Annotated in this window: 101 protein-coding genes; 33 read left to right on the forward strand and 68 right to left on the reverse strand. The window is 47.6% G+C overall.

Features of this window, described 5'->3' with window-relative positions:
• The first annotated feature begins 186 nt into the window (after positions 1-186).
• Complete coding sequence (locus tag OXH00_10155; protein ID MCY3741370.1) at positions 187-474, forward strand: hypothetical protein; 288 nt, start codon at positions 187-189, stop codon at positions 472-474.
• A 156-nt stretch (positions 475-630) separates the two neighbouring features.
• Here OXH00_10155 and OXH00_10160 read toward each other — a convergent pair whose 3' ends face one another.
• The 11 genes from OXH00_10160 to OXH00_10210 form a co-directional block, all read right to left on the reverse strand.
• Entirely contained in the window at positions 631-1,326 is a 696-nt protein-coding gene (locus OXH00_10160) for a hypothetical protein (protein ID MCY3741371.1), read from the reverse strand.
• 442 nt (positions 1,327-1,768) lie between these two features.
• Positions 1,769-2,374, reverse strand: a complete 606-nt coding sequence (locus OXH00_10165) for a hypothetical protein (GenBank protein ID MCY3741372.1) — start codon at positions 2,372-2,374, stop codon at positions 1,769-1,771.
• Between the two features lie 49 nt (positions 2,375-2,423).
• Positions 2,424-4,364, reverse strand: coding sequence for a molecular chaperone DnaK (gene dnaK / locus OXH00_10170; GenBank protein MCY3741373.1), 1,941 nt, complete (start codon positions 4,362-4,364; stop codon positions 2,424-2,426).
• Positions 4,365-4,678: 314 nt separating this feature from the next.
• Positions 4,679-5,485, reverse strand: coding sequence for a LamG domain-containing protein (locus OXH00_10175; protein MCY3741374.1), 807 nt, complete (start codon positions 5,483-5,485; stop codon positions 4,679-4,681).
• An 86-nt stretch (positions 5,486-5,571) separates the two neighbouring features.
• Positions 5,572-6,294: a phytanoyl-CoA dioxygenase family protein gene (locus OXH00_10180; GenBank protein MCY3741375.1), complete on the reverse strand. Its 723-nt coding sequence runs from the start codon at positions 6,292-6,294 to the stop codon at positions 5,572-5,574.
• A gap of 70 nt (positions 6,295-6,364) precedes the next feature.
• Positions 6,365-7,852: an Nramp family divalent metal transporter gene (locus OXH00_10185; GenBank protein ID MCY3741376.1), complete on the reverse strand. Its 1,488-nt coding sequence runs from the start codon at positions 7,850-7,852 to the stop codon at positions 6,365-6,367.
• Between the two features lie 60 nt (positions 7,853-7,912).
• Positions 7,913-8,641 carry a ThuA domain-containing protein gene (locus OXH00_10190; protein MCY3741377.1) on the reverse strand — a complete coding sequence of 243 codons (729 nt, stop codon included), beginning with the start codon at positions 8,639-8,641 and terminating at the stop codon, positions 7,913-7,915.
• A gap of 238 nt (positions 8,642-8,879) precedes the next feature.
• A complete protein-coding gene (locus OXH00_10195) occupies positions 8,880-9,284 on the reverse strand; it encodes a helix-turn-helix domain-containing protein (GenBank protein MCY3741378.1) in 405 nt (134 codons plus the stop codon).
• The gene (locus OXH00_10200) at positions 9,281-9,619 is read right to left on the reverse strand and encodes a type II toxin-antitoxin system RelE/ParE family toxin (protein ID MCY3741379.1); all 339 of its coding nucleotides are present in this window, start codon (positions 9,617-9,619) and stop codon (positions 9,281-9,283) included. The genes OXH00_10195 and OXH00_10200 overlap by 4 nt, the downstream gene beginning before the upstream one ends.
• 30 nt (positions 9,620-9,649) lie before the next feature.
• The gene (locus tag OXH00_10205; protein ID MCY3741380.1) at positions 9,650-10,843 is read right to left on the reverse strand and encodes a trans-2-enoyl-CoA reductase family protein; all 1,194 of its coding nucleotides are present in this window, start codon (positions 10,841-10,843) and stop codon (positions 9,650-9,652) included.
• Positions 10,844-10,975: 132 nt separating this feature from the next.
• Positions 10,976-11,437 (reverse strand): RidA family protein, encoded by a 462-nt coding sequence (locus tag OXH00_10210; GenBank protein ID MCY3741381.1) that lies wholly within the window; start codon positions 11,435-11,437, stop codon positions 10,976-10,978.
• A gap of 265 nt (positions 11,438-11,702) precedes the next feature.
• Here OXH00_10210 and OXH00_10215 point away from each other — a divergent pair, with 265 nt between their 5' ends.
• Positions 11,703-12,725 carry a zinc-binding dehydrogenase gene (locus OXH00_10215; protein ID MCY3741382.1) on the forward strand — a complete coding sequence of 341 codons (1,023 nt, stop codon included), beginning with the start codon at positions 11,703-11,705 and terminating at the stop codon, positions 12,723-12,725.
• A 3-nt stretch (positions 12,726-12,728) separates the two neighbouring features.
• On the forward strand, positions 12,729-14,123 hold the full coding sequence (locus OXH00_10220) for a sulfatase (GenBank protein MCY3741383.1): 1,395 nt from the start codon (positions 12,729-12,731) through the stop codon (positions 14,121-14,123).
• Positions 14,124-14,188: 65 nt separating this feature from the next.
• Here OXH00_10220 and OXH00_10225 read toward each other — a convergent pair whose 3' ends face one another.
• Together OXH00_10225 and OXH00_10230 are read right to left on the reverse strand one after the other, a co-directional pair.
• Complete coding sequence (locus OXH00_10225; GenBank protein MCY3741384.1) at positions 14,189-14,608, reverse strand: PIN domain-containing protein; 420 nt, start codon at positions 14,606-14,608, stop codon at positions 14,189-14,191.
• Positions 14,596-14,802: a DUF2281 domain-containing protein gene (locus OXH00_10230; protein MCY3741385.1), complete on the reverse strand. Its 207-nt coding sequence runs from the start codon at positions 14,800-14,802 to the stop codon at positions 14,596-14,598. The genes OXH00_10225 and OXH00_10230 overlap by 13 nt, the downstream gene beginning before the upstream one ends.
• A gap of 401 nt (positions 14,803-15,203) precedes the next feature.
• On the opposite strand from OXH00_10230, the gene OXH00_10235 reads away from it, so the two are divergent.
• The 5 genes from OXH00_10235 (at position 15,204) to OXH00_10255 (ending at position 18,586) form a co-directional block, all read left to right on the forward strand.
• Positions 15,204-16,016: a phytanoyl-CoA dioxygenase family protein gene (locus OXH00_10235; GenBank protein ID MCY3741386.1), complete on the forward strand. Its 813-nt coding sequence runs from the start codon at positions 15,204-15,206 to the stop codon at positions 16,014-16,016.
• A gap of 21 nt (positions 16,017-16,037) precedes the next feature.
• Positions 16,038-16,805: a hypothetical protein gene (locus tag OXH00_10240; GenBank protein MCY3741387.1), complete on the forward strand. Its 768-nt coding sequence runs from the start codon at positions 16,038-16,040 to the stop codon at positions 16,803-16,805.
• Entirely contained in the window at positions 16,792-17,199 is a 408-nt protein-coding gene (locus OXH00_10245; GenBank protein ID MCY3741388.1) for a GNAT family N-acetyltransferase, read from the forward strand. Before OXH00_10240 ends, OXH00_10245 begins: the two co-directional genes overlap by 14 nt.
• Before the next feature lie 146 nt (positions 17,200-17,345).
• On the forward strand, positions 17,346-17,675 hold the full coding sequence (locus tag OXH00_10250; protein MCY3741389.1) for a helix-turn-helix transcriptional regulator: 330 nt from the start codon (positions 17,346-17,348) through the stop codon (positions 17,673-17,675).
• Positions 17,672-18,586, forward strand: a complete 915-nt coding sequence (locus OXH00_10255) for a phytanoyl-CoA dioxygenase family protein (GenBank protein MCY3741390.1) — start codon at positions 17,672-17,674, stop codon at positions 18,584-18,586. The genes OXH00_10250 and OXH00_10255 overlap by 4 nt, the downstream gene beginning before the upstream one ends.
• Before the next feature lie 9 nt (positions 18,587-18,595).
• On the opposite strand, the gene OXH00_10260 is transcribed toward OXH00_10255, so the two are convergent.
• Positions 18,596-20,245, reverse strand: a complete 1,650-nt coding sequence (locus tag OXH00_10260) for a CRTAC1 family protein (protein MCY3741391.1) — start codon at positions 20,243-20,245, stop codon at positions 18,596-18,598.
• Positions 20,246-20,428: 183 nt separating this feature from the next.
• Here OXH00_10260 and OXH00_10265 point away from each other — a divergent pair, with 183 nt between their 5' ends.
• Together OXH00_10265 and mtaB are read left to right on the forward strand one after the other, a co-directional pair.
• Positions 20,429-21,400, forward strand: a complete 972-nt coding sequence (locus OXH00_10265) for a Gfo/Idh/MocA family oxidoreductase (protein MCY3741392.1) — start codon at positions 20,429-20,431, stop codon at positions 21,398-21,400.
• Between the two features lie 261 nt (positions 21,401-21,661).
• The gene (mtaB, locus tag OXH00_10270) at positions 21,662-23,017 is read left to right on the forward strand and encodes a tRNA (N(6)-L-threonylcarbamoyladenosine(37)-C(2))-methylthiotransferase MtaB (protein ID MCY3741393.1); all 1,356 of its coding nucleotides are present in this window, start codon (positions 21,662-21,664) and stop codon (positions 23,015-23,017) included.
• Here the strand turns inward: mtaB and mutS are convergent.
• The 8 genes from mutS to OXH00_10310 all read right to left on the reverse strand — a co-directional run bounded on the left by mutS (position 23,014) and on the right by OXH00_10310 (position 33,252).
• Positions 23,014-25,707, reverse strand: a complete 2,694-nt coding sequence (mutS, locus tag OXH00_10275; GenBank protein MCY3741394.1) for a DNA mismatch repair protein MutS — start codon at positions 25,705-25,707, stop codon at positions 23,014-23,016. The two genes, mtaB and mutS, sit on opposite strands and share 4 nt — an antisense overlap.
• A 231-nt stretch (positions 25,708-25,938) precedes the next feature.
• Positions 25,939-26,559 (reverse strand): NIPSNAP family protein, encoded by a 621-nt coding sequence (locus tag OXH00_10280; GenBank protein ID MCY3741395.1) that lies wholly within the window; start codon positions 26,557-26,559, stop codon positions 25,939-25,941.
• A 25-nt stretch (positions 26,560-26,584) separates the two neighbouring features.
• Positions 26,585-27,091, reverse strand: coding sequence for a hypothetical protein (locus tag OXH00_10285; GenBank protein MCY3741396.1), 507 nt, complete (start codon positions 27,089-27,091; stop codon positions 26,585-26,587).
• Positions 27,088-28,338 carry a DUF3696 domain-containing protein gene (locus OXH00_10290; GenBank protein ID MCY3741397.1) on the reverse strand — a complete coding sequence of 417 codons (1,251 nt, stop codon included), beginning with the start codon at positions 28,336-28,338 and terminating at the stop codon, positions 27,088-27,090. Before OXH00_10290 ends, OXH00_10285 begins: the two co-directional genes overlap by 4 nt.
• Before the next feature lie 48 nt (positions 28,339-28,386).
• Positions 28,387-29,730, reverse strand: a complete 1,344-nt coding sequence (locus OXH00_10295; GenBank protein ID MCY3741398.1) for a dockerin type I domain-containing protein — start codon at positions 29,728-29,730, stop codon at positions 28,387-28,389.
• Between the two features lie 431 nt (positions 29,731-30,161).
• Positions 30,162-30,299: a hypothetical protein gene (locus OXH00_10300; GenBank protein ID MCY3741399.1), complete on the reverse strand. Its 138-nt coding sequence runs from the start codon at positions 30,297-30,299 to the stop codon at positions 30,162-30,164.
• Positions 30,300-30,337: 38 nt separating this feature from the next.
• The gene (icd, locus tag OXH00_10305) at positions 30,338-31,582 is read right to left on the reverse strand and encodes an isocitrate dehydrogenase (NADP(+)) (protein MCY3741400.1); all 1,245 of its coding nucleotides are present in this window, start codon (positions 31,580-31,582) and stop codon (positions 30,338-30,340) included.
• 113 nt (positions 31,583-31,695) lie between these two features.
• Positions 31,696-33,252, reverse strand: a complete 1,557-nt coding sequence (locus OXH00_10310) for a hypothetical protein (protein MCY3741401.1) — start codon at positions 33,250-33,252, stop codon at positions 31,696-31,698.
• A 550-nt stretch (positions 33,253-33,802) separates the two neighbouring features.
• Here OXH00_10310 and OXH00_10315 point away from each other — a divergent pair.
• The 3 genes from OXH00_10315 to ligA all read left to right on the forward strand — a co-directional run bounded on the left by OXH00_10315 (position 33,803) and on the right by ligA (position 37,778).
• Positions 33,803-34,105, forward strand: coding sequence for a BMC domain-containing protein (locus OXH00_10315; protein MCY3741402.1), 303 nt, complete (start codon positions 33,803-33,805; stop codon positions 34,103-34,105).
• A 163-nt stretch (positions 34,106-34,268) separates the two neighbouring features.
• Entirely contained in the window at positions 34,269-35,696 is a 1,428-nt protein-coding gene (locus OXH00_10320; protein ID MCY3741403.1) for an aldehyde dehydrogenase, read from the forward strand.
• 66 nt (positions 35,697-35,762) lie between these two features.
• A complete protein-coding gene (gene ligA, locus OXH00_10325) occupies positions 35,763-37,778 on the forward strand; it encodes an NAD-dependent DNA ligase LigA (GenBank protein MCY3741404.1) in 2,016 nt (671 codons plus the stop codon).
• Positions 37,779-37,849: 71 nt separating this feature from the next.
• Here the strand turns inward: ligA and OXH00_10330 are convergent, their stop codons facing one another.
• Positions 37,850-38,536: an endonuclease III domain-containing protein gene (locus OXH00_10330; GenBank protein ID MCY3741405.1), complete on the reverse strand. Its 687-nt coding sequence runs from the start codon at positions 38,534-38,536 to the stop codon at positions 37,850-37,852.
• A 35-nt stretch (positions 38,537-38,571) separates the two neighbouring features.
• On the opposite strand from OXH00_10330, the gene OXH00_10335 reads away from it, so the two are divergent.
• The 5 genes from OXH00_10335 to OXH00_10355 all read left to right on the forward strand — a co-directional run bounded on the left by OXH00_10335 (position 38,572) and on the right by OXH00_10355 (position 43,445).
• On the forward strand, positions 38,572-39,450 hold the full coding sequence (locus OXH00_10335) for a sugar phosphate isomerase/epimerase (protein MCY3741406.1): 879 nt from the start codon (positions 38,572-38,574) through the stop codon (positions 39,448-39,450).
• A 116-nt stretch (positions 39,451-39,566) separates the two neighbouring features.
• A complete protein-coding gene (locus tag OXH00_10340) occupies positions 39,567-40,661 on the forward strand; it encodes a DUF1611 domain-containing protein (protein MCY3741407.1) in 1,095 nt (364 codons plus the stop codon).
• On the forward strand, positions 40,639-42,084 hold the full coding sequence (locus OXH00_10345; GenBank protein MCY3741408.1) for an AAA family ATPase: 1,446 nt from the start codon (positions 40,639-40,641) through the stop codon (positions 42,082-42,084). The genes OXH00_10340 and OXH00_10345 overlap by 23 nt, the downstream gene beginning before the upstream one ends.
• A 13-nt stretch (positions 42,085-42,097) precedes the next feature.
• Positions 42,098-42,613 (forward strand): hypothetical protein, encoded by a 516-nt coding sequence (locus OXH00_10350; protein MCY3741409.1) that lies wholly within the window; start codon positions 42,098-42,100, stop codon positions 42,611-42,613.
• Positions 42,614-42,644: 31 nt separating this feature from the next.
• On the forward strand, positions 42,645-43,445 hold the full coding sequence (locus tag OXH00_10355; protein ID MCY3741410.1) for a phytanoyl-CoA dioxygenase family protein: 801 nt from the start codon (positions 42,645-42,647) through the stop codon (positions 43,443-43,445).
• 53 nt (positions 43,446-43,498) lie between these two features.
• Here the strand turns inward: OXH00_10355 and OXH00_10360 are convergent, their stop codons facing one another.
• Positions 43,499-44,596 (reverse strand): BMP family protein, encoded by a 1,098-nt coding sequence (locus tag OXH00_10360; GenBank protein MCY3741411.1) that lies wholly within the window; start codon positions 44,594-44,596, stop codon positions 43,499-43,501.
• Between the two features lie 532 nt (positions 44,597-45,128).
• On the opposite strand from OXH00_10360, the gene OXH00_10365 reads away from it, so the two are divergent.
• The 5 genes from OXH00_10365 (at position 45,129) to OXH00_10385 (ending at position 51,510) form a co-directional block, all read left to right on the forward strand.
• Entirely contained in the window at positions 45,129-48,260 is a 3,132-nt protein-coding gene (locus OXH00_10365; protein ID MCY3741412.1) for a UvrD-helicase domain-containing protein, read from the forward strand.
• Positions 48,261-48,296: 36 nt separating this feature from the next.
• Positions 48,297-49,265 carry an amidohydrolase family protein gene (locus OXH00_10370; GenBank protein ID MCY3741413.1) on the forward strand — a complete coding sequence of 323 codons (969 nt, stop codon included), beginning with the start codon at positions 48,297-48,299 and terminating at the stop codon, positions 49,263-49,265.
• A gap of 69 nt (positions 49,266-49,334) precedes the next feature.
• On the forward strand, positions 49,335-50,138 hold the full coding sequence (locus OXH00_10375; protein MCY3741414.1) for a phytanoyl-CoA dioxygenase family protein: 804 nt from the start codon (positions 49,335-49,337) through the stop codon (positions 50,136-50,138).
• Positions 50,139-50,163: 25 nt separating this feature from the next.
• A complete protein-coding gene (locus OXH00_10380) occupies positions 50,164-51,042 on the forward strand; it encodes a phytanoyl-CoA dioxygenase family protein (protein ID MCY3741415.1) in 879 nt (292 codons plus the stop codon).
• Positions 51,043-51,093: 51 nt separating this feature from the next.
• Positions 51,094-51,510: a DUF420 domain-containing protein gene (locus OXH00_10385; GenBank protein MCY3741416.1), complete on the forward strand. Its 417-nt coding sequence runs from the start codon at positions 51,094-51,096 to the stop codon at positions 51,508-51,510.
• An 82-nt stretch (positions 51,511-51,592) separates the two neighbouring features.
• Here OXH00_10385 and OXH00_10390 read toward each other — a convergent pair whose 3' ends face one another.
• The 9 genes from OXH00_10390 to OXH00_10430 all read right to left on the reverse strand — a co-directional run bounded on the left by OXH00_10390 (position 51,593) and on the right by OXH00_10430 (position 61,714).
• On the reverse strand, positions 51,593-52,495 hold the full coding sequence (locus tag OXH00_10390; protein MCY3741417.1) for a phytanoyl-CoA dioxygenase family protein: 903 nt from the start codon (positions 52,493-52,495) through the stop codon (positions 51,593-51,595).
• A 53-nt stretch (positions 52,496-52,548) separates the two neighbouring features.
• A complete protein-coding gene (locus tag OXH00_10395) occupies positions 52,549-52,899 on the reverse strand; it encodes a hypothetical protein (protein ID MCY3741418.1) in 351 nt (116 codons plus the stop codon).
• A 2-nt stretch (positions 52,900-52,901) separates the two neighbouring features.
• Entirely contained in the window at positions 52,902-54,011 is a 1,110-nt protein-coding gene (locus OXH00_10400; protein ID MCY3741419.1) for an XdhC family protein, read from the reverse strand.
• Between the two features lie 240 nt (positions 54,012-54,251).
• Entirely contained in the window at positions 54,252-55,163 is a 912-nt protein-coding gene (locus tag OXH00_10405) for a hypothetical protein (protein MCY3741420.1), read from the reverse strand.
• A gap of 128 nt (positions 55,164-55,291) precedes the next feature.
• Positions 55,292-58,096 carry a hypothetical protein gene (locus OXH00_10410; GenBank protein ID MCY3741421.1) on the reverse strand — a complete coding sequence of 935 codons (2,805 nt, stop codon included), beginning with the start codon at positions 58,094-58,096 and terminating at the stop codon, positions 55,292-55,294.
• Positions 58,097-58,427: 331 nt separating this feature from the next.
• Positions 58,428-58,988 carry an MT-A70 family methyltransferase gene (locus tag OXH00_10415; protein MCY3741422.1) on the reverse strand — a complete coding sequence of 187 codons (561 nt, stop codon included), beginning with the start codon at positions 58,986-58,988 and terminating at the stop codon, positions 58,428-58,430.
• Between the two features lie 6 nt (positions 58,989-58,994).
• Entirely contained in the window at positions 58,995-59,543 is a 549-nt protein-coding gene (locus OXH00_10420) for an NADH-quinone oxidoreductase subunit I (protein ID MCY3741423.1), read from the reverse strand.
• 464 nt (positions 59,544-60,007) lie between these two features.
• A complete protein-coding gene (guaB, locus tag OXH00_10425; protein ID MCY3741424.1) occupies positions 60,008-61,507 on the reverse strand; it encodes an IMP dehydrogenase in 1,500 nt (499 codons plus the stop codon).
• Positions 61,508-61,525: 18 nt separating this feature from the next.
• Positions 61,526-61,714, reverse strand: a complete 189-nt coding sequence (locus OXH00_10430) for a hypothetical protein (protein MCY3741425.1) — start codon at positions 61,712-61,714, stop codon at positions 61,526-61,528.
• 287 nt (positions 61,715-62,001) lie between these two features.
• Here OXH00_10430 and OXH00_10435 point away from each other — a divergent pair, with 287 nt between their 5' ends.
• Positions 62,002-63,045 (forward strand): Gfo/Idh/MocA family oxidoreductase, encoded by a 1,044-nt coding sequence (locus OXH00_10435; protein ID MCY3741426.1) that lies wholly within the window; start codon positions 62,002-62,004, stop codon positions 63,043-63,045.
• 1 nt (position 63,046) lies between these two features.
• Here the strand turns inward: OXH00_10435 and OXH00_10440 are convergent, their stop codons facing one another.
• The 26 genes from OXH00_10440 to OXH00_10565 form a co-directional block, all read right to left on the reverse strand.
• On the reverse strand, positions 63,047-63,631 hold the full coding sequence (locus OXH00_10440) for a hypothetical protein (GenBank protein ID MCY3741427.1): 585 nt from the start codon (positions 63,629-63,631) through the stop codon (positions 63,047-63,049).
• Positions 63,613-64,224, reverse strand: a complete 612-nt coding sequence (locus OXH00_10445; GenBank protein MCY3741428.1) for an L-threonylcarbamoyladenylate synthase — start codon at positions 64,222-64,224, stop codon at positions 63,613-63,615. Before OXH00_10445 ends, OXH00_10440 begins: the two co-directional genes overlap by 19 nt.
• Positions 64,225-64,238: 14 nt before the next feature.
• Positions 64,239-65,294 carry a tRNA (adenosine(37)-N6)-threonylcarbamoyltransferase complex transferase subunit TsaD gene (tsaD, locus tag OXH00_10450; GenBank protein MCY3741429.1) on the reverse strand — a complete coding sequence of 352 codons (1,056 nt, stop codon included), beginning with the start codon at positions 65,292-65,294 and terminating at the stop codon, positions 64,239-64,241.
• A 19-nt stretch (positions 65,295-65,313) separates the two neighbouring features.
• On the reverse strand, positions 65,314-65,550 hold the full coding sequence (locus tag OXH00_10455) for a DUF2283 domain-containing protein (protein ID MCY3741430.1): 237 nt from the start codon (positions 65,548-65,550) through the stop codon (positions 65,314-65,316).
• A gap of 37 nt (positions 65,551-65,587) precedes the next feature.
• Positions 65,588-66,799 (reverse strand): DNA-processing protein DprA, encoded by a 1,212-nt coding sequence (gene dprA, locus OXH00_10460; GenBank protein MCY3741431.1) that lies wholly within the window; start codon positions 66,797-66,799, stop codon positions 65,588-65,590.
• A gap of 118 nt (positions 66,800-66,917) precedes the next feature.
• Positions 66,918-67,505, reverse strand: a complete 588-nt coding sequence (locus tag OXH00_10465; protein ID MCY3741432.1) for a hypothetical protein — start codon at positions 67,503-67,505, stop codon at positions 66,918-66,920.
• Between the two features lie 230 nt (positions 67,506-67,735).
• Positions 67,736-68,371, reverse strand: coding sequence for a hypothetical protein (locus tag OXH00_10470; protein MCY3741433.1), 636 nt, complete (start codon positions 68,369-68,371; stop codon positions 67,736-67,738).
• 445 nt (positions 68,372-68,816) lie between these two features.
• On the reverse strand, positions 68,817-70,244 hold the full coding sequence (gene cysS / locus OXH00_10475) for a cysteine--tRNA ligase (protein MCY3741434.1): 1,428 nt from the start codon (positions 70,242-70,244) through the stop codon (positions 68,817-68,819).
• A gap of 50 nt (positions 70,245-70,294) precedes the next feature.
• A complete protein-coding gene (gene ispF, locus OXH00_10480) occupies positions 70,295-70,768 on the reverse strand; it encodes a 2-C-methyl-D-erythritol 2,4-cyclodiphosphate synthase (GenBank protein ID MCY3741435.1) in 474 nt (157 codons plus the stop codon).
• Between the two features lie 238 nt (positions 70,769-71,006).
• Positions 71,007-71,708, reverse strand: coding sequence for a 2-C-methyl-D-erythritol 4-phosphate cytidylyltransferase (ispD, locus tag OXH00_10485; protein MCY3741436.1), 702 nt, complete (start codon positions 71,706-71,708; stop codon positions 71,007-71,009).
• Positions 71,668-72,696: a TRAM domain-containing protein gene (locus OXH00_10490; GenBank protein MCY3741437.1), complete on the reverse strand. Its 1,029-nt coding sequence runs from the start codon at positions 72,694-72,696 to the stop codon at positions 71,668-71,670. The genes ispD and OXH00_10490 overlap by 41 nt, the downstream gene beginning before the upstream one ends.
• A 1,452-nt stretch (positions 72,697-74,148) precedes the next feature.
• The gene (gene radA / locus OXH00_10495; protein MCY3741438.1) at positions 74,149-75,510 is read right to left on the reverse strand and encodes a DNA repair protein RadA; all 1,362 of its coding nucleotides are present in this window, start codon (positions 75,508-75,510) and stop codon (positions 74,149-74,151) included.
• A 66-nt stretch (positions 75,511-75,576) separates the two neighbouring features.
• A complete protein-coding gene (locus tag OXH00_10500; protein ID MCY3741439.1) occupies positions 75,577-77,148 on the reverse strand; it encodes an MlaD family protein in 1,572 nt (523 codons plus the stop codon).
• Between the two features lies 1 nt (position 77,149).
• Positions 77,150-77,929: an ABC transporter ATP-binding protein gene (locus OXH00_10505; GenBank protein MCY3741440.1), complete on the reverse strand. Its 780-nt coding sequence runs from the start codon at positions 77,927-77,929 to the stop codon at positions 77,150-77,152.
• Between the two features lie 92 nt (positions 77,930-78,021).
• A complete protein-coding gene (locus tag OXH00_10510) occupies positions 78,022-78,774 on the reverse strand; it encodes an ABC transporter permease (protein ID MCY3741441.1) in 753 nt (250 codons plus the stop codon).
• A 95-nt stretch (positions 78,775-78,869) separates the two neighbouring features.
• A complete protein-coding gene (dnaB, locus tag OXH00_10515) occupies positions 78,870-80,201 on the reverse strand; it encodes a replicative DNA helicase (protein MCY3741442.1) in 1,332 nt (443 codons plus the stop codon).
• Between the two features lie 2 nt (positions 80,202-80,203).
• Complete coding sequence (gene rplI, locus OXH00_10520; protein MCY3741443.1) at positions 80,204-80,650, reverse strand: 50S ribosomal protein L9; 447 nt, start codon at positions 80,648-80,650, stop codon at positions 80,204-80,206.
• Between the two features lie 197 nt (positions 80,651-80,847).
• A complete protein-coding gene (gene rpsR / locus OXH00_10525; protein ID MCY3741444.1) occupies positions 80,848-81,048 on the reverse strand; it encodes a 30S ribosomal protein S18 in 201 nt (66 codons plus the stop codon).
• A gap of 146 nt (positions 81,049-81,194) precedes the next feature.
• Positions 81,195-81,665, reverse strand: a complete 471-nt coding sequence (ssb, locus tag OXH00_10530; protein ID MCY3741445.1) for a single-stranded DNA-binding protein — start codon at positions 81,663-81,665, stop codon at positions 81,195-81,197.
• An 89-nt stretch (positions 81,666-81,754) separates the two neighbouring features.
• Positions 81,755-82,201, reverse strand: a complete 447-nt coding sequence (rpsF, locus tag OXH00_10535; protein MCY3741446.1) for a 30S ribosomal protein S6 — start codon at positions 82,199-82,201, stop codon at positions 81,755-81,757.
• 819 nt (positions 82,202-83,020) lie between these two features.
• The gene (locus OXH00_10540; GenBank protein ID MCY3741447.1) at positions 83,021-83,881 is read right to left on the reverse strand and encodes a methyltransferase domain-containing protein; all 861 of its coding nucleotides are present in this window, start codon (positions 83,879-83,881) and stop codon (positions 83,021-83,023) included.
• Between the two features lie 13 nt (positions 83,882-83,894).
• Positions 83,895-84,731 (reverse strand): class I SAM-dependent methyltransferase, encoded by an 837-nt coding sequence (locus tag OXH00_10545; GenBank protein MCY3741448.1) that lies wholly within the window; start codon positions 84,729-84,731, stop codon positions 83,895-83,897.
• A gap of 67 nt (positions 84,732-84,798) precedes the next feature.
• A complete protein-coding gene (locus OXH00_10550; GenBank protein ID MCY3741449.1) occupies positions 84,799-85,983 on the reverse strand; it encodes an ABC transporter substrate-binding protein in 1,185 nt (394 codons plus the stop codon).
• Positions 85,984-86,052: 69 nt separating this feature from the next.
• A complete protein-coding gene (locus OXH00_10555; GenBank protein ID MCY3741450.1) occupies positions 86,053-88,665 on the reverse strand; it encodes a TonB-dependent receptor in 2,613 nt (870 codons plus the stop codon).
• A gap of 174 nt (positions 88,666-88,839) precedes the next feature.
• On the reverse strand, positions 88,840-91,533 hold the full coding sequence (locus OXH00_10560; protein MCY3741451.1) for a TonB-dependent receptor: 2,694 nt from the start codon (positions 91,531-91,533) through the stop codon (positions 88,840-88,842).
• 255 nt (positions 91,534-91,788) lie between these two features.
• Positions 91,789-91,935, reverse strand: coding sequence for a hypothetical protein (locus OXH00_10565; protein ID MCY3741452.1), 147 nt, complete (start codon positions 91,933-91,935; stop codon positions 91,789-91,791).
• A gap of 559 nt (positions 91,936-92,494) precedes the next feature.
• Here OXH00_10565 and OXH00_10570 point away from each other — a divergent pair.
• Positions 92,495-93,769: a hypothetical protein gene (locus OXH00_10570; GenBank protein MCY3741453.1), complete on the forward strand. Its 1,275-nt coding sequence runs from the start codon at positions 92,495-92,497 to the stop codon at positions 93,767-93,769.
• Positions 93,770-93,943: 174 nt separating this feature from the next.
• On the opposite strand, the gene OXH00_10575 is transcribed toward OXH00_10570, so the two are convergent.
• Positions 93,944-94,723: a nitroreductase family protein gene (locus tag OXH00_10575; GenBank protein ID MCY3741454.1), complete on the reverse strand. Its 780-nt coding sequence runs from the start codon at positions 94,721-94,723 to the stop codon at positions 93,944-93,946.
• Positions 94,720-95,763, reverse strand: a complete 1,044-nt coding sequence (locus OXH00_10580) for a PfkB family carbohydrate kinase (protein MCY3741455.1) — start codon at positions 95,761-95,763, stop codon at positions 94,720-94,722. Before OXH00_10580 ends, OXH00_10575 begins: the two co-directional genes overlap by 4 nt.
• 374 nt (positions 95,764-96,137) lie before the next feature.
• Between OXH00_10580 and OXH00_10585 the strand changes: the two genes are divergently transcribed.
• On the forward strand, positions 96,138-97,190 hold the full coding sequence (locus OXH00_10585; protein ID MCY3741456.1) for a 3-isopropylmalate dehydrogenase: 1,053 nt from the start codon (positions 96,138-96,140) through the stop codon (positions 97,188-97,190).
• Between the two features lie 82 nt (positions 97,191-97,272).
• On the opposite strand, the gene OXH00_10590 is transcribed toward OXH00_10585, so the two are convergent.
• Both OXH00_10590 and OXH00_10595 read right to left on the reverse strand, forming a co-directional pair.
• Positions 97,273-98,031 (reverse strand): class I SAM-dependent methyltransferase, encoded by a 759-nt coding sequence (locus tag OXH00_10590; GenBank protein MCY3741457.1) that lies wholly within the window; start codon positions 98,029-98,031, stop codon positions 97,273-97,275.
• A 34-nt stretch (positions 98,032-98,065) separates the two neighbouring features.
• The gene (locus tag OXH00_10595) at positions 98,066-98,455 is read right to left on the reverse strand and encodes a hypothetical protein (protein ID MCY3741458.1); all 390 of its coding nucleotides are present in this window, start codon (positions 98,453-98,455) and stop codon (positions 98,066-98,068) included.
• Positions 98,456-98,585: 130 nt separating this feature from the next.
• Here OXH00_10595 and ychF point away from each other — a divergent pair, with 130 nt between their 5' ends.
• The gene (gene ychF, locus OXH00_10600; protein MCY3741459.1) at positions 98,586-99,674 is read left to right on the forward strand and encodes a redox-regulated ATPase YchF; all 1,089 of its coding nucleotides are present in this window, start codon (positions 98,586-98,588) and stop codon (positions 99,672-99,674) included.
• Positions 99,675-99,716: 42 nt separating this feature from the next.
• Here ychF and OXH00_10605 read toward each other — a convergent pair whose 3' ends face one another.
• From OXH00_10605 to OXH00_10620, 4 genes are all read right to left on the reverse strand, one after another.
• The gene (locus OXH00_10605; GenBank protein ID MCY3741460.1) at positions 99,717-100,373 is read right to left on the reverse strand and encodes a lysophospholipid acyltransferase family protein; all 657 of its coding nucleotides are present in this window, start codon (positions 100,371-100,373) and stop codon (positions 99,717-99,719) included.
• A gap of 4 nt (positions 100,374-100,377) precedes the next feature.
• Positions 100,378-101,061 (reverse strand): (d)CMP kinase, encoded by a 684-nt coding sequence (cmk, locus tag OXH00_10610; GenBank protein ID MCY3741461.1) that lies wholly within the window; start codon positions 101,059-101,061, stop codon positions 100,378-100,380.
• Positions 101,058-101,966, reverse strand: a complete 909-nt coding sequence (locus tag OXH00_10615; protein ID MCY3741462.1) for a prephenate dehydrogenase/arogenate dehydrogenase family protein — start codon at positions 101,964-101,966, stop codon at positions 101,058-101,060. The genes cmk and OXH00_10615 overlap by 4 nt, the downstream gene beginning before the upstream one ends.
• Before the next feature lie 149 nt (positions 101,967-102,115).
• Positions 102,116-104,026 (reverse strand): hypothetical protein, encoded by a 1,911-nt coding sequence (locus OXH00_10620; protein ID MCY3741463.1) that lies wholly within the window; start codon positions 104,024-104,026, stop codon positions 102,116-102,118.
• A 175-nt stretch (positions 104,027-104,201) separates the two neighbouring features.
• On the opposite strand from OXH00_10620, the gene OXH00_10625 reads away from it, so the two are divergent.
• The 3 genes from OXH00_10625 (at position 104,202) to OXH00_10635 (ending at position 108,172) form a co-directional block, all read left to right on the forward strand.
• Complete coding sequence (locus tag OXH00_10625) at positions 104,202-106,427, forward strand: tetratricopeptide repeat protein (protein ID MCY3741464.1); 2,226 nt, start codon at positions 104,202-104,204, stop codon at positions 106,425-106,427.
• 358 nt (positions 106,428-106,785) lie between these two features.
• Positions 106,786-107,085: a hypothetical protein gene (locus OXH00_10630; protein MCY3741465.1), complete on the forward strand. Its 300-nt coding sequence runs from the start codon at positions 106,786-106,788 to the stop codon at positions 107,083-107,085.
• On the forward strand, positions 107,063-108,172 hold the full coding sequence (locus tag OXH00_10635) for a DUF4159 domain-containing protein (GenBank protein MCY3741466.1): 1,110 nt from the start codon (positions 107,063-107,065) through the stop codon (positions 108,170-108,172). The genes OXH00_10630 and OXH00_10635 overlap by 23 nt, the downstream gene beginning before the upstream one ends.
• A 112-nt stretch (positions 108,173-108,284) precedes the next feature.
• Here OXH00_10635 and OXH00_10640 read toward each other — a convergent pair whose 3' ends face one another.
• Positions 108,285-109,055, reverse strand: coding sequence for an FAD-binding oxidoreductase (locus OXH00_10640; protein ID MCY3741467.1), 771 nt, complete (start codon positions 109,053-109,055; stop codon positions 108,285-108,287).
• 405 nt (positions 109,056-109,460) lie between these two features.
• On the opposite strand from OXH00_10640, the gene OXH00_10645 reads away from it, so the two are divergent.
• The 3 genes from OXH00_10645 to OXH00_10655 all read left to right on the forward strand — a co-directional run bounded on the left by OXH00_10645 (position 109,461) and on the right by OXH00_10655 (position 115,313).
• Positions 109,461-111,446 (forward strand): WD40 repeat domain-containing protein, encoded by a 1,986-nt coding sequence (locus OXH00_10645; protein ID MCY3741468.1) that lies wholly within the window; start codon positions 109,461-109,463, stop codon positions 111,444-111,446.
• 74 nt (positions 111,447-111,520) lie between these two features.
• Positions 111,521-113,521, forward strand: coding sequence for a WD40 repeat domain-containing protein (locus tag OXH00_10650; GenBank protein ID MCY3741469.1), 2,001 nt, complete (start codon positions 111,521-111,523; stop codon positions 113,519-113,521).
• Between the two features lie 208 nt (positions 113,522-113,729).
• On the forward strand, positions 113,730-115,313 hold the full coding sequence (locus tag OXH00_10655) for a WD40 repeat domain-containing protein (GenBank protein MCY3741470.1): 1,584 nt from the start codon (positions 113,730-113,732) through the stop codon (positions 115,311-115,313).
• Positions 115,314-115,343: the final 30 nt, after the last annotated feature.

The following is a 115,343-nucleotide window of genomic DNA, read 5'->3' on the forward strand; positions in this document are numbered from 1 at the left end:
TTAACTGAAAACTGAAAGGTTTTTCATGCCTCGCAGTGAGAGAAAACCGAACTGAAAACTGACAACTATCTACGAAATAGCGTGCAATATCCGTGCCAATATTCTTCGCTTGAAACAGCCGAAATTCTTGCTGAATGTCTGCCAAATTGACACGGATATAAAAATGGTGTAAGTTGACAAGTCAATTTGACTTACTGCCCGCATCATATTTCTGTTTGCGGATACTATGCCGCCGGTGCATCGTTGGCACAGATGGCAGAAGCCATCATTCTGGATAAGAAACGACTACTGCCCTGCTCTGCACACCTTACCGGGCAATACGGTATTGATGATCTCTATATCGGGGTTCCGATTAAACTCGGTGGAGATGGTATAGATGAGATTCTCGAAATCGAACTGACTGAAGACGAACTCAGTTCCTTACAGCATTCTGCTGCAACGGATCGGGAAGGGATTGCGTTGTTGGGGTATTAAAACAGCGTACCCTGCATGTAAAGTGGGTTGTGTTAGCAGGACTTCTCACCTTGAACAGCTGGCTGAGTCTATCACATTGATGTGAAGGGCTTGATCAGTTGCATTTAAAGTTAGTACCCCCAAAAATCAAATGTTATCTAATCTTGAGTAATTTACCTAATAGAAATTTAAGCCAACACGAAAAGCAATATCTGATCTCTCAAAAGAAAACTGTAAACCACCGAGTGCTGTTACTGTCGGCGACAATTCAATCTCTATACCGATTTCTCCAGCTAGGTCTCCATGACGCACTGATTTTTTGAAAACTAAATTCTCTAATTCTTCAGCAAATTCTGCGTTAGTTTCTGAAGTTTCCCAAGACCTGATATAAGATAAAGTGAAAAACGGGTGCATCACTTGTCCAGACTCGGTTTCCAGGCGTTTTAAGACACCTGCCGCACCTGAAAGTCTAAGAATACGTGAACGCTCAAGGATCTGATTCGTAGACTCTTGAACAGATCGGAAGAATACAGCACCGAAATCTCCTCTCCAAAAATAGTCTAAGCCGGTGTCCCCTAACGGTTTGAGACGCACGATACTGACCACCCCATTAGGTGCTGGCGGAACAGCAGTTGCGTCAGTCAATCCGATCCCAACTTGAAAAGAAATCTTTAAGTCATCTTCAACCCCATAGTCAAGATTAGCACCAACCGTTGTAGTGTCTTTGGGTTCAGTAATACCTATATCCTGCTTACTGAGAGCAAGTCCAAGCGAGGTATCCGCTGTAGGCAACCGGTATAAACTTGTCTGAGAATACGCGATAATAGGATACAGCATAAATATCAACGCTACATACATCCATTTCTTTAACAATGCATAACTCCTTCTATCGAAATAATACCACTTCTAATTGACGACTTCTCATTAAAAGGGGCCGCCGTTTTTAGTTATGCCCGGTGGGGTTAGGAATGCAGATCGCATTTGGTCGAGTACGCCGCAAAACCGCACTATAGGTGTCAATTTAGGGATATTTCGCGATATTTAGCGTGACCCCATCATAGATGCCGTCCCTACGGGGCTTGGGTTTTCCTTGAGCCGAGTTTCTACAGAGACACCGTTCCTACGGAACTCAAGCGTTTTTGAAGTTTTCAAGGTTTCTATGTAAAACCCGGTTCGGTTAGGAAACCGCACCTACTGGGCCTGGGTAGACGGTGCGGTCAATGCGATATAAACTTTTAGAAACGGTATAAGAATCTTGCCCCTCAGAGTGGCAGGCACAGAAACGATAATTTCAGAGACACCATCAAATGCCAACTTACGCCTTTTGTGCGACCATACTGGCGAGGATGCCGAGGATCCTGTCGCACCGCTCAATGGTGTAGGTTGTCATATCGATGTGTAGGCACTTTCCTTGCAACTTGAGAAATAACCACTCAACACCTGTTGTGGAAGCCCCATAAACGCAAGGGATATCATTTCCTCTTTCTGCATTAAAGCGTTGGGCGGCGAACATCTCGGCGACACATTGCCCAAGACCAAGTTTCAAATCAAGATTTTTTGCCTCAACAAGGATAATGGCAGGTGCTTCCAGATAGAATTGGTTTGGTGACAGACTCACCAAAAAATCGCACACGCCGGCTAATCCCTGTTCAGAATCAATGTTGAAATCAATCCCAGAAAAGAGACTGATGCGGCGATCACAATGCTCGCGAAGTTCAACCAGAACATCAGCAACAATCAGTTCCGAACGCGCTTTTTCTGTACCGATAGCGGTAGCTAACGATGCCTTTCTCTCCAGTCCTGTGGTGAGATAGGCACTTGGTGGCACCACTTCTACGTCAGAAAAGAATCCCGCTGTGTCAATCTTTTCAAGTTCAAATGCTGGCAGCACCGATTCTAAGGTGAAGTCACTATAAGCCATTGAGAAACCTCCCATGTGGCACCAACAGAGTCGCAATTTAGAGGGGGACCTAACTTTTATCTTTCTCCTTGTCCTCGTCAACAACTTCGTATTCAGCGTCAACGACATCATCGCTATCTGCGGCATCCGGTGTTGCTTCATCAGCAGCGGATGGATCTCCCGGAGCAGCACCCGGATCCGCACCGGCTGTCTGCTGGTACATCTGCGCAGAGACTTCATGCCAGACCTGCGTTAATTCATCCGTTGAAGACTGGATCTCGGCGTGGTTGTCTGCCTCTAACGCCTGCTTGACACGCGCAACGGCAGCGTTCACTTTCTCCTTGGAAGCATCGTCTACCTTGTCGCCAAATTCACCCAAGTTCTTCTCAGTCTCGTAAACCATGGAATCCGCCCGGTTGCGCGTCTCAACTTCTTCGCGTTTCTGCTTATCTTCCTCGGCGTGTGCTTCGGCATCTTTCATCATCTGTTCGATCTCTGCCTCGCTGAGTCCAGAGGAAGCGGTAATGGTAATCTTCTGCTCTTTACCGGTCGCGGTATCTTTTGCAGACACATTGAGAATACCGTTCGCGTCAATATCAAACGTCACATCAATCTGCGGTACACCTCTCGGCGCGGGGGGGAGCTCACTTAAACGGAAACGCCCGATGGTTTTGTTGTAAACCGCCTGTTCACGTTCGCCTTGAAGGACATGCACATCAACCGAGGTCTGGTTGTTCTCAGGCGTTGTGAAGATATTCGATTTCTTTGTAGGAATCGTTGTGTTCCTATCAATCAACCGCGTGAACATTCCACCAAGTGTCTCAACTCCAAGTGAGAGTGGTGTGACATCCAACAACAGAATGTCTTTGACCTCTTCATCACCTGCGAGGACACCGCCCTGGATTGCTGCACCGATGGCGACGACTTCATCCGGATTGACCCCTTTGTGCGGTTCTCTGCCGAAGAGTTGCTCCACGGCTTCCTGCACTTTAGGCATCCGTGTCTGTCCACCGACAAGGATCACTTCGTCAATTTCAGAGGGCGGCATCTCAGCATCCGCGAGTGCCTGTCGGCACGGTTCAAGTGACCGTTGGACGAGATCATCTGTAATCTGTTCGAGTTTTGCGCGGGTAAGCGTCAAGTTAAGGTGCTTCGGACCACTGGCATCAACGGTGATAAACGGCAAATTTATGTCGGTCTGTAAAGTGCTGGAGAGTTCACATTTTGCGGTTTCCGCTGCTTCTTTCAAGCGTTGCAAAGCCATCTCGTCGTTGCGGAGATCAATCCCTTGGCTACTGAGGAATTCTTGCGCCATCCAGTCAATCACCACTTGGTCGAAGTCATCTCCACCGAGGTGTGTATCGCCGTTCGTGCTTTTTACCTCGAAAACACCATCACCGATTTCCAGAATAGAGATGTCAAATGTACCGCCGCCGAGGTCATAGACGGCAATCTTCTTGTCGCCTTCGGTTTGCAATCCATAGGCGAGCGATGCGGCGGTCGGTTCATTGATAATCCGCTCGACTTCTAACCCTGCGATCTTGCCTGCGTCTGCTGTCGCCTGACGTTGGGAATCGTTAAAGTAGGCAGGCACGGTGATAACCGCTTTTGTGACATCCTCTCCGAGGTACGCCTCGGCGGTCTCCTTCATTTTCCGCAAAACCATCGCGGAGATTTCCGGGGACGAGTAATCTTTACCATCAATATTCACGGCGACATCACCATCTTTATCGGCTTTTAATTCATAAGGCACACGCGAAGCATCGTCGCCGATCTCGTTAAATTTGCGTCCCATGAACCTTTTAATCGAAAAGATTGTATTTTGTGGGTTCGTGATGGCTTGTCTTTTAGCAACTTGTCCAACGGGACGCTCGCCTTCTTTGGTAAAGCCGACAACCGAGGGCGTCGTTCGATTACCCTCCGCGTTTTCGATCACTTTCGCATCGCCGCTCTCTAAAACAGCCACGCATGAATTTGTTGTGCCTAAATCAATTCCAATGACCTTGCTCATTTCTAATTTCTCCTCTGTATGAATAACTTCGAGATTATATTATTAATTATCAGTTATCAGTTGTCAGTTTGCCTCGCAGTGAGAGTTAAGAGTCATGCTGTGGCAGGTACAAGAAAAGCAACTGCCACAAGTAGTTAACTGAAAACTGAAAGGTTTTTCATGCCTCGCAGTGAGAGAAAACCGAACTGATAACTGACAACTATTTACAAAATAGTATGCAATATCCGTGCCAATATTCTTCGCTTGCAATAACCGAAATTTCTACTGAATGTCTGCCAAATTGGCACAAAAATAAAAAAGACCAAGTTCACAAGTCAATTTGACTGACTACGCACCCTATATCTCTGTTTGAGATGTCCCCATGTCGTCGGCAATTTTGCCTCGGGGTCAACCGCCAAAATCTCTTGGATACCGCCCTGAATTTCTTTAATCTCATCCTGTGAGAGTCCCCGGTTAAAGAGTGCGAAGTCATCAATAATACCGTTGTAGTAGCGATTGAGAGCCGGTGGTTCCTCAGTGCCGAGAAAAAGCGGGGCATCAATCGGCACCAGTTTATCGCCAGTCTTAGGATAATCTATCAGTACCTCACCATCAAGATAGATGGTCCACCACTTTCCACTCTGAAATGAGACAGCAACGTGCTGCCATTTGTCTTTGACGACATCACGAGGGCTTTGTGCTGGCACATTACGTCCACCGGTCAACTTCCATCCCATCCATATAAAACCGTCCGGATGGAGCAGCACCTCAAAAAATTCCTGTACATCTGGTCCCTTTGCAGCGATAAGTTGCCATGTACCGGGTCCCGCTTTCAAAGTGGGTTTAATCCAAGCAGCAATTGTAATTCCGTCGGTAAATTCAAATGCATCAGAGTGTTCAACCCGAACAACCCCATCCTTACCACCGAAATTAACCGCTTTCCCGATTTTACCATCGCTCCATGATGTATCTCCCTCTAATTTCCCATCCTGTTTGTTACCAGAAAGATCGGCGACAGTCTTACCCGCACCCTCCTCAAAAGCAAAATAGACGACTAAGCCTTCCAGTTCTGCGGCTGTGCTAACACTTTGAAAATTCCCTACCAGATACACAGCACACAAGCAAATTAATAATTGACGCATGAGTGTCCTCCAATCCTATAGGGGTCAGTTTGTAAAGAAATACGGGCGGATGTAAAAACACCCGCCCGCGAGACACCTGTATATACCTAAGCAAATGGAAACGTCCCTTGATACCCACGCGGTCGAGAGACGTGCCAAACGCCTTCATACATCGGGGTTACCTGATAATGGCAGACGACATTACTCCGCTCCATATCGTCCCGTTCTTTTGCACCTTGATGGGGAATGTGATTGATAAATACCACACAATCGCCTGCTTTTGGATATAGAATAACATGTTCTTGCGCTTCACACCATTCTTCAAATTTAGGGCGATCTAACGGATAGAGGTGCGGCGGTTCTGACAAATGTCCACCTTTGATAAACTTAAGATGCCCTTCACCGGGGGCGTTATCTTGAAAATAGTACGTCGTGTTAATCCCGACAGGTGCCATCGCAAATGGGTGTTCCTCGACATACCGTTGCTCCTGCCAGTAGCCGTAAAAATCCATGTGCCACTCTTGGAGATACGGCCCCGGATTGATATGCGCTCGCAGGCTTCGGAGCTGACACTGTTTGCCCATTAAGCCTTCAAGATAGGGACGGACGCTCGGATGCCCGACGAGCGGCGCGTATGTATCCGGTTCTCGATCGAGCAAGGAATCAAACCACATGTTTCCGACAGCGTTTAAGCCTTCCTCCCACCCCTTTTCTCGTGCGTAGTTAACGCGCTGACGGATATGTTCCGTCTCTTCCGGTGATAATGCACCCTCTATTAAAACGAAACCTTCTTGCTGGAGTTTCGCGAGTTTACCTTTCATGTCTGCCATGGTTTCCTCTCCTTTTGAAGATTCAGAGTTATTGACAATATTCTATATGCTTATATAAAAAGGGTCAACTTTAATTGCCAGCGAAAAGCTTAACGAACAACCCCCAACCGCTAATCCCCGCAAAGGTGACAAGCACTGCTGCAGAAATTAAAGCACCAATGAACATGAACGGACGCGTCCGATACCCAGCCGGGAGTTTGGCGTTCAGATATAGTGCCGCAAGCATCATCAATGCGATTGAAAAATTCGCCAAAATAAAACCAGCGATCTGCGTTAAGATGTCAAACGGGATATTCAACCAGATCAGCACCATCGTTGTAAGGAAAATATAGAGACAAACCCATTTGCGAAGCGTCCCGTAACCCCATTCGCGGTGAGGCCAGATCGCCTGAAAGAACTCTTGCATCACGCGGGCATAGATTTCAGGGAGTGCTTGTAGTGTTCCCCACAGCGCAACGATAATACAGATGTAATAGACCCACACGAGTGACGCGTGGATATTCTTCCAGACGCTTGCTTGATCGGTGAGCAGACTCCAGCCTTCAAAGGTGCTTTCCATTCCATATAGGACGGCAGCCCCTGAGATCATAAACGCGCCTGTCACAATGAACAGCACGATTGCCCCCATACCGATATCCCATCTTAGGGGAGCAAGGATTTTTCGGAGTTGGCTGATCTGCTCAGGGTGTTCAGGGAGATAGTCAATTTTATCACTATTTGCGGCACGCTGACGGATGGCTTCAATGTTATTATGGGATGTCATGCCCCAGCGATGCATACTCACCCAATTGGCATAGACGACGTATCCCATGACAGAACCGCCGACGTAACCGAACGCTGTCGCCATTGTCAACAACGGATTCTCGACGGCATCCTTCGGTGCCCATTCAGGAAACTCAGGTAGGTGCCCAAAACGGAGGCTCCCAACCAGTGCTTTGCCAAAGTCGGGACGCACCATCAATGTGCCGATAATTGTGCCGACAACGAGGATAGCACAGATAATGAGCTGCTGCTTTTCCAATCTTTCAAAGGAGATACGTAAGCCGAAAAGGAGCGCGAGGGTGATAAAACAAGACGTGATTAGATTTTCCCAAACGAGTTGCGAGATACCTGAAGATAGCGTGTCTTTAAATAGAAAATGGAGCAGCGCACCGCAAGGTTTGGCGATCGGCACCCATGCTAAAGGCGCGCCTACCATTTCAAAGATGACAATTGCAATCAGAAGCCATCCACGCGGTCCCGGCAGCTTGGCGAGTCGATTCCCGATATATTCACCACTAACAGCGGTATATCGCCCCAGCAGATAAGTGACAAAAACACCTTTCACGACGCAGCTGAGTAGTACAAGCCAGAGCAAATTATATTCAGCCCACGCGCCTGCCCGGACAACAACGATCGTTTCGCCAGCACCGATGCTTACTGAAGCCACGATTGCAGCAGGTCCAAACACAGCAGCAAGCCCAATAATTTTCTTAAGCGACCACGGTTCAGCAAATGGACCGGCGACGGGTGGGATGTCAACGTGTTCAGTATTTTTTGGGGTCTCTTCTGTCTGCATAGCAGGTTCCCTAAAAGCAATGAGCGGACTCAAAGAAGTCCGCCCGCTGCCACCGCTTTATTATTCCAACGGTTCTAACGGCTTAGCATTCCCAAAAACTGGGGTCGGTGCGTTGCCCGGTGCTGCCCATCGAGAGGCGTTTGCAATCACGTGTCGAACGTTCTCATCATAATAGATCGGGTACGTCTCGTGACCGGGACGGAAATAGAAGATTTTGCCTCTCCCGCGATAATAACAGCATCCACTTCGGAAGACTTCACCACCGGGGAACCAGCTCACAAAAACAAGCGTATCCGGCTCAGGAATATCAAACGGTTCGCCATACATCTCGGCGTGTTCAAGTTCAAAGTATTCGCCTAAACCCTCGACAATTGGGTGTCCGTGTTCAATGACCCAGAGGCGTTCCTTTTCACCGGCTTCACGCCATTTGAGGCTACAAGACGTGCCCATCAAACGGGTAAAGGGTTTAGAATAGTGGGCAGAGTGGAGCACGATAAGCCCCATACCCTCCAAGACGCGGGCGCGAACTTTGTCAGCAATAGCGTCCTCAACTGCGCCGTGTGCGGCGTGTCCCCACCAGATTAAGACATCTGTGCTTGAGAGTACAGCATCGGTTAAGCCGTGTTCGGGTTCATCTAAAGTTGCGCTTTGAACTTTAAAGCCACCGGAGTCGTCCAAACCATCAGCAATTGCGGCGTGGATACCTTTTGGGTAGATACCGCGAATAAAATCGTTCGTTTTTTCGTGCCTAAATTCATTCCAGACTGTAACCTGAATTGGTTGCGTCATAGATTTCTCCTCATAATAGTTATCAGTCTTCAGTTATCGGTTGTCGGTTAAGAAGTCTCTATGCAACAATTCGCCTTTGCTGGAATACACCAAGTTAGGGAAGATTTTACAAAGGAGACTCTTAACTGATACCTGAACACCTTTGTTTGTTAAAAATTCACAAAATCAGGTTTCAAAAACCGATTTCGGGTTTTTAGTTTATCAAATCATCGTATCGATCGGTAATGGGTATAAGCAGTTAACGCAAATCACCGCGCTCGGTAGTAACTTCAAGATGCGGATCTGCGCTTTCTCTTGGTGCAACCGAGTAATCCTTGTCTGTACTGGCATTCGTATCCTTTAGCGGTTGAATAGACAACCGACATCCAAGTCCCTGAAGAATCGTATTGAGCGTATCCAGGCGCGGTGCCTTTTCGCTTGAGAGCACGTCCGAGAGGACTTGTGGCGCGATGCCGATTTTCTTAGCGACCTCGGAAACCCCACCTCGTGCTTCAATGACATGCTGGAGTCCCAGCAGAAAAAATAGAATGTCGCCATCCTCTTGGTATTCCTCAAGTGCCACGTCGAGATAGCTGACCGCTTCTTCCGAGTCAGCCGCAAATTGTTCCATTAGGAACTCGTGCAGGGTTCTCAATTTTCTCATGATCGTGTCTCCTTGTATTCAAGCCAATAGTTTTTTGCGCGTTCAATATCCCGTGACTGTGTTGACTTATCTCCTCCGCAGAGCACAAGGACGCGTATATTATCGGGCTTACTGAAATAGATGCGATAGCCCGCGCCAAAATGAAACCGCAGTTCAAACACTCCGTTCCCAATAACATGACAGTCACCAAAATTACCAGCCTCAAGCCTCACAAGCCTCCTTTGAATTCTGGTTCGCGTCCGTGTGTCTCGGATTGCGTTAAACCACTCAGCAAAAGGTTCATGACCGTTTGGTGTGCAGTAAAATTGCAATTCTCTTGGTTGTACGCTACGCATTAAGGTTTTGACCTCCGCAGCCTGCTACTTTTAGAACACTAATTCCGTCTCCACCGCTTCATCGTAATCTACGCCTTCGACTTCAAACCCGAAAAGGTTTCGGAAACGTCGCCTATAACCTGCGTAATCGGAGAGTTCGTGGAAGTTGTCGGTGTCAATTTGTGCCCAACGCTCGGTCACTGCGTTGGTTATCTCAGGTTGTAACTCCCGGTCATCGAGTCGGATATAACGTTCACTATCGAGTTGGGGTTGTAACCCCGGTCCGAGATGTTCTGAGAAGAGGCGCCGCATCTGTCCAATGGGTGCCTCATTGACACCCTTCGCGTCCATGATGTCATAAAGAATGCTGATATAGAGCGGCACAACCGGAATCGCTGCAGACGCTTGCGTAACAACGGCTTTGTTCACCGAAATATAAGCACTACCGCCGAGTTGATCAGCAAGTCGTTGGTCAAGTGCGTCCACATGTGCTTTCAGGTCGTCCTTTGCTCTACCGATAGTGCCCTCTCGGTAGATGGGCCAGGTCAAGGAACTTCCAATATAAGTATAGGCGACGACGGTTATTTCTGGCGCGAGCAATTCCGCGTCCGCCAATGCGTCAACCCATATCTCTAAATCTTCACCACCCATCACAGCAATTGTATCGGTGATCTCTCGTTCATTCGCTGGCTCAATCGTTACAGGTGCGACGACTTCCCGACTTAGATCAATTGTCTTCCCTGTATATGGGGCGCCAATAGGTTTAAGAACGGATTCATGTGAGACACCGGTACCCGGGTGTATTCGGCGTGGTGCGGCGATGCTATAGACGAGGGTATCTATTTTGCCGAAGTCCGCTTTGAGTCGGTCAATAGTTTCCGTTTTCATCTCATTTGAAAACGCGTCTCCGTTGAGACTCTGTGCGAGAAATCCGTCCGCTGCCGCTTGTTGATGGAAGGCAGCGGTGTTATAGTAGCCTGCCGATGCAGTGCGTCTGTCGTCGGCTGGACGTTCGTAGAGGAGTCCGAGCGTTTTGGCACCGTAAGCATAAGTCAAGGCGATGCGAGAGGCAAGCCCGTACCCCGTTGATGCTCCGATAACAAGGGCATTCATATCTGTCTCTTTGTGCGGGATGCCGTGCTGGATCTCGCCTATCTGGTTGTTTACATTCGCCTGACAACCTGCTGGATGGGCATTGGTACAGATAAACCCACGTATCCGAGGTTTAACAATTTGAACTGCCATTTTTTTTACTTTCCTTGCGGCGTAATAAGCGTGGTTTCATGCTTAGAGTATTCTCCTCCCGAGTCGCCCTCCACTTCGTTTCGGGCTGCGCTTTCGTGACTCATAATACCGACTTTAAGTTTCCTCAAGAGATTAATCCTCAATTTCGATGACCATTTCAACTTCAACGGGGATCCCGCCGGGCAATTGCACCATGCCGACTGCGGAGCGCGCATGTTTGCCTTTATCGCCAAATACCTCAACGAAGAAATCTGATGCGCCGTTGACGACTGCCGGTTGGTCGATAAAATCGGGTGCTGAATTGACGAACCCAACCACTTTGACGACCCGTTTCACCCTGTCCAAATCACCGAGTGCGTGTTTGAGGGTACTTAATAAGGCGATCGCCACCTCCCGCGCCGATGCGTAGCCTTCTTCAATCGTCGCATCGGTACCGAGTTGACTCTTATAGATTGGACCTTCACCTGTTCCGGGTCCGTGTCCTGACGTAAATATGAGATTGCCGGTCTGCACCGTTGTAACGTAATTCGCTACGGGGACCGCTGGTTCTGGTAGTTCCACACCTAATTCTTCAAGCCTTTGTTCTACTTTCATTGATCCGTCCTTTTAGAAATAGATTATTAGATTCTAATATACCGCAAACACGATATCTTTGGTATAACTCGTAAGTCAAAACTTGCCGTGATCGTTTGCTTTCACCTCTATTATTAAACAGACTTTCGCTAATTTTGTCAAGCAAAGTTTTTGTGCATCCGCAGTATCAAAACGCTACAATTTGCTTTATAGCGCGACCTATGCTAAAATGCAGGAGGTTTAACCGAAATATCCGTATATCTTTAGGAAGACACAAGGAGCAACTATGAAGGTCGCAGCAATTTTAGGTGAACATCAAGCAGGGCTCGTCGAGGTGCCAGATCCAACACCGAAAGAGGATTGGGTCGTCGTAAAAATCCATGCGTCGCCGATGTGTAACGAATACCACGCTTTTGAGCACGGCAGCAAAACTGATCGGATGGGACACGAGGCAGCAGGTGAGGTTGTCGATGTTGCACAACCCGGAAAAGTAGAGGTAGGCGATAGAGTAGTCGTGATGCCGCAATATCCTTGTGGGAAATGCGCGCTTTGCACAGATGGTGACTATATCCACTGCGAAAACAACTACAATTTTGAGGAATTCGTCGGATCCCCTTACGGCAGTGCGACAATGGCACAGTATATCCTGAAACCGTCTTGGTTGCTCCCGAAGATTCCAGACAACGTCTCTTATGAACACGCCTCACTTGCGTGTTGTGCGTTAGGGCCGTCCTACCGCGCCTTCGACGAGATGGGGGTTAACGCGACACATACCGTGCTCATCACGGGTATTGGCCCCGTCGGTTTCGGTGCGATTACCAACGCCAGGTTCCGCGGTGCGAAGGTCATCGCAGCAGAATTAATTCCGTGGCGCGCCGAGCGGGCAAAACAGATGGGCGTTGAAGCGGTCATCAATCCAACCGATGAAGATGCTGTTGATCAGATTCGCGACCTTACAACAGACGGGCGCGGTGTCGATTTCGCGCTTGATTGTTCTGGCAACGTCCAAGCGCATCGGCTTTGCATTGACGCAACGCGTCGGCGCGGCACCATCGCTTTTGTTGGACAAAGTGGCAGAAACGATACTGTTATCCATGTGAGTCCGGATCTCATCGGCAAAGGATTACGTCTCGCTGGCGCGTGGCACTATAACCTGAACCAATTCCCCGGATTGATGAAGGTCATCGAAGGATCATCGCTCCTCGACTTGCTGATCAGCAACGTCTTCCCCATGAGTGAAATCCAAGCGGCATTTGAGACCTCCGCCTCTCACGAAAGTTCTAAGATTATCCTCAAACCTTGGGAATAAGCCATGCCAACAACACACAGACCGAACATACTTCTCATCGTGTCCGATGACCACGCGGCACCCGCGATTAGCTGCTATGGTAGTGAAATGAACCGCACCCCGAATATCGATCGAATCGGTGATGGCGGGATGCGGTTCAACAACTGTTTCTGTACAAACGCGATCTGCACACCTGCCCGTGGCTCCATCCTAACGGGGAAGTACAGCCATAAAACCGGCATCAAAACCCTCGCGGATACAATCGATCACACGCAGGAACGGACGGTCGCACAGATACTGCATGAAGACGGATATCAGACGGCGATTGTCGGAAAATGGCACCTCGGACACGGTGGTGTCAGCGATCCGCACGGCTTCGATTACTGGAATGTGTTCCCAGGGCAAGGCGCGCACATCAACCCTGAAATGATTGAGATGGGTGAACGCAAACAATTTAACGGATATTCCGCAGACATCGTGACAAACAGTTCGCTGAATTGGCTACAAAATAGGGAGATAGATCAGCCGTTCTTCCTGATGACGACCTATAAAGCGACACACGATCCGTTTTTTCCGAATCCAAAGCATCTACATCTCTATACGGACGAAATTCCTGAACCACCGACTTTCAACGACACCTATGAAAATCGGGCAGATGCTGCAGCTATGAACACGGCGAAGGTCAGCATCATGCAACGGAAAAACCATCTCCCAGAGCCAACGCCGGAAGGTCTGGAAGGCGATGATCTGAAGCGGTGGAACTATCAGTGCTACATGCAGAACTACCTACGTTGTGCGCACGCTATCGACGAAAACGTTGGACGATTGCTTGATTATCTGGATGCTGAAGATTTAGCGGAGGACACGCTCGTCATCTATTCGGCGGATCATGGGTTCTTTTTAGGTGATCACGGCTGGTACGATAAACGGTTCATGTATGAGGCATCGATGCGGATTCCGTTGCTTGTCCGATATCCACGTGAGATTCCAGCGGCAGGCGTCAGCGATCAGATTGCCCTGAATGTCGATTTTGCACCGACGCTACTCAACTACGCTGGCATAGCAATTTCAAACGATATACAGGGAAGTAGTCTCCGAACCTCGTTGGCGGGTGAAATGCCTACGGATTGGCGGACATCCATGTATTACCGATATTGGATGCACCTCGCGCATTTCAATATCCCCGCGCACTATGGCGTGCGGACAGAACGCTATAAACTCATCTACTATTACGGTGAGGCGTTAGGGTCAGGCGGTGCGATTGATCGTTCTACACCCCCGGAATGGGAATTGTTCGATTTGGAGAAAGACCCGCATGAGATGCACAATGTCTACGCAGATCCGGCGTATGCGGGGATTGTTGTAGAATTGAAGGCGGAATTGGAACGGCTACGAGATGAATTGGGGGATTATGAGTGAATTGGAATCATCCATCCGAAAGAAATTGAAAACTTTTGACCATGTTTTTCGGTACGGGCGTTTCTTCAGTTGGATGCTCCTTTTAGGACATCAACAGGCTCCTTTCGGCCCCTCTCTGTCAAATCGAAGTCCTTATCAAAGCTAACAATCTGTAGATCGTATTTCTCAGCAACCGCATATTGATAAACATCATCAAAATCGAGATTGAATTTTTGAGTGGGTAGGTTTAATGTCTTAAGATCCTCTGGAGTGAGTGAAAGTATACTAATGCCATCAACAATCATATCTTCCACAAAGCGAGTGAAAATTGTAAAATTCTTTACTCGAAACAAAGCGATGCCAATCGAATAAACAGAGAAATCTGTCATGAAGATTGTGTCTAAATCAATCAACTGGAAAAATGACTCGACTTCTGCTGCCCTCTCTTGACGCAACAATGCTTCAAGAAAGATATTGGTATCTACAAGATACACTAATCTCTCCATTCCAATGTTTTCTTTTGAAGTTCAAGTGCTGTATACTGGTCCCGATATTCTTCCAAAGCACCAATCCAATCTAACTTTGGTTTCTTTTTTTCTTGTGAAACTTTTTCGGTTAGAAGGGTATCAATGAAATGGATCACTTCCTTATGACATTCAGGAGGTAACAGTTTGAGTTTTTCAATAATGATCGATTCCATTTTTATCTATCTCCTTTACCTTTTTTGTATTACTCCCTCGTATGACAATTCTTAGGGGAGCATCAGTTTTTCGATGTTCACCGCAACTAACGTACTTTACTGTAAATATTATAAATTATCTTGATATTTAAAGCAAACCTTTCCTCAAGCGTAGGAACCGAATAAGCCGATCCATTTGACCCCATATTTCTGCAAAGTTTCCCGATTGTCCACAAGTGTTTGCTTGATAAATGCTTTGCTAAGAATTTTTGGGTTCGTCATTTTACAAAGTCTCCACTTTCACCTCAACCCACATGCTCTATTGCTTCATGTTAATATTATAAATTATCTTGATATTTAAAGCAAACCTTTATATCATGTTTAGCAAGGGAAAATCACCTTATCTCGCTTGAGGAAAGCACATGACCCCGAAACAGAAATATCTCTTTGACTTACGCGGCTACCTGCATTTAGAGAAGGTCTTAACACCGGAAGAACTTAGTAACGCACAAGCAGCCATTGAACGGCTTGTGCAGGCAGCCCCAGATGAATTGCCTCCTGGAATTAGTCGAGGTGGCGAAGGTTTTTCAAACGGGTTTTCAGCGGATAAATCGCTCGAAGCGTTGACGCTCCACCCCACCACATGGCCCATCATTAAAGAGTTGACTTTCAATAAGCCGCGTTTCAATCGTGGGTCGCTTGTTGTCAATACGCACGAACGCCCAGAGATGACACCACTGCATTCTGCCGGTGAAGGTTTCCGATGGACACGACGGTATGAAGTCAAAAACGATCAAATTTTCACGAACGACATCGTTGCCTTCTTCTATTTCACGGATGTCTATCCAGGGGACGGTGGCTTGATAGTTTTGCCTGGTTCTCATAAACGCAATTTTAAGCGTCCGGAAAACCTGTTTTTCTCTAAACCTGACAATCCAGATGCTCCACTCCACCCAGCTCTTGTCAATGTGGCACCGAAAGCGGGAGATGTTGTGATTATCACCGAGATGTTGACACACGGTGTGCTGGTCTGGAAACCGAAAGATCGGGATCGACGGTTTTTGATCTTGCGGTATAAGACGCAGTTTTTTCAAGACGAGCGCGGGATCCGAGAACTCTTTCCGCCAGAAGTGATGGAGAGACTCTCTCCAGAAACGAAAGCGTTGGCGGCTTACGGGTCAGAATGGGAAATCAAGGACCTCGTAAAACAGGACAATGTGAGGTTAACTATATAGACAGGATTTCAAAAATACACAATGCTCAAAGAGTTAACGAAAAATGAATGGTTGTCGCTTTTAAATATCCCTGAGGACAAGGTACCGACCATTTTAATCCTGCGAGGAACACGCAATCTAAAAGTCAATTACGCCAAGCACAGCACCTTTTTTAGGGACATTTATGAAGTCGGTTCACCGAATGGTATTTTTGAGGATGTGCTGATTGGTGATTATAAGAACATCAGCGTTGGTTACGCTTCCGTGTACGGTGACGCGATGGCTTCTGAAATCACACATCTATTCGGTGTGCTGGGAACATCCTTAGTCATACAAACAGGTTGCTGCGGTGCGTTGAACGATAGTATTCAAGCAGGTGATATCGTCTGCGTAACATCAGCATATTGTGGTGAAGGGGCAGCACAATACTATTTACCACAGACTCAGGAAATCAATGCCTCACTTGATCTTGTTGAACAGATTACGCCTTCACGTGTTGCCTCTGTTGAGATACATAAAGGTCCAATCTGGACGACATCGGCACTGCTTGCAGAGGGAAAAGCAGAAATTCAGCGTTGGTCTCATCAAGGTTATATTGCCGTGGACATGGAAACGGCTACTACTTTCGCAGTTGCTGAATACTTTGGGATGCAACGTCTATCATTACTGTTCGTTTTTGATAATCCGAGCAAGGGTGAGCATATTCTCTTGAGCGATGTTGAAAAGCAAAGCCGTAGGGAAAAGGGAGAACAAGCCGTTATTGATACGACCTTAGCTATCATAGAAAATTACGAAAATGGAAATCATTAAAGCAAAACTAAGTGATACCAAAAGACTTGCCGAACTGAACAGATGCCTCATTGAGGACGAACAGCACCCCAATCCGATGAACATAGCCGAACTCACCGAACGGATAAAAGCGTGGTTGGCAACCGACTATATCTGCTATACGGTCAAGGAGAACGGAGATATCGTCGCGTATTGTCTATACAGAGATGACGGCGGATACTATTATATGCGGCAATTGTACGTGGACAGAGCGCATCGGCGAAAAGGCATCGCTACGCAGCTGCTGGATTGGTTGTACGAAAACGTATGGACGGATAAGAAAGTCAGATTGGATGTACTCGTCCATAACGAAGATGCCGTTGCCTTTTACAAGCGTTACGGCTTCAGAATCGGTGTCTATAGAATGGAGAAATAATCCATAATTCACTGTACATTTGACACAGATTCTTTGTTAATGTTATTATATATCAAGGTAGTGTTATTTATTAACAGATAATAAAACTCAGGACTAAATCAATTTGCCTCACGAGATTCCCTGCCTAAAATATTGAGATTACCATCATGGCTGAATACATTAATGGGATCAACCCTGACATCCTCAAATGGGCGCGCGAACGTTCCGGTTATGCCGTGGAAGCGATTGCCGCGTTTTTGAAAAAAGATGCCTCAATCGTCAATGATTGGGAATCGGGAGAACGCGCGCCGACTTATATTCAACTCGAGAAATTAGCGGATAAATACAAGCGTCCCATCGCCCTCTTTTTTTTTCCAGAACCGCCCGACGAACCGAATATTGCCGAGCACCTCGAGCAAGGATTCAGTATGGATTCATATCAAGAGAAAATTGGAGTTTCTAACGTTAACTCAGGGAACCTAAGGAACCTACAATGAAATACGATGAAATAAACCGCACCTTTGACTGTGAACCGACGCTCACCGATACACAGGTGCTGCAATATTGTCGAGACGGCTACCTGCAACTCCAAGGCGTTGTTTCCGATGAAATTAACCAGCGTACATGTGATTATCTCAATGGCGACTTACCGATAAACCCGTGCTTTATTCCACCGGGTATAACACACGCCGATTTAGAACGCATGCGGGATACACATGAGCCGAGTTCCATCTTGCTCGAAGACTGGTACATCGAGCATGTGCTGCTGAATCGTGAACTTGCCGGTGCCTTGCGTTCGCTGCTTGGTAAGAATGTCGGGTTACCCGTGCTGGTCAGCAATCATCGTGTCGAGTGTCCGATGCCTGCACAAGGGTGGCATCATGATGCGGATCACGTCTTTGGACCCGAAATTAACTTTGTTGAGGTCTTCTACTTCCCGCAAGATACACCCTTGGAAATGGGTCCGACGGAACTCTTACCCGGTTCGCATATTCGCTCAACAGGTCGAGATATAGCCGAGAAAGGCGTTTCAAGCGAGGGACCCGCGGGTTCTTTTGTTATCCATTCGCAGAGCATCCTCCATCGCCGTGGGGAATCTTCTGCGGAAGGGTTGCGCCACATGTTGAAATACAGTTACTGGCGGACAGTACCACCGACACGGGATTGGAAGGAAGAACCTGATTTTGATTTTCAGATGGCGGAGTATGGCGGACACGGTGTTGCGAGATATGTGGCACACATGTTCTATTGGCTCTGCGGTAAAGGTGATGAATTTCGTCTGATAGGTGGGCAAGCGTGGCCCTGGTCAAGCGTGAACCAAATCGGACCTTCTTACGGCTTTGGGCATACAGAGGGATATCTCCCGAATTGGCGGAAAGACAACCCAGACGATTATGCCGTGCCGTAGGAACATATACTATTTTTCGGAAATAATAAGCACCTGATTCGTTTCAATAGCTTGTAAGGTTTGGATTTTGCCGCAGAGCCATCGCACTATCAGGGTATCAACCTGTGTAGCGTCGCCTAATCCGAAATGTAGGCGGAGATCGTTTTGACTGAGGTAACCCGAACCGCTTTTGACCTCACGTATCTGTGCCAAGTTTCCAGATACGACCGTTACCCGCGCACCAATTGCATCTCGGTTACAATGCGTGCCGACTAACTTGACACTTAACCACTGCGATGCTTTGTCACTATCGTTCCGCAAAATAGTCGGTGCGTCTTTAAGATTAGAGACAACAATATCCACATCGCCATCGTTATCTATGTCACCGAATGCGGTGCCACGACTCACCTTTTGCTCCGTTATTGCCATATCAACGGACTCCGCAAAATTGCGACCGCGGTCGCTCAGAAAAAGTTGATTGGGTTGCGCATATGTGCCAATCGGATCAATCTCCGCGACATTATTGTCCAAGTGCCCATTGGCAACGAACAGATCCAACCAACCGTCATTGTTAAAATCGGCGAAATCGACACCCCACGCCAAATAGCGGAGACTTCTCTCACCGATACCTTTAGCGAAACTCACCTCGTTGAAAAAGCTGCTCTGTGCGTTGTGATAGAGACTATTCGTCTGATCCTGAAAATTTGTGATTACGATATCGAGATAGCCGTCGTTGTCGAAATCGCCGAGATTCGCACCCATTCCGCTATAGGCGCGCCCCTCCTCGCTGAGCGCAACACCTGCGAAAAGTGCATCCTCCATCATCTTAATAGCAGTGTCGCTGTCGTTGCGATAGAGGAAATTCGGGGTGGTATCGTTTGCAACGAAAATATCGACATCGCCATCGTTATCTATATCACCGCAGACAACACCCAACCCTTTTCCATCAGCACCACTGATGCCCGCCTCTGCCGTCACATCTGTGAAAGTGCCGTCCCCGTTGTTCCGATAGAGGATATCCGCAGCACCTTCCAATGCTTCCGGCGTGCAATACGTCCGAATCCCTTGCCGAGTGCATTCCGGGTTTGTCTTCGGATCGAATTGAACATAGTTGACGACATAGAGATCCAGATACCCGTCTGCATCAAGGTCTACAAAAGCGCAACCGCTGCTAAACTGAGTTCCATCAACTCCGGCGGACTCGGTGACATCTGTAAAAGTGCCATCACCGTTATTGTGATAGAGGACATTTGCGCCGAAGTTCGTTACGTAGAGATCGGTAAAACCGTCATTGTTATAATCAGCAACACAACACCCCAACCCGTACCCTGTATCACCGACAGAGGCTTCAAGAGTTACATCGGTAAAGGTGTCCCCATCGTTGCGATAGAGGCGGTTGGTTGGCGACATAGGTGAGGTTGTACCGGGCAAGTTGCTGCCATTGACGAGGTAGAGATCCAAATCTCCATCATTGTCAAAATCGAAGAGGGCAGCCCCACTACCGATGGGTTCAATAAAGTATTTTTCGCCACTTTCGCCATTGGTATGACGAAATTCAATACCGAGTTCCGCTGTTACATCGGTGAAACGTATCCCATCTGCTTGTGAAAAGATGGGCTGTGGTCCGGCGTAAAGGATAAAGATTGCCAGAAATAGTCCGGTTAATTTTTTGTAACGCATAGTCTATGTATATGCTATAATGGTTATCAGTCATCAGTTATCAGTTGTCAGTTAAGAGTTTTGCTTGTAACAACTCATCTTTTCCTGGCGTATGCCAAATGGTAGCGATATGTTCTAAACACGAAAACCCTTTGACTGATAACCAATAACTGACAACTGACAACTATAAAAGGAGAAATTCTAATGTCTAATAATCTACGTTTTGGCGTTGTCGGTTTAGGTATGGGTATGAACCGCTCCAATGTAATTCACAGCACAGATGGCGCAGAACTCGTTGCTGTAGCAGATTTAGTTGAAGATCGGCGCAAGACAGCTGAAGAACGCTTCGGCTGCGAAAGCCATGACGATGCCCTTGAGATGTTCGACCGCGATGACATTGACGTGGCAATGATTATGACTCCGAGCGGTCTTCACGGCAAATTTGGAGAGGAAGCGGCACGCCGCGGTAAACACGTCATCACTACAAAACCGATGGATGTCAGCGTCGAGAATTGTAACTCCCTCATTAAAACATGCGAAGACAACGATGTCAAGCTGCTTGTTGACTTCGGTGAACGCTACGGTACACACAACCGCAGGATCCAACAAGTACTGGAAACGGGTGCGCTCGGTAGACCGTTGCTGTGCGAACTCCGCATGAAATGGAAACGTCCAGATAGCTACTACGTCGGTTGGCACGGCACATGGGAACTTGATGGCGGCGGCTCCATCATGAACCAAGGTGTGCATTACATTGATCTAATGCTCTGGTTTATGGGTCCCGTCAAACGGGTCATCGGTGCGCATTTTGATGTCTATGACCACGAAAATTGCGAAACAGAGGATATGACCTCAGCGATTCTCGAATTTGAAAATGGCGCACTCGGTCACGTCCTAACAACGACCACATATCCCGGCGGTAACGTCTCAATGATTCACATCCACGGCGAAAAAGGGATCGTCGGTCTCGGACCGGAGATGTGGCAGTTCGACGACGACGATGAACCGAATATTGACCTTCCGCCTTATCCGAATAGTGTAATTGAGGACGCACTCCGTGTTATTAATGATGGCGCGTCCCCAGCGGTTGATGGCTATGAGGGCAGACGCTCCGTCGCGCTCAACATGGCTATCTACGAATGCGCACGCACCGGTAAAGTGGTTGAATTGTCATAATACAGAGTTTTCAGTTATCAGTTGTCGGTTGTCAGTTAAGGGAGACTTTTGATAAGGATCTCCCCATTGATAGCCGACAACCGTTTAAAGTTGAGTACACCTGGTTACATTTACATCTCACTTGCAATTCGGGCGAAAAATCGGTATAATATTTACCGGATCGAAAAACCGTCCGCCCTCGCGAAGCCGCACCGAATGCAACAGAAAACCATTTTTTTGATAACGTCAAAAAAATGAGCAAGAAGGCCCATAGTTAAAAACATGAAAACCGCAAAACTGATTACGATGGGATGTAAGGCGAACCAATACGATACGCAATCCATGCGTGAGACACTCCAGCGCAACGGATATAGGCTTGTTGACGCGGAGATGTCGGGACAGCAGACAGACCTCTATCTCATCAATACATGCACCGTAACGAACGTCGCCGATCAGAAGGCACGGCAAGCGATTCGGAGGGCGATCCGCCAGTATCCGAACGCAAAAGTGCTGGTTACAGGCTGCTATGCCGAAAGCGATCGCGAGGCGATTGAAGAGATACCGGGTGTGACGTTTGTTTTCGGTAACCGAGAAAAAGCGGATTTTCAAAATTACCTGGACATATTAAACGCCGAAACGTCATCATCTACGGAAGAAGTACCCCACACATCAAACCCGCTTCTCTCCATAGAACCCGTACAGCACGATGCCATCCGCGAACATGCACGCTTCAGCAAAGGCGTTAGCGATGCTGGCAAACGCACACGCGCGCTCATCAAGGTGCAAGATGGCTGCAGTGCATTCTGCACCTACTGTATCATCCCTTACGTACGCGGTCGGATGACAAGCCGTCCGCTTGATGACATCGCTGAGGAAGCACAGCGCATCGCCGACAGTGGCATCAAAGAGGTCGTTATCACCGGCGTGCATTTGGGTGCCTACGGCATGGATACCGGTAGGGACAAGGACATCGCTGACATCTTAGAGCACATCCACGACATTGAAGGCATCGAACGGATCCGTTTCAGCTCAATTGAGCCGATGTACTTTCCGGATATCCTCGGTGAACGGATGGCGGCATTGCCGAAATGTATGCCCCACTTTCATCTCCCACTACAAGCCGGTTCGGATGCGGTACTACGACAGATGCGTCGGCGTTATACCACTACAGAGTTTGCGCATCTCGTTGGGAACTTACGACGGGGCTTTGGTGATGATGTTGGGATCACTACCGATATTATGGTCGGGTTTCCCGGTGAAACGGACGCACACTTTGAAGCATCCTGCCAATTCGTTGAAGATATCGGCTTCAGTCAATTGCATGTGTTCCGCTACTCTCCCCGAAAAGGCACACCCGCCGCGACCTACCCGGACCAAGTGTCGCCACATATCTCCGCTGCACGGAGCCAAACGATGATTGCACTCGGCGAACGTCTTAACACAGCGTTTCGACGACGGATGCTTGGGAAACAGAAAGAGGTGTTGATCGAAGCGAGCAGAGAAGGCGAAAATGACCACCTCGCTGGTTTTACTGACAATTACCTCCGCGTCCTCATTGATGCCCCAGAGAGCGCAATCAATCAGATCCAGCGTGTCACCCTCGGTTCGTTAGAAGGGGACTGCATCGCTGCCGCCTAACCCTCAGATTCCTCCGCTTTTGCTTTCAAATCATAGAGGATATTTACGGCGTCTAACGGTGTCACCTGCGTGAGTTCCAAACGTCGGATCTCTTCAACGAGCGGGTGCGTCTTTGGTGTAAAGAGTGCCATCTGCAGCGCATCACTCTGCATCGTTTTTCGGGAAACGCGACGGCGCGGTTTTGGCATGGTCGGATGCGCTTTCGGCTGTTGTCCGGTGGCACTGTCCGCCTCAACACTGAGATTGTGTTGTTCAAGCACCTCAAGTATCTGCTGCGCACGTGTGATCACGGCTTGGGGTAAGCCAGCGAGCCGAGCGACGTGGATGCCGTAACTCTGGTCTGCGCCACCGGGTACAACTTTACGGAGGAATGTCACCTTTTGTCCATCTTCATGGACAGCGACGTTATAGTTCTTCGCACGTTTATATTTACTGGCGAGTTCCACTAACTCGTGATAATGCGTAGCGAAGAGCGTTTTCGCGCCCATCCGTTTTTCATCCAAGAGATACTCCGAAACCGCCCACGCGATACTAAGTCCATCAAACGTGCTGGTGCCGCGTCCGACTTCATCAAAGATGACGAGACTGTTGCGGGTGGCATTGTTGAGGATATTTGCTGTTTCGTTCATCTCAACGAGGAAAGTACTCTGCCCCATCACAAGGTTATCCGACGCGCCAACACGTGTAAAGATCCGATCCACCAAGCCGATCTTCGCAGCGGAGGCAGGCACGAAACACCCCACCTGTGCCATTAAAACAATGAGTGCTGTTTGACGCAGATAAGTGCTCTTACCGCTCATATTCGGTCCCGTGATGATATGTAATTGCTCGTCATCGCAGTTGAGTAGCGTGTCGTTGGGGACAAAACCCTCCTGTGTAAATAGCTGCTCAACAACCGGATGCCGACCGTCGCGGATAACGATCTCATCTACAGATGTGACTGTCGGTTTCACGTAGTTGTATTTTGATGCGATATACGCGAAATTGGCGAGGACATCCGTCATTGCGAGTGCCGCTCCGATTTTCTGGATGGCTTCCGTATACTTCGACACCTCATCCCGAATTTGACAGAAAAGGTCGTATTCTAAAGTCTGGATCCGATCTTCAGCGTTGAGTACCTTCGCTTCTTGTTCCTTGAGTTCAGGCGTGATGAACCGTTCGGAGTTCCGAAGTGTCTGTTTACGGATATAGTGTTCAGGCACCATGTCGAGATTCGGTTTCGTCACGTCAATGTAATAACCGAAGACCTGATTGAATCCGATCTTTAAGGATTGGATACCACTGCGTTTGCGTTCCTCTGCCTCCATAGCGGCGATCCATTCCTTTCCTTGCCCCACAATCTGCCGAAGATCATCAAGTTCCTCATTATACCCATCGCATATCACACCGCCCTCGCGAATCGTTGCGGGTGGGTTCGGATGGATGCCGTTTTCAATCAACTCGACTAACCCAGGAAGCGGATCCAAGGTACCGTTGAGAGATACTAACATTCCGCTGCTACAGTCTTGCAGCTGCGCTTTGACATCGGGAATTAGGCACAATGAATCCTTGAGTGAATGTAGATCCCGACCATTCACAGAACCGAGGCTGATCCGTGAAATGAGCCGCTCAATATCGTACATTTGTCCGAGTGCCTCGCGGAGTTCTTCCTGCAAGTTAATTTGGGTTTTGAGTTCGTCAACCGCGCCGAGCCGTCCCTCAATCTCATTTTCATCAAGCAGGGGTTGCAAGAGACACTGGCGCATCCTTCTGCCACCCATCGCCGTCACTGTCTGATCCAAGACTTCAAGGAGTGTGCCTTTTGTGGAGCCGTCGCGAATAGAGGTCGTGAGTTCCAAGTTGCGCTGTGTATCGGCATCCAGCACCATAAAATCCGAGAGCGTGTAGGTATGAAGCGAGACGATGTGTTCAACTTCCTGTTTTTGTGTTTCGTTTAGATAATAGATGAGCGCGCCAGCAGCAGAGATAGCGGTGTGTAGGTGTTCGCATCCGAAGCCGTCGAGCGAAATCGTTTGGAAATGTTCGAGGAGTTCCGTGCGAGCGGTATCATAGTCAAACCGCCAATCAGGTAGATTATTGAGTGTCGCTTTTAGTTCGGTTTTGAGACGGTCAAACATCTCCGCATCTTCAAAGGATTCGGAAAAGAGAAACTCCTTTGGAGAAAATCGGTGTATCTCTGCCCACAGACGTGAGGGATCTGTAAGTTCGGTTACCAGAAATTCGCCTGTGGAGAGATCCGCAACAGCCACACCGTAGACTTCTTTGTTCGGATAGATCGAGATAAGGTAATTGTTCTGCTTATGCTCAAGGACTTTCGGGTCAGTCACGGTGCCGGGTGTAACGATCCGAACGATATCGCGTTTAACAAGTCGGTTTTCGTCTCGTGCGAGTTTTGCGTCTTCGGTCTGCTCCAAAATAGCGACCTTATGTCCGGCTTTGACGAGTTTGTAGAGATAGGAGTCGAGTGCGTGGTGTGGGATGCCTGCCATCGGTGGTGCCGGGGATTTTTGGTTCTTATGACTTCTCGCTGTCAAGGCGATCTCAAGGAGACGTGCGATCAGTTCCGCGTCTTCAAAAAAGGCTTCATAGAAATCACCGACTCGGCAAAGGAGAATGGCATCTTCATGTTGTTTTTTTAGTTGTTTGTAGAGTTCTATCAACGAAAGGTCTGACTGTTTTGAACGTGCCATATAGTTTCCCTTGCTGTAGTTTGTGGGGTTGTCTTTTGGACAAAAAGTTAATTTCTAATACCGTAGCACATTTAGAAGTTTATGTCAAATCTATTTTAGCGATCGGTAATCAGCAGTTAATGGTAGGCGGCTGGAAAACCTCGTCAACCGTGGGTGAGGGTATCGCGTGAAACGGCGAGGTTAGAAACCTCGCCAGCGATTGGGACAGGACTTATTGTTGTGGAAGTCTAACTACTGCATCGGTGAGAAAGGCGCGGGTAGTAGGAGTTTACTCTCCTGTGTGATGGGTCTGACAGAGCCTTTGGGGGGCCAGACCCCTTTCTCTCGTGTCTCTGCTCGGATCCGTTGACGTTCTTCAAAACTTCTATACGCCCATATATGGATAAAATTGTTGACGCCACCGTATTCTGAGTACCAACAACCGGCGAGAGGTGAGAACTTCACGCGTTCAGGGATAGCCGCGCCCCATGCTTCCAGCACTTGCAGCATGCCTTCTACTGGATAGGTGTACAGACGCATCTCGTACAGGGGGCCGATGTCCTTTTCACCTAACGGTTCCATAAAGGGGGCAGGTAGATAAATCTCAGAGACCATTGATACAATGAGTTCACTTGTATCGGGGGGCCATACCGGATTTGGTTCGGCTTCCGCAGCGCGTCGGATTTCTGTCCGCTGTTCGAGACTTTCGTAGGGCCAAATAGCGACCATCTGATTCAACGGTCCAACTTCGGTGTACCAGTGTCCACCGAGTTTCGAGAGTTCCTGACGACCGGGTAGTTTTTCACTGAAACGTTTCCAATATTCTTGAAGTTGTCCGAGTTTCAAGTTGTAGGTTCTTATCTCGTGGATCATGCTATCTCTCCTGTGTTTTGAGGTGTTACGAACTCAGAATCAGACGAATATCATCTTCACAGATGAAATCAACTGTGACACCATTTTGATGGAGTGCGTCGCGAAAGTTCCACCAATCACTATCGACTGCTTGCAGGATGGGAGGGTTCTCGGCGTGAGCGCGTGCAACAGCGATAAACTTTCTATCATCTGGATCAAAGTCCGTTAGTGTGGGATCTGTTGGAAACTCTTGAAAATCAGTTTCTGAATCATCAATAGGCGTAATGGAAACCAAATCGCATTGTTGCGGGTTTGCCCAATTTATCTCCGCCCATTTGAGGAAAGCGTCTCCAACACCAGGAAAACCTCCGGGGTTCAACTTATTCCGGTATTCTTCAATAATTCGCCGCTGGTCATCCAATACTAATTTTATATCACCTTCGGTAATCTTCATCAGTTCGTCAATACAGGTTTCCACGCAATCTTCAGAGGCTTGTTCTGCTTTTCCATTAGCAACTAAGGGAACATTCGTATCTACAATAACTTTCATCATTTGTCGGCTTTCCGACGTTTCATCTCCGCTTTAGTTTTTGCTGCTAAGTCGCCCATCTCATCGCCGAAGAAGTTTTGTGGCCAATTTGTGATGTTTCCATAATCATCAACGTTGAGCCTCTCAATTTCAGATACGCCTTCGTTCATTTCGCAAAAATAGAAGGCGGTATCGTCTGCAGAAATCTGTTCCTCAGCGATGCGTCGCATTAACCGTATCAGTAGATGCTCGCTGTGGCTCTCAAGGATAATCTGCAGTTTCCGATTTTTGACGACCTCAATGAGCAGATCCGCCAATTCCGACTGGACCTTCGGATGGAGGTGCGCCTCAGGTTGTTCAAGGATGAGAATGCTGCCCTCTGGCACGTAATAACAGAGTACCAATACCGGCAATACTTGGGAGACACCAAACCCGACATCGGTGAGTCGGACTTCAGGTCCTCCTTTGTACTTTCGGACAAGGAATTCGTAATTTTTTTCTGAACCAGAAATAGGATTGAGACGATAGGAATCGATTAAATCCAACCGCTGTAACCATTCTATTATCTGTTTATCAATACCTTGAAGTTTTACCCTCTTTGAAAGGATAGCAGAAGTCATTTCTTTCCCGCTCTGTCCGGTATCTTTCGGATGATTGCCTTGCCATGCATAACGCGAGTAAGGGGATTCACGAAGTGAACCGAGGTAGCAAATTCGGTGAAATAGATTCTCAAACGTATCTTTAAGAGGCTTGAAAGATTCCAGTGGTCCAAAGGGATTAGCGACACCATAGCATCGAAACAATTCTGCGCTTTCGGAATAAAATTCTGATTTGTATTTGTACCCCGACGATTCCCATTTAATCTCAAAATCCTTCCTACCCATTGTATAACAAAAGCGAGATAACTCCGCATCCCCATATTTGTTAGCAATAGACATTAAGAAAGAGAGTGAATCGTCCTCAATTGAATCCAATTTCTGTCTTTCAGGCAGCTTCCATGCCACAGCAATATCGAGGCTTAAATCTAAGTTGTGCTGGTGAATGAGGTCATCAAAACTGCCTAAGTTAACGAGGGAACTATCATCACCGAAATCAATCACGCCATCCCAATCCGGTGGACGTTCCACAGTCTGCTTCAGCATGAGCAGCGTTTGCAGGATGGTGGTTTTGCCGGAACTGTTCGCGCCAAAGAATCCAGTTAAGGGTGCTATCTGCAATTTACCGGTATCTTTCCATGATTTGAAATTTTGTACGCGGAGTTCGGTAATCATGATACATACCTGCCTCTTTAACAGGCAAAGATAGAAATAGCCTCAATTTTACTTTTTAGCTGCGGTTGTGAAGGTAATCTCGACAGCAAGTTTGTTACCGGCACCATCAGAGACAGTGCCTTTAATAACATAAGTCGTCTCATTGTCGATCTCTTTGCCGGCAACGAGTTCGAGTGTGCCTTTGTTACCTCCAACTATCTTTTTGCTGATCCAACCGACATCATCTCCGCCTTCGGTTTGCAGGGCGATGTAACCCGTGACCGCCTCACTGAAGATGATCTCGATCTTTCCTTCGGTGTTGATAACTTCTGGATCAATATTTCTGTCTCCATCTGCAATCGTTCCACTGATGACCGAGGGTGGCTCGGTATCCGGTGCTGAGACCGTATAGTTCAGAACATGGATTTCATCCGCCCAAGTGATCGTCAATGTGAGCGGACCAGGGGTGAAGTCCCCTGTGATTGTACGGACTTTACCGGATCCTGCGACGGTAAGTTGTCGTTTTCCCGGTAGCAACACCGAGGTCACTCCAGTTGTTTTACCTGCAGCTGTGACATCAGCAGGTGTGTCACTTACTGTGACACCAGAAGGTGCGTTGTTAAAGGTAAGGGTGATAATTGCATCAGGGGCAATTGTTGAACCATTTGGAGGATTTGCACTTACGAACCTTACGAACTTGGCTGGGTAGGATTCAGCTAGATTGAACTCGACCAGATTGACTCTTACCTCAGGTTTGTTCTCGTCCCCTCCAGCAGCATCAAGGTTTTGGGCAACCAGGACTAAGTCTAAAATATTGACCTTCCCATCTTTATTGACATCTGCGCGCGGATTTGCCGGAACATCTGCATTAAGGTTGCTGGCAACCAACGTCAGATCGAGGATGTTCACCTTGCCATCCTCATTGACATCCCAGTTTTCGGGCAACTCAGTTGCCACAATTTTCCCATTTTCGTTTATAACTGCCACTGACATTCCAGCACTATCGGAAAGGGTTATATCTATTAATTCAATGGTAGAATCTTTGGCAGCAATCACTTCAAACGTTAATGTAGCAAGTGTGCCTTCACTGGTAAAAGCAGGCCCAGCAGAGGATGTGGCCGCAACATAAACACTATTATCAGAAATTATGGGAGGAACAGCAAAAGCACCTGCCTGTAGGTAATCCGCATTCACGCTTTCAATATAGCGGAGCGCGGTTGGATCAAAACCCACAGTCAACTCATATCCTGAAACGCTTTTGCCCCCCAAGATTTGAATATTCAGGTGCATCTGCTCACCGACAGCAAGCGGTTCAATCTGTGTCGATGACACATAAACGAGAGCCTGTCCGTAACTTCCGACAGTAAAACCCAAAAACATGAAAATATTTGCAATGGAAAAAAGCAGTTTCATCTCAGGTAATTTTCCCAAAAGCCTGCGTCTTTACAGATGCCGTCCTTACGGGACTAAAGAGGGTAGTGAGGTTCCATCTCTACAAACATATCGTCCCTACGGGACTAAAGAAAAATGAGTTGAATTGTTGACCTCATTTTCTATACAAATACTGAAGAAATACCCAAACAAATAAACCCTACGGGACTGAAGAGGGCTTTGAAGTCTTCAAGGTTTTCGCGGAGTATCCGGTTCGGTTAGGGGATTTAGTCTGGGAATAGACTAAATCCATTCCTTGTATTACATTCCGAACCTACCGGCCTGGGGGCGCGACGGTTGTTTTTTTTTAAGTTTTTTCTAAAATTGACACTTATGGGTGCGATTAAAAATCACACCTACCCGGATTGGAGTTACGGCACACGGGGTGTGCCTACTACTTTGCAAAACAATACCTACCGCTCGCCTTGCTTGCGGATTTCGACTAACTCTTCCAAGATACGCCTATGAAGACGATGTAATTCGAGCCCTATTCCGATGCCGATGGCAACTAACGCACCCGCGCCAAGGATAATTTTTGTTTTTAAGGACATGTGCTGCTCCTCTTTTATGGGCAGTGAGGGTGTTTTCGTTAGAAGTTTTCGATAATTGATGCGCCGAATTCGGAGGTGCGGACTTTTGTCGCGCCTTCCATAAGACGCTCCAGATCATAGGTAACCCGCTTTTGGAGGATGGTTTTCTCAAGTCCGTTGATGATCAGGTCAGCGGCTTCTTGCCAACCGATATGCTCCAGCATCATCACTGCTGAAAGGATCAATGAACCCGGATTGACGACATCTTGGTCGGTGTACTTCGGTGCAGTGCCGTGGGTCGCTTCAAAGAGTGCGACTTCGTCGCTGAGGTTACCACCGGGTGCCATACCGATACCGCCGACCTGTGCTGCAGCGGCATCCGAGAGATAGTCGCCGTTCAAGTTCGGCGTGACAATTACATCATATTCGTCGGTCCGAGTTAAAATTTGCTGCAACATGCTATCGGCAATTCGGTCATTAACGATAATCTTACCTTCAGGACACTTACCGTCGTAATCGTCATAGAGTTCGTCTTCCGTGATCGTTTGGTCAGCGAACTCCTCTTTGGCGAGTTCATAGCCCCAAGCGCAGAACGCGCCTTCGGTAAACTTCATGATGTTGCCTTTGTGGACGAAAGTGACGCTGCGTCTGCCGTGGTCGATTGCGTATTGGATCGCCATGCGCGCCAAACGTTTTGTGCCGAAAATGCTGATCGGTTTTATGCCGACACCAGAATCCTCACGAATTTCCACACCCATTTCAGAGCGGAGCAGCTCAATCACTTTTTTCACTTCTGGTGTGCCTTGTTCCCACTCAATACCGGCGTAGACATCCTCGGTATTCTCACGAAAGATAACGACATCCATCTTTTCGGGATGCGTAACCGGTGCGGGGACACCTTGGAAATAACGGACAGGACGGACACATGCATAGAGTTCAAGTACTTGACGCAAGGTCACGTTTAAACTACGAAAACCACCGCCGACAGGGGTCGTCAGGGGTCCCTTCAAGGCGACTCGAAAGTATTCAATAGCGTCAAAAGTATCTTGTGGTAGCCATTCGTTGTATTTTGCCATGGCGTTTTCGCCAGCATAGACATCAAACCAGACGATCCGTTTTTCGCCATTGTAAGCCGCCTGGACAGCTGCATCAACGACGTTGCGCGCCACCTTCATGATGTCTCGTCCGATGCCATCGCCTTCAATAACAGGGATAATAGGTTTATTGGGTACGACGAGCTGCCTGTCAACGTACCCTATTCTTTCACCCTCTGTTGGCACTGTTAATTGCCCTAATTCAGTCACTGATTCTTCCTCTTTAATTGCGTTACAGTATCTTTCTTGCAAACTCGGTGCGGTTACAAACCGCATCTACTTTGCTTAGGGGTTTAGTAAGGTTGGAAATCCCATCAAGATGGCTATCCGTCAAAGGCGTTCGTACTTGCCATTCGGTTGTGTAATGCCACAACTTCGTTCGCGATTGTCATATCATCAGTTGGTGTTGGAATGACATCAGGGTGTGGCGGGATAACGGGTCGGATAATCTTCAACGGGAGTTGTTCACGGGCATCCATCATCCAACCGAAACCTCGGAAAATGTATGTCAATAGCGTTCTGTCGCTTTCATAGATGTCCAATCCTTCTTGGACTCCCCATCCACCGAAATCGGTATTCGGCGTTAAGCGGAGTGGCGGTTCATCTTCACGGCCCGGACGGACAAAACCTTCAACGAAGGCGAGTTGATAAATGCGTTGGATAATAGTTAATCGCTTTTTCTGTGAATCATTGAGTTGAATGTCGCCGTTATCAATTGCCTCAAGGAACGGATTGAAATAGATAGCGGGTCTGGGATCTTGTTGGATTTCATCAGCGCGCCCGGCGGCGGCGATTTCTGGATGCCCAAAGGTCGGCAGTGCGGATTGCATCCGTTCACGGATCGCGTCCTCGCGTGCCTCGGTATCCAGTGGTTCAATTTGATTGATAAACGCTGTCATATCGTGAATCGCCCCGAAATGCCGATCGCCATCGAGAGCCATCTGCGCTGCGACAAAAAAGTCGGAGACCGCCCCGGTATGCAAAGTGGCGAGATAGCGAGCGACGACGTTGGAGCCTGCAGAACCGTGGTGTATCTGTATGATGCCCATCCGTTCTAAAATATCTGCTTCAACCGTAGAGGCTTCACGTCCTAAGAGGAGACTATAGCAGGTTTGGAAAGCAGTCTTTTCACTCTTTTGATACTCGGTGATCAGATCCGTTGCGCGCATTGCCAGAACTTGAGGGTGTAGTGCTGGGTTCTCACGGAGTTGATGTCGCATATACGCCGAAACTGTTCCTACAGCGACATTCTCCATGTGCGTTTCAATCAATTCAAGCAGGAGTGAATCGGGGTCCCGCGTGCCGTTAATTCCTTTCTGATTTGGAATACCCAGTTTACGGAGCGTTGAGAAGTGTTGAATAGCAGCCTCGGGACCGGCTTCAGGGAAGGCTTTAGCAAATTCTGCAACCTGGTTAACGAGGCGTTGTTCACCGGTTAGACTTTCTCTGCGAGTTGTAATGAAGTCATAAAATTTCTTATCTATTAGGTTTGACAGTAGCGTCTCTTCATCAAGTTCACTGTCATCTGTTCCAGGTCGCCTGCCGAAAAGTCCTGCGAAGATAACGAAAGCGGGGCTGAGTTTGTCTGCGACGATTTCACTTTCGGAAACGATACCGCGGATGGCAAAACTACGGATATTCAAGGTTATCTGTGTGCCGCCACAATCAACCGCGGCTTTGTGTAGTGCCGGATTCGCGAAAACGGTTGTAGATTGGGGCATCGAACTGAAACCGTTAAGGACACCTGCGATTTTATCCTCTCCTAATTCAGTCGCCCTACTCAAAGAATCTGTTACGGGTGTATACGTCGAGGTTTCTGGCACCTCTGACAGGATTTTTCGGAGTGCGGCTTCCTGCTTTGCCTCCAAATTCTTGTTCAAAATGAGATCTCCTTCGTTGGCTATTTTTAGATAAACGTTCCGTCTTGCAAACTTCACCGAAATTTTGATGCGTCCTGATCCGCACAACCACCTTTCAGACGACGAGAGGGTGAGGTGCTCCAATTTCCGTTTAAAAAGGTTCTGATCAATTCATACCAAGGTTAATAATATTTTATCAGAATTCCGATTAAAAGTCAAGACAAAATTGGAAAGGCTATTAGTTTTGAGTAAGAATAGTTATCAGTTATCAGTTATCAGTTTGCCTCGCAGTGAGAGTTATCAGTTAGGAGGAAACGCTCTTTTTAGGAATTAAAAGAAAACTGAAATTAGTAGATACGTGATCTATAGCAGGTCAAATTACCGAACACTAATAATTGAACACTAAAATTTGACTTGCAGAAATGCGGATTTTGTAGTATCATTATTAACGAGCGTATTTGATTAAGGTGCCTATGTGCGTACCCACACTACATCAAAAATACAAATAGATACCAGTGGTGCACTGCAAGGCATCTTGCATTCTATTTTTACAGATAAGGAGTCTAACTACATGCGCAATGAAGCATTAGGAATGGTTGAAACACGCGGACTCATCGGTGCGGTTGAAGCTGCCGACACCATGGTGAAAGCCGCAAACGTCAAATTAGTCGGGAAAGAACAGGTCGGTGGCGGTTTTGTCACTGTCATGGTTCGCGGAGATGTCGGTGCGGTGCAGGCAGCGACAGATGCTGGGGCAGAAGCCGCGAAAGCGGTCGGCGAACTGGTATCGGTACACGTCATCCCTCGCCCGCATGCAGATGTGGAGACTATTCTCGGTGGCGGTTCGGAAGAACCGAAGAGTAGCAGCAAATAAATTGGCTTTGTAGGGCGGGGATGATTTTCTCGCCTTTGCCCTACTCCGCTTTAGCAGAGAACATGTTAGCATTGCCACGGGTTTCCGTATCTAAGGTGCCGCCCAGTGGTTTTACTATGTTCTCCTTAGGCGTGTTCTACGCGATGAGTGACTGGAGGGGTGAATGGCACAAATTGACGAAAAACAGATTGAAGAGATTGTTTCCCAAGTCTTGAGAACACTGCAACAAGACGGGACGACGACTGTACAACCCACGACACCCGTTGGCGGAAATTCGTCGCGGGCAGGCGTCTTCGCGACAGCAACAGAGGCTATCGCAGCAGCACAGACAGCACAGGCAGCATTCGTTAAACTTGGGTTTGCCAAAAGAAGCGAAATTATAGAAGCGATCAAAGAGGTTTCGCTTGCGAATGCGAAACGTCTCGCTGACTTAGCCGTACAAGATACCAATATGGGCAATGCGGCACATAAAGTGATGAAAAACGAGGGTGCTGTAACACTTTCACCCGGTGTGGACGATCTTATCTCGGAAGCGATATCGGGTGATTCAGGAACGCTTCTCATCGAATATGTCCCGTTTGGGGTCATTAATTCAATCACACCTACCACCAATCCGACATCAACGGTGATTAACCACGCGATTATAATGCTATCGGCAGGGAACGCTGTCGTCTTCAGTCCGCATCCAAATGCGCGGGACTGTACTGAAGAAACGATGCATGTCATTAACGAGGCGATCATTAAGGCAGGCGGTCCCGCCAATCTGCTCACCTCGGTTGAAAATGCGAGTCTACGGACAGCAAAAGAAATCATGGAGCATCCTGATATCGCCATGCTCGTCGCGACCGGTGGGGCATCCGTTGTGAGGACAGCATTATCGAGCGGTAAAAAGACAATCGCTGCGGGTCCCGGTAATCCCCCCGCGATTGTTGACGAAACAGCTGACCTTCAGGACGCAGCGAAGCACGTCATCGCAGGTACCAGTTTCGACAACAACCTGCTCTGTATCGGTGAGAAGGCACTCTTTGTCATCGAATCCGTTGCAAACGAGACGGTCCGAGAACTCACACAGAACGGTGGTCATTTGTTGAACGCGAGCCAACTTGGGGCATTAGAGGCGATTGTCACCGAAAAAGGTGAATCAAACAAGGAATACATTGGCAAAGATGCAACGACTATTTTAAAAGCGGCTGGCATTACAGCCCCCGCGCAGACAGTCGCGATCGTCGTAGAAGTTCCAGCAGATCACAACTTTGTTATCAACGAATACCTGATGCCGATTCTACCTGTCGTTCGGTGTCGTGATTTCGACGAAGCATTGGCAGGCGCACTCCGAGCGGAGGGTGGACGCGGACACACCGCAGTGCTCCATACCAACAATACCAAACGTATCACGCAATTCAACAAAGCGATGGACTGTAGCGTTGTAGTTATTAATGCCCCGTCTTATGCCTCTTGCGGATTGGAAGGCGAAGGCTTTTTAGCAATGACAATCGCGGGACCGACAGGCGAAGGGTATACGCGTCCACGCACTTTTACGCGTCAGCGGCGATTAACGATCGCAAACAATTTGTCAGCACATACCCAGTGACGGAAATAGGTTATTTGTGACCGGTCTGGGTCGTTTAAAATTTTTCCTAAACGGGACAAAGGCGTTATGCGAACAGAGATTGACGATCTGAGAGCGTTAATACGCCAGCATGAGCGTAAATATTACATCGAAAACCAGCCGGAAATATCAGATGCCAAATTCGATGCGCTCATGCTGGAACTTGAGGCACTCGAAGCGGCATCTGACGCGCCTATCCCTCCTGATTCTCCTACGCAGCGGGTTGGTGGCGGTGCTGTATTAGGCACCCGCATCCCACATCGTAACCCCATGTTGAGCCTGAACAATAACTACGACGCACAGGAACTACGCGAATTCGGGGAACGTGTCCAGCGATTGTTAGAAGATGCCCCTGTCGAATATGCTACAGAGTTAAAGATAGACGGTTTAGGTGTTTCGCTAATCTATGAGAATGGAGTACTCACGCGAGGACTTACGCGTGGTGATGGCGAATACGGCGAGGATATAACGGACAATTTACGAACGATTCGTTCTGTACCGCTGCGGCTTGTTGAAACAGAAACAATGTTCCCTCCGGTGTTAGAAGTCCGTGGCGAAGTCTTCATTCCGAAGGATCGGCTCAACGACATTAACATGCAGCGCGAGGCAGCAGGTGAGCCGCCTTTTGCAAATCCTCGGAACGCCGCTGCTGGGTCGCTACGCCTGCAAGATGCGTCTATCACTGCTTCTCGTCCGTTAGATATTTTCATCTATACCCTCAATTACGCGGAAGGCGTTGAATTCGCAACGCATACGGAATCGCTCGAACTGATGAAGCGTTGGGGATTGAAGTGCAATCCGCATACTGACTGCCATAAGTCAATAAATGACGTTCAGCACTACTATGAACAGTGGGTAGAAAAACGTCATGAACTCCGTTATGAGACCGACGGTATCGTCGTAAAAGTTGACCGTTTCTCCTACCAACATGAACTCGGAGCAACCTCTAAATACCCTCGCTGGGCAATCGCCTACAAGTTCAATGCGCAGCAAGCCATCACGACTATTGAAAGAATAGATGTACAGGTTGGACGCACGGGGGTTCTGACACCTGTTGCGATTTTGGAGCCTGTGACACTCGCGGGTGCGACAATTACGAACGCTACCCTGCACAACGCTCAAGAAATTGAAACCAAAGACATCCGTATCGGAGATCGGATTGTGCTTGAACGCGCTGGGGATGTCATCCCTAAAATCGTTGAGGTACTGGTAGCAGAACGTACCGGCAATGAGGCCGCTTTTGAATTCCCTGATCGGTGTCCAGTGTGTGATACGCCTGTCCAACGTACAGAAGCGGAGGTCGCGGTCCGGTGCGTCAACGTATTGTGCGTTGCACAACTGAAACGTCAAATTGCGCACTATGCTTCGCGCAATGCACTCCAAATCGAAGGTCTCGGTACCGCGACAATTGATCAATTAGTGGATAAAGAGTTAGTGCGTGATGTTGCCGACCTTTACGGTTTGGAAATAGAACCGCTAAGTGAATTAGAGCGGATGGGTGTTCCGTCTGCGCGCAACCTTGTCCATCAAATCGAACGGAGCAAGACGGCATCTGTAGAGAAAGTACTTTTCGGACTCGGCATCTTTCATGTCGGCGAGACTGTCGCCGAGCTGCTCATTGAACACTTCTTATCTTTAGATGCGCTCAGCACAGCGACACCCGAAGAGATTGAATCGGTAGACGGTATCGGCCCGCAGATAGCAGAAAGCGTTGTTAACTTTTTTTCGCAAAGCCAACCGCTACTTGACAAATTGCGGGCAGCCGGTTTACACTGTTTTACGGTAGAAGCAGAGGCTACCCGTATAGAAATCGCGGTGCCTGATAGTTTCTTTAGCGGAAAGACATTCGTTGTTACGGGGAGTCTTGAAGGTATGACGCGCACAGAGGCATCTAAGGAGATTAAGGCGCGAGGCGGTAAAGTTACGTCAAGTGTGACGAGTAAGACGGATTACCTTATCGCCGGGGAAGGTGCTGGTAGCAAATATACCAAAGCCGTAGAATTGGATATTCCGATTCTGACAGCAGCAGATTTCTCTGAAAAACTCCAGCAAGGCAACGTGTAACGAATATCCCACGCCTTGCGTCTAAGTATATCTACGAATTTCTGCTCCGTTGATGCCTAACCTCAGCACTCTTAAGTTCCTGATTCAGACGAATTGTAATAGGCACACGATTCGCGTAAGCGACACTCTTGACAGCTCGGCGTTTTCTTCTGACATACTCTCGCACCGTGCCCAACTATTAACGCATGATATTCGTTAAAAAGATCCACATCGTGGGGGAGGTTATCCATAAACATGGCGCGAAGTTTCGCGTAATTATATTTCCCTTCAATCCAGCCTAACCTCGAAAAAAGCCTGTAAGTATACGAATCAACGACAAAACTCGGTTTACCCGCGGCATAGAGGATAATCGTATCCGCTGTTTCGGGACCGACACCGTAGATAGAGAGAAGTTCTTCGCGTAATTCAGGAACATCCTGCTGAAACATTACGTGCAACGGACGCTCCGTGATGTAATCCACAAATGCGCGCACTTTCTGTGCCTTCATGCGAAAATAGCGCGACGGTCGGATCAATCGTTCCAATGCAGCTTGGCTAATAGAAGCGATCTCTTCGGATGTAAAGGCACCAGCGTTTCTGAGATTCTCCATCGCTTTTTCGACATTGCGCCACGATGTGGCTTGTGTTAGGATTGCCCCGAGTGCCACTTCAAAGGGTGTGTCTGCGGGCCACCACTTACGGTTCCCATGTTGGGCAAGGAGTTGGTTATAGAGCGTATAGAGTCTTTCGGTAAGATTATCTTCATACAGAATTTGCATAAGTAGAAAATCCTCAATATCATAAGGGGAAAATCATGGATTTAAGTTTTAGCACCAGCGCAGGCAACGGCGGTTGGAGCCTTGCCGAATGCACAGCGTGGGCAAAAGAAAACGGATTTGATGCAATCCGTCCGAACGCCACTGGCACTTTTGAACCGAGTGTCATTATACAATCCGGTGGCGAAGCAGTCAAGAAAATTTTAGAGGTCAACGGTATCTACCTCGCTGCCTTGACATCGCACTGTAACCTCCTTGACGATGTCGCGGAAAATCGGGAAAACGCCCGTGACACACTGATGCAGGCAATCGAAGCGACACACATCCTCGGTGCCCCAGTGGTAGTGACGTATGCGGGGAGTCCTGTAAGTTGGCACTTTTACGGACAATTCTCTTCGGAGCCGGGGAACCCGGGTGACCGGTCAGTTGAACTCGTCGGACGGTTCGAGGAGATGTGGACACCTGTCGTCCGATTCGCGGAAGAGAAAGGCGTGCAGCTTGCGTTAGATTGTGCCGTCCGGATGGGCAATATCGCTTGTAACCCTGAAATGTGGGAACGGATCCTTGATGCGATTCCATCAGATTCGCTGGGGCTGTCCTGCGACCCGTCACATTGGTTATGGATGGGCATTTTACCTGCTGAGGATGCGATCCGTATGTTTGACGGTAAGTGGTATTATGCCGACGTAAAAGATTGCGAAATTAGTCCGCGCATGAAGTTCCGACAAGGGATTATTGGGAACTGGTGGTGGCAATATCGGGTGCCCGGGCGCGGACAATTAAATTGGGGTACAATCACTGGTGCGCTGCAAGAATCTGGTTATGATTATGTGTTATGTGTCGAAAACGAGGATCGGGGTGCCCCCGGGTTAGACGGTTTCGCCCTCGGTGGTAGGTATCTTCGGCAATTCCTTTAGTAGTTTTCAGTTGGAGAACTGAATGGCTCTGTTTTAATTTTCTAACCCTTGAAATTGATTGGGATTTGTGTTAATCTACAAGCATATCTATTCTGCATGAAATGACAAACCGAAAAATGGAAAAGCAGTTACAACCGAAATCACATAAAATAGCGATTCTTGCCGAAGGCTCATTCGGTGTTCTTGAATCAAAAACCGCCACAGTCCTCGTGCGCTATCTCCCTGATAATGTTGTCGCAGTTATTGATAGTGCCAATGCGGGACGAGATGTCAGCGAAGTTATTGAGATTGGGGAAGGGATTCCGATTGTCCGCTATCTCGCTGAGGCGATGCGATTCAATCCGACGATGCTTGCTATCGGCATTGCACCACCCGGGGGCGAGTTGCCACATCCTTGGCGCGCGATCCTCCGTGAGGCGATCCAGAACGGCTTGCACGTCATGAGCGGACTCCACCAATTCCTGAGCGAAGACACAGAACTGTCCGAATTGGCAGCAGCAAACGATGTGGTTTTATGGGATGCCCGAAAACCGCCTGCCGATTTACCCGTCGCAACGTGCAAAGCCGATGAAGTTGATGCCACGGTTATTTTGACTGTCGGCTCAGATTGCCGTGTCGGGAAGATGCTATCTGGTATAGAGGTGACCCGTGCTGCGCGGGAACGTGGTGTGAATGCCGAATTTTGTCCGACGGGACAGAATGGGATTATGGTCTGGGGTTGGGGAATTGCGATCGATGCTGTCGTCTCCGATTTTACTGCTGGTGCCGCGGAGGAGATTGTGCTGGAAGGTGCAAAAAATCACGAGCTGCTTATCGTTGAAGGGCAAGGTTCGTTGGTCCATCCGGGGTACTCCGGTGTAACGTTAAGTCTACTCCACGGCAGTCTACCGGATGCGATGATCTTTTGTCACCAACCCTCACGGGATACAGTTGCGCGGTATACAGTGCCGTTGCCATCGTTAACTGAGATGATTGCGCACTATGAGACGTTGGCTGCACCGATAAAACCCGCTAAAGTGATTGGGTTGGCGTTGAATTGCTTTGATTTGTCCAAGGATGAGGCACGCGAAGCAATTCAACAGGCAGAGGCGGAAACGGGGCTGCCAGCAACAGATGTCGTGCGGTTCGGGGCGGATAAACTCGTTGATGCGATTCAGAAAGTGCATAGAGAAATGAGGAGAGATTTCAATGAGCGAACCCAAAAAGATTGAAACATTAGAAATGCCCAAGTATCCAAAGGTCAAAATCGCTGTTAAGAATTTCGGGCCGATTGCAGAAGCCACAATAGACCTCCAACCATTGACAGTATTTGTCGGACCAAGCAACACTGGAAAAACTTACTTTTCTACGTTAATCTATGCGTTAGACGGCGTTTTTACAGGACACTCAAAATTCCCAGGGCGGTTCAAACGCTTAGGTATTCATGGTTTCAAGGACTTGTTAAATCAAAATTGGGATGCGATTCGCTCAATTCTCAAAAAACTAAACACATCTGATCAATCGATTAAGTTTTCAGATTTGCCACCAGAAATTCGTGCCAGTTTAGAGTCAGACCTCAAGGATCCGGAAAGCACAGCAAACGAGCTCAACCGCTGCTTTGACTTAAATTCAATTACAGAATTGATTCGTTTAAAAAACGGTCAACGCAGTGAAATGAGCGTCTCTCTGGAGGTCAGGCGGGAAAATCAGCGTCTATGGAATTTCAATATAGAGGGCTGCGGGTCAAATTTTGCGGTACGTGGTTCAGTCAACGAGGATTTAATGATTTACGACAAAGACTCGTTGATCTCACATTCACATAAGGACCTTGACATTGATGATTTATTTTTCTGGGCCGCTATTGAATTAGACAGACATCGAGAAAAAAGATTCTATCTACCAGCCGCCCGAAGCGGAATTATGCAGAGTCACCGAGTGATAGCCAGTTCACTCGTCGAGCGTGCGACTCGCGGCGGTCTCACACCATTAGAGGTTCCGACGTTTTCAGGGATTGTCGCAGATTTTATGCAGCAACTTATACTCTACAAAGAATCCGAAGCACCCGACGAAGGCATAACACAGCTTGCAGGGACCATAGAATCTGGTGTGCTTGACGGTCAGATTCTCATGAAACCTACACCGAGCGGATATCCGGATTTTCTTTTTCGTTCGCGCGAAATGGGAGAAGATGTGCGTCTTACACGCGCAGCGTCTATGGTATCTGAACTCGCCCCGGTTGTACTTTTTCTCCGCAGTGGCATCCGCCCTGGTGATATGCTCATCATTGAAGAACCGGAGGCACACTTGCATCCGGGTGCCCAAACTGATATAGCATTAACCCTCGCTGGTTTAGTCCGTGCCGGTGTACGAGTTGTCGTGACAACTCATAGCGATTGGATACTCAAAGAAATTGCGAATCTAATACGGATAGGGGACCTCAAGAGAAAAGGCGTGCCGCAAGTGAAAAAGATGGAATCAATCCATTGGTTACTACCGGAGGAAGTAGGGACATGGTGGTTCCAAAAGGACGGGATCGTGAAACACATTCCTTTTGATCCCACTGAAGGCATAGAACCAAAAGACTATGAAGACGTAGCATATAAACTCTATGACCGGTCTGTTAACCTCCAAGACTTACTTGAGAAAGCCGGATAGGAGGTAGCAGCGAGTGGGACTAAAAGAGCTTCTCACAGAAATAGAGAAGCAAGTACACGAAGAATGCATTAGCAAATCTTGTAGTGGAGACGGATGTCGTGTATACCTAACCGGCACCCCATCTGACCGAGTTATCGTAAACCTTGAATGCGAATTTGAACAGCGGAAAATAAGCACAAAACGATGTGACTATGTTCTCTTCTGTGGCGATGCTTCTCGAGGTAATTTGGTTGTTGTGCTTATAGAACTCAAAAGTGGAACTTTTAAAACATCAACAGTAGCCGATCAGCTGCAAAGCGGAGCCAACTTCGTCTCAGAAATGTTTGGAAAGTTACCTAAGGAGGCGAATGCAGCACTAAACACACTCGAAATTACGTGTGTTCCTACTCTGTTCCATGGTAAACGTATTGACAGATTTGAACTCCGAGAACTTGAACGCTCTAAAATTCGCTTCCGTAGTCGAAACACAGCAATTAAGAGAAGTAAGGGTGGTCAAGCAAAAAATCTCGCCTCAGTTTTGAGCGGATAGACCTATTCTCAAATAAGGAGATGTAAATCCTATGACTGATGAAGAAAAATTTCGATTTGACTTGAGCGGATTTCTCGTGCGTCCTGCGATCCTTGAACGTGATGAAGTGAACGCAATCGTCGATCAGATCGAGAGGATACACCATAGTCCTGAATCTTTACCACCAGAACACCGCGCTGTGCCGGGAGGTCCAGCAAGTGTCCTGATTGACCATCCGAAGGTCCTTGATGTACTGCACGAAATCATCGGACCCGATGTTCGGTTAGAGAACTGTTCCTCTGTCTGGCGAGAAAAAGGGCAGGAACATGGTGGACTTCACGGTGGTGGACCGCAACAAGGGGATCCAATTTTCGGGTACCGTGTCAATAATGGACGGATTCACGCGGGGATGGTGCGTGTCGTCTTTGAACTCACAGATGTCTCCAAAAACGATGGCGCGACACACTTTATCGCGGGCAGTCACAAGTCTAACTTCCCGATGCACGCTGAACACATGTCGTTAGAGGCAGGGAAACGGAGTCCGTTTCTGATGTCATACGAATGTCCGGCTGGCAGTGCGATTTTCTTTACGGAAAACCTGTGTCATGCGGGTCCTGTCTGGCAACGGGAGGCACCGCGCGTGGCAGTGCTGAACGCTTACGCGCATCTCGCAACGCATTGGCATCGGCTGAAGACTCCGCCCGAAGTACTCGCCGCCTTACCGCGTGAAAAGCAGGCATACTTCCGTGAACCATGGGTTGCCGATTTCCGTACGAGTCCAGCAACAATAAACACGATTGAACGATTTATTGACAACGACGAACCACCTGTTAACACCGATACTAAACCGTGATTTTATGTGGCGAGGTTGACAACCTCGCCAGCAAACAAAGAGCAAAAATAGCATTACGGTACAACTGGTGATATTTCTGCGCCTTCATCATCCGATGTCGTCGCTTGAATTTCAGGCTCCGGTACCGTTGGAACAGTAATCTCACCAGCAACAATGCTCGCCTTCAATGCTTCAACCTTTGCTAAGATGTCATCAGAGATCAAATCCCTATTGCCATCAGTCAACAGATAGCCGACATTGTCTTCAGCAAGACCGAGAGACCGAACACCAGCCATCAGATTCCCAGCTGCGAATTCTTGGATAACCTTATACGCTGACTCGTCGATTCCGACGCGCAGCCCTGTTAGGATTATGTCCGGTGCGACATCAGTGATATCAATGTAGTTCCATATCACATACCTGTCATCCGCGAGTTTAGCGGCTGCAACGGCACCAAAACCCGATTGGTCCGCCATCGCGTAAATCACGTCCACACCACTATCGTATTGAGTAGACGCAATCTCCTGTCCTTTGACCGGATTGTAGAAACCCGCTTGATCATCAGCGACATAACCTCTAATTATTTCCGCGTTTGGATTGACCGCTTTGACACCAGCGAGGTAACCGGCTTCAAATTCGTGCAGTAACGGAACATCCGCACCACCGAGGTAACCGACTTTCCCGGTCTTCGATTTTAATCCGGCAATCGCGCCAGCGAGAAATGTCCCTTCGTTGACTCGATGGGTGAAAGAAACTACATTCGGTAGATCCACCGCGGCGTCAAAAACGACAAACATAACGTCTGGAAATTCCGGTGCCACGCGTGAAACTGGGTCAGCCATTTGATAACCGGAAGTGATAACGAGCCCTGAGTTTCCAGCAGCGGCTTGCAGCTGCATATCCCATGTCTCGAAATTGCTCTCCATTTCGGTTATCTCAACGCTAAGCTCCGCTTTGGCTTTCTGGATACCGTTATAGAGGACATCACAGTAAGAGGAATCACCAAGGCAGTCACCCGGATAGACAACACTTACCCGAATCGGGGCAGCCTCCGTCGCGTCTTGCGGTTCAGAGACAATCATATCCTGAACCCGATTACAGCCACAGGTATAGATTAATAAGAATCCGAAGACCAAAAAACTTGCATTTTTCAACACGTTCAAATAGTTCATTTTTCTCCTATACATTGTAAACGCACAACGTGCGTTGTCACATATTTAAAGTTAAGACTTACGCGATTCATCGTTTTTAGTAGGCGCGCTTTCTGGGTAAGTCCGGTTAAAGTATTAGACACACCTAATGCGATTATACTTAAAATATTAACGGCACACGTCGTGTGCCGTTACATAAGTCAGAGTCATTCAGTTTTAAGAAATTATAGAGTTTCTCGTCCTTTTTTCAGGATCCGGTTCGGTTAGGAAAACGAACCTACCGGGCCTGGGACCAAAATTGGACTACAGAACTGAGAACTGACCTGTAAATCGGGTGGACAAAGCCCGCCTACAAGAGTGTTTCGCGGGAATTGAATGGCCCTGAATTATGTTCAAAAAACCTTGATTTTTTGCATCGAATATGGTATAATAACCGTGAATGATTTAGCGTAATAGATTGTTGTTCCGCGCTATGTTTCCTGATGTAAATAGTATAGACACCAACTATAAAAATTACACAAATTTCTTCCGATAGCATGAACGGGGGAACCCCATGAACACTTGGCACGGCTTAAATGAGAAACAGATAGAAGCAGTAATACATAAAGACGGTCCCCTTCTCGTTATCGCAGGTCCCGGTACTGGAAAAACAAAAGTCATCACACACCGCATTGAGCATCTGATCCGCGAACACAATATCAGACCTGAGAAGATTCTGGCGATTACGTTTACGAATAAAGCAGCGGAAGAGATGCAGGAACGCATCAACACCGAGATCGGCGAACCGCACGGATCCAGCGTTAAGGCTTGCACCTTCCATGCATTTTGTGTCAAAGTGCTAAGGAAACACGCGCTGAAGATTGGATTGAGCGAGAATTTCACCATCTTTGACCAAGAACTCCAAGACGAGATTTTAACAGAAAGCGTCCGAGAACTGAGTCTCAACGCTGACGACTACCCGCCATGGCTGCTACGAAACATTATCAGCGATGCTAAATGCACACTCCAGGACCCAGTTGAAGCAGTAGACAACACAGAGATTTACGACCCAGAGACGCTCGAAAATATCCGAAATATACTGCAAACCTATCAGCACAAACTCACTGAATACGATGCCCTCGATTTTGATGACCTTCTGCTGAAAACCGTCGAACTCTTAGGCGTAAAAGAAGTAAAAGAAGCCTATCATAAGGAAATTTCCTATATCCTCGTTGACGAATTTCACGATGTGAATCGCGTGCAGTACTATCTACTCCAACTGCTCTGTGCCGCACCGGCGCGTAATCTCATGGTCGTCGCCGATGAAGACCAGTCTATCTATAGTTGGCGTGGGTCAAACCCAGAGTATATTGACAATTTTAGAACGGATTTCGATCCGCGAACCGTCGAACTGGATGATCATTACAGGTGTAGTGAGAAAATCTTACGCGCTGCAGAAGAAGTTATCTCCAGAAACCCGGAGCGACAGAAACAGCACACCCTCAGAACCCACAAAGATGCAGGACGCGACATTTTTCATTATACTTTTGACACACCGATAGCGGAAGCACTTGGCATCATTCATGTTATTGAGAATTTGGTAAAGCAGCGTGGCTATTCCTATCGCGATATTGCGGTTTTTTACCGGACACACAAACTCGCTGATGTTTTGGCGGAGCAGCTGCTGCGCAAAGACATCAAATTCCAACGGATTCTACCGACAAATTCCTTTAGTGAAGGAAACAGCAAGGCGATTCTGGCATATCTCCGTCTCATCCAGTGGCAACTTCCGCAGGATTTGGAACAGGCAATCAATTTCCCTGAGACCTGTATTGACGATTTGACATGGGTGCGTCTCAAGTGGCTCGCGCAGCGTGAACATATTGCGTTTATAGAGCTTTTGAGAAATATTGAGGCATACGCAGAAGATGTCGGTCCCTTGACCCGTCGAAACGTCCGCCAGTTCTGGACGCAACTTGAGAACCTGTCAACCGGCATCCAAGACGCGAAGATTGATAAAATCATTCAGACCCTCTTTGACGCTTTGGAACGCTCTCGCTCGCCTTACCGCGCCGAAGAGCTGGAAGTTATTGAGAAACAGCCTGAGCTGCCGAACCTTGTGACCGCGCAGGATGTCCTTTATAGTGCCCTTGACCTTGATGAACCCATCCAGATTACTGCCTGCCACGGCATCGACGAGTATTGCGCGGCGCATATCATTCATCAGACGCTTGAAACGTATCTCAACCAGCATGCACAACTCCAATTCTTACCACCTAACGTAAATAGACCGCCGCAGCTGGACAACGGTGTCCATCTCCTCATTGGTGATTTTGAAGAACTTGGAAGAAAAGCACGGGACACGCGGATTATTCTCATCGGAACCCCAGCAGAAATGGCAGATAGCGATGTAATTCACCTCGAAACCAAAGGTGTTCGGAGCATCGCGGCACTCAAACTTTGCCAACGCCTTATTAATCGCTTTGAAAATCCAAATATGGCAGATATGGTTGTCTATGATCTGGAGACAACGGGTATCAACCCGAAAACAGCAGAAATTGTTGAGATCGCCGCGCACCGTCTCAGCGTAATCGGAGATGAAGTGGAAAGGTACCACTGCTTGGTAAAACCCCCCGGCGGGCTTATCCCTCGTGCAGCCACACGCATTCACCAGATTGATGCAGAGACCGTCAAAAACGCACCCGGCATTGAGATGGTATTGCCCGAATTTTCTGGATTTATCCAAGATCGGATTTTGATTGGGCATAATGTCGCGGAATACGATAATCCAATTCTTGCGCGAGACCTCAGCAGGTACTTGAAAATAGGATTATCGGCACCGCATTACGATACCCTTACCACCGCGCGTCGGCTTTTCCCGCGACAACGGTGTAGCATCGGCGCGCTTGCTGAAAAATTTGGCATTGAACATGATCGTCTACACGGTGCCTTAGAGGATGTTAGGGTCAATAGAGAAATTTTCAAAGAGCTCATCAAAATCGATGCTTACAAACGGGAAGTGAAATCCCTCACCGAACTTCTTCCGCTTGTGGGGCTTGGCATCCTCGCTAAAACGGAGGCATCGGAACAAGCAGTAGTAGCTACAAGAGATACCTTAACTGAAACCGATGTACTCCTTAACGCTGCGAAGCGTTTTGTCCAGACACACAACGCTGTTCCGCCGGATCGTCTACCGCTTGAAGCAGCAGAAGCAGCAGAAGCAACAGCATACATAGAAGAACTACGAGATACCGCTGTCCCAGAATTCCGAGAAGATATTGAATGGCGGCAACGCCATATTCAGTTTATGAACGCTGTCGTCCATTTTGAATCCGTGAACGACGAGCATCAGCTCACCAACTTCTTGGACTATCAGAAGTTACTTACCAATATCGATGAGCTTGACGATAAGACCGAGCAATTGACCTTAATGACGTTACACGCAGCGAAAGGCACAGAATTTCCGGTCGTTATCATTCTCGGCATGGAGGAGGGAAGCTTCCCGATGTGGCGGCAGAACATCACAGAAGCAGAAATTGAGGAGGAGCGGCGTCTCTTCTATGTCGGTATGACCCGCGCGCAAAACCAACTCTATCTGTCGTCTACCACCTATCGCACAGGTGATCGGGATCGCGCTGCATCTATGTTCGTTCGTGAAGTGCCGTCTAACTACGTGATCAAATGGCCTCAGCCGAGACATGCGTAAATATTCCACAGTCCCAAAGCACTTTTGACTTGAAAAATGCGAATTGATTGCCAAAGCCACATATTTCCAAACGCCTATATTGAAATCCTCGCGCAGAACCCGCATCCGCCGCAAGTGATTCGCAGCGGCAGCGAGGCTGTCGTTACGTACGGTAATGTTCAAACATTTCGCTTACAAGACGAGGCATACGATCCGAAACGCAAACTCAAAGACATGGACGAAGCGGAAGTCGATATGGCACTGCTCAGTACCAATATACCGCCACCATGTATGCTCGCACCTGAATTAGGGAACAAGGGTGCGCAAGCGATTAACAATGCCATCGCTGAACTTGTGGACATGTACCCAAACCGATTCGCAGGATTGGCGTGCCTTCCGTGGCAAAATCCAGATGAGGCAATCACAGAAATGGATCGAGTGCAGCAACTCGGTTTTCGCGGGATAATGCTCTATTCGCATATCGGTGGGAAACCGGTTGACGCGCCAGAATTTGGACAAGTCTATACACACGCCGAAACACTACGGATGCCGATTATTATGCATCCGACCGTCCCGACATGGGGTGAAGCAATCAAAGACCACTGGATGATCGGTATGATGGGGTTACAGGTGGATAGCAGTTTCGCGCTGCTGCGGCTGATTCTGAGCGGGATTCTTGAACGGCATCCACGTCTTCAACTCGTGATGCCACACGTTGGTGGTATTTTACCCTATATGAGTGGGAGGATTGATCATCAGACCGAAGTATTGGGCAGAGCGAAAGATAACATAACGCAACCACCGAGCGCGTATCTACAAGGTATCTATTTGGATACCGTGTCACCATCAACACAAGCACTGCAGTACGCTTACGAGTTTTCCGGTGCTGATCGGTTGTTGTTCGGGACAGACCATCCGTGGGTGGATATGCCACGGTTTGTCCGTTTGATTGAGGAGATGCCCATGCCTGAAGCAGATAAGGCACGAATTTTTGGTGAGAATGCACAAAAATTATTTGATTTATAGTAAGATATTAGGAAACTGAAAAGAGAGATTCTCGGAAACCATGCTACTGAAAGGAAGAGGATTTACGACATGCCACACGACTTGACTGATGCCGAAAAGTTTTTCTTTGAAAATAACGGTTATCTCGTTTTGGAAAATTTTCTCGCGCCTTCACATATTGAAACACTCAGGAGTGCTCTCGCTGAAGTCATTGAGAAGCGGCGGGAAGGTGAAGAGAAAGGGTTACCCCAGACTGGGATGACACATATTCACGGCGAAAAAAGCACCCGCATTTTCTATATCCTCGGCGACCATCCAGCGTTCTTGGAACTCTTGGATTGGCAGCCGATTTTGACGTACGTCACAGGATTGCTCAATAAGATGCCACACCACCACGCCTCGGATGCCATCGTTGAAGACGGTTCGGAACTTATCGAACGCTCGATGGGTTGGCACATCGATGGACACGATGAAGGTTATCGTAACCTACGTCCAATTCCGTTTTTGCAACTGAAAATTGGGTATTACCTGACAGACATGACAGAAGGTGGACAGGGGAATCTGTGGCTCATACCGGGCAGCCACACAGCGATGTATGATCCGAACCATGAAGACCTCCGGTATCCTTACGAATATCCCGGTGCCCTTGAGGTCTGTGCCCCACCGGGAAGTGCGATCCTATTCCACAACGCTGTCTGGCATTCCGCGGGCATCTTCACGAAGCCGAAGGGTCGGCGTGAGATGCTCTATTACGCTTATGAACATCCGTGGATGATCGCTTCGCAAGAACATTGGGGGTATCCTAAAGATTTCTATAATAAAGAACTCTCACTTGAACAGCGGAAGTTTTTCCACGGGTTCGTCTTTGACCCACCAGAGCAACGATGGGGATAGTCCATAACGCAAGGAGGACGCGATTATGCGTTTAACCGAATCACATGTTTCGTTTTTCCACGATAACGGGTACCTACTGCTCGAAGATGCGCTTGATGAAAACGATCTGGGACCCGTAATCGCTGAATACGAGAGAATTATAGCAGAGCGCGCCGAGAAATTGCATGCAGAGGAGAAAGTTACCGACACACACGCCGATAAACCCTTCACTGAACGACTGCTTCATCTTTCAAACGAAGCACCGGAGGTTACGGCGAATTTGGATATTATGCAGGCACGCGGCGAAGCGACGTTCAATTTCCTCAAGAATCCCAAGATCCTTGACATTGCGGAGTCTCTGGTCGGTTCTGAGATTATCTGTAATCCGATTCAACATATCCGTGCAGTCTTGCCGAAAGAGAAATCACAGCGCGCACCGACTCCTTGGCATCAGGACGCAGGTGTGTGTTGGCCCGATACGGATCCCTACTTTATGCTCACCGTCTGGATTCCAATTGTAGATGCGACGTTGGAAAACGGATGTCTACAGGTGATGCCGGGGAGTCATAAGATGGGACTCTACAGACACGATTGGAACGAGGCAGGATTGACAGTTCTACCGGAATATCAACCCACTAACCTCACCCCAAAAGCGTTGCCGATTCGGGCGGGAGGCGTCATTCTGTTCCATAATTACACGCTCCACAGCGCGAAACCGAATGAATCGGAGAGTGTCCGGTGGAGTTTCGATCTACGGTATCACGATGTTTATCAACCGACGGGTCGTCCGTTCTATCCCGCGTTTCTGATGCGGAGTCGCCTACGTCCGGAAGCCGGTAACACGCAATATGAAACGTGGTGTCAACGATGGGAATTTGCGTTAGAGAATTCTAAGGGTGCGCAAGCCTATCGGTGGCCCCGGTAGAAAGTAGCAGGCACACTCCGTTGTGCCGAAGCAAGGATATAGGAGGAAAACGTGCTTGAGATTTCACATCTGCCGACGGTCAATGCAACACTAAACACAATCAGCGGTATCTTGCTGACAATTGGGTATGTGTTCATTCGGCAGCGGAAAATTACGGCACATAAAAACTGTATGCTCGCGGCATTCGGTGTGTCTGTGCTTTTTCTCGTCTCTTATGTTATTTACCACTATCACGCTGGATCAAAGCCGTTCACACAGCAGGGTTGGATCCGTCCAGTCTACTTTACCATCCTGATTTCACATATCCTTTTAGCGTTTATTATAGTACCGTTGGCGTTACGTACACTCTATTTGGCGTGGCGTGAGCGGTTTGATGCACACCGTCGTATCGCGAAAATTACCTTCCCGATTTGGCTGTATGTCTCGGTAACAGGCGTGATTATCTATCTGATGTTGTATCAGTTGTAGAACCGAAGAAACTGTTCCACTTCGGACAATAAAATCCCCTATCAAGGGGGATTTAGGGGTTAAAACACTGAGAAAAGCAAGTTTAATCCTGCGAATTAAACGGACGGAACCCGCGTAACATCAAGCCCCGATCACTATTAGATTTCTTCGCTTCCTCAGCGGCGGCTGCTCGCTTCTCCGCTTCTGCCCGATTTGTTGTTGTTGTCCCGCCGATAATTACAAAGTCATCTGTTCGACGGTAGCGGTTGATGAAAATCGGACGCGGTTTGTCGGACATATTCTGTTTGGAACCGTGTATGGTCTTGACATTAAAGAAGATTGAATCACCGGCTTTGCCTTCGACCGGGAGCGCGCTCTCCCAGGGCCATTCATCCTCTGCCAGACCGAGATGCGAGAACGTATCAATATGCTTGAGTTGTCCAAGTTGATGTGAACCCGGCACGACGTGTAACGCCCCATTTACCAAGTCCGTGTCCACAACGTAGCTTAGGATGCCGACGGGTCCCTGATAGCGGTGTTCAAAGTATGCAGAATCCTGATGTAGGTGTTTCGGGTGTCCGCCGACGGGTTCCTTATAGAGGCACTGACCGTTACCGAATATCTCAACATTCGGCCCCAAGATCGCCTCCACAATATTGACTGTATTTTCATCAAAAGCGGACTGGAAAAACGCCGCGCTCGTCTGATAACCTACCGACAACACCATGATCTGTTTGTCACGTTCATAGCCTTCTGGTGCTGGTAGGAATAGCGTGCCATTCGGTGTACGCCACCCTTCAACAATCCGTTCCGCCTTGTCGAGTAACGATATGGATTCCGCCGCGGCTGCCTCAATATCCTGATGAATCGCTTCAATATAGGGTGCCATCAGTCCGCGGACGACCAGGCATCCGTGTTCCTCAAAGATGTCCGCAGCTTTTTGGACATCCAATGCATCCATGGACATCTCAATATCTTCAATTTTCACCTTAGGTTCTTGATTCACGAAATATTCTCCTTGATTCGTAAGCATTCTGGCATCTGACGCAATGCTTATAACTACTCTTTTTCTCCCCACGAGGGTCGCCTGCCTGTCAGTTCTTCGAGATAACTTGCCGTTCGGTCGACCTCTGCTTTAAGTTTTCGACTTGAACTCCGTCTCGCGGTATCTTCGGCGGTGTATCTCACTCGGTAGACCCCTTTCTTAGTTTGTTGCAAGACGAACTCACCCGGGACATTCCGATTGACATATTGGAGCATGTCGTGGAGGAGCCAATAGAGATCGGTGGAGGAATACCGGAGTTTGTTGTGTGCTGACTGTTCGCTTACACCATCAAGCGTCTGTTTTACAGCGTCAATGACTTCGCTTAGCGTATAAGACTTATCTTCTGACACATGAATATCATTCATTTTTATGCCTCTGCTATTTTGACGGTGGGCATTCGGACTGGTTGGGTGTCGAAGGTGTGGATACTTTCAGCGGCATTTCGGATCTGGATTAGCTGCGATGCGATGCTGACAGCAATTTCTGGTACGGTTTTCGAGTTAATATCTAAGCCAATCGGTGCGTAGACCCGTTGGAGATTCTCTTTGGAAATTCCGGCTTCCATCAAATCATCGAATATCAGTTTAATTTTCCGACGGCTACCTATTAAACCGATGTAACGGGCATCCGACTCAACGACGCTGTGTAACGCAGATTCATCGTGCTGGTGCCCACGGGTGACAATTACGACGTAGGTCAGTGGGGTAATCGGATAATTTCGGAGTTCGGTCGCGATGTCGCCAATGATGATTTCGTCTGCCTCTGGCAAGCGTTCCTTAGAGGCAAAGTCGGCGCGATCATCAACAATAGCGATGTCGAAATCTAACCAGCTGCCGAGATGACAGAGTGCCTGACCGACATGACCTGCGCCAGCAATGAGCAGCGTCGGACGCGGTTGCAACGGCTCCAAGAAGACTGCAGTCGAGTCTTCCTCACGAAATACACTCGCTCTGTTGTTTTCGAGGATTCCAGCGGTCTCCTCTTCAACTGCCGCTTCCAACGTCGCATCGCCCAATGTACCGATGCGTTCACCCGTAGCAGCGAAGATCATCTTCATGCCGACATTGACATTCTGCTTGGCACTCGTCACAACTGTAGCATAAACGAGGGGTGTGTTTTCTGCATTCAGCGTTTGGAGCCGCTCAAACATCTCCGCTTCCGCTTCAGTCTTTGGCAGATCAATGAAGATTTTCATATTTCCGCCACAGATAAGTCCATCATCCCAACCGTAATCGCTGTCCAATTGAAATTCAAGGAGCCGTGGTATTCCGCCTTGCATCAACCCAATGGCTTGTCGTCGCGCCTCGGCTTCAACACACCCACCACCGAGTGTGCCGATATTCCGCAGATCGGGAAGGATGAGTAACTTTGACCCCGGTTTCTGTGGCGTTGAACCCTTCGTTTCTACGACAGTACAGTAGGCAGCGACTTGATCGGATTCAATGAGTTCTGGGATTTTTTGATATATTTCTCTCATCTTTTTTTACCAGTCGGCTATTGGAGGCCGCCAACCATCAGCAATTAGCCATCGGCCGGCAGCCATAAGAGGGCATTGGATTTCACTCCGTTCAACCCATAGGTGTCAATTTAACAATATCCCGGTTATCTTAGCACTCAATTTGTAGCACAATCCGTTAGATTGTGGTATTTGCTTAGCACAAAGCGTTAGGTCGGATCCGGCAAATTCCCGCAAACGAACAGTTTGCGGTACAAAATGTTACGGAGATTGATCTTCAGCACTCTGGGCAACTAATTTTTTAAACTGCTCGCGCTGATGTGTATCCAACTCAAGCGGGACAATAGAGGTTACACCGTCGCTTCCAATTTGCGCTGGAACGTTCAGATAAACCGATGTCTCGCCAGCGGATATATGGGTGCCGATACTCATGACCCGCTTTTTATCAAGCGCAATCGCTGAAACCACCTGTAAAATATGGCTTATCAAGGTCCATTCCGATTGCGTGGTATAAGGGCAACGCTGTGAGACGGCTTCAGAGAGACTGTCGATTTCAGCTTCAGACATCAGTTGTGCTATAGGAATGCCGTTCACACGACAGTATTGCGGCAGTGGATACGTCTCCCAATCACTTCCAATCGCCAAAGCGGTTACATCTGTTACAGAGACCTCAACGCGTTTCGCAATTTCAGTGGTTAAGTGTGCCGTCGCGGCACCGTTTCCGAGGCCGATAATTTTTCCGCCGCCGAGTGCCTCGTGCGTCCATGCAGCGATGTAATTCGTGGGTGCTATCGCCATCAAGATCTTGGCATCCGATGCATATTGTTGGATTCCCGGAACAAACCGCCTGACCTGCGCGATTCCTGTTGTCTTTGACGCTTGTGCGGATCGGAAACCGGATTGTCCGATCGGTGGCAGCAGAATAACCACATCCGCGCCAGCTAACCCTTCCAACGCATTGGAAAACGAAATTGCAGTATCACTCGCGCTTAATGCATTTGATTCCACAAGATCCCGAAGTCTTCCGGATGCATCTTCTTTCAAAGACACAAATCTATTTTTGTTGGATGTCGCATCCGACACAAAGACAACTTCGTGCGCCGTCTCCGATTGACACAAGCCCCAGGCAGCCGAAACGGCGAACTGACTGTTGCCCAATAAAGCTATTTTCATCTATCACCTTATGACGGACTTACGGAAAGTCGATCATTTACGTGCTATGTCCACGCTCGCGCCTTTTGTGGCAGGACGCGTCCTGACTCAACACGTTTGAAATACCGATATGCGTTGAAAACCTAAAACTACACCAAAAGGGTCTCAACGATCGCTTGAAATTGTTCCTCAATATATTGACGGTGGTTGTCCATTTCGGAATCTGATGCCAGTTTCGTGGATACTAATTCATCGTAACGTTCAACATATTCGAGCAAGGTGTCCACCTCTTTCTCATAACAGATTGCCGAGGCGAGTACTTTCTCCTTCAACAAAAGCGGGAGTTCTGTCTCGGTAATCTGGGTTAATTCCCATCGCCACACCTTTTCGGATATATAGGCGACAAATTGATCCAGCAGATCCCCCTGATAGTCGGTACTTTGAAGTGCTTTGACCTCCTGAATGAGTCCCAAGACATGGTTGAAGAGTTCATCTGGAAATTGTTGTCGTAACTCCATGAGTAGCCTGCCGGTTGTGGATATCGGCAGCTGATTTTGCAGGAGGAACATCCGCAAGTTCGGGTAATCTTCAACACTCTTGCTATCACCAAGCCATGTTTCTTGTATCGCTGGTAAATCGCTCACATCGAAACTGAGTACCTGTCGTCTCCGAATCTCCTCAAGATTAGAAGCACGCGGATCAAGCCCGGCTGTCGCTAAAGTGCCAATAACCTCTTCCTGCCGATAAGGTCTTAGGAACGTCATAAGCTCCTCGACCTTCTGCTGCTCTGCTGCAACAGCCTCAACATTTACTGCGCCACCATTTTGGGGGTTTCCACGCTTTCGCTTTTTCCCTTTTTGGGGTGCATTTGTGAGCCTGTTTGCCCGCTTCACCAAAGTGTCGTGATAACCGAGCAGTTCTTCGTATAGTATTGCGAGTAGCGTATCACCATGGATAGCAAGCATCGCTGCCGTAGTGATATCCGCCAATTCGTGCCCGGTTTTTGAGATAACAGCGCGATTCAGGTTCCGTTCTATCGACTTCCGGTCCTTTTCGGCTTGAATAATCAGTGTGCTTTCCAACATGAGGTTGATAAGCCTTTTGGTTTGGTCTGGTACACTGAGGTTAATATCACACGTCGGTTGGATTTCTGCCAGGAGCTGCTCTCGAAGTTTACCATCAAGTACTAACGTCCACAACGTCGCGTAATGCTGTTGTGCCTCCGCCTTCGGTGGAAGGTTAGCCAACCACTGCTTTATGGTTGGCAAATGTAATTTTACATGGTTAAGCAGTTGCTCAAAAGCGTCATCAGCAATTTCAAAACCGGGAAAATTAGCAGCCCTGCCACGCTGCTGCGCTTGTTGTGACCGGCGTTGCACCTGCCCGGTTTTCGCCGCCAATAGAAGATCAACTAACGGTTGAATAACGTCTTCAAAATCTTGCTTGTGCTGACTCACGAAGTTAGCAAGTTCCAGCAACTCCAACCAGACAGTCGTCAAACGTTCAATTTGAGTGGGATGCCAAGTTGATCGGAGCGTGAAGCCCGCCATTTTTTCACGCACAGTTGCGCGTGTCCACTTCGGTAGATATATCTCATCTAAGAGTTCGTTATTTTCAAAAGTTAGGAGTTCAACCTGTTTGACCAAACCTGTTTCAATGAAGTCTTGCTCAAAGACTAAATCATGAAACAATCCGGCAGCCCTATCCAGTACCTGATTCGCCAATTTGTAAGAGGATTGAATGAGGTGATTCAGGGTTAACTGTTGGTTATCCTGCAGCTGCCAAAATTCAATCATAGGATCAATATTTTGGGTGAGTGCCTCGGTTTTCGCTGCTGCGACTGCCGTCTCAAAATTCTCAGTAAGATATTCCGCGTAAAATTCGACGAAAGCGAGTATTGTACTCCGCAATTCTCGAATCACGAGGTCGTCCCACACCTTATTGTGAACGCGTTGCCCAGGTCCCAACACAAGTGCTCTCAAACGGGTCTCGACTCCCTGTTGGAATTGTGCCATAAGTTGATGGGCGTGCTGGTTGGCTTTCACCGTATAGGTCTCGATTTTCTTTGCGCTCTCAGCAATCTCGGTCTCAATGTCTTCGGTAGGTGCGTTGAAAGTGATAGCACCTAACTTGAGCGTCTCCGGTTCAAGTGGATCATAGACCGCTGCCGTGGCAAGCACCTGAATGGAATCAAGTACCTCAGTTGCATCTTCATCAGCGGCAACATCGGACAGCCGGTTACGCAGGGTTAGACTATACCCTAAATCAGCGAGGTCAGGGTACTGTTTAATATGCGTCCGAAGGACTACAAGGAGTAAGTCGTAGTCCTCTGTGAGCATCCGATCAAAAAGGAGATCCTCATTGAGATGAATGCGATGGATATGGGTTTGCTCTGGAATAATAACAGTTGCCGAGTGCATAGCCTCGGCATGCGTATCATCAGTTTGCGCGAGATCATCAGTTTGCGCGAGTATATACGCGCCGGTTTTGATAGTGGTAGGTATTGCCAAACGTGCTTTCAAAACATCCTGTGTAAGTTCAGAAAGCGTCAGGGATTTTCCCAAATTTTGGATGGTTATGTCCGAGACAACGCCATCGGCGAATTCTGTGATTTGGCGTGCATTCCGTTCCAATTCTTGTATACTTCTATGGACCCGGTCATAGTCGTCTTGTGTCTCAGCAGTGACTTTCGCTTCGTCAATCCAAGAGACCCATGCCCCTGGACGTGGTCGCATTTTCAGCGTTAGTTCGCCATCTTCTGAGTCAAAACCGGGTAGAATGTCGCCCTCTGAAGTCTCTTTCGGTGTCCAAACGATCAGATGTTTATCGGATTTGACACCAAGCCCCAAGCCAAAAGTATCTCCCCAACTCATTCGTCCCTCAATACTGGATTTGATTTTATCAACTAACGTAAAAAGCGTCTCTGAACGAAAATTAAGTGATAATCCTTGCATTGGGTCGATTTGATATGTGCCTTTCAAATAAATTCAGGCAATGAATTTGTAAATGACTGATATATGCGCAAAGATCACGTTTTAAGGCAAACCGTTGCGCCCAGTCAGTTAAATAAATTATAGATTGATAGTAAACACAACACGAACAGATATTTTCCGTAATAGTGCTATAATGAAAGTTTTGACTGTCGTAAAAGTAAGCCAACTTCAGTATAACTTTAGCCAGAAAGCACCCTTTGTGCTTACATCAACCGAAATGATAAGAAAAAAAATCAGTATTTTGCTCCCGCCTTATCGGCTAATCTGATGTTTCAGTGCTGCGTGATAAATGTCACGAAGACAACTGAACCTCAAGTCCCCATGCGTCCCAGCCTTGTGTCTGCTTGCGTGCAAACAGTTCAATCTTACACTGATGCGGAAACATTTCCTCAATCCGCTCACGCACGACATCCGGTTTTTCAGAGTGGCGTGACCGTTTGGTTTGAACGAGTTGCCTAACGTTTCGCGCCCCGCGTGGCTGTGGAATTTTACCGCGTTTGAAAACGAGGCACAACTCACACTGGCTCATCGTATAAAAACCGGGGTTTACGCGTTGTTTATCCCAAATAAAGGCGATTGTTGCCCACTGAAACCCCCAAGCCTTGCCAAGCCGAATGGCTTGATCCAAGTGCGGAGACGAACTCCACATAAAAAGCAGGCAATTCTCTTCACTAATAGCAGTAATATCCCACGTCTCCATTTCTGACACCGGTACAGTCGGATAATGCCGAATTGCGCCTCCGCTGTCTTTGCCACCGCTCCCCGTGTGTTGAAGTTGTCCTTTGTAATCCCAGGGCGGATCTGCGTAGATAATACTGTACTTTTTTTTCGGAAACGGAGCGTATGATGCCATTAATTCCTACTTCGCTTCAACACTGAGTCCCTCTTGAGGGATGTCGTTGTTAGCGACAAGCATGTCTCGGTCAAAAATGAAGTCACTGCGCGAGCTCCCAAGACTTTCGCCCTCTTCCTGGCGTTCACGGAAGTATTGAGGGAGCGTTAAGCCTGTCATCCGGATAGCATCTTCCGGACAAGCTTCAACACAATACCCACAAAAGATGCAGCGGAGCATATTGATTTCAAAGACATCGGGATACTTTTCGCGCGGGTAGCCTTCTTTGGTTGTCCAACCTTCCGGTGCGGGTGCGGCCTGAATGGTAATACAATCAGCCGGACAGGCAGTCGCGCATAAGAAACATGCTACGCACTTGATCTCATCTTTCTCTGTCGTCGTGAGTTTGTGAATGCCGCGATACCGATCGTTCCGTTCATCCACACTCCTCGGATCTTCAGGGTACTGGTATGTCAATTTTTTCTTTGGAATATGCTTCAGTGTGGTAAGCATTCCCTTAATCAACGCTGGAATATAGAGCCTATCCCAAAATGACATCTCTTCGTTAACTTTCATACAACACATCCTTTCTGTGTTCGTGCAAACCGCTGGCTGTCGAAAACACGGCGAAAAGCACGATAAGATAATAAGGTATTGCCCAAGTAATGATATTTGTAATCAGCGAAACCCTTTGAACCTGTCTGGGTTTTAGCGAATATTATGGTAAAATCTAAAAAATATATAATACCTATTTTGCTGTTGGATTTTACACCGTCGGAGACAATCCACGGGGTCCAATTTTATACCAGAATCTCGTCAAAAAGTTACCAAATGGTAACTTTTTTCGTTTTTCGGTAATTTTTTAATTTTCGTTAGGAATCCAGACCCTGTATAGGTTCAAAGACGTTTTTTCTTTAATTTTGTTTTTAAAAAATGTTACCAAGGTAAAGTGTAATCTTTCTGAAAAATGTCTACATATTTTTGGATTTCGGTATAAGACCCTGTTATATCATTAGCTGAGAAAAATCACTGAATAGTACCTACGCGTTGAGATTTGCAACTGTATAATTCGGTGCCTCCTCTGTAATATCAATGTCGTGCGGATGGCTTTCTCGGTAACCGCTGCTGGTCATTCGGACGAATTGACTATTCGTGCGTAATGTGTTAATATCTGGGGTTCCACAATACCCCATAGCAGATCGGATTCCACCGACTAATTGATAAACAAAATTGCTGAGTTTCCCTTTGTGCGGGACACGTCCCTCAATTCCACGAGGCACGATTTTAGAGAGATCTTCTGCGCTGTCTGCTGCGTGTTGAGTATTCCGCTTTCGTAATGCGCCAATTGAACCCATGCCGCGGTGAATTTTATAGGTGCGTCCTTGATAAATGACTGTATCTCCAGGGCTTTCATCGGTGCCAGCGAGTAGGCTGCCAATCATCACGGAGCTCGCGCCTGCGCCGACGGCTTTCGCGATGTCGCCAGAGTAGCGAATACCACCATCAGCGATAATTGGGACTTCTGCCTTATCGGCTTCCGCCGCACAATCGTGGATTGCGGTAATTTGAGGGATGCTAACGCCTGCTACGACGCGTGTTGTGCAAATGGAACCAGGGCCAACACCGACTTTCACTGCATCGGCACCAGCATCAATAAGGCTTCGCGTGGCTTCCGGTGTGACGACATTGCCTGCGACGAGTTCAACGTTTGGAAAGTGGGATTTAAGGTATTCTGTCGATCGGATCACGTTTTTGGAATGACCGTGTGCTGTATCTAATACAAGCACATCGACACCTGCTCCGACGAGTCGGTCAACATCTCCGAGAGGCGTTGACGGTAGAACAGCGGCACCAACCCGCAACCGACCGGCACTGTCCTTACACGCCTGTGGAAACATCTGAACCTTATCAATATCCTTAATAGTAATCAACCCACAGAGTCGAAAGCCTTCATCGACAATCGGCAGTTTTTCTTTTCGAGATTTGTGGAGTATCTCTTTCGCCTTATCAAGTGTAATTCCTGGTGATGCGGTAATCAGTTTATCCTTCGGTGTCATTCGTGCGGTTACAGGCAGTTCGAGATTATCCTCATATTTCAGGTCGCGGTTGGTAATCAAACCGACGAGATACCCGTCTTGGGTAACGATAGGTACGCCACCGATGTGGTAACGCGCTGTCACCTGAAGTGCGTCCCGAATCGTCTTATCCTGTGTCAGCGTAATCGGTGCAGTAATCATACCGCTCTCGGATCGTTTTACCCGGTCAACCTCAGAAACCTGCTCATCAATAGAGCAGTTATAATGAATTATTCCGATGCCTCCTTCGCGTGCAAGCGCAATCGCAAGAGCAGATTCGGTGACAGTATCCATAGGCGCGCTACAGATAGGAATGTTTAGCCGGAGGTTACGTGTCAGTTGTGTACTCGTATCCACTTGCTCCGGTAACACCTCCGATTCAGCCGGAATCAGCAAAACATCGTCGAAAGTTAACCCTTCTTTTGCAAATTTCGGGGGGAAGACATCGGAAATTTTAGTCTCCATCGGAATCGTCTCCTTCATCTATTTTAGCCATGCAAAACTGATGGCTGCGACAGCAACAACGAGGGCGATCCAAGACTTTATGTTCGCCCAGAATTCACCCCGTCTTTCAAGCTTCCCGCGCATCCATGCCATTCCTTGCTCAAGCGATGCGAGCCTGTTGTCGACAGACGACATTCCCTCATCCACAGAGGATATTCTCACATTCATAGACGATATCCTCTCACCCATAGACGATATCCTGCCGCTTATCTCAGAAAGTTGATTTAACAGGAGTACTTCAAACGCCTCTTGATTCATTTTCTGCCTCTGTTCCGCGCAGTGTGTTTTGCTGCCCCCACGGCGTATATGCTAAAAATCAATGATACATAACGCCGATTCTTTTTAATTATACAAGAAAACGAAAATTATATCAACTAATTTTTTCGCTCAAAAATCTGCATCTGTGATATGATAGTCATCAGTTATCAGTTATCAGTTGTCAAAGGAGATTTAGAATGGATAACCTAAACGTTGGAATCGTTGGACTTGGTTGGGTAGCCGGTGCCCATATCGAAGCCTTTAAAGCCGTTACAGGTTCGGATGTCACTGCTATCTGCTCACGGCGCGAACACGATGAATCTGTATTGGCGGAAACTTATGGAACACCCCTTAAAGCCTATACCGATTTTGATAAAATGCTTGCTGACCCGGACGTCCATATTATTGACATTTGTACACCACACCCTTTCCATGCGGAACAAGCCATCGCTGCTGCGGAAGCGGGAAAACATCTCATTATTGAGAAACCAATCTGCCTCACATACGAAGATGCGAAAACCGTTCGCGATGCCGTCAAAAGCAACGGTGTTAATGTCTGCGTCTGCTTTGAGTGCCGATATAGTGCGCATTTCACGATGATCCGCTCCGTAATTGACAACGGGCTGCTCGGCGAACTCCACTATGCCGAAGTTGATTATTACCACGGTATTGGCCCCTGGTATGGGCAATACGAATGGAACAAGAAAAAAGATTTTGGCGGTAGCACCCTACTCACCGCTGGGTGTCATGCGCTTGATGCGCTCCTCTTTTTCATGGATGGAAACGTTGAAGAGGTAACTGGTTATCACACACAATCCACAGGTGCTGATTTTCAACCTTATGAATATAAGACGACCAGTGTGAGTCTCCTTAAGTTTGAAGGCGGTGGAAAGATAGGGAAAGTTACCTCTTGTGTAGACTGCTTGCAGCCCTACTACTTCCATATCCATCTCGTCGGCAGTGAAGGCAGCCTACTTGACAACCGTATCTATTCCTCAAAACTTAAAGGGATGGATAAAAGCAAGTGGAGCACACTTGAGACTTCACTCATTGATTCCGGTGATGTTAGTGATCATCCGTATGAACCGCAGTTCCAAGCGTTCATAGACAGTATTGGACGCAATGAACCGATGCCGTTGACCGATTTTGATACTGCGTTTGAAACACACCGCGTTGTGTTCGCTGCGGATATGTCCGCAGCAGCGGATGGCAGAACCGTTAAACTTTCCGAACTCACTTAAATTACCATCGCATCGCTGCCTCGCGATAGAGCTGAATCTGCTCCATATTGCGAGGCACTGCTATTTGGATAGACTTACGCTTCCGATTCATATCTTTAATCACAATTGGGGCGCGCAGCATGTTCGTCATTGTGACAATACCGGAGTGGTAGAAAACCCACATTCGTTGTTCCGTATAAGGATTGAGGACGTACTCCGATGTGTGCTCGGAAGGATGTCCACCTGCACCAGCAAAGAGATCGTGCTTCGGGTATTCAAGTTCAACACTCATATCATGTCCCTCTAAAACCAATTTTTCAGGCGGTGGCTTGGGGGCGTATCCGCTTAACTTACAGGTCCGAATCCGGATAGGCGCGGCGGATTTGTTAATTAGATGCAAGGATACAACGATGGCGAGGCGATGGTTGTCATCGCGGTTGATAAACCACGTATCATCTCGGATAACCTCTACTGTTAACCCTGGAATCTGCCGCTTTTTGTGATAGACAATCGCCAACACGACAAAACTGATGACACCGAATATAACCCAATTTCCAGTAGGTGTGGCTAAAAATTGTAGCAGCTGCTTTAAAGCTTGTTGTAGCACGCGAGCTCCTTAGCGAGTGTCTTTTCTGAAATCACGCCGTGCCGTCGGATCAGCGGCGGTGAGACTGAGATGTCATAGACTGTGGACGGAATAGGGCCTGGTGTTTTGCCGCCATCGACAATCACATCAATTCGCGATGCGAGTTCGGCACCAATTTCTTTTGGAGAGGTGGCTGGCGGTTCCCCTGATAGATTCGCGCTTGTTATCGCCGCGGGGCCGCCAAAGGTTTTCAGGATTTTCAGAAGTAGTGGATTGTCCGGAATGCGTACGCCAACCGTGTTGCCACCAGCTGTCAATACAGGCAGCAGACCTTTCGCCTCAACAATAATCGTCAAACCACCGGGCCAAAACCGATCCGTGAGGTGAAAGAAATAGTCTGGTAAGTTTTGGGCAACGCGATAGACATCATCAACCGAACTCAGTACAAGTGGAATCGGTTTACCGTCTGGTCGTCCTTTTAACGTGTAGAGTCTTTGTACAGCATCTGCGTTAAATGGGTCCGCTCCTAAACCGTAAACTGTGTCGGTAGGGATGGCGATAATACCGCCTGATTTCAAGGTTTTTACAGCTTCAACACACACATCAGGTTCCAAAATCCGTCTCCTGTTTAGACATCCACAATAGAACCGTTTGCAGCAGCATTCAGAGAGAGTTCATCTCGGAGTCCCTGCTTATATTTTTCGTAAGCGATCCCGGCGATCATTGCACCGTTATCTGTACACAAGTTCATAGGCGGATAGTAGACTTCGGCACCGATTTCAGCGGCGGCGATTTTCAGCGAAGCGCGAAGTTGGCTATTTGCGGCAACGCCCCCCGTTAGCGTTATCGCTCTGGTACTCGTGGACTTCGCGGCACGGATTGACTTGTAAACCAAGACATCTACGACAGCAGCTTGAAAACTTGCTGCAATATCTTCAACGGTTACTGTATCAGGATTTGTATCCTTAGCAGGCTCTTGTTCATTTTCCACGAGTACGCCTGCACGCCGTGCTTTCTCTACAAAATAACGGACTGAGGTCTTGATACCGCTAAAACTGAACTGGTAATCCCCACTATTGCGCATCGGTCTGGGAAATTTTATCGCTGAAGGGTTCCCTTTCTGTGCAAGTTCATCAATGACCTTCCCTCCGGGAAAACCGAGTCCGAGGTACTTCGCAACCTTATCGTAGACCTCACCGGCGGCATCGTCTTGCGTGCTTCCCAATACTTTGTATCTCCATCCTTCGTGAACCTCTACGAGTAGCGTATGTCCACCAGAGACTGTGAGACAGATATGTGGAAAGGTTAGCGTATCATGCACCATATAGTTGGCGTAGATATGTCCCTCAATGTGATTAATACCGAGTAACGGCAGACCGTGACAATAAGCGAGGCTTTTCGCTGCTGCGACACCGACAAGCAGTGCCCCGATTAAGCCGGGGCGATTTGTCACGGCTATCGCTTCCAAATCTTTAAATGTGACATCCGCCTCTGCTAATGTCCTGCTGACAATGTAGTTAATGGCTTCAATATGTTTGCGGGATGCGAGTTCCGGGACGATGCCACCGTATTCTTGGTGTGCCTCAACCTGTGAAGCGACAACATTAGAAAGCACTTCTTTGCCATCCGCAACGACCGCGGCGGCGGTTTCATCACATGAGGTATCAATACCGAGTATTTTCATTTTTTTAAGATGAATATCATCATTCTTCGTTTAACTGTAAACGGGCGGAAATGGGTAAGTGAAATAACTCTTCACGCAACAAACGTGTGGAGAAAAATAAAACCTCCAGATTTTCGATGTCCCCCGTGTTTGGATTGAAGCGAGCGATGATTTCATCAGTAAGCTCCTCGCTCTCCTGCTCAGGATACGGTGCACAAGTGTTTACGTACAGAATATCAGCATCCCTGTCATACTGGAAGGTCAAGTTCGTTTCCATTCAATATCTCAATTTCTCTCTGCGATGCGGCAATTTATTAACCGCTCTTAGTGAATTGTTTGCCTGGCAATTGTTGAACGATGCCTTTGAGTTCTAACATCAACAGAACACTCGACACCTGACCAATCGGTAGTTGTGTCGTCCGAACAATCGTATCAATATGTGATGCGGGTGCCTCAATAGCGTCAAAGACTGTTCTCTCGTCGGGTGTTAAACCCGGTGGCGGTGCGCTCTGGATGGGTTGTTGCACTTTAGCGGGAGATTGTGCGGCTGCAGGTTTCGGATCGCTCTTTTTAGTGGATTGTTGTGAAGATTCCGCCTCTGCACCTGGCATCTGCGATGTTGGCACATCGGACTGGATCCGGTTTAATGCGTACGGCGGTATTTCATTGAGGAGGTCGTCCACAGTATTGATGAGTTTCGCGCCGTTGTTAATCAATTTGTGGGTGCCGGTTGAGAGTTCGGAAAAGATCTCTCCAGGTACAGCGAAGACTTCTCTGCCCTGTTCACCAGCGAGACGTGCGGTAATGAGAGCACCGCTTCGGTTTGACGCTTCGACGACAACAGTGCCGAGCGTTAGCCCACTGATGATACGGTTCCGGCGTGGAAAATTCCTCGGTTTCGGCTTGACCCCCATCGGGAATTCGGAAATTAGCGCGCCAGATTCCGTAATTTTCTCAGCGAGATCACCATTCGCTGCGGGATAGATGAAATTCAAGCCGCTTCCCATCACAGCGATTGTTCTACCGCCGGCTTCCAATGCGCCGCGATGCGCCGAGGTATCAATACCTCTCGCTAACCCACTAACGATCGTGAGTCCGCGCTGTGCAAGTTGATAACTCAGTCGATAACTCACCTTTCGTCCGTAATCTTTCGCATCGCGAGAACCGACGATCGAAAGGCTGAGTGAGTCTTCCGGTGTGAGTTCACCTCTGATATACAGCACGAGAGGCGGTGTATCAATTTCCTTCAAGCACTGCGGATATGCGGCATCATAAAGCGTCAGTACCTGACAATCGTATTCGCGTATTAATTCCAATTCGCGTTCTATTGGATACTGAATTGGTTTACGCTTCAGGAGGTCCAGCATCGCAGGCGAAAGTTGGTCTATCTTTTCGAGTTCGTCGGGTGTCGCCTGAAGTGTGCGCGCTGCGCTCCCAAAAGCATCGCGCAGGCGTTGAACGGTTTTTAGTCCAACCCCTTGAATCATGTTTAGATGAATTAGGCTGATTGTCTCGTTAGAAAGCATTTTTAGTAGTTGTCAGTTTTAGGAGTCGCCAGTTGTCAGTCCTCAGTTGTCAGTTACAAGAATCCCCTTAACTGAAAACTGATAACCATTCCTCCGATAACTGCCAGTGGTTCTGGCACTATTCCGCTGTTCCGGCTTCCATCGGGTCGAGCGGGAGTGCATAATAGAGTTCAATCTCTTGAATTTTCTTGTACTCCTGCATACTCGGTGCGCCGGTTTCGCCGCGTGTTGAGCGTTTCTGCCCGCCGACGCGCCGTGAGTCCCAACGCCGCGGCACTTTGAGGCGAAACTTAGTCGTTACAATTGGGTCCCTCAAGGTAAAGGTGTAAACAGGCCGCATGTTGTCTCGGACATGTTTTACTGTGATCCATTCCCCTTCATCATCCATATACTGTACGTAGAAGAATTCCAGCTGCCCAGGCTCGGCTTTCACAACGACTTGTTGAATCGTCTGTGGTTGTCGCCATTTGAGTACCGCTTCGGTGTAATCATCAGATTCCTGCTGGGATGCTTCATCCTTTTCATCTTCAAGAATAGGTCCCGTCTCTCCAACCGAGTACATATTATCGTCATGGTACTTCGTATCCTCACTCGTAGCGTCAAGTGCGATATTTTTGCTCCGGTTAAACGAAGGGTTTGAGGCGAGAATACAGCCTGATAACCCAACCACTACGGCGAGGGTCATCAAGAATAATATAAAACGCATATATTGTCTCCTTGTCCCGGATAACGACACGCTTGCCGCTCCGGATAGCATGAAGTTGAGGCGGCGTTGTAGAACCAACCGCCTTGGTATCAGAGCCATTCAGTTTTCGGTTTTTCGGTACTTTTGTCGAAGAAGTCGCGATTCGGAGATCGCTCCTATAGCATTGGAACTTTCAGATATGTCTTCTAAAGAAGAATTGAATGACTCTGGCATGGGTATCAATTTCTATGTTACTCTAATTGGAGTAAATCATCAAGTTCTTTTTCCCGCTTATCGGTAGCTGCCTCTGCTTCTACTTGATCAGCAGTTTTGTAGCCGTAGAGTTCAATTTCTCGGATTTTAGCAGCTGCCCGGCGATTGGCATTCCATCCGCGGAACCCGCCAGACCTTGCGCGTTGCTGTCGGTTTAGCAAGGCATCATCTTTGGTGCCCAAAACCCGTAGCCGGATTCGACTTGTCGGAAACGGGATCAACAGCGAAACTTGAAATGGACTCTGCTTGACGCTTTTCACATCCTTAATAAGCTGCCAATCCGCTTCAACCGCGATACTCCCTTTATCTGCGTAAATATCAAACGCTGACAAATTATCCGAGTGTATGACAATCCGACGGATGACCTTTTTTTCCGGCAATGTAACAATCACCTGCGATGCGGCATTCGCCCCCATGAACCCTTCCATACTTGCGGGGAACGTTGTTTCACCGATGGTGTTCAATTTTCCATCAATCATTTGTGGACTCGTAGACTGTACACCTTCCATGAGGGCGTAATTGTCGCTCCACTCCTGCTCGGAAAAAAGAGCACTGCATCCGGTCATGAGAATCAAACAAATTAACGAGAAGGCTACTGTGAATTGATAAAACATTTTCAACTCCTTTTTTAAGAAATGGCGTTATTCTTCTACCACTCGTGTCGCAGCTTTACGTGAGCCTACTGGGTCTATAGTGTCCAGAACGCGTATTCACAACCGGAATCCCCATCCGTTAGTGGGAAGGAACTTCTGGGAAGTACACACGCAACAGATGCACGATCGAGTCGCTAAGAAGTATTTTACACGATTTTAGACGAAACGTCAAAAGAATTTTTGACATTTCAAGGAAATAATGATAGTTCCAATCCGCCATAAAGTTCAGAGCTTTAGCGGTGAGTATTCTCAAACACAAGAAGTTTTTGATATCATGCGTTCGTTAATACTCTCAAATGTCAAGGGATTATTGGGAGGGCTATTTAGGGTAGGTTTTAGAATTAAACAGATTTTCATGTTCTTTTTGGGTCCGTCTCAAGGATTGAGCGTTATGTAACCGATGCGGTTAGGAGCGTGCCAAGAATTTCCAGGTTGCCCCTTGGGGCGTATCTTGGATTTCAACATTCAACTCTTTCAGTCGGTCACGAATTTTATCGGATGTCTCCCAATCTTTTCGATCGCGGGCATCCTGCCTTATTTCCAAGAGAAGGTTAATGATCTGATCGTGTTGCTGGACGTTGTCGCTATCGTCATTCTGAGGCTCCACATCATAGATGCCAAGAACTTGACAAGTTTCGGTCAACGCCTGATATGCTTGTGCAAGCGCGGGAGCTGCCGCTTCATCGAACGTGCTGAGTGATTTGTTAACCTCGCCGACAAGGGTAAAAATAGCACCAAGTGCTTGTGCAGTATTGAAGTCGGTATCCATTGCCTGCGTAAACTCGAACTTCATCTCCTGAACAGCGTGCTGTAGCGGCACCTCCGTCGTTTCGTTTGTTTCAACGTCCGCGTTGTAGTTTTTTAACGCGTCCAAACAATTGTTTAAACGTCTGAGTGCGCCTTCTGATTTTGTCAAACTTTCTGGATTGTAGTCAAGCGGATGGCGGTAGTGTGCGGAAATAAGAAAATGACGAATGACTTCGGTGGGATAATGGTCCAGCGCATCTCGAAGTAAGATAAAGTTCTGTTCCGATTTACCCATTCGCTTACCATCAATCTTTAGAAAAGCGACGTGCATCCAATAACGTGCGAAAGTGCATCCGGTGGCTAATTCGCTCTGTGCGATTTCATTTTCATGGTGAGGGAACTGCAAATCCTCTCCACCGGCGTGGATGTCAATCGTTTCACCGAGATGTTTCATTGCCATGGCAGAGCATTCGATATGCCATCCGGGTCTGCCTCTGCCCCATGGGCTCTCCCACGAGGGTTCACCCGGTTTTGCGGCTTTCCACATATCAAAATCTCGGGGATCCTCTTTGCGTTCATCAATTTCAACGCGCGCGCCAGCGAGCAAATCCTCCGGCTTCCGATTGGAAAGTTTTCCGTACTCAGCGAACTGATTCACCCGATAATAGACGCTCCCGTCAATGACATAAGCCGCGCCCTTCTCAATCAGGATTTGAATCAAATCTATCATCTCGGGGATGTGTTCAGTTGCTTTCGGATGGACATCCGCGGGTTGAATACCGAGGCGTTGTGAATCCTCAAAGAACGCTTCGCCATTCTGGTGTGCAAGCTGCTTCGCGCTGACCCCTAACTCCGCAGCGCGGTTGATAATTTTGTCATCAATATCTGTCAGGTTTTGAACCAGTTTGACGTTGTACCCCTTATACACGAGATAACGTCGAATAATATCTGTTATCAAAGCGGTGCGCGCGTTTCCCATGTGAATGTAGTCGTAAACAGTGGGACCGCAACTGTAGATCGACACCTGCTCAGGATTTAGTGGCACAAAATCCTCTAACTGTCGGCTCAACGAGTTATAGATTTTCATTCCCATTTTTTATGGTTTGGACTCCTCTTGACCTTGCTTAGAAAAAACCGCTACAACGAGGAAAGACAGGCAACAGCATGAGCGACAATTGCTTTTCCTTCTCCGATAATGCCCAATTCTTCCGCCGTTGTGGCTTTAATGTTTACCTGCGCCACGGCAATATCAAGTGTGTTGGCAAGCTGCTTTCGGATTTCTGAAATGTAAGGTGCCAATTTCGGGCGTTGTGCGATAATCGTGCTGTCTATATTTTCGATCTGGTAGCCACACGCCGTCACTTTCAAAGCGGTATCCCGTAGGAAAACGAGGCTATCCATTCCCTCATAAAGGGGATCCGTATCTGGAAAATGTGTGCCGATATCACCGAGCGCTGCTGCCCCCAGTATAGCATCTACAATTGCATGTGTCAAGACATCTGCGTCTGAATGTCCCAAGAGTCCCAAATGATATGGAATCTCAATACCACCTAAAACCAATTTTCGATTTTCGACCAACCGATGAACGTCGTAACCGATACCTACTCGCATTTTCCCTTCTACAGTTTTATTTTTCTTATCGTGAGTTTGATAAAAGTGGAATGTTGGGTTTCGCTACCGCTATTGACGCAGAGAGTGCCTTGAAAAACGGCACATCTGTCCAAATTATGAGTTTTTTTAGTATGTTTACCGCTCTACCGAGGGGAAACACCCAGCAAAAACACCTACAGATTTATTTTCAAGTTCACGTTTAATCAACTTCATGCCGAATAGAGCGAAATAGAAACACCTACCAGAGTGTTGGATCCGACACCAAGACTTCAGCAATTTGCAAATCGACAGGTGTGGTTATCTTCAAATTCGCGTAACTTCCTTTTACTAATTGCACAGGAAAACCGAGTTGTTCAACAAGTGCCGCATCATCGGTTACTGTGAGTTGCTGCTCGCGTGCTGTCTGATGTGCTTCTTGCAATAAAGTTTTCCGAAAGACCTGAGGTGTTTGCACTGCCCAGAGTCTTTCCCGATCTGGCGTTTCAGTAATAAAACAGTTCTCGTCGGCGACTTTGATCGTATCTTTGACTGGCACGGCAGCCACAGCAGCCCCGCATTCGTCCGCGGCGGTGAGACAAGCAAAAATGGTTTCGTCAGTCACAAACGGACGTACCCCGTCGTGAACAATAACAAAATCCACATCTGCCGAAAGCGCACGTACCCCGTTGTAGACAGACCTCTGTCGAGTCTCCCCTCCTGCGACGAGCTTCTGTACCTTTGTAAAGGGATATGGGTCCAACACGGTTTTACAACATTCGCTGAAATCACCTTCGTCAACGATGACGAAAATCGCATCCACAGCAGTATTTTGCTCAAATCGCTGGATAGTATGCGCCAAAATAGGCTTCTTTGCCAATTTTAGGTACGGTTTTTTAAGCGAGCGTGCCATCCGGTTCCCTTTACCAGCTGCGGGGATAAGAGTGCACACCTTGCTGTTCATCAGTGCCCATTTCATCTTCTTCGATCCGTGTGAAAATCATCTGCCCTGCGCTCGTCCGCAGCATCTGCGTAACCTCAACGTTAAGCGTTTTCCCGATGTAGGGCTTTCCTTCTTCAACGATGACCATAGTTCCATCATCAAGGTAACCGACCCCTTGATTCGGTTCTTTCCCTTCTTTAAGAAGGAGCACTTGAATCACTTCCCCAGCAATCACGACAGGACGCACAGCATTTGATAATTCATTGATATTAAGCACCCTCACACTTTGTAATTCCGCGACCTTGTTGAGATTTAGATCGTTAGTTACGATTGTGGCATCTCGTTTTTGCGCGAGATGTACCAACTTCGCATCCACTTCTGGTAGATGTGGCACCTCCTCCTCAGTGATCTCAACAACAATCGCTGGATTATTCTGAAGTGCTCGGAGAATATCAAACCCGCGTCGCCCTTTATTTCGGCGAAGGGGCTCTGTAGAATCTGCAATATGTTGCAATTCATTGAGAACAAACCGTGGGATAACAAGCGTTCCTTCAATGAATTTTGTCTGACAGATTTCAAGAATTCTACCATCAATAATAACACTTGTGTCTAAAATTTTTAAGCTATTTGTAACTTTCCCAGCTCGCGATTCGCCAGTTCGGTTAGACGTATCTGATCCGAAGACATGGGATAAATTCACCGATGTAGAGAGTCGGTAGCCACCTATAAGACCCGCGTACCCTATACCGAGGCCAATCACCAGCTTGAGATTATCATTAGATAGAGAAAAAAGGCTTAATACACCACAGGAAATTAATAGGCCAATAGAGAGTCCTATCGCGCTGGCAACAATACCACGCAGATTAGGTATATGTAGGCAAAATTCTGCGCCAACAAGGATCAGTGCTACAACAAACCCAATAATCGTAAATAGTGGATTGTCGTAGACGATGTAACAACCCGCTGCGCTTGCGAGTATAAAAAAGAGACGAATCCCCCAAACTTGCATTTTTTGTCCTTTACTTTCTTTATCCAAATACCCTATCACTCGCAGTCGCGGTTGCTACCCACGCTTACAAGATCCCCGGGTCCTACGCATCTGCTCTCGGATTTGCAGACGCCCCTTTTGCACACCAATTCAATAACATTTACGTTTAATCTCAATGAAAACTAACAAATCACAAATCGTATCAACGTGAGTTCGACCTAAGCATATATAGGCCCTGAGGGTGGGTAACTTGGAAATTGTTAAAACCGAACACATTGAGTTATTTTAAGCAAGTTTCATGCCAATACTCAGTAATACTTAATATTCGCGTCAAAATTATCACCGCAATCCCCAGGATACCTTTACTGCCAAGCGTCCAAAATCCATATGCATACTGGTTCATCAAGATAAATAGAAGTACCTGTTCTTCAAAAAAACTGCCGTTGATGCAGAATTGGTAGATTTTTGCAAATCTCCTCTATTGGGATTCGCAAAAATTGTAGAATATTGTGCAAAAATTGCACGTAAACTGAAAAAATTGATACCTTGCCAACTCAGATATGGGATTCCTTGTAACATTTACCATTAATATAACAGTCATTAGATAGAAAAATACGGAGTCTTCAACAGACACTGGTGATAATTCACCCAAGCGATAGAAAGCCCCATAAATGCTTGCCCCCACTTATAGTATAAGCCATCTCATACATAAATTGTAGGTCCGCGTCTTTGAATCGCTGCTGAAGAGAATAGTATCTATGAGATAGCCGCTGAAACATACAACTATCGAAACAGCATTGATGACGAGACAGGAAACCTGACTTACAATAAAGTAGGATTTAGGTTCTAATATGTCTATATATTCCCAATTTTTGCTATACGTTAGCAAAAAATGCCGATTCAATTGCTAAAACCGTATAAAGACAATATCATTTCCTTCTTAATTTATTCAATGATAGCATCTTTATAGGGTAATAATAGCATAATCGGAAAAATAAACCAAGATGAAAGTAACAATTTTTACAGGGAGCAACTTAGGTTGCAACAAAAAAGCAAAATGCGAACGCTATAGTGTATAAACAATTGCTATGCGTCGCGGGGTATTCTTATATTACGACGAATTGAGGTCTCCTCACACCAAATTGATATTATACCCTAAATTACCACCTTTAAGACACAAATTTAATAATATGTACTTATAGATTAATTATGTCTCATTATAGATTTAGTATACTCAGATTCAATTGCCAAGTCAAACTATAGTGGATGAAAAAAATAAAGAACTATTTTCGTTCCGGGTAGGCGGGATTTTGCAGCGTACTCGCCCCACCAACTCTCACTGTAAAGCAACATGCGCGCTCGGCGTTGATTCATGCGATCAACATTCCTAATTTCGTCGGTGTAGCGTGTCCAATTAATTCTGGAATCCACTACAAATCTATATCTGATTTCAATAGGAGGTAACTTGGGTTATTATAACAAAGCCGCTAAGCTATCATATACATCATTAACACCGACAAGTTCAATGTCGTCATCAATATTTAATCCTTTACGGTTGTATTCGGGAAAGACCGCTCGCTTGAAACCCAATTTTGCGGCTTCTCGGATCCGCCTGTCAACATGTGTGACAGGTCGAATTTCGCCTCCGAGTCCGACTTCTCCAATCATCACAGTTTGCCGATCTATAGGCATATCCCGATGACTTGAAGATATAGCCATCAGTACGCCGAGGTCTATACCGGGTTCATCAATACGTAATCCACCAGTAATGTTAACAAAGACATCGGAATCCCCAACGTCAATCCCCACGCGTTTATTGAGTACTGCGATGAGCAGTGCGATTCGATGTCGGTCAACACCAGTCGCTGTATTGCGAGGATTTCCGTAGTTGGTAGGTACCACGAGTGCCTGTACCTCCATGAGTAAGGGGCGTGTCCCTTCCATACTTGAGACGACGACAGATCCTGACACCTGTTCTTCCCTATCGCTCAAAAAAATCTCTGAAGGGTTCATCACATCCGCAAGTCCAGTGTTCCGCATTTCAAATATTCCGATTTCGTTTGTCGAACCGAATCGATTTTTGATCGCTCGGAGGACGCGATAGATATGATGCCCTTCGCCTTCAAAATAGAGTACGGTATCGACCATGTGTTCCAAGACGCGGGGTCCAGCAATTGCCCCCTCCTTTGTCACATGTCCGACAAGAAATATCGGAATATTGCGGTTCTTTGCGCAAATTAGGAGATGTCCAGTACACTCACGAATCTGCGTAACACTCCCCGGGGCAGATTGAATACTTGTCAAATAGACGGCTTGGATAGAATCGATGACGACGACCTTCGGTTTCCGGGCATCAATATGTTTTTCAATCTGTTCCAAGTCATTTTCACACAGTACATAGAGTGTATCAGACTTTACACCGAGTCGAGTTGCCCTGAGTTTTGTCTGACTCACAGACTCCTCGCCGGAAACATAAAGTACCTCCCCATAATTCCGGCTCAAGGCATCACTCGCCTGGAGCAATAGGGTAGATTTACCTATCCCAGGATCTCCACCAATAAGGACGACTGCCCCCGGAACAATGCCACCACCAAGTACCCTATCAAACTCTGACATTCCTGTCAAGTGGCGTTCTACCTCACTCGCCGTAACCTGTGAGATCGGTTCAGGTTCACGAGAGGCCCGTCCGATCCCGCGATGTCTTGATGGCGTAATGAGGGTTTCGACTTCTTCGGCGAAACTTTGCCAACTTTTACAACTCGGACAGCGTCCGAGCGTCTTTGGCGTTATATATCCACACTCTTGACAGACAAATCTACGTTTTTCTCGTGCCATCTTTAATACTACCCATCACTCCAATGCTGCGGAAGTTTGAAATAAGCCTTTCTCGCGCTGTTCATATTACCACTCGCTGTTGAAAAAGCGGAATCCGGTTGTCCAACGTCTTCCATCCGCATCGGTTAAATTCTCAGCACCAAGCAGGAGTTGCCCGTATCTGAAGAATCGCAGTGAGACTTCTGTGTTCAACTCGGGTTCACGACTTGTCAATCCGACCCCTTCGACACTTAAACCTAAACGTCGGGACCACAACCAGAAATCTACACCCACACCGACCCTGGAACGCATGAAGCCAGCCCGCGTGCGAAGGTAGTCTGTTAGATCGTGTGCATACTGAACTTCAAACCGAACTGTTTCGTCCCGAACACCGACACCAATCCTGTAATGTGCCTTTGATTGTGGTGAGAGAACAAACGCCAGTTCGTTGTAAAGCCGCTCTTCAAGACTCAGATATCGGAGTTCATAATCCCATCCAAACTGTAGCGGCGATTCAAAACGTCCGATCCGTTCATTGGTTCGTTGTGAGAGTTCTGTTACAGCGTTCATCGTCTCATTAAGATTTCGCAAAGTGCCTCGAACTTCTTGAAGCGGTTTCGGTGAATTAAGCAGCTGCGCAAAAGTGCCTTCACCCTTATTGAGTGTAGTCAGGAGATGGCTGAAATTCGTCTCTAATGTATTGATTGCGTCGGTTGTCTTTTGTAAATTCTCCAAGATTGGTGCTATATTGGCTTCCCCGGTTTTAATGGCATCGCTGCCTTGTGAAACAAGCGTGGAAACTTGGTTGGCTAACGTACTAAAGTCTGAGCGAAAATCCTGTGCGATTTGCCGAAATTCGGATGTAGTTGCGCGTACATCGGTAAAAATGGTGTTCAGTTTTGGTGAGTTTTGGTTCAGGAGTCTTAAGATTTCGCGCGTAATATCACTCACATGACTACTGACCATGAGAGAATCGCCTTCCAACTGCGTAATAAGATTGTTGACCTTTACAAGGGTTTCTTGAAAGCGTTTATCGTTTTCCAATGCAAGTTGTGTTAAAGTTTTGACTGTTTCTCCAGAGTCAACACTTAATTTCTCAATGGTTTTTCCGGTGAGGGCAACCACTTGTCGAATTTCTTTAATAGCGAGTTGGATCGCTTCCTGGTTGGCTTGCAGGACTTCATTAGCAGCGGTCGTGAGTTCAATCGCCTGTGTCATGCCTGCACTTGTCTGCTCAAGGAGTTCTAAGGCATTAACAGGATCTTTTCCAACAATCGGCAGATTCGCGGGTTTCAAGGGTGGATACCCAATGGGTCCATTGTCAAGTGCGATGTAAACCTCCCCGACGAAGCCATTCATCGAAATCCTTGCCCCGCAGTCTTCCCGCAACCATTTAAATCCATTTTTGACTTTCGCTCTGATATGGACATCATTGGTATCGGGACGGAGTTCAATAGCCGTCACTTTACCGATCGACACACCGGATAGGTAGACCCCTGCGCCGACATAAAGCCCGTTGACAGATCGGAATTGGAAAGTTAATTCATCGCCAGCGGCTGCCCAGGGCCAATTTTCGGCATTTATAAGAAGAACGGTCAATAAAATGATTGCGATTAGAACCATTACACCGACTTTTACAGACGCAGTCCAGAAATTCATGTTACCTCCCGAGATACTCTTTCAAAATAGGGTTCTCCATGTTGAGGATTTGGTCGGGTGCCCCAAATAAGACAAATTGTTGCACAATCGGATTATCAACGTTGATAATTTCGTCAGGATTCCCATAAGCGACCTGCTTGCCTTCATGAATCATAGCCATTCGCGTTGCAACGCTAAAGGCACTGTGCATATCGTGTGTGACGACAACAGAGGTGACTTGCAGGCGTTCGTGTAAATCGCAGATGAGTTGATTAATTTCCGTACAGGTAACTGGGTCAAGTCCGGTCGTCGGTTCATCGTACAAAATCACTTCCGGATCAAAAGCGAGTGCTCGGGCGAGTCCGACCCGTTTCCGCATGCCGCCGCTCAATTCCGCGGGGCGTAAATCTTGAACACCTTCTAAATCTACAAGTGCAAGTTTTTCATCAACTATTTTCCGCATCTCCTGTTTGCTGTAGTCTGTATGCTGATCAAGCATAAAGGCAACGTTTTCAGCGACAGTCATCGAATCAAACAAGGCAGCGGACTGGAATAACATCCCAATTTTTTGGCGGAGGATATTTATTTTTTTGGTTTTCAGTTTTGAGATTTCTGTGCCATCAAACCAAATTTCACCAGAATCCGGAGAAATTAGTCCGGTGATAATTTTCAGTAGGATGCTCTTACCAGACCCACTCCGTCCCATAATGACAAGGGTTTCGCCGCGTGGAATCTCAAGGTTCAATCCGTTTAGAACATTCTTCTCACCAAAATTTTTGGTAATATTTCTAACTGAAATCATACTTTCTGAGTGCAAGGCGTGATAGAAGGATCAGTTCATCCGGTAGGGTTGATCGTCTGGTAGCGCGTGAAGTCCGCCTTGAACGCCGCCAATTATATCAATCCCAAGATGTTAAAGAGGATGTGGTTTAAGACGAAGTCTAAAATAAGAATAGTGATCAGCGAAATAACAGCGGATCCGGTTGTAGCAATGCCGACCCCTTCAGCACCGCCAGCGGTGGAGATGCTAAATCCCTTGTAGCAGCCCACTGCCGCGATCGCCATACCGAAGGAGGTAGCCTTAATTAAACTAATGAGCACACTACCGACATAGAGGTTTTTTTGAGCCTCCAAAAGAAAAAAGTAGCCGTTGACATCAAAGAAGGTAACAACAGCAATAAACCCGCCAGCAATACCTGCGAAGGTTGAAAAGATAGTCAACGTGGGTAGCATAATAGAACATGCAAGAAAACGCGGGACGACCAAATATTTAACTGGATTTGTTCCCATCACTTCAAGCGCGTCGATCTGTTCGGTAACCTTCATCGTTGAAAGTTCAGCGGTAATTGAGGCTCCGATACGTCCAGCGAGCACGAAAGCAGTAATCATCGGTCCGAGTTCTTTGACGATCGAAACGCAGACGAATCTTGCGACGGATCCTTCCACGGCATAGGGTTTGAGTTGAATGTATCCCTGAACGCCTAAGACCATCCCCGTGAAAAACCCTGAAACCATAACAACAGCCAAAGAGTTAAAACCGATCAACAACAACTGCTTCACGAGTAGATCGAACTGTAAGGGAGGACGGAAAATTTGAAAAAGTGTTTGAAAAAAGAGCGTAAAGGCTTGCCCTATTTCGGAAAGCACATTGTGCGACCGAATTTTGATATTTCTTAATATTGGGTGGGCCCGAAACCGACCGGAGGCTTCGCGCGTAGCGGATTGCTGATTCATGTTTCTGTTTAACTTGGGTTTTCAAACCGCATCTGCTTTTTAGTAAAATAGAGAACGACAGTTCCGGTCGGTCCGTTACGCTGTTTTTTAATCATCAGGTTTGCTTCAACACGGTCACCAGCATCTTCATCTTCGTAATAATCTTCTCTGTATAAAAAAGCAACGAGATCGGCATCCTGTTCAATTGCGCCGGATTCGCGTAAATCTGAAAGTTGGGGTTGTTTATCCGGGCGGCGTTCCACTTCACGGCTCAACTGTGAGCAAGCAACGATAGGGACGTTGAGTTCCCATGCGAGGACCTTCAAAGCACGTGATATTTCGGAGATTTCCTGTTCACGCTGATTGTACCTGCCTGTCCCTCTGAGCAGTTGCAAATAGTCAACGATAATAAGTGCAAGGTCCCCGTGTTCACCTTTAAGTCGTCGTCCTTCGGCACGTAGACTTTGAACGGTAAGGCCTCGGTTGTCATTAATGAGAATAGGTGCTTCAGATAATCGGCTCGCAGCTTCTGTCAGGGGTCGCCAATAATCCTCGCTAAAATTACCGGTTCGGAGTCGTCCAAAATCAATACGCGATTCAGCAGATAGCATCCGCATGACGATATCCTGTGCGGGCATCTCCAAACTAAAAACGGCAACCGGACGTTCCTGGTCAATTGCGATATTCTGCGCCATATTCAGGACCAAAGTGGTTTTTCCCATGCTCGGGCGCGCAGCAATAATGATAAAGTTGCCAGGCTGCAACCCGGATGTCATGTGATCGAAATCCATAAACCCGGTGGGAACACCTAAGAACCGTTCTTGCTTGTGAAATAATTTTTCAATTGCATCAATACTGGTCGTGACGAGTGGATTAATAGGCTGAAATCCGCGCTGAGCATCAGTTTGTCCGAGTTCAAAGACTGATTCTTGAGATTGGTTGAGTACCTCAGCGAGTTCTATGCTCTCGTCTTGTGCCAGATCTCGAATTACGGACCCTGCTTGGATGAGTTGGCGTCGCGTCGCCTTTTCATGCAGAATATCGGCATAAAACTCTGTGCTCTCTGTTTCGACAATCGGTGCTTGGAGTTCATACAGATAGCCTGCACCGCCCGTCCGATTGATCTGATTCGTGCGTTTCAATTCATCAGCGACGAGAAGCGGATCAGCGTTGCTAACGCGCTCATATACGGCAAGGATAGCTCCGTAGATAAGTTGATGGTCAGTCGTAAAAAATGCATCAGAGGTGTGCCCAAGCAGTGCAATTACCCGTGGGATAACAGACTTCTCAGTCATCATAGCCCCAAGTACGGCTTGTTCAGCTTCCTTGTCAGAGAGGGCGTCAACTGCTTGTGCCTGCATAATTACGCCTCACGTTCAACAACAACGCGGAGTTCAACAACGACATCTGTATGCAATTTGACTGGTACCATGAAGACACCGAGTTCACGGATCGGTTCTGCGAGTTCGAGGAATCGGCGTTCTAATTCAAGCCCTTCAGTCCTTAAAGCCTCTGCGACATCCATAGAGGTAACAGACCCGAAGAGTCGATCATTTTCGCCAGCCCGTCTTTTGAGTGTGCACGTAACGCCAGTAATCTGTGCTGCGATTTCCCGTGCGACTTCTTTATCTTTCGCTTCTTGATGATCAATGACTCGTTTCTGGTGTTCAAGATAGCGACGGTTCCGCTCTGTTGCATGCACCGCCAACTGCATCGGCAGTAGGTAGTTCCGTGCGTACCCATCGGCGACTTTCAACACATCGCCCGGTGCACCGAGTCCTTCAACACTTTTCTTTAGAATCACTTCCATAATTAAAAACCTAAAGTCCCTTTTGTAGGTAGAGTCATTTAGTTTTAAGAAATTATCGGGTTTCATGTCTTCTTTTTTCGATCCGGTGCGGTTAGGAAACCACACCTACCGGATTTGATTACCCGAAAGCCAAATAAAATAGAAAACTAAACAGCCCTATTTGTAGGGGAACCAATTATCTGTATTTGTCCCTACTTCTATCGTGTAAATGGCAAGAGTGCCATATTACGTGCGCGCTTCACTGCACGGGTCACCATTCGCTGTTGCTTCGCTGACAACCCTGTGACCCGGCGACTTACAATTTTCCCACGTTCGTTAATAAATTTTCGCAGCGTATCCACATCTTTGTAGTCAAAAGATTCAATTTTGTGATAGCGCTGTCTGCGACGGAATGCCATATCAATTCTATTCCTTTTTTTAGTATAGCCGTCAGTGGTCAGCAATCAGCAGTCAGCAAAGATGGCGTCGTCAACGCGGTATTTGCTGATAGAGAACCGATGGTTAAATAGACTGATGACTGATCGCCGACGGCTGATAGCCATATTTAAAACGGGATGTCATCATCTGTTGAGGAAGGTGCGCTGCTCGCTTCAGGTGCCGGGGCATCCTGATAAGATTCGGCTTGTGTTGGTGCTGCTGCGGGTTGGGCATTCGCGTAACCACCGCCCATTTCATCTTCATCACGCCGCCCAACAAATTGGAACCGCATAAGTCTGACTTTGAGTCGATTCCGCTTGGTGCCATCTTCGGCTTCCCAAGAATCAAATTTAAGAGACCCTTCTATGAAAATTGGGCTACCTTTTTTGAAATATTCGCCTACAAGTTCAGCTTGCCTATCCCAGGCTTCCACATCCACAAAACAGACATTTTCTTTTTGCTCGCCCGACTGCCGATCCGTATAGCGCTCACTCATAGCCAACCCAAAATTCGCGACGGCTGTCCCGCTCGGCAGGAATTTCACTTCAGGGTCGCGAGTCAGGTTTCCCATTAAGATGACCTTGTTGTAACTTGCCATGGTTTCTCCTCTTTATACACTCTTGAGGCTTTCGGTGCTTTTTATTAGAAGCCCAAAGCCCGCTGTTTAAAATTCAAGCGATACTTATTTCAGGCAGACGCTGCTGTATTTTCAGCCGCTGCATCATTATCTGTTGCTTCTTCTGCTTCCGCATCATCAGGCGTTGATGCCTCTACTTCAGGTGTCGGTTGTTCCGCTTCGGGTGTTGGCGGCTCCGCCTCGGCGGCAATTTCGGCTTTCAACTTATCTATATCATCTTCGTATTGTACGATCATGTAGCGGAGAATCGCTTCAATAACGTGTAAAGCCTGGTTTAATTCCGCGACAAAACCGGGTGCGCTCTCAAAAATGTAGAGCACGTAATAGCCTTCACTCCGTTTCCGGATCGGATAGGCGAGTCGCTTTTTTCCCCAAGGATCAAGTTTCACGAGAGTCCCACCATTTTCGATGATGCCCTTTACTTGGTCAGTAAGTGCTTCTGCTTCGTTTTCATCATGGTCAGGCGTAATGATAAGCAGGAGTTCATAAGGTTTCAAATTTTCATGCCTCTCTTCGGACTGATGGCTCCTCTGCCGTTAGCATAAAAGCAGGGAGCAGAGATTAATTGCGTAAACCCCATCTGAATGCGCATGTACCGAAAGGACTATGCCTCTCAGATGGAATTTTATTCGTTAAAATTACTTTGTATAATTATACCACATATCGATTCATATATCAACCAAAAATCACATTTTTTATGGTTATTAGTTTTCAGTTTTCAGTTGTCAGGAGTCAACAATCGGCGGTCAGTAGTCAGCAATCAGCAATTAGCCACATACAGTGGGTTCAATAGGAATTTAATTGGGTGCTGGCGAGGTTCCCGCATAGGTATCAATTTAGGGTTTAGATTGCCCGCAGCACCGTAGGTTGGGTTGAACGGATGCCACCGAAACCCTAAAATCATAGAAAAACACAACTTTCTCCAGATACGCCATAGCCACCAGGGACCGAGTGAAACCCAACGCTTTTACTTTCAAACTCCTCGGACGATGAACGTGTAAAGTTGGGTTTCACTGCGTTGTTGAATAGATAGAACAGGATATTGACTTTCATGTGTGTTTGGCATATCAATACCCAAGTTCTCAATGGCGTTCAACCCAACCTACGCGCCTGAAGGAGTTTTGAAGTCTTTAAGGTTTCCGCGGAGTATCCGGTTCGGTTGGGGGATTTAGTCTGGGAATAGACTAAATCCATTCCTTGTATCACATTCCGAACCTACCGGACCTGGGTGCCCTGGCGGTTATTTTTTCTAAAATTGACACCTATGGGTGCTGGCGAGGTTTCCGCCACCAGCGAAAAAACTACGCAAGTTCTGATTAAGTTGGGAGTGTTGCGTATGCCGTCACATGCAGCGGTAAAAAGAATGGACGTTTTGAGGCGATAACCTCCTGCCGAATCCGTGCGGCTAACGTATTTACATCAACCTGTTCTGCAGTAGCAAGTCCATACTTTTCGAGGAGTGGCAGTAGGCTCTGAAAGATAGTCGCCATGTATCGGTAACCAGCCCACGTTTTTTCGGCACCGATCGGAGACTCAAGATGCATCGTCGGTGGTGGTAAACCTGTGTCTACAAAAGTCTGATAAAGTCCAATCCCCATGTTGAGATGCGCCCCTGAATGCGCAAACACATCCAAAATCCATGTGATGAGCTGATTCATAAGCGGCGTATCTGGATGTAAGAAGGTAGGATAGAGTGTGTATTCCGGTTCTTGAAATGCGGCGATCCCACCAGGTTTTAAGTGCGTCATGAAGGTAGCGAATGCCTCTGCTGGATCCGCCATATACATCAACACGAACCGCCCAACGATCGCATCAAATTTTTCTGGAAATGTGAGGGCGCGCGCGTCGTCTGCGATGAATTCGACGTTCTGCCTACCTGCATCAATTGCGCGTTGGCGTGCGGTGTCAAGAATATCTGCGTTGACATCCACACCAACGACCTTACCTGTCGGTCCGACAAGTTCGGCAAGCATGAGTGCGACATCACCGGCACCGCTCCCGATTTCAAGCACACGCATTCCGACTGTAATACCGGCTCGTCTGCAAAGCCGGTGCGTTGACTCGCCATAGATTCTTGATTGCTCAATGAGGCGGGTTGTTTCGTGGAAGGTGCGTCCTAACGTATAGGTAGCATCGCTATTTAACGCGTGCAAGTTCTTCGCGTGATCTTTCGCCATACATCGATCCCTTTCACATCGGTAGGGAGGCATACGCTGTGATGTGGGGCGGTAACAGGAGCGGTCGCTTTGAGGTCGTGACTTCCGCTTGAATCCGATCTGCGAGTGTGTCGATATCTATCTCTTCACTTGTCGCAATGCCATACGCCTCCATGAGCGGAATGAGGCTCCGAAAACTGTTGGCGAGATACTCAAACCCGGGCCAGCCTTCAGGACCGCCCATGGGCGCCTCAAAGTGTAAGGTAGGCTCAGGCAGACCTGCATCAACGAATACGCGGTAGAGTTCCATACCCATGTTGAGATGTGCGCCTGAACGTTCAAACACTGTGAGCCCCCATTCAACCAACTGATTTATCAAAGGTGTATCGGGATGTATAACCGTCCGGTAGAGTGCGAGTTCAGTATCTTGAAAGGCGATAATACCTCCAGGGCGCAGATGGGTGCTCAACTTTTTAAGTGCCTCTGCTGGGTCCGCCATATACAGCAGGACAAGTCTACCGACGATGGCATCAAAGTCGTTTGGAAGTTCAAGCGTTCGGGTATCCCCGGCGATGAATTCAACGTTTGAAAAACCGGCTGCATCGGCTCGCTCTTGTGCCGTTTTGAGAATATCTGGGTTGATATCCACACCGACGACGTTTCCTTCGGCCCCTACAAATTCAGCGAGGGTGAGTGCGACATCACCTGCCCCACTACCAACATCAAGTACTTTCATGCCTTTAGCGATCCCGCTTCTGAGGAAAAAACGGCGTGTTACATCGTCATAGAGTTGTGATTGCTCGATTAAGCGTTGTGTCTCTTCCTCACTACGCCCCATTGTATATTCTGCATCTCTGCTCTGATTGCTCATTATAATTTACCTCACTTTCGAGAAATTTGCGAGGCACAGTGCCCTCGCGTCACATAATTGCTAAGTATTATGGTTTAACAAATTGATGGAACTGTATCTTTCCATCTTTGACGGTATTAATGACTAAACCCTTGATTGCATGCCGATTTTCATCAAAATAGGATAATATTGTTGCACCACTGTAGTCCTGAGTCGCCTCAATTTGATCTCGAATAGCCGCGGGGGTTAGGTCAGTTGTTCTGCGCATCGCCTCAATTACGATGGTAGCAGCGTCATATCCGAGTGCAGCGGGGCCATCGGGTGCGATGCCGTATTTTTCGGTATAAGCGTCAACAAATTGACGTGCCTCTTCGGTCAATTGACCGTCGGGTGAAAAATGGTTCGCAAAGAAACTACCTTCAAGTGCGGTTCCACCGATTTCAACCAAGTCGGGTCGATCCCAACCATCTCCACCGAGAAAAGTAGCAGAAATATTTATAGCTTCAGACCTTGCCTGCTTAACCGCCAGTGGGAATTCGGAGCCCAAGCCTGGTAAAAAGATAATATCAACGGCAGGTTCAACAGCAGTAATTGCCATTAACTGTTCGGTGAAATCTGTGGTACTTGTCTCATAAAACGGGTGGACAGCAATCGTCCCGCCCTGTGCGGTAAAGTTCTGAATAAAAGCGGTTGATAGTCCCTCCGAGTACGGGTTCCCTGTTTCCGTGAGGACAGCGGCTGTCATCGCTTGCAATTCTTGTATGGCGAAATCTGCCATTATCCTTGCCTGATACGGATCAATGTAGGCACCCATAAATGAAAAGTTCCCGTTTTGAGGCACATCTGGGTTCGTTGGGTAAGTTGTCACCATAGGTATGCCGTATCGCTGGACAACCGCTCCGACCTCCACAGCCACCGTGCTGTAGTCAGGACCTACAATTGCTGATACGCCTGCAGCAATCAACGCTTCCGCGTGTTGAACACTGCGTAATGCATCTCGCTGATCGTCTCTAACGAGAAGTTCTATCGGCAGTCCGTTAATTCCGCCTGCCGCATTTGCGAGGGCAACTGCTAATTCCGCACCATTCCGAGTTGTTCCGGGATCAGGTGGACTATAAATAAAACCAATTTTGACTGTAGATCCGCTATCAGAGATCTCCATCCCATCCGGGGCAACGACTTCTTGAATGCGATTGCAACTTAAAAAAAATGAGGTAAGAACTCCGAAAATCGCTATACATCTGAGCGTTGCCCTATTCTGTTGAAATAACATAAAACCCCTTTTCATGTTCGGAAGCCGCTGGAAACCGCTTCCTCACGCGAACGAGTAATCACACGGTTCCTAAAAACGATAACCAACTTTGGTGTACCAGAACGCGCCGCCAAACCCATAAGGGCTATACTCACCGAAAGGTCTCCCAACGATTCTGGCAGGAAACTCTTTAATATCAAAAGGCACGTCAGGTCCCTCAGCCGAAGTAATATTATCCGGTTCAACGTTGAGGACATTATTCACACCTACTGTGATCCCCAAGTTTTCGATGAGTGCATAACTCACTTCAATATCCACTAAAAACGCGCCACTATAGGTTTGTGCCCCAACAGCACTCTCGTACCATGGACCGTAGTAATTAACCCGTCCCAATACTCCCAAACTATCACCAATACCCTGTGTCAGCGTTACATTACCGCGATGGTGCGGAACTCCTTCCTCTAATAGCCGAACCCGTGTGTCGTCAAGGATATCAGGATTGCGTTTGGTTACCGTGGTTGCCGTGTAGTTATAAGCAAAACTCAGTGCTCCGTCCAGTAGGGGTGCTGTAAGAATCACATCAAAACCTTGCGTGCTTGTTTCAAATTCATTGGTAAAGAATCGGAATTCCTGCAAATTTCCGGCACTGGTAATCCCTTCAGCCACGAGCTGCTGAATCTGTGCTTCAGTAATATCCGTGCCTCGCTGGAAGTCTTTCGACGGTGCTAACCGATCCTCGACCTTAATGTTGAAATAGTCAAAGGTAATACTCGCAATAGCATGGCTGACAACCGTTCCAACCGTGAAATTCTTTGACTTTTCCGGTTCAAGTGCCTTACCACCGACCAAACCTGCAGCAGCGTGTGTAGAAGGAATCGTCCCTTTATTGACTAAGGTATTGTTTTCACCGAATTCCGTTGTGACGTTAAAGGCATTCTGCTGCCCGGGTGTCGGTGCTCTGAAACCGGTGCTATAACCGCCACGTACCCTTAGGTCAACAATCGGATCAAGCGAAACCACTTCTTTGAGCGTATCGGTGATGCCGTAGTTCGTTGCTATTTTATAGTTGATTGTGCTTCCAAAATCATCAAAGTATTCACCACGGACAGCAGCACTAACCGTCCAAAAGTTCAAAAGGCTTAACTGGCTTTCCAAATAGCCTGCGAAGTTAGACCGGGTCCAGCTGCCCTCAGCAATATCACTGAAACCGGGGAATCCATTAGAGCCAGAACTAAATCCTTGACTTGCCAATGGACCAATTTCCCAAGACTCAATCTGTCCCTGTACAATCTCAAAGGTTTCTGTTCGATATTCCAGCCCCGAGGCGAGGAACAGCATGTCATGCAGCGGATAGGTCAGGTCGAGATTAATGTTAGTATCCGCTTGAATGTAATCACCCGGATCAAATTCAGTCGGTGTGTCCGGTCCAAGTGAGGCATTGACGGTATTCCTGATAAAGAAATCGGAGGCGTGTCGTCCATAGGAAGCACTCAAATCCCACCCTAAGTCTGCCGCGAAGGTTCCTTTCAGTCCAACAAGGAGCGAAGCATCTTGGGTATCAGCACCGAAGCGGGGCGTAAACCCACCGGGAAAAAGTTCTTGGAACGTGAAAAGATTTGGGTCAGAGACAACTTGTTGTAAGGCAACCGGATCAGGGACATTGTTGGTTATTTTGACTACAGGCACTTCACCTGTGCCCGATAACCGTCCAACCAGCAAGGTTTCCCCATCATCATTACTAAACACGGCGGGTCGGGTATTGGGATTTCGGAAGTAGAAACCGCCTTCAACTTCCTTCTGTGCATAGTTCGCATGACCATAGAACTTAATATTATCGGTCATACTTGCCCCGTAGTTTGCAAAAAGTTTGATGTCATTTCTAATAATAGGGTGTCCCCACGGTTGAGCTGGGTCAGCAACATCGGTATTTCCGACACTGATAAGTGCGGCGGCATCATCGCGTTGTACCGAACGGTCTGTCTCGTTCATGCCCCCGTATTCTAAACTGAGATTCGTCCAGAGCTCTTCGCGCCCCAAACCGATATTACCTGCCAGAGAATATGTGAAACCATCGCCAACTTGGAAAATACCGGGTTTGATTTCAAAAGAACCGCCTTCGTAACTGTCTTTGAGCTGCAGATTCAGGACCCCTGCAATTGCATCAGAACCGTATTGTGCGGATGCGCCATCACGTAGCACCTCCACTTGTTTCAGCGCGATGGATGGGATAGGCGAGAGATCAGCCCCCTGTGCCCCATCAGACAATCCGTTTCCGAGCCAAGCAATCACGGAGGCGCGGTGTCGCCGTTTACCATTAACGAGCAGTAAGGTGTGATCTGGTGCTAATCCGCGTAGGTTCGCTGGACGGACGACAGTGGCTGCATCGGCAATGGGTTGGGCATTAACGTTGTAAGATGGCACTAAGTTTCTCAACAGGTCTGGCAAATCCGTATTTCCTTGTTTCACGAAATCATCACTCGGTAAAACATCAATCGGGACAGCAGATTCAAGCACCGAACGCGGTTTCGCCCGCGTCCCGACCACAACTACACCCTCAAGCGTTATAACCTCTTGTTCAGGTGTTGCTTCGCTTGATTCCTCTTCAGTTTCTTGTGCTACTGTCGTAGATGCTAAACCTATAAAAATAATTAAAACAACATGCATCAGAAACAGCACCGTTTTAAAATCAAGTGCGACTTTCATAAATGAAACTCCTTCATTATTTAGGTAAAAGACACCCTTATCTAAAACAGGATTTACTTAATAACTCACTATAATATGAATGCATTATAATATAAACTTTATGAATGGAATAGGCGCGGTTTTTTAACCGCGCCTATCGTGAGAAGTCCATTTAAAACCTTCATAAGAGAGGTTTTAGAAACTGTATCCGACCTTGGCATACCAGAACGCCCCATCAAAACCGAACGGACTGAATTGCCCATATTTGTTGCCGACAGAACCAGCAGCATTCGGATTTTCATCGGGAAAGGTATTCAGGATATTTCTTCCACCGAGTGTGAGCGTCAATCCCGCCCCTACGGTGTAACTGGTTTCTAAGTCGAAAATAACCCTTCCAGTGTATTCGCCAGTCCCTGCCACCTTTGGATTCTGTAAGTAATCTTCAGAATCGAACCAACCGCTGAAATAACTGGCGCGTCCGAGCACTCCCCACGCATCCGTTATGGAGTAAACGCCAGTCAGGCTGGCACGGTGTGCGGGTAAATTCTCTTGCAGTTCCCTGATGCGTTCCTCGTTCAGCGTGTCCGGGTTGTGATCGGTAACTGTGGTGTTCGTGAAGTTATACACGGCAACGACCGTACCGTTCGGTATTGGTGCCGTAACGACAGCATCAACACCTTGAGTTGTGGTACTGAAGTCATTGGTAAAGAACTGGAATGTTTCCAGATTCGCCGCGCTGGTTACACCTTCAGCGATGAGCTGCGCCTTCTGCGAGTCGCTCAATGCAAAGTGTTGTGACACCGATAACCGCTCTTTCAGCCGAATATCAAAAAAGTCCATCGTGAAATTTACCCCCAGAATATCGACGGTAAATCCACCTGTGAAGTTATTTGATTTTTCCGGGTTAAGGAAATTATCTTCCTTGCCTGTCACAACACCAACAGCGGGGTTGGTGGAAGGAATTGTTCCTTTATTAACGAGATCACCCTGCTCAAAATCGTATTCAGTGGTAATGTTGAACGTATTTTGCTGTCCGGGTGTCGGTGCGCGGAACCCGGTACTATAGCTGCCCCGCAACCGCATCGTTTCCGTAACCTTGTAGTTTGCGGCGGCTTTGTAGTTCAGGGTGCTACCGAAAATCTCAAATTGTTCACCGCGCACAGCAAGTGCGATCAGGAGCGGATCAATCGGTCTGATTTCAGTTTCCAGATACATCGCGACGTTGGAACGGTACCACTTGCCTGCCGCAACTGGGCTGAACCCCGAAAATCCGTTGGAGGCAGCCGTGAAACCTTGCGCTGCGAGGGGCCCGATCTGATGAGACTCGCGTTCGCCCTCTATGATTTCAAATCCTTCGTCCCGATATTCCAAACCAGAAGCGAGGAACACCATGTCGCTGAGCGGATAGGTTACATCAAAGTTGAGGTTATAATCCGTCTGGATATAGTCGCCCGGATCAAAATAGGTCGGTGTATCTGGACCGAGCGAAGCATTAACCGTATTGAAGATAAAGAAATCAGCATGGTTCCGTCCAAAAGAGCCGCTCAGATCCCACGTTAAGTCCTTACCCAATGTATCTTTGAGCGCGGTGCCTTTAACGCCAACGACGACGGAACTATCCCACATGAATGCCCCAAATCTGGGGGTGAATCCGCCTGGGAACATCTCTTGGAAATTGAATAGATTCGGGTCATTCCTGACGGCTTGCAACCGTTCAGGATCAGGAACATTGTTGACTATCGGGATATCGTCAGCGTCGTGAGGCGAGAGTTCGGTAAACTCCTCACCGGCGGCCTCCGCTGCCGCCTTTCGGGTTTCCCAATCCGCCATCTCGGCTGACAAACCCCGCAGATCCCCGACGAGCAACGTATCATCCTTCCCGCTTGGGCTAAACACGCCGTTGCGAGTATTTGGGTTTCGGAAATAGAACCCACCTTCAACGCGCTTTCGTGCGTAGTTGGCATGCCCATAGAACTTGATGGTATCTGTGAGGGTGGCACCGTAGTTGGCAAACAATTTGACATCATTCTCTATAATCGGCTGCCCCCAAATTTGCGCCGGGTCTTTCACACGGAAATTGCCTGCTTTAATCAAGTTTATAGCATCAGTACGTTGCACAGACCGGATGGTCGGATCTGCACCACCGTATTCAAAACTGAGGCTAGTCCACGCGTCTGGATTCCCTAAACCGATGTTACCAGCGAGCGCAAATTGCCTACCGTCGCCGTATTGGTAGATACCGGGTTTAAATTCAAATGAACCGCCTTCATAGTTGTCTTTCAACCGAAAATTCATCACACCAGCAATGGCATCAGAACCGTATTGTGCCGATGCGCCATCACGGAGGACCTCTACCTGTTGCAGCGCAATTGCGGGAATAGGTGCCAGGTCAGGTCCCTGTGAGCCATCAGACAGACCATTTCCGAGCCAGTGAATCACTGCGGCACGGTGTCGCCGCTTGTTATTGACCAGCACCAGCGTATGGTCTGGAGCAAGCCCTCGTAAATTCGCCGGACGGACCACTGTTGACGCATCACTAATCGGCTGCGTATTGACGTTATAAGATGGCACCAAAGTTCTCAGCAAATCCGGCAGATCCGCGCCACCCTGCTTTTCAAAGGCCTCGTTTGACACAATATCGATCGGTACCGCTGAATCCAAGACGGAACGCGGTTGCGCACGCGTCCCAACCACAACAAGACTTTCAAGCCGGACAGGCGCATCCCCTTCGGATGCTTCTTCAGTTGCTTCTGCCTCGGTCGTCGTTTCTGCTTCTTCTTCTGTTTCGGCGTGTTGATCGGCTATAACCGTTGTAAACGTGCACAGCAAAATTCCTATAACCATGCTGAGTACGAAAACAATCGGCTTAATGTGATTTTTATCAGACATACAATTTTCCTTATGATTTTGGCATAAACGCCAGATTTTCACTACTGATTTCACAACTGGTGACAAATTAACACAACTGTACAACTGTTTATAAAAAATTAAAATAAGTGGAAGTTAGAAAACGTAGCAAATAATCTACGCCTGTTCCTTCGAAACGTGATATATCTACACAAAAATGGACATATCTTAATAGTGTTCCTGCTTCAACGTCCACTGCCTCCGTCTATAAGGGCTTACACGGACGCCATCAGGCGTTTAACCTCTCCACCAACCGATGGCGAAGGTTCTTAGATTTATCGCAGCATTGACATCACGGTCCGCTATGAAACTGCCCTGTTGCGCGAACCATGCGTGATGTTTATCTATCGCACGCAATGCTATTTTGTGTGATCGTAATACCATTGTAACGTTCCGTATCCGATGCTTTCGCGGCGGTTTAGAGTCAGTTGACAAAGCGACCGCATCCGCATGTGAGAGAGAGGCTCGCTATCTGGTCATATAAGTAAACTATGTTTCAATCAAATGAAATGTCATGAAAAACATAGATTTACTTAGAATTTGAGCATTATAGCAACTGCTCCTTTACAAAACGTTACTATAATTATACTGAATTTCAGACCATTATGCAAATTGGTAATACAAAAATTGTAATATATAGCACAAAAGTTGCTATATTTCAATGACTTCAGGTATCGGCATTTTGATCAGGATTGTTCATCAATTGCCCGAAAAATGGAATATCGGTGTGTCTCGGAAAGAGGCGGGGTAGGAATCCTATCAACAAAGACAGCAGCGACGGAAAATTTAATAGATATGATAAAATTTAGACTTGACAACGGAAATATGTTGGTATATACTTAAAATAGTGTGCTAAACTCGGTGTTATACACCGTTTGGCATAATGAAAAATCGTTGAAGTGCTCACCAAATAACCACGTTAGTTATAGTAAAATACATTATTATGGCAAAGAAAAAGGGGCGCCGCACCACAAATGTGGCACGGAAGCGCGAAAAACGGAATCGCGACCGGAAATCCAGACAAAAGCAACTCGCACTTGAGAAGCAACGTAGACTCCCCTATGAAAAATCGGAAGAGGAACATCTACACGCCTGCATCTCACAGAGTCGAGAACTGCTTGATGAACCGGAGTTTGAAGGCATACATTTCGACCCGATCCTGATGCATAAACGGGTAATGGAAGTACTCGAGCAGGATGAACTGGAAAATACAGACGCACCCACGGATATATCGGAGGCACTTCTTGAACCTGAAGGAGACCCCGTCTCCCATAGAAATGTAAATGTAGAGGAAGCGGTCATAAATGCGGGTCAATCAGTTCCAATACCGGAAGCAGAAGAGGCCTGCGACCATTTTCGCTTAGAGGTGCTCCCGCATTTGGTAACACCGGACTTCATGCAAAAATTAACACAGGCCCTTACAGCATGCGAAAAACGCCTCAAGCTGACTGGTAATCGCGAACTCGCCGAGGTCGCTTTCGTTACGCGCTCGCTTTTTGAAGCAGCACCACCGGAGATACTGGCATTTCATCCAATGATTCAAGCCATCGGTATAGAAACGTTACGGGCACTCGTGGAAGAAATAGACATAATTATTGAGGGTCGTGAAGATGTTAAAGAGATTCTTACAGATGTCCTGGCACAAGAAGATTCGGAAACATATCAATCTCAACCTCTTTCCGTCTTTTCAAATACCGGCTTAGATGATGAGATTGAATCCGATCCCACCGAATCCATTTCTCTCACGGCAGTGATAGATGGAGAAGAAGCCGTTATTAAAGACAGTTTACCTTCGTCTATAGAAACAGAAAGCGATCTGTCTGAAGAATTTCAATCTCTGGAACCAGAGCCGGCTGTCCTTCAAGAAACAATTCCATCAGAAGCAGTCCCACCTCGACCGATAGTGTCCCCTGATGTGCTGCCTGCCCGCGCGCTTTATAAAAATTTCAACGGTTTAGGGATAAAAGAGAATTTTGAGTCGTCAACAGATGACGCGTCTTCACAAGAAGGACTTGTGAACTACACTTTGGTGAAGGAAAACGCAGAACAACTTGAATTTGCTGACGTAGAGAACGAGCGTTACATCACAATCACCGAAGAGAGACTACAATTACATGCCCGTTCAGAAACAGAACTTACTATCGCAATGGCAGAGGTAGAAGCGTGCTGCACATCCGGAGTCATGTACCTCGCCAAAACCGTCGAAGAAAGGGGGTAAATTATGCCAAGAAGTAAAAGCGGACAGGTCCGGCGCCGGACACAAATCCGTCAACGCCAGCTACGGCGGCTGAAAAGACAGAAAGCGGCATTGAAAGAACTTTTACAGAATCGCGAAGCATAATAGACACGAGCGTGTTGCGGCGGGTCTCCATGCCCGCCGATGTCGCTATCACTACTCTGTCTCTCCGATTTTCTCGAAATGTACAAACTCCGAAGTTTGCAAGCGCACAGAGTCCACACCATTTTCCGCAACATATCCCATCCTGAGTAGTGTAATCACCTCATGAGAAGTAGGAATATTGAAAAGTTGGCGGATCTGCTCACGATCCGCAACGCGTTCAAGAGGTGCGCTGACAAACTGCACACCGATTTTTAGGGCAGTTGCGGCGAGGAGCATGTTTTGGATCAACATCCCCATGCTCAACCACATCCACCGAGTTCCGCCTTCACCGGGTGGATACCTTTTACAATTCATTGTTACCAACATGAGCAGCGGTGCCTCGCGTACCTGTGCGGCAATCTCTTTGGCAGGCATTTTCCCCGCGCCTAAATGCCCCAAAAGCGTGAAAGATTTCGCATTTTTTAGTAACCCTTGCAATAATTTTTCAGGCGCGTTCTGAAGCGGCTTCGGTAGCGTGACGTGTTCTTCAAGTAGAACACCATCACCATGTTCCTGCCATTCCGCTTCTGTCAGACGCATCCACCGACTGTTGTCATCCAGAAACTTAGCATCCTTGAATTGGTCAACAATAGCTTGTTCCGTCACACTGGCAAGCGCGGTTTTGCCCTCCGCTTCCTGAATGATCACAAGTTCCCAAGGTTGGACATTGAAGGGTGAAGGTGCCCATCGGGCAGCTTCAATGAGCTTCTCAAGGTCAGGGGCATCTATGGCGCGTTCCTGAAACGTCCCGCGATGGCTTCGGCGCTGTGTTATCGCATCAAAAAGATTCATAGATTCACAAGGCTCCGATGGCGTTCAAGGATTTCTGCGGGTGAAGCAGTACCAGTCGTACCGATTTTGGTGACCGTAATTGAAGCCACCAGATTCCCAAAAGAAGCAGCATCAACAGCAGCATCAACGCCAAGACTACAAAGTGTCGCCACAAGTCCTGCTGAAACACTGTCTCCCGCGCCAACAGGATCAGTCTCATCATCAATTGGCATCCCCGGGATGTGGGTGAATTCACCCTCACAATAGACAAGGATACCGTTTTCACCGAGGGTGATGTACACGGTATTTTGGGTTCTCTCTGCCAGGGCGACGGCACACTGCTTTGCCTCCTGAATGTCAACTTCCTGTCCACTCCATTCTGGCTGAACAGCACGTTTTGCCTCAAACCGGTTCGGTTTAATGATGACGTTTTTATATTTACCACTCCGCGTACGTGAGTCGGCAAAAAAGATAATTTCAGGAAATGCTAACGCTAATTCACACAATTCCGCTCTCACGCGGTTTGTGACAACGCCTAAGTTCTCAAATGGCATCTGATCCCCAACGATTATACCGTCAACAAGCGGAATACACGCTTGGAGCGCGTCAATAACCGACGCTTCAACTTCCGTCGCCATTGGGGATCGATTCTCAATATCAAAGCGCGGTCCCTCCGTTTCTACACCTTCATAGCCGCGGTGAATCGGTTTAAGATAGGTAGGTGTCACCCGATTTGGGACCTGTATCATAAAATCCGTCAGGCATCCACTCGCCTGCAGACAATTGCGGAGTGTCCCTCCAAATCCGTCTTCACCGATAACACCTAACGTATAGACCGTCCCTACACCTAACGCTTTCAGGTTATTTGTGACGGTCCCTGCTGCGCCAGGGCTATAGCGTTGTTCAACAACCGGATTCGTGTGCCACGGCGTTTCTAACGACAGTGTCGAGCGGGTTTTGTCAATGTACCAGTAGGCATCAAGATAAAAATCTCCGACGACCAAGATTCGCTGGTCGCGAAATTGATTGAGAATTGTTTTCAGGCGCGCTTCGCTAATCAAGGTGATGCTCCGATGTTAGAAATATATCGCAATGCCGATACCCATTATAGCATATCAACGTTTTTTACGGAAATACCAATTTCCCGTACCATCAGGACCATTCAATTTTAAGAAATTATTGGATTGGACGGCTTTTTTTGCAGGATCCGGTGCGAAATCTAGCGAAATCCAGCGAAATCCAGCGAAAATTTCTGGTTTTTTTAAAAATACATAATATATATTAAGTATTATCACCTGCGAAAAGGACAACACCAAAAACTGACAATTGAATGACCCTGCCCGTACCACCCTTTGCGAATTTGCAATATCAGCCCAGATGTGGTAAAATATAAGGAGTCCAAAATTCAAGAAATGATATATTTAGGAGATAATCAATGTACAAAATCGGTCTCATCCCTGGCGATGGAATCGGCCCCGAAGTGACGCGTGAAGCGATGAAAGTCTTCGGGGCAGCAGCTGAGCAATCAGGCATTCAATATGAAACAGTCGAATACGATATCGGTGGCGACCGGTATCTTGCGACCGGTGAGGTGTTACCGGATTCCGTATTAGAAGAACTCCGAGGACTTGATGCTATCTACCTCGGTGCGATTGGACACCCCGACGTTAAACCCGGTATTTTAGAGAAAGGCATCCTGCTCAAGGTCCGGTTTGAACTCGATCTCTACATTAACCTAAGACCTGTCAAACTCTATCCGGGTGTGCCGACCCCGGTGAAAGACAAGGGTCCCGAGGAAATCGATTTTATCATCGTTCGCGAAAATACCGAAGGCTTATACGCCGGCATCGGTGGTTTTTTGAAACGTGGTACCCGTGATGAAGTCGCTATTCAAGAGATGATCAACACCTATAAAGGTGTGGAACGTTGTGTCCGTTATGCTTACGAACTCACACAAAAGCGGAACAAGGAAAACACCTTGACTCTCTGCGATAAAGCAAACGTCCTGACCTACGCCCACGACCTCTGGCGGCGCGTTTTTGACGAGGTTGGTGAGGACTATCCTAACATCAAAAAAGAATACGCATTCGTCGATGCGACCACGATGTGGATGGTGAAAAATCCAGAATGGTTTGATGTCGTTGTGACGTGTAATATGTTCGGGGACATTATCACCGATCTCGGTGCGATGATTCAAGGTGGTATGGGCGTCGCGGCGTCTGGGAATTTGAACCCGGAGAGCGTGGCTATGTTTGAGCCGATTCATGGTTCCGCGCCACGTTATACTGGCAAAAATCAGATTAATCCGATAGCAGCGATCGGCGCAGCAGGCATGATGCTTGATCACCTCGGTCATGCAGACGCGGCAGACCAAGTGGAAACATCTATTAGCGATCTACTCGCAAGTGGAAAAATCAAAGATCTCGGAGCCGGACGTATGGGTTATACGACCGAAGAGGTCGGCGATCTCATCGCAGAAGGGCTGTAAAAATTTACAGACAGGCGCGCTTCTCAGAGCGCGCATCTTGAAAGTCCATACAGCTATAGGAAGCGTTTGGAGCGTTACCATCTCAGGCGAGACGTGCCGTAAAGTTAATTCGGTCTGAGTAGCGGTTCCACCGGTTAAAAGTGTACATATCGTAAGCACTCAAGGGTTTGTATCCAGCCGCCTTGAGTAAGTTATTAACAGTGGGTACTTCAAAGATCCGCTGCTGGTGTACCTCCTCATAGCGTCGAAACAATTCGCCTTCACGGATAAAAAAGGTCAGCAGGGTGCGGCACATCTTGGAATGGTGGAGGTAGTTATTTTTCCAGATGTAGGTATAGTCCTCATGGTTTGAGGCAAACGTTTTATTGTGAAAATGCTCAACGATATTCCGTTCTGTCGTCACATCGAAGATAAACAATCCACCGGGTTCGAGATGCTCAGCAACGCACTTGAAGACGTTACTTAACTCGGTTTCGTCGTAAGCATAGTTAATGCTATCGTATGTGCAGAGGACAGCGTCAAACTGCTGGTTCAACTGAAAATCCCGCATGTCCCCGTAATGCAGTTCAATGTCCAGTTCGTGCGCTGTCACCTTCTCCTTGGCAATATCCAACATACCGACAGCCCGGTCAACACCTGCCATCTGATAGCCTTTTAATGCGAGTTGTATCGTCAAGGCACAAGTGCCGCATGCTAAATCGAGGACGCGAAGGGGTTTAGAATCATATTTCTCAAAAAGTGACTCAATGTAATGTGTCCAGCGCGTATAATTGACGTTTGTCATCATCCGATCGTATGCGTAGGCAAATTTTTCATAAGGGGTAATCAAATGTGTCTGCATTGTCTAAGTGTCGCTTGCAAGTTGATAATGCAAGTCACTCGGTCCCTCCTTTAACCCCGACAGAGGCGTTCATCATTCGTAGGAGCGTGTTAATTTCATCAGCGTCCCAAACTTGATCATCGTTTGCTTGAATCGCATATCTACCAACGGCTCTAATCTTGCGGAGACTGATTTTTCCAGTGAGAAAACTGAATGGGAGTTGCATACCAGCGGTTTTGACCCGATCAAACGTCATTTCGATGTCATACCGTTCAACGCCTTCAGGTGCCTGTTGAATCAGTGCGTCCTTCACCATATCTACGCCAAAACCGAATAACTCTTTGATGATGAACCATTGCAAAACTGCAAGGCATACCGTGAAGATTAAGAGAACCGTCAAACCTTTGACGATGTACCGCCGCCACTTCCCGTTGAGGACGCTCATGTTCAACTCACCTCCGAGTCGGATTCCCTATTTACCCTTATACTACCAGTTTACACAGCCCTTGTCAATTAGATTTTGCCAATATCAGCGAGGTTAGCATCTCACCCTCGAAATAAATGGGTTAAAAAAAATGAAGATAGGTATCGTAGGCAGACCACAAGTCGGAAAAACGACAGTGTTTAACACTTTAGCAGAATCCAATGCAGAAGTTGGGGGTTACACCAGCCGCGGACAAATAAACCTCAGCACTGCGAATATCCCAGACGAGCGGCTGACGCGTTTGGCAGAAATCCTTGACCCCTCAAAAATAACACCCGCTACAATTGATTATGTAGATGTTGCAGGCGTAACCAAATCGGACGTAGAACAAGCGGAATTAGATTCAGGGATGCTTGCGGAACTCCGCACCGTCGATGCCCTTGCGCATGTCGTCAGGCTTTTTGAGGACGAATCGGTTCCACATGTTGATGGTAGCGTTGACGCGGAACGCGATATTGAAAGCGTCTCCGTTGAGTTCGCGTTCGCAGACTTGCAAATTGTTGAAGGTAGACTTGACCGGCTCCGCAAACAATATCAAAATCAGAAGCTGCCAGAGCAGCAAAACGAGATTCGGCTTTTAGAGGTGTGCCAGCAGACCTTAGAAAGCGGAAAACCGCTGCGTGCCCTTGAGTTATCTACCAATGAAGAGAAGTTGATACGCGGCTACGGGTTTTTGACGCAGAAACCGTTGTTGCTGGTCTGCAATATCGGTGAAACGCAACTGGAGCTGGCAGATGAAATTCTCAAATACTTCACTAAATACGAAACAGAACCGCAAACAGCAGTCATTGTACTCGCTGCACAATTAGAGATGGAACTCTCAGAACTTGATGAAACCGATACTGAGATTTTCATGGAAGAGATGGGGTTGCGCGAGTCCGCTTTAGAGCGATTTATTCAGACCTCGTATAGGCTATTAGGGATGCTGACGTTCTTCACAATCAACCCAACGGAGGCGCGCGCCTGGACGCTGCGCGAAGGGCAAACCGCCGTTGACGCAGCAGGACGTATTCATACCGACTTTGCGAATGCTTTCATCCGTTCAGAGACAATCAACTGGAAAGACTTAATAACTTGTGGGAGTTACATAGAAGCGCGCAGCAAAGGCTTACTGAGAGCCGAAGGCAAAACGTATCAAGTCCAAGAGGGGGATGTCCTACTCATTCTGGCGAACCCGTAAATTTCAATTTAACGTGAGTTTGATATTAGAGTTTAGGATAGTTCACCTGTCGATTAACATCTCATCTCGCAAATCTGCGATTGCGCCCATCATCTGGTTGCCCATCTGCTGATACTTTTCGCGCCGCGTTTCAAAATCTTTAGCGATAGGTTCAAGCGGTTGACCAAATATAACAGTGAGTTTCGATCGGCGGAGCCGTTTGCTGTTGCGCGGCAATATCCGTTCCGCGCCCCTATGAAACACCGGTATCGTCGGCACATCGGCTCGGTCCGCGATAAAACATGCGCCATCATGCGCCTTACCTAACGTACCATCAACGCTACGGGTCCCTTCTGGAAACATCAACACAGCGTTGCCGTCTTGCAAAAGTGAGATTGTCTTTCGCAATGCGCCTAAGTCTGCTGCGCCTCTATTGACAGGGTAGGCATTATAAATTGAAATGAGTTTCCCTAAACCCGGGAGGTCGAATGCGTTACTTCGTGCCATGAAATGAATCTCACGACTCGCGGCGGCACCGACAATTACCGGATCAAGGAAACTGACGTGATTTGCCACGAATAACACGCCACCTTCCCTCGGAATATGGTGAAGACCTCGTGCTTCAAGTCGCCCCACGGTTTTACAAAAAATGTTTGTGATCCGATGTCCCCATCGATAGATCGGACGGGAAGTCCAAAATTGATTATTGGTATACCACATAATTTTACTTTGAATCGATTTCGGCGTTACATACCGTCGCTATAATAAAATCAACGACTTCATCGATCGTTTTATCGGTTGTATCAAGGATAATCGCGTCGTCAGCGGCACGGAGCGGACTGTGTGCCCGTGTTTTATCCTTCTCATCGCGATCAGTAATCTCCGCTTCAACTGCTGCCAACGTTATATCTACGTTTTGTCTTTGGAGTTCGGCGAGTCTCCGCTTCGCGCGTTCTGTCACAGAGGCATCAAGATAGAACTTAAAATCGGCGTTTGGAAAAACAATCGTCGTTAAATCTCTGCCTTCAGCGATGATACTCCCCTCGCCACCGATACGTTGTTGATGCTTGACGATCTCATGGCGAATCTCTGGTATTTTTGCAACATCTGCGACGCGCCTATTAACTGCCGGTGTGCGGATCAGGAGAGATACATCTTCGGCATTGAGCAAAATCGTTTTACCGTTATCCTGAAATTCAATGTGGCACGCCTTTACCTGCTCAAACAGTTCAGGGCTATCGGCTGCAAGTTTACCTCGGATCGCCAACACGGTCACTGCCCTGTACATAGCACCGGAATCGAGATAAAGCAGCCCGAGTTTTTCTGCGACGTGACGCGCGACCGTGCTTTTCCCAGACCCGGCAGGTCCGTCTATCGCAATCGTTACCTGAGATCCAATCTTTTTCATGCGCCCCCTATTTTTTCGCTGCGCTTTTTGACGGTAACTTGTGCCTCCAGAAGTACACGTTCAACCTCAGCCAAGTCATCAGTCTGAAGCAATGTTTTGAATGCTGTTAAGTTTTCAACGATGTCGCCGATCAAGGATACAAGTACATCTCTATTCTCTGTGAAAATGTCGGTCCATAAGTCCGGCGAACCTGCGGCGATCCGGGTAGAATCCCGAAAACCGGTTGCCGTAAAATCCAACGCCTTACCCTCTTCGGTTTCCACATTCGCAACCGTATTGGCGAGAAGACTTGCAACAAGATGCGGGAGATGGCTTGCAGCACCGATGAGGAGATCATGGGTTTTCGGGGAAAGGAGATGCGGTACTGCCCCAACGAATTCCCATAGATTTTTGATCAACCCTAAGGCATCCGGGTCAGTGTTTGGAGTCGGTGTCAAAATACACGTTGCTTTTTGAAAAAGTGTTGCCCGTGCGGCACCGACCCCGGTCTCATGAGAACCTGCCATCGGGTGCCCACCAATAAAAGAGAGGGCATCCACCCTCTGTTCCTGTAGCTGCGCCTCGATTGCCTCAACGAGTGTTGATTTTGTGCTACCGACATCGGTCAGGACGATCCGATGCTGCTGTGTGTTAACAGATTCAATGATCCGCTGTACCAACCTCGGAACCAAGGCAACAGGTGTACACAGCACGACGAGATCCGTTTCTCGAAGCCCTTCCGCTAACTCCGTCGTTATTACATCAACGGCATCGTGTTCAAGAGCATCCCCAAGTCTACCGATGTTTCGTCCCAACCCGACGCGTTGTCCCTGAAATCCGTTCTTTTTCAACGCAAGCCCAAGCGAACCTCCGATTAACCCGACACCCCATATCGTAATTCGACGAAGTTGTTGTATCTGTTTCATAGCAAGTCTCAGAAGCCTTCAATCTTCAAATATATCGCGGTATACTCCATTGATAGAAGTCTTGTATATTTTACGGGAATTTGCCAATCTTTGTCAAGTGAAAACGTTCACTGCCACGGGTAGATATGACTTAAAACCGCGTCCATTCGTCACCAAATAAACCGATACATCGGCATCTGCAGGAAGATACCGAGGAGTCCCCAGACACTTCCGACAAGGAATTCGCCTAAAATCAGCCCTAAAAAGAAGGGAGCGACACGTCGGTAAGTCCGTACCCCCCCGAAACGGAGAATGGCTAACTTGATGAAATAACTGATAAAGACCGAGAACCAGAAAAAGTTGACTGCCCAGGTCCCAGAGATCGCATATCCAATCGGATATAGGGGCCACCAGAAAAAGCGGAGTCGAACCAACGTGAGGCAAAACGCAAACAGCAGTCCGAAAACCATAGCAATCAATGACGGAATGTTCACAGGCATTGGGTTCGTCAACCAGCTCTGCGTGCGGTTAAATACAGAGCCTGACCAGACTTCAATCGCCCCATGTTCATAACCGATATGAAGCGCGCCCCAAAAAGCGGCAAGTGGACTGATTACCATTGCGAGGAGTATTGCGACAGCCATCCGTCGCGAGGCACTGCGCGAGCGTTCCGCCAATTTCAAGCCCTCTAATTGATGTGGCATGGTATTGCCTCGGTAGGCACGATTGAAACAGAACACAAGCGAAAATAGCGATAGGTTCTGCCCGCCAAGTCGGCGCATCCCGAACATTTTGGGAAGTAAGACATCGGGTCCCATGGAGCGTAGATCGTGAATCGGTGGTCCCAATTCAGCGCGGACGCGGGTAATGACTGTCACAGTTATCAGGTGGATCGCAAGAACGAGGACTGCCACCCAGAGTGACATGCCCGCGACCCACCAGAAACCGGTTAGTAGCAGAAAACCGCTGATCAATCCTAACACCGCAGCGCGATAGGACATCGGTTCGTTTGATTGCACTTTTCTGTTCGCACGCCACGCCTGTCTGAGAACATCGCGCAGATGGTGCCGCGCACTCCACAACGCCATCAATAACACACCGACACAGACGCCAAACGATTGGTCAAAGATAAATGGAAATCCCGGAATCCGCTGCAAGCCAGCAATGCTGCCGAAAATCATCTCAAATTTCCAGAAGATATAGAAAAACCAGAATGTGAAGGAGAGGTCAAGCGGAATAAAGTACGCCATCCCGATAACAAAAGGGAAAAAGACTATTGGTGTCCAGCCAATGGCGTTCCACGGTTTCGTTGTGAACAGGGGACGGAGATCGTAGAATTCACCGCCGAGTCCAGGAAAATTGGGAAACAGAAAATGTAAGCCGTTAATCACGTCTATCCCACCTGCGAGGGCAATACCCATCCACAACGACTTTGATCGGAAAAAGCGCGCCGTCGTCATCTGGAACGGCAGCTCAATAATTGGGTAACTGAGCCGTTCAACTTCAATCCACTGCCTTCTCAGAATCACGTTGATACAAAATGTTGTGAAAAGCAGCACAATGATAAACCCACTCCACGCCAGCACCGGTTGCCACCATAACTGGAGGTGCGGACGCAGATAAAGGGTAGATTCACCCGTAAAATAGACGGTCAACTTACTTTTATCCGTCAAGGCGAGCCAGTCAGGGAGATAGCGGTGAAAGAGTGTACGCCACTCATTCTCTTCTGTTGCTAACCATCCAACGGTGGCAATATTTGTAATGATGACCTCAAACAGGTCGTGTCCACAAATGGCGGAGGCTATGGATAGCATCACGTAGAGTGTCAACAATTCGCCTTGGGTGAGTGCAGCGCGCGGTGTAAATCGGTGAAGGAGCGTGTTGAGAGCTATCAACACAACGAGTGCGAAAATCGCGTTGAAAAAGAGGGACATCGTCGTCGGGAAACCTTGATCCCAACGTAGCGATGCGAAGACCCAATAGTTATTGAAGGGAATCAGCGCGAGCCCGATCCAAATAATCCGCCAACGAATTTTCTGGTGAGGAGGAGATGTAGAAAGGGCAGGCGCGTGTTGCTGCATGGATAGTCCGAGTCGGGTTTTGTAGTCAGAATGCGTGTTGTTTTATCTATAAATTTGCTGTGTTATTATACCTCAAAATTGAAATGCACTCAAGAATTTTGCTTGCCTCATTAAGGCAAATCTGGTAAAATAATACTAAAATTAAAAGTATCTGATATTCCTTTAACAAGACAAAATGAACGCTATAAAAGAAGCACATTACAACCTTGGGATCGCCTATCTGGAGGCGGGACAATACAATAGAGCCGTTCCTGAGTTCGAGGCAGCCATAAAGCTGGATCCGAATTTTATAGGTGCACACGCTGCGCTCTGTCGCGCCTACCTCGAACAGAACGAACTCGAAAATGCAAGTACAGCGGTCGCATCGGCATTAAAACTTGATGCCAATTATCAACCAGCATTGCTGCTGTACGGTACTATCATAGAGGCATACCATGACAAGGGCAAAGCCTATTTAGATGATAGACAATATACCGAAGCCGTTGCAGCACTCCAGAAAGCCATAACGCTTGACGCAGATTTAGACGATAACTCACAGGACTCCCATCCGGAAAATATACATCTCTATGTCCATCTTGGTGCTGCCTATATCGGCATGAAGGCGTATCAGGAGGCGGTTGAAGCGTTACAATACGCGATCGCACAAGATGCCGATCTCGTTGACGCGCACTACAACCTCGGTTATGCTTACGTAGAGCAGGGAGCATCCGACAAAGCGATACCACACCTTGAACGCGCTATTGCCATTGCTCCGCATCTCAAACGTGCGCACTACAACCTTGCACGCGCCTACCGAGAATCGGGCAATTTGGAAGCTGCAACGAATGCCATCACAGAGACACTAAGACTTGACCCGAACTATCAACGGGCACACGAACTCACAGATAGAATAAAACAGGAACATTACAACAGAGGTATCACCTATCTGAATGATGAACGTTATAGTGAAGCCGTTACCGCCTTCCAAAACGCCATCACCCTCGATTCCGATTTAGCGGTTGCACATTACAATCTTGGGTTGGCTTATCTCAAGATGGAGACGTACCCTCGCGCCGTCTCATCGCTTGAAAAGACGATAGTCCTTGATCCAAACCATACAGCTGCACACCATGCGCTTGCACTCTCCTACCTTGGACAACAAGAACTTGGAAAGGCAAGAGATGCGGCGAGAGAAGCGTTAAAAATAGATGCCAATTATCAACCCGCGCGCTCGCTTTTGGAAGCCATTGATCCGAGTTTCACGCCACCACCGAGTCCTTCAACGCCAGGAGTGCAGGATGTTACGCCGTCAGTACCAGAACACACCGCAGACCCACAGTCGGCTGCAAAACCCACACAAGAAACGCACCACGAACTCGGTCTCGCTTATTTAGACGCGAAAATGTACACAGAAGCAATTGCGGAGTTCCGAAAGGCGATAGATTTGGATCCGGATTTTGTAGAAGCGCACACGAGTTTAGGCGAAATCTATTTTGAAATGCAACAACTTGATGACGCAGAAAACGCGGCGAAAGCGGCATTAGGGATTGATGCCGACTCGCAATCCGCCCGTCAACTTTTAGAAGCCATCGAACAGGCGCGCCCTGTTCGTCCCGAACCTGAACCGGCAAAGCAAACACCTACACCGACAGACCCGTCCGATATGAAGCAAGACTTAGAACGCGGACAGGTTTTTCTTAACAGCAGACAGTATGATCAAGCCGCGGCTGCGTTCAAAAGGGTAATCAAGGCAAATGCAAGTTCGATAGAAGGGCACTTCGGCTTGGGGCAGGCGTATCTTGAAATAGGTGCGTTTGACGATGCCAAAACTGCGGTGGATACCGTGTTAATACTCAATCCGAACCATCGGAAGGCACGCGAATTGATTCAAGTGATAAAGTTCGCCAGTAATATAGAGAGAAATAAGAAAATTCGGAAGAAAGTTTTGTCTTATGCCGTTATTTTAGGCATTATTGCAGTGGCAATCTTCGGGGCAGTCAGGTTAAACCTAATTCCGTGGTCAACTTCGTCGGCACCTCCAAACCTCTCAATAGCAGCCTCCTTAGAGGAGCCTTCAGGAAACGGTTTCCTTGATGCAGGCGAAACAGCGCGGCTTAAGTTCATCATTCGTAACAACGGTGGCACAGCGCGTAATATTCAAATTAGGTTTGAACCATCATCTATAGCCGGGTTGCGTTTTAAGAAACCGGAGCCAATTCCAAAAGTAAGTGCAAACAGTGATGAAACCATTAGAATTCCTATTACTGCTGATAAGAACATACAAGGCAGAAACCAAGCCTTGCAAATCCAATTACTCGGGAAGATTAGTTCGTTCGGAAAGATGGAGCCGCTCGTGACTCAAGACTTTTCTTTTAAAATTGTACCAACTCTACAAAAACCAACATCGCAACGACGGAAGTGATAATGAGCGTTAGCATAAAATTCCACACATATTTGTGCCCGCTCTGTTCATTTTTTCCATATTATGCACCTTTCCCGTTCCAAAATTGTCTCTTTAATAAATAGCTGCTATAGACATATTGCTCCGCCCCAGCAAAACCCAACAGCAAAATTTGTTTATCAAGACTTACCCCAAGTTGCTATTTTTAAAAGCTATCACTTCATCTTAGTTTATCTTTTACATTATGCCATCATTACATATAAGCATAGAATTATCAAATAAATCATAATATGAATAATAGTACCTTTATACGGTTTTAGTATTGAATCTACGTTGTCGCCAAGGTGGCAACTTAGGTTAATTTAATAGAGGAATAATTATGAACACACGCATGATTGAAAAATATTATGCCAAACAACGCAGAAATAGAGCACTGATATATTCTTTAGTAGTGCATGTAATTTTAATTATCGCAACCGCGATATGGTTACTCAAACCGCTGGTAGAACAAATAGAAGATAAGTTCACTGTGGATTTTGTACGCCCACCGCAGCGAATACATAAGCCAAAAAAGATAGTGCGACAAGTCGAACTGAGCAAGGAAGCTTGCTACAACATCCATTCAGGACTCGGCAGCGAAGCGTTTGCCCTCATCTATGTCATCACTCCCACGACTTGAATCCCAACCGAAGTTGGAGGCACCACCGCTCGCCACAGTGGCAGACCTTGCCCCTTCACCAGAGGCCATTCTCGCCCCTACCGATGTCAACTCACCTACGGTAGAAAGAGGTAGTGGAGAAATTGAGGACGGACGCGGTTTAACAATGAACGGAAAAGGCACCGGGGTTGGAAATACCATCGGCAAAGGCACAGGGGGTGGAGGTTCAGGGACGGGGCTCGGTAACGTAACGCAATCAAGTGGTACCGGACAAGATGCATTCGGTGAAGGGATTCCAGACACTATTGGTAGTTACAGAGATGAGATTGGGGATAAACTCGGGAGCATCATTGATGAAGAGGGCGGCATCGTGCGTGGCCATATCCGACTGATACGCCTCAAGCACCAAATGAGCGACTGGTGGCAGGACCCAACAGCGGTTCCGTCGTTAATAAAATGGTTGCGTGAGAATGTGCGAACGATTACCGCTGATATGAAATACGCGGGTGGCGCGTTGCCGCTCACAGACGACCGCATTATGGATGCCCCCCTCGTGATCATGACAGGACACGATCAAGCGATGTCGGTGTCCTACCAACAACTCGCTGACCGCAATTCACAGACATCAAGGTTCACCGATGCCGAGCGCGCAGCCCTGCGCAAATATATTCTCGATCATAACGGTATGTTGTTTTTTGACTACTGCGGGGACGGCGGTAACGAAAAATCGTTCGCGAATCTTGTAGAAACCGAGTTACGCGAGATATTCCCTGAGTATCCGATGAAAACCCTGGATGATATACGACATGAGATTTTTCAGTCCTATTACAAACTGAAAAAAACGCCTGTCGGCGGTTCGGCGTTTTGGGGAACAGGTTACGAAGGCGGGAACACAAAATGGCGATATATCAAGGGCATCTTGGTGCCGGGACGGTTAGGTAAACCTCGTCTGGCAGTCGTATTTTGCCCGCTCGATTACTTATGCAGTATGGAGACGGCTGAGATCGATAGCCGTGCGCCACTTGCGTCGAGACGTTCCTCGGATGTCTACCGGTTCATGACGAACATGTTTATCTACCAAATGAGACAAAGGGCTAACAACGAATAAGGAAAAAAATAGGGCGCGCTTCATAAACGCGCCCATATCAGTATTACATCAATGTGCTATTGCTGTTCAGATAAAGTCCTTCTGCAAGCGTGGATGACCTCACCCATCGCCACTATTCCTTAATCACAAAGAATTTTTCCTCTTTAATCCGTTCTTCAGGGAAACGTGCGCGCGCCCAGATCGCTTTTGAATTCTCAATCATTTGCGGATGTCCACACGCATAGACGACAGCGTTGGTATGGTCAAAGCCGAGTTGGTCGCCGTACTTCCGAATTACATCTTCGGCACGACCACTCTCGCCTTGCCAGTCTGGATCTTCCCACGGACGACTGACCGTTGGAACAAACGTGAACCACTCTTCCTGCGCCGCGAGTTCATTGAGTTCATCCATATAATACCCAAGTTCCCATGAACGGCTTGCACCGACAATCGCTATGATTTGATGCGGACTCGATTTGCCCTGTTCCTGCTCAATTTTTTGTGTCCGCGCAATGCTAATATAGGGTGCAGCACCGGTCACAGTTCCCGCCATGACGTGGCGTGTCATCCCGCTCTCCGTGTCCATCACGAATTTTCCGACGAGGCGGTCTCGAATAAACACGGTGTCGCCTAACTCCAATGCCCAAAATAGGGGGGTCGTAGCGCCCTCTGGCACTAATTCCACGAAAACCTCCATGAAAGGTTCGTGTGGGGAAGAAACTATCGAATACGGACGTTGGACGATCTTTCCGTCAACCTCAAAACCGATAGTGGCGTATTGTCCGGGTATAAATGGTAACTGCTTATCAACACGGAATCTGAACGCGGCTAAATCTTCAGAGAAGTCCTCACGTTCAATGAGTTCACCTTTACAATATTGCGTTCTGGCGCGTCTTCTTTGCATAATTATTTCCTTCAAACTTTCTATAGCAAGTTTCGGCTCGTAAGTTACGCCGAAAAGAAAATCACAGAATTTAGACTAACTCTTCATATATTATACGCAAAACGAAAACGCATATCAAGTTTTTTTCAAAGGCAGTCAGCAATTAGCGGTCAAGGATGTCGCGACCGAGAGGTCGCTCCTACAATTGTTGGGTGCTTGCAATTCTGGTGGTTTTGTGATAAATTACAACAGTAGCGGTGGATGCGATTGCCCCTTTTGGTGCAATTGTGGACAAAGCCTGCCCTATTTTGTGCAGATTTTTTGGGTATCTTGCTAAAAGTCAGTTGTGGGGTATTATTCAGATAGGCACGGAATTTGCTCACAAATATGATATAGATTAATCTCCCCGAAAAAAGGAACGCAATTATGAAAAAGCCAAAACTTCTCTATATCGTGTGTCTCTTAATTCCGTGTTTACTATTATCAAAGGGTTTCGCGCAAGAATATGCAGCACAATGGCATTTACCGGAAGGCGCGAAAGCGCGCCTCGGAAATGGGAAATTAAACAACATCATATTTTCACCGGACGGCACGCGAGTCGCAGTGCCAACTTCTATCGGCATCTGGGTTTATGACGTACACACCACCAAAGCCGTCTCGCTGTTTAGCGGGATACAGACCGGTGAAATCGGAAAGTACCTACCCACCGTACCACCAGAAGCACTAACGTTCTCTGATGATGCGCTAATTGTCGCCAGTGCTCACGCTGACAAGATCTACGTCTGGGATACCGCAACAGGCACGGCATTTGCGATGCTTGACGAACACCCGAACGCAATTAAAGCGATTGCACTTTCACCTGACAACACAAAACTTGCTACCGCAGGTGGAGACTGGATTGTGCGGTTGTGGGATGTTGGAACGGGTAAATATATCAATAGTCTTAGCGGACATCCAGGAGCAGTCAACGCGATCGCATTCTCGCCAGATGGCAAAATCCTTGCCAGTGCTGGAACCAGACTACGACTCTGGAATGCCGATACCGGCGAACTCCTGAATGCAGATAACAATGACTTAGGTTCTATTGACCATCTCGTATTCTCACCAGATGGAAAAACCCTTGCCAGTAGTAATGGATGGTCGCATGCGGTACACCTGTGGGATGTGGATACCAGCACCATCAAGAAAAAATTCAAAAAACACAACAGCAAAATCCGTGATATTGCGTTTTCACCAGATGGTAGACGACTCGTCAGTGTGAGTTCCGATGGAGAAATGCGTTTAACGGATCTTAGTACGGATGCCGAACCAAAGCGTCTACCGACACCGGAAGACAAAACACCGCAACCCGTACCCGCCATCCTAAAACTCGAAGCACTTAAGCAGGCATACCTACCAAGGCGACGGGATGATGTTTATTCAGTGGGATTCTCTGAAGACGCGACACAACTCATCAGTGTCAGTAAGGACGGCAGCCTTCATGTTTGGGACGTTGAAACCGGACGCTACCGGACATCCTTCTCCCTTGGCGCGTATAGCGATCAAGTCTATCATATCGCTTTCTCTGAAGATGGTAAATTCCTCGCCAGTAACGACGGATTTGAAGAACGGGTCCGCGTCTGGGATGTCGAAAACGCCACACAACACGCCATTCTGACACCCGGGCAAGGTAATGTTTTTAACCCGCTTCGTCACCTAATAGTCTCCTCAGGCATCAAAAAAATTGTCGGACGCGAATTACAAGGGGCAATTCAGACCTGGAATGCTGAGACCGTAGAGCATCTATCTTCCATACCGACAGACCGAATGATACATTACTGGCCGCTGCTACTTTCACCTGATGGAAAATTCCTCGCTGGGACAGACATACTATCCAAGAACCAAATTGAGCTTTGGGAGACGGATCTGGGTGCCCCGCTATTCACACTTGAAGGGCACGCAAGTCCAGTGACGGAATACGCATTCTCCCCAGACAGTAAGATCTTCGTTAGTGGTGGTAGAGACGGAACTATTATTTTATGGGATGTCAAAACAGGCGACCAACGCAACAGTCTCACAGGACATACAGCGTCTATTAGTGCATTAGCCTTCTCTGCAGATGGTAAAACACTCGCAAGTGGAAGTGGCAACGAAATCCGCCTCTGGGATCCTGACACCAGCACTCTAACAGGTATTCTTGATACCGGATTGAATGTCCAAGCATTAGCCTTCGCTCCCGATGGAAAGAGACTCGCCTGCGGAACCGAGGATGGACGGATTCAGGTCTGGGCTTTAGTTCCAAATTTCCAAGTGCAGTCTACCTTCGCGGGGCATCAAGGCGCAATTTATGTGTTGATGTTCTCACCAGATGGCAAAACGCTCGCAAGTGGGAGTAACGATGGGACCGTTCTTCTTTGGGATATGGAACGGTAGAGATGACTCTCTCTAATAGGTAAATGCTCGGATCGCACCGGTAAAATGCCTTTCACAAAACGGAGATTTATTTCATGAAAAAACTGGGACTGTTTTACATTGTCTCTCTGTTGATTGTCGGAATTTTGCCAAATTGGAGCCTTGCACAGGACCAGACACAAGGCCCTTTTTCTGAAGGCGCGAAAATGCGACTTGGAAAAGGCAGGATAAACGACATCAAGTTTTCACCGGACGGCAGCCGGTTCGCAGTCGCAACTCCTATTGGTATCTGGATGTATGACGCGCACACTGGTGAAGAACTTTCCTTAATCGCTGTGCTTCCTGGGGAGGGACGCGAAATCACAACTATAGCATTCTCACCAGATGGGCATACCCTTGCCAGCGGTGAATGGGGTGGCATCGGAAGGTTATGGGATGTCCTTACCGGCAAACCGATAGCCACTTTGCAAGAGATCTCGCACCGACACGACGTAGAACTGAGAACACTCGCCTTCTCTGCGGATGGCATGAAATTGGTCGGGGCAACTATGCATAGAGAAATTAGCACGTGGGAACTCGGGGTAGACATAAAATCACCAACCATTTTGCGGCGGATCAAAGGTCAAAATCCGTTGATATCTCCTAAGTGGACGCTACTTTCACCGGATATACGTCTGCTTGCCGACACAGATGAGGATTGGAAAAATAAAAAATTCCAAATCCAGCTATGGGACACTACTACTGGTAACCTGTTACATACCTTGGTCCATACACAAGAGATTGAATCTATAGCGTTTTCAGCCGATAGCAGGACGCTGGTGAGCAATGGGGACTCAACGATTCAACTGTGGGATACCGCGACTGGGAAACTACAATCGACATCGAACTGGAGGCGCGTCCCTTCAACCCACACGTTAGCGTTTTCGCCGAAAGGTAGGTTCCTCGCGAGTGGGCATCGGGATGGTGCTCGGTTATGGGATAACACCATCAAACAGAAACAACAAGCGGTCTATGCTATTGGCGATTATCAACATAGTTTAGAAATCCACGGACATAAAGACTATATTTATAGACTGGCATTCTCGCCAGACGAAAAAACATTGCTCACGGGAAGTAAAGATGGGACGATACAAGCGTGGGATACTGCAACTGGTAGACATCGCTTTACTTGTACGGGATACCTTGAAGGTTTTCGAGGATTGGCATTTTCACCCGATGGAGATACCCTCATAACTCTGCATCAGCCAGTCAACCCACCGGGGATAGTTCAGCAACAACGATGGGATCTCAACACTGGGGATCAACTGTCCACCCGGCTTTTAGGGATAAAATTAGTCAGCATGGTCCTGGCACCAAATGGTAAAACGCTTGCTGGGCACGCCTCCGCGAATAAATATGTTTTATGGAATATTAACACTGACCCACCACGTATCATGGATCAATTGACTTTAGAAGGGTTTCCGAGATCCGGTTTAAATGTTAAAAGCGCATTCTCCTCAGATGGCAAAATGTTAGCAGCCGGGGGTGAAGATGGTTTAGTTCATGTGTGGAACCTTACCGCATCCAATAAGGTTCGACATCAGTTTACAGTCAAGCGGCATAATGACTGGATTCGTACATTGGCATTTTCACCCGATGCAAAGATGCTCGCAAGCGGCGATAAAGGTAGAACGTTCTGTTTGTGGCATGTGGCAGATGGTGCTTTGCTTTTTACATCCACAGCGCATAAATCATTGGTCGACGCATTGGCATTTTCACCCGATGCAAAGATACTCGCAAGCGGTAGTAATGAGCTCTTTTTCTGGGATACAACCACCGGCGGACAACTTCGGACAACCTCTCGAGAGTTGACTGCGCGGCTCTCAGCTTTGGTTTTTTCACCGGACGGCAACACGCTTGTTGCTGGGAATTGGGACGGCATCCTCGAATTGTGGGATGTCCGCACGGGTGGGCTTTTGTCCACTCACACAGGACACACACGGGGAATTAATGCCCTGAAATTTTCTGCTGATAGCAAAACTCTGGTTAGTGGCAGTTTTTGGGGGACAATCCTCGTCTGGGACTGGGAAACACTCAAGAAAACTAATAATAGGTGATAACCTTATAACTATAACGTGAGTTTGATAAAACTATTGTAGCGAAAACTTTATAGTTTTCGCCCAAAGCACACAAACTGGGAAGTTTGTGCTACGGGGGCTCGCAAGGTGGATTTTCGGAGAAAGGACCTATTATTGAAGGCACATCATTTATTATCAAACTGGTGTAACTATAGTGTGTCACCAATACTGTAAAAGGGAATTTAAAATGAAAAAGTCGATAACTCTCTACGCCATTTTACTGTCAATTTCGAGCCTATTCCTGTCAAATGGATTCGCCCAAGACGATACGCAATGGCAGTTACCTGAAGGTGTGAAAATGGACATTGGCAAAGGTGCGGCAAGTGACATCACCTTTACCCCAGATGGCACGCAATTTGCTGTCACTACCAATATTGGCATCTGGATATATGATGCGAAAACTGGTGCAGAAATCAGCGTGCTTAAGCAACTGGGTCGCGGTTACGGGAAAATAGCATTTTCACCAGATGGGAACGTCCTCGCTTGTGCAACGGACAGTAATGGACGTGGAGAAGTTCAATTGTGGGACAAAGCTGCTGGACAACTTCTCACAACGCTATCCTCACCTACGGGCATCTCCTCTCTATTTTTTTCTGAGGATGGCACGAAACTCGCCTGTGCAGGTTCTGTTGGGCGTGTTCATGTATGGGAGATTCGCCCCGAAACACCTCCCGCGCTTGTTACAGACATAAGATTATATTTTGAAAGTTGGAATGATTCTTGGCTAACTGAACTCTCACCAGACGGGCGTTTTCTTGCTATCACAATACTCAATTGGCAAGATAAAGACTTCTCAATCCAATTGTGGGATGGTCAGACCGGCGAACGCTTGCATGCTTTGACGGGTCATAAACGATCGGTCACTGCGCTAACATTTTCACCCGACAGCAAGACCTTAGTCAGTGGTGATGAATATGAAACACTTCGTGTGTGGGATACCGAATCCGGTAACCTACAATCGACAATGCGGTGGCGGGGTCGCACTCCAACCCATGCGTTAGCATTTTCGCCGAAGGGTAGATTTCTTACCAGTGGACATGGTGATGGGGTTCGCTTGTGGCATTATACACTTGGCGAGGTGCAACCGTGGGATTATGCAATCGGTGCATATCAAAACATCATGGATTTAAAAGCACACAAAGATTATGTTTACAGATTCGCATTTTCGCCTGACGAATTGACGCTGCTCACTGTTAGTAAAGACGGCACTATTATCGCATGGAATACGACCACCGGTAACCAACGTTTTAGGTGCGAAGGTCACCAGCAAGGTATCCAGGTTTTAGTAAGTTACCAAAAGTTCCACGTCGTTGCTCACAATCTGGATGAGACTCAGAACCTCAAGGCTGAATGTAAAGCGTACCTCGGTGAAGGCGTACGACTCGCTGACTGGAACGACCTCCTCGCCTATTACCGAGAAGGCGGTTCAATGGCGAATTTCATCACCGAACTCAAAGTACCGCTCGAGTATGGCAATCCCGAGGATATGGAAGCCATACCGAACACCGCCTACCGTATTTCAAGGAACGGCGCGCTGCGATGGCAAGGGGATCGCCACTATTTCTTTGCGCGGCACGATCACGTCAAACGCGCAGATTTTTTAGCACACGACAACATCGACAATTACTTACTATCACTGGGTTCATGGTTCGGCAAGGGCGGTTTCGCACTCTGTTATGGGGACCTCAATAGCACAGAGCCACCGCCAGATCCTCCAGAACCACCAGAGGTCATTTTTTCACCCCTCGGAACTCAACTGCTCGATCAATGAAACTAACGCAGAAAACCTTAATAATTGTAA

Source organism: Candidatus Poribacteria bacterium, assembly GCA_026706025.1.
Taxonomy (GTDB): domain Bacteria; phylum Poribacteria; class WGA-4E; order WGA-4E; family WGA-3G; genus WGA-3G.

Bases quoted from the DNA above. Each gene is read 5' to 3' on its own strand.
- OXH00_10165 (MCY3741372.1), bottom strand. From the start codon at position 2,374: ATGGCTTATAGTGACTTCACCTTAGAATCGGTGCTGCCAGCATTTGAA.
- dnaK (MCY3741373.1), bottom strand. From the start codon at position 4,364: ATGAGCAAGGTCATTGGAATTGATTTAGGCACAACAAATTCATGCGTG.
- OXH00_10175 (MCY3741374.1), bottom strand. From the start codon at position 5,485: ATGCGTCAATTATTAATTTGCTTGTGTGCTGTGTATCTGGTAGGGAAT.
- OXH00_10180 (MCY3741375.1), bottom strand. From the start codon at position 6,294: ATGGCAGACATGAAAGGTAAACTCGCGAAACTCCAGCAAGAAGGTTTC.
- OXH00_10185 (MCY3741376.1), bottom strand. From the start codon at position 7,852: ATGCAGACAGAAGAGACCCCAAAAAATACTGAACACGTTGACATCCCA.
- OXH00_10190 (MCY3741377.1), bottom strand. From the start codon at position 8,641: ATGACGCAACCAATTCAGGTTACAGTCTGGAATGAATTTAGGCACGAA.
- OXH00_10195 (MCY3741378.1), bottom strand. From the start codon at position 9,284: ATGAGAAAATTGAGAACCCTGCACGAGTTCCTAATGGAACAATTTGCG.
- OXH00_10200 (MCY3741379.1), bottom strand. From the start codon at position 9,619: ATGCGTAGCGTACAACCAAGAGAATTGCAATTTTACTGCACACCAAAC.
- OXH00_10205 (MCY3741380.1), bottom strand. From the start codon at position 10,843: ATGGCAGTTCAAATTGTTAAACCTCGGATACGTGGGTTTATCTGTACC.
- OXH00_10210 (MCY3741381.1), bottom strand. From the start codon at position 11,437: ATGAAAGTAGAACAAAGGCTTGAAGAATTAGGTGTGGAACTACCAGAA.
- OXH00_10215 (MCY3741382.1), top strand. From the start codon at position 11,703: ATGAAGGTCGCAGCAATTTTAGGTGAACATCAAGCAGGGCTCGTCGAG.
- OXH00_10220 (MCY3741383.1), top strand. From the start codon at position 12,729: ATGCCAACAACACACAGACCGAACATACTTCTCATCGTGTCCGATGAC.
- OXH00_10225 (MCY3741384.1), bottom strand. From the start codon at position 14,608: ATGGAGAGATTAGTGTATCTTGTAGATACCAATATCTTTCTTGAAGCA.
- OXH00_10230 (MCY3741385.1), bottom strand. From the start codon at position 14,802: ATGGAATCGATCATTATTGAAAAACTCAAACTGTTACCTCCTGAATGT.
- OXH00_10235 (MCY3741386.1), top strand. From the start codon at position 15,204: ATGACCCCGAAACAGAAATATCTCTTTGACTTACGCGGCTACCTGCAT.
- OXH00_10240 (MCY3741387.1), top strand. From the start codon at position 16,038: ATGCTCAAAGAGTTAACGAAAAATGAATGGTTGTCGCTTTTAAATATC.
- OXH00_10245 (MCY3741388.1), top strand. From the start codon at position 16,792: ATGGAAATCATTAAAGCAAAACTAAGTGATACCAAAAGACTTGCCGAA.
- OXH00_10250 (MCY3741389.1), top strand. From the start codon at position 17,346: ATGGCTGAATACATTAATGGGATCAACCCTGACATCCTCAAATGGGCG.
- OXH00_10255 (MCY3741390.1), top strand. From the start codon at position 17,672: ATGAAATACGATGAAATAAACCGCACCTTTGACTGTGAACCGACGCTC.
- OXH00_10260 (MCY3741391.1), bottom strand. From the start codon at position 20,245: ATGCGTTACAAAAAATTAACCGGACTATTTCTGGCAATCTTTATCCTT.
- OXH00_10265 (MCY3741392.1), top strand. From the start codon at position 20,429: ATGTCTAATAATCTACGTTTTGGCGTTGTCGGTTTAGGTATGGGTATG.
- mtaB (MCY3741393.1), top strand. From the start codon at position 21,662: ATGAAAACCGCAAAACTGATTACGATGGGATGTAAGGCGAACCAATAC.
- mutS (MCY3741394.1), bottom strand. From the start codon at position 25,707: ATGGCACGTTCAAAACAGTCAGACCTTTCGTTGATAGAACTCTACAAA.
- OXH00_10280 (MCY3741395.1), bottom strand. From the start codon at position 26,559: ATGATCCACGAGATAAGAACCTACAACTTGAAACTCGGACAACTTCAA.
- OXH00_10285 (MCY3741396.1), bottom strand. From the start codon at position 27,091: ATGATGAAAGTTATTGTAGATACGAATGTTCCCTTAGTTGCTAATGGA.
- OXH00_10290 (MCY3741397.1), bottom strand. From the start codon at position 28,338: ATGATTACCGAACTCCGCGTACAAAATTTCAAATCATGGAAAGATACC.
- OXH00_10295 (MCY3741398.1), bottom strand. From the start codon at position 29,730: ATGAAACTGCTTTTTTCCATTGCAAATATTTTCATGTTTTTGGGTTTT.
- OXH00_10300 (MCY3741399.1), bottom strand. From the start codon at position 30,299: ATGTCCTTAAAAACAAAAATTATCCTTGGCGCGGGTGCGTTAGTTGCC.
- OXH00_10315 (MCY3741402.1), top strand. From the start codon at position 33,803: ATGCGCAATGAAGCATTAGGAATGGTTGAAACACGCGGACTCATCGGT.
- OXH00_10320 (MCY3741403.1), top strand. From the start codon at position 34,269: ATGGCACAAATTGACGAAAAACAGATTGAAGAGATTGTTTCCCAAGTC.
- ligA (MCY3741404.1), top strand. From the start codon at position 35,763: ATGCGAACAGAGATTGACGATCTGAGAGCGTTAATACGCCAGCATGAG.
- OXH00_10330 (MCY3741405.1), bottom strand. From the start codon at position 38,536: ATGCAAATTCTGTATGAAGATAATCTTACCGAAAGACTCTATACGCTC.
- OXH00_10335 (MCY3741406.1), top strand. From the start codon at position 38,572: ATGGATTTAAGTTTTAGCACCAGCGCAGGCAACGGCGGTTGGAGCCTT.
- OXH00_10340 (MCY3741407.1), top strand. From the start codon at position 39,567: ATGGAAAAGCAGTTACAACCGAAATCACATAAAATAGCGATTCTTGCC.
- OXH00_10345 (MCY3741408.1), top strand. From the start codon at position 40,639: ATGAGCGAACCCAAAAAGATTGAAACATTAGAAATGCCCAAGTATCCA.
- OXH00_10355 (MCY3741410.1), top strand. From the start codon at position 42,645: ATGACTGATGAAGAAAAATTTCGATTTGACTTGAGCGGATTTCTCGTG.
- OXH00_10360 (MCY3741411.1), bottom strand. From the start codon at position 44,596: ATGAACTATTTGAACGTGTTGAAAAATGCAAGTTTTTTGGTCTTCGGA.
- OXH00_10365 (MCY3741412.1), top strand. From the start codon at position 45,129: ATGAACACTTGGCACGGCTTAAATGAGAAACAGATAGAAGCAGTAATA.
- OXH00_10370 (MCY3741413.1), top strand. From the start codon at position 48,297: ATGCGAATTGATTGCCAAAGCCACATATTTCCAAACGCCTATATTGAA.
- OXH00_10375 (MCY3741414.1), top strand. From the start codon at position 49,335: ATGCCACACGACTTGACTGATGCCGAAAAGTTTTTCTTTGAAAATAAC.
- OXH00_10380 (MCY3741415.1), top strand. From the start codon at position 50,164: ATGCGTTTAACCGAATCACATGTTTCGTTTTTCCACGATAACGGGTAC.
- OXH00_10395 (MCY3741418.1), bottom strand. From the start codon at position 52,899: ATGAATGATATTCATGTGTCAGAAGATAAGTCTTATACGCTAAGCGAA.
- OXH00_10400 (MCY3741419.1), bottom strand. From the start codon at position 54,011: ATGAGAGAAATATATCAAAAAATCCCAGAACTCATTGAATCCGATCAA.
- OXH00_10405 (MCY3741420.1), bottom strand. From the start codon at position 55,163: ATGAAAATAGCTTTATTGGGCAACAGTCAGTTCGCCGTTTCGGCTGCC.
- OXH00_10410 (MCY3741421.1), bottom strand. From the start codon at position 58,096: ATGCAAGGATTATCACTTAATTTTCGTTCAGAGACGCTTTTTACGTTA.
- OXH00_10415 (MCY3741422.1), bottom strand. From the start codon at position 58,988: ATGGCATCATACGCTCCGTTTCCGAAAAAAAAGTACAGTATTATCTAC.
- OXH00_10420 (MCY3741423.1), bottom strand. From the start codon at position 59,543: ATGAAAGTTAACGAAGAGATGTCATTTTGGGATAGGCTCTATATTCCA.
- guaB (MCY3741424.1), bottom strand. From the start codon at position 61,507: ATGGAGACTAAAATTTCCGATGTCTTCCCCCCGAAATTTGCAAAAGAA.
- OXH00_10430 (MCY3741425.1), bottom strand. From the start codon at position 61,714: ATGAATGTGAGAATATCCTCTGTGGATGAGGGAATGTCGTCTGTCGAC.
- OXH00_10435 (MCY3741426.1), top strand. From the start codon at position 62,002: ATGGATAACCTAAACGTTGGAATCGTTGGACTTGGTTGGGTAGCCGGT.
- tsaD (MCY3741429.1), bottom strand. From the start codon at position 65,294: ATGAAAATACTCGGTATTGATACCTCATGTGATGAAACCGCCGCCGCG.
- OXH00_10455 (MCY3741430.1), bottom strand. From the start codon at position 65,550: ATGGAAACGAACTTGACCTTCCAGTATGACAGGGATGCTGATATTCTG.
- dprA (MCY3741431.1), bottom strand. From the start codon at position 66,799: ATGCTTTCTAACGAGACAATCAGCCTAATTCATCTAAACATGATTCAA.
- OXH00_10465 (MCY3741432.1), bottom strand. From the start codon at position 67,505: ATGCGTTTTATATTATTCTTGATGACCCTCGCCGTAGTGGTTGGGTTA.
- OXH00_10470 (MCY3741433.1), bottom strand. From the start codon at position 68,371: ATGTTTTATCAATTCACAGTAGCCTTCTCGTTAATTTGTTTGATTCTC.
- cysS (MCY3741434.1), bottom strand. From the start codon at position 70,244: ATGAAAATCTATAACTCGTTGAGCCGACAGTTAGAGGATTTTGTGCCA.
- ispF (MCY3741435.1), bottom strand. From the start codon at position 70,768: ATGCGAGTAGGTATCGGTTACGACGTTCATCGGTTGGTCGAAAATCGA.
- ispD (MCY3741436.1), bottom strand. From the start codon at position 71,708: ATGAACAGCAAGGTGTGCACTCTTATCCCCGCAGCTGGTAAAGGGAAC.
- OXH00_10490 (MCY3741437.1), bottom strand. From the start codon at position 72,696: ATGCAAGTTTGGGGGATTCGTCTCTTTTTTATACTCGCAAGCGCAGCG.
- radA (MCY3741438.1), bottom strand. From the start codon at position 75,510: ATGGCACGAGAAAAACGTAGATTTGTCTGTCAAGAGTGTGGATATATA.
- OXH00_10500 (MCY3741439.1), bottom strand. From the start codon at position 77,148: ATGAATTTCTGGACTGCGTCTGTAAAAGTCGGTGTAATGGTTCTAATC.
- OXH00_10505 (MCY3741440.1), bottom strand. From the start codon at position 77,929: ATGATTTCAGTTAGAAATATTACCAAAAATTTTGGTGAGAAGAATGTT.
- dnaB (MCY3741442.1), bottom strand. From the start codon at position 80,201: ATGCAGGCACAAGCAGTTGACGCCCTCTCTGACAAGGAAGCTGAACAA.
- rplI (MCY3741443.1), bottom strand. From the start codon at position 80,650: ATGGAAGTGATTCTAAAGAAAAGTGTTGAAGGACTCGGTGCACCGGGC.
- rpsR (MCY3741444.1), bottom strand. From the start codon at position 81,048: ATGGCATTCCGTCGCAGACAGCGCTATCACAAAATTGAATCTTTTGAC.
- ssb (MCY3741445.1), bottom strand. From the start codon at position 81,665: ATGGCAAGTTACAACAAGGTCATCTTAATGGGAAACCTGACTCGCGAC.
- OXH00_10540 (MCY3741447.1), bottom strand. From the start codon at position 83,881: ATGGCGAAAGATCACGCGAAGAACTTGCACGCGTTAAATAGCGATGCT.
- OXH00_10545 (MCY3741448.1), bottom strand. From the start codon at position 84,731: ATGAGCAATCAGAGCAGAGATGCAGAATATACAATGGGGCGTAGTGAG.
- OXH00_10550 (MCY3741449.1), bottom strand. From the start codon at position 85,983: ATGTTATTTCAACAGAATAGGGCAACGCTCAGATGTATAGCGATTTTC.
- OXH00_10555 (MCY3741450.1), bottom strand. From the start codon at position 88,665: ATGAAAGTCGCACTTGATTTTAAAACGGTGCTGTTTCTGATGCATGTT.
- OXH00_10560 (MCY3741451.1), bottom strand. From the start codon at position 91,533: ATGTCTGATAAAAATCACATTAAGCCGATTGTTTTCGTACTCAGCATG.
- OXH00_10565 (MCY3741452.1), bottom strand. From the start codon at position 91,935: ATGGTATTACGATCACACAAAATAGCATTGCGTGCGATAGATAAACAT.
- OXH00_10570 (MCY3741453.1), top strand. From the start codon at position 92,495: ATGGCAAAGAAAAAGGGGCGCCGCACCACAAATGTGGCACGGAAGCGC.
- OXH00_10575 (MCY3741454.1), bottom strand. From the start codon at position 94,723: ATGAATCTTTTTGATGCGATAACACAGCGCCGAAGCCATCGCGGGACG.
- OXH00_10585 (MCY3741456.1), top strand. From the start codon at position 96,138: ATGTACAAAATCGGTCTCATCCCTGGCGATGGAATCGGCCCCGAAGTG.
- OXH00_10590 (MCY3741457.1), bottom strand. From the start codon at position 98,031: ATGCAGACACATTTGATTACCCCTTATGAAAAATTTGCCTACGCATAC.
- OXH00_10595 (MCY3741458.1), bottom strand. From the start codon at position 98,455: ATGAGCGTCCTCAACGGGAAGTGGCGGCGGTACATCGTCAAAGGTTTG.
- ychF (MCY3741459.1), top strand. From the start codon at position 98,586: ATGAAGATAGGTATCGTAGGCAGACCACAAGTCGGAAAAACGACAGTG.
- OXH00_10605 (MCY3741460.1), bottom strand. From the start codon at position 100,373: ATGTGGTATACCAATAATCAATTTTGGACTTCCCGTCCGATCTATCGA.
- cmk (MCY3741461.1), bottom strand. From the start codon at position 101,061: ATGAAAAAGATTGGATCTCAGGTAACGATTGCGATAGACGGACCTGCC.
- OXH00_10615 (MCY3741462.1), bottom strand. From the start codon at position 101,966: ATGAAACAGATACAACAACTTCGTCGAATTACGATATGGGGTGTCGGG.
- OXH00_10620 (MCY3741463.1), bottom strand. From the start codon at position 104,026: ATGCAGCAACACGCGCCTGCCCTTTCTACATCTCCTCCTCACCAGAAA.
- OXH00_10625 (MCY3741464.1), top strand. From the start codon at position 104,202: ATGAACGCTATAAAAGAAGCACATTACAACCTTGGGATCGCCTATCTG.
- OXH00_10630 (MCY3741465.1), top strand. From the start codon at position 106,786: ATGAACACACGCATGATTGAAAAATATTATGCCAAACAACGCAGAAAT.
- OXH00_10635 (MCY3741466.1), top strand. From the start codon at position 107,063: ATGTCATCACTCCCACGACTTGAATCCCAACCGAAGTTGGAGGCACCA.
- OXH00_10640 (MCY3741467.1), bottom strand. From the start codon at position 109,055: ATGCAAAGAAGACGCGCCAGAACGCAATATTGTAAAGGTGAACTCATT.
- OXH00_10645 (MCY3741468.1), top strand. From the start codon at position 109,461: ATGAAAAAGCCAAAACTTCTCTATATCGTGTGTCTCTTAATTCCGTGT.
- OXH00_10650 (MCY3741469.1), top strand. From the start codon at position 111,521: ATGAAAAAACTGGGACTGTTTTACATTGTCTCTCTGTTGATTGTCGGA.
- OXH00_10655 (MCY3741470.1), top strand. From the start codon at position 113,730: ATGAAAAAGTCGATAACTCTCTACGCCATTTTACTGTCAATTTCGAGC.